This window comes from Pseudodonghicola flavimaris, assembly GCF_030164425.1.
GTDB lineage: Bacteria > Pseudomonadota > Alphaproteobacteria > Rhodobacterales > Rhodobacteraceae > Pseudodonghicola > Pseudodonghicola flavimaris.
In genome coordinates this window covers 1-89,960 of record NZ_JASNJD010000024.1, presented here as the reverse complement: position 1 = coordinate 89,960, position 89,960 = coordinate 1, and the positions used below count along the sequence as shown (strand labels likewise).

Below are 89,960 nucleotides of genomic sequence, written 5' to 3'. Positions count from 1 at the left end.
TCAAGACCACCCTCGAGGCCATCGCCGCCGGCCATCCGCAAGGCCGCATCGACGAACTTCTCCCGTGGAACTTCAAGCCGTCAAGCTGAACCTGAGGTGGGATGCAGCCGCCGCTTACGATCAACCCGGAAACCGGAGAGCCCTTCGGCCCGCCGGAGGTGGACGGCACCCTGTCGATGGAGGAACTGACGACAGGCCCCGCACTCGACGACAAACGCATCGACGCGCTGGTGGCGTTTTTGAAGACGCTGACGGACGCGCGGTATGAGGATTTGCTGGAGTAGGGCGAAGGTAAGGGGGAGTTTGATGGTTACGTTCCGGCCCGAAGCTGCCATTGAGCGCGCTCTTCAATGCCGCACTGCAGCCTTACAGAAGCGGACATCCGAGCTAATCATCGGCATTTCAAAACCGCGAACCGCCGCTACAGTGTGTCCGGCAAGGCGTCGGCCAAATCTTTGAAGTTTTGCTCCATCAAAGCGTTGATCAAGGCTTCCCTTTGCAGAGTTGTCAGCAGCTTGCTTGGATTTCTCTCCTCAATTCGAAGCCAACGGAGGTAAACCCCTTCCATGTGCGTTTTCAGAGAAGCCGGTGCCTCGCCTTTGTTGCTTACTCCAGCCTGGCACATCCGTGCGACCTCCAGCCAAAATTGATAGTGGACACTTCTAATGGTTCGTAAGTTCTTGTCATCGTAGTCGCCATCAGGAACCGTAACGTGTGCTCCATCCAACCCCACGAAACCACTACACGCCCAGCTTGAGAGATTACAAAGCAGTTCTAAGCGATCCCGTGAAAACCTCTCTGACAGCGGGAAGTTTGCACGAGCACAGTTGTCTGCCAGATTTTCAAATGCTGTGATCGGATAGTAGCGCCAAGCATTGGGGCCGGACTTAGGTGTCCCGCGAAGCCTCACACGCAGTGTCTCTATGCTTACACTTTCCATGTCTTCTGGAGCCGCAGATTTCCTTGCCTCATCGCACAAGTCAAACCAAGTAAGCTCTTCTCCATCCAGCGATACGCGGGTCTTTGCAGGCAGTCCGCGCAAGGTGTTTGCGTGATACACTATAGATTTGGGGGATTTGTCCTTTTCAAAGGAGGCCTCGATCAGAGCCACGGAATCGTCAATAAGCTTGATCCTCTTGGGATCATCGCCGTTGTAGTGTTTCGACAACTGAGCCAGACCCCTTGATAGGTATCTGAAGTAATCAGGTTTGGCTTCATTGCCCTCGCCCGCGAACAGTTGAGTAAGTGTATACCTCACAACGTCTTCAACAGCCTTTGGGCTCTCGTGGGAAATCTTATGGGCCCGATCATAGCCAATCAGATACACCATATTTGACGCCAATGCTGACAACTGCGGAGGATTGGCGGACATCTGTTTATGCGGCCCGACTTCGGCAAATGTTGCGTAGTGAACCCACTTCGATGCGCGGAATGTTCCCTGCGGTCGGGACTTGTTCGCCGATGTGCCGAAAACCTCCCGAAAGAGGAGCTTTGCAATCCTAGGATGACGAAACTCATAGCTTCCCATTCCGACCTGGGCCACCTCCCCAAGCATCCGACCAAAAAACTTGGCGACTTCAAACTCGCTGTTGCCCTTCGAAATCCCAAGCACCTGAGTGTGATGTTCGACGTGCGCAGTGAGTTCACCGCGCTTTGGTAAACGCCCGTTTGCAATCCGATCATTGATATCAAACAACCAGACCGCGCTTGCCATTGTGTGGAACTCATAGCTATCGGGTTCATATGCATCTACTAGCCGTCGATAGCGTAAATACAACGCTTCGCCCCTCGTTGCCGCGATCATTGCTGGTAGGAGGCCGTATCCAGACGCGCGTTTGATCTCTTCCGAAAAGAGAGTTTCTAAGCTCACGTCTGGGTCGTCGGCTGCATCGAACTTCTTGATCAATGCCACGTATTTCTTAGCATCTTCAGGTGATGTCCTGGCCACCGAGATTGCGTTCACTTCGGCCTGGAGCCTCTTCTCCACCCAGCTTCGATCTTTTTCTCGACATCCCACAAGAACCTGAACTTCCTTAGTCTCAGAAGCGTTCAATTCTCGACACCAAGCTGGAAAGCTAGGCTTGCCGTATTGTCTATCGGCCACCACCAGGGCCCTTTGGGTCGGTGGAGGTGGGGTATCAGGCAGTCTTCCGTCGCGACTCCAATAGGCAGTAATGTCCTGTCTCTTGCGGGTGAGATATTCGAGGAACTGCAGCAGTAAAGATGTTACACCTTCCCCAATTGGAGCATTCAATACTGTGATAGACTCACCAGCTTCAATGGATGTCAGCAATTTCTCGACTTGATCCAATTGTGGAACCATTCCCTCGCGGACGACATGAAATGATGGTTGAGCCCCACGCAGGTAGTTCCTGATAGTCGCATCGCGGTCCGGCGACGCAGCCGGTTTGAAGTCACTCTTGGCTACTTCCAGCGCCCACCACGGGTTCCAGGTCTCAGGATCCTTTACCGCATCAAGCCTCGGATCGTGCAACAACTCAAGCTCGACGATGATCTGATCTTTGTAGGACTGAGAAATAGGTTGTTTCGCGTTTATCCATCTGGATACCTGCGCCTTGTCAGTATTGAGGCGCTCGGCAAGCCATGCGGACGTGGTGGTCATCTCTCCGATTCGGAGACGCATCAACTCGGCAAACGCACGAAGTTCACTCACTGTGCAACTCCCCGTCAACTATTTTGCAATGCTCTGCAACTTGTCGCAAATCCTGCTCTTCTCACGCAACCTCGTCCTAACTCCAATAAGAAGCACGTCAGGCAATTCCTTGTCTAGACCTGCCGCTTTGGTGGGGTCGTAGATCAAGGAGAAAGACATGAACCTCATCATGATTTCACATGCGGTGATTTGCATCGCCTACGCAGGGGCATTCGTTGGCCTGGACAAGCAGACAGTCTCTGCGGTTGTGGCACTGGCTTACGCCGTCATTGTGTGGAACGACTGGTTCCGCAGGCACTAGGGTCAAGACCCATTAATCTGCAGTGCTCAGTTCGGCAGATTAATGGGTCCTGACCCTAGGTCGAACTCGAAGGGTGCGTCTGAAGCGCTAGCAACCGTGTGTATATGCAGGTCGATTTTTTTCACAACCGATTGTTACATGCCCGCAGCTTCAAATAGTACCGTTGAACTGTCTATGACTTGAAGTTCCAATGTCCGCTTAGGTTCTTTCCCCGAACAAGGTTCGCTGTGCAGCGAAGGTCAGCAATCCGCCCGAAACGGCATTGCCGCCCTCACTCCCCCGTAATCCTGCCTATCGGTCGCATCCTCGCCATGTCTCATGGCTCAGGTGGCATTTCACCTGATGGCCCTCGGCCAGCAGCCGCGGCGGCGGCCTCTTACGGCGGCATCTCCCGCCCGGCGCCTGCGATTTCCGGCGGCGTTCGTCGATGTGGCGGACTGCGTGGAGGTTGGGGTGGCCTGTCGGAAGCCTCAGACAGGTTTCACCCTTTCGGCCGGGGGTCGTTTCCGGGTCTCTGCGTGACGGCTCCGCCCCAGCCATCGGAACGGGTCCTCGGTGAAGGCCCGGGGCCCGTCGAGCTGGATTTTCCGCTCCCGCAGCGCGTCGGAAAATGGGCGCCACCCCATCCAGATTTCGGCGAAGGCGACCAGCTCGCATTCGATCCAGACATCGACGTCGCCACCGGGATCGGTATGGCAGATATCGATGTCCGGCCCCGCATAGGACAGCCAATGGAGCTTGTGCCCTTCGGGGGCGTCGACGAAATGGAGACGGACGAGGAAATTGGCCGGCATGTTGGGGAGCCGCGATACCGACTTGCGCAGGTTCCACAGCAGAAATCCGTAGTCGACATCGCCGATCGCGAGGTCGGGCTCAATCCATTCCTGGCCCCAGTCTCCCAGCGCTTGGATGACCGGCAAAAGCGCTTGCCCGGCAGTGGTCAGCTGATAGCCGGCCCGCCGCCCCGGTCCGGGAAGATTTCGGCGCAAAAGACCGGCTTGCTCCAACTCGGCGAGCCGGGCGGACAGCAGCGTCCGGGACATCAGCGGAACACCGTTGCGTATCTCGTTGAAGCCGAGAGCTCCATCGAGCAGCTCCCGGATGATCAGCACGGTCCAGCGCTTGCACAGCAGGTCGGCGGACATCGCGACCGGGCAGAACTGTCCGTAAGATTTCCTGTCACGCATCTTCTTGCCTCCAGAACCAGTGTTCGCCGGATCGGGGGTGGGCTCAAGTCCAGATTTTGGACCTTGAGGTCCAGAACCTGCACTATCGCCGGGGTCTCTCAGGCGGCAACCTCTTGCGGAAACGCGTTGGAAGGAGACCGGCCATGGGGGCCATGGAAGAACTCAGCGGCAAGGAAAATGGCGATCTGTGGGGGCACGCCGCACGGAATTGGGCGGAGGCGCAGGAACAGACCCTGGCGCCGGTCTTCGATGAGGTGCTGCGGCGTACCGTGAAACCATCGACCAGCTATCTGGACCTCGGATGCGGGGCCGGGATGGCCTTGGCGAAGGCCCGGGCGCTCGGTGCGGCGGTTGCCGGCCTGGATGCGTCGGCGGCCCTGCTGGACATCGCCCGCGAGCGCGTGCCATCGGCCGAGTTGTATCTCGGTGATCTCGAAGCCTTGCCCTTCGCGGATGCCAGCTTCGATGTCGTGACCGGGTTCAATTCCTTTCAATACGCGGCCAATCCGGTGCGGGCACTGGAAGAAGCGGCGCGGGTCGCCCGACCCGGAGCCACGATCGTGATCGTGACCTGGGGAGAGCCTGAGGGCATGGATGCGGCCCAGGTCGTCAGCGCGATGAAGTTGGTCCTGCCGCCGCCGCCGCAGGGCGCGCCGGGCCCCTTCGCTCTTTCGGCATCGGAGAGGCTGCAAGCCTTTGCCGAGGCGGGAGGTCTGGAGCCTTACGAGATACTGGACATCGAAAGCCCGTGGATTTACCCGGACAGGGAAACCGCGCTCCGGGGCCTGTCATCGTCGGGAGTCGCGGCCCGCGCCATCCGGTACTCCGGCCAGGAGGCCGTCGATGCGGCCCATGCGGCGGCCATTGCACCGTTCCGCCAGCCCGACGGCAGCTATCGTATCGGTGCGAGATTCAAGGCGATGTGCGCCTGCCCGGCCAGTTCCTGACGCGTTCTGTTCAGGCCCCGCCGAGCTTGCATTGCCCGGCTATGCAGCCCTTCGGCGCGGCCGAGGCGCAAGGCCGCGGAGGGCTGGCCGGGGTTGCCCCTCACTCCGCCGCGATCTTGATCACCGGTTCCATCTCCGCCAGCGTCTGATCGCTCAGGTGGCATTTGACCTGATGGCCCTCGGCCAGCATCCGCACCGGTGGCACCTCGCGTTCGCAAAGCCCGTCCGGCACCTGCGATTTCCATCGGCAGCGGGTCTGGAACGGGCAGCCGGGGGGCGGGTTCATGGCAGAGGGGATGTCGCCCTCCAGCACCACATGGGTCTTCTCGATCGAGGTGTCGGCGATCGGCACCGCCGACAGCAGCGCCTCGGTATAGGGGTGATAGGGCGGGCTGAACACCTGATCGGTACTGCCCAGTTCCACCACATGGCCCAGATACATCACCATCACCCGGTCGCTCAGATACCGCACGATGGAGAGATCGTGCGAGATGAACAGCAGCGTGGTCTTGTGTTCGCGCTGGATCTCCATCAGCAGGTCGGTGACCGCCGCCTGCACCGAGACGTCGAGCGCCGAGACCGGCTCATCCGCCACCACGATACGGGCGTCGCCGGCAAAGGCGCGGGCGATGCCGACCCGCTGCTTCTGCCCGCCTGACAGCTGCCGTGGCATCCGGTCGGCAAAGGCGCGCGGCAGCTTGACCAGGTCCAGAAGCTCCAGCATGCGCTGGCGCCGCGCCGCCTCGGTGTCGCCGACGCCGAAGATCTCCAGCGCCCGCATGATCTGCCGGCCCACGGTCATTGATGGGTTCAGCGTGTCGAAGGGGTTCTGGAACACCATCTGCACCTCGCCCACGGTGCGGGCATCGCGGGCCTCGATCGGCACCTGTTCGATATTGCGCCCGTCCAGCAGGATCTGGCCCGCGGTGGCGGTCTCCAGCCCCATCAGCACCTTGGCGAAGGTCGACTTGCCGCAGCCGCTCTCGCCGACGATGGCGAGCGTTTCGCTCTCCCGCGCCTCGAAGCTCAGTTCCTCATTGGCCTTGACCACCTTGTGGGCCTTGCCGCCGAAGAGCGCATTGGCCGCGACTTCGTAGTATTTCTTCAGCTTGTCCATCTTCAGGACCACCGGGCCGATCTCGGCCTTGGCCTTCTGCTCGACCGCTGCCATCGGCGCATTCCAATCGATCTCGGCGAATTTCAGGCAGCGGGTGGAATGCCGCTCGTTGCCGGGCACCTCCTGCATGACGATGGGCCGGGCATCGCAGCGGCCGGCTTCGAAATAGTCGCAGCGCGGGCCGAAGTTGCAGCCGGGCGGGCGTTCGTGCGGCAGCGGGAAGTTGCCGGGGATCGCCTTCAGCGGCCGGCTGGTCTTGTCGGCGCCGGGCAGGGGGATCGAGCGGAACAGCGCCTGGGTATAGGGGTGCTGCATGCTGTCGAAGACATCGGCGATGCTGCCGCGCTCCACCGCCTCGCCGGAATACATCACGCAGAGCCGGTCGCAGGTCTCCAGCACCAGCCCCAGATTGTGGCTGATGAACAGCATCGACGTGCCGTATTTCTTGCCCAGGTCCTTCACCAGTTCCACCACCGCCGCCTCGACCGTCACATCGAGCGCGGTGGTCGGCTCGTCGAGGATCAGCAGCGATGGCTCCGACATCAGCGCCATGGCGATGACGATGCGCTGCTGCTGCCCGCCCGACAGCTGGTGCGGATAGGAATTCAGGATCCGCTTGGGGTCGGGCAGCTTCACGTCGGTGACCAGCTGCAGCGCCCGGGCATGGGCTTCGGCCTCCGACAGGCCCTGATGGATCATCGGAACTTCCATCAGCTGGCGGCCGATTTTCATCGCCGGATTGAGGCTGGCCATCGGCTCCTGATAGATCATCGCGATCTCATGGCCCCGCAGCGCCCGCAGCTCCGCCTCCGACATGTCGGCCATGTCGCGGCCCTTGAACCGGACCGATCCACCGGTGATGCGGCCGTTCTTGCCCAGATCGCGCATCACCCCCAGCGCCACGGTGGATTTGCCGCAGCCGCTCTCGCCGACCAGCCCCACCGCCTCGCCAGGTTGCACCGAGACGGAGAAATCCATCACCGCCGGAATTTCCCTCAGACGGGTGAAGAAGGAGATCGACAGCTTGTCGATTTCCAGAATGGGCCCGTCATACGCCGGTTTCGCCATCTCGTTCTCCCTTCCGGGCGCCGCGCGCCCCTGCTTGGGGTCTTTTTCTGGCCCCAAATATCCCGGGGGTCCGGGGGCTGGCCCCCGGTCCGCCCTCAGTCCTTCAGGCTTTCCTCGCGCAGCCCGTCCGCCAGCAGGTTCAGGCCCAGCACCAGGCTCAGCAGCGACAGCGCCGGCGCCAGGGCAGGGTGCAGATAGATCGACAGAAGCTTGCGGCCCTCGTTGATGGTCGATCCCCAGTCGGGGCTTTCGGGCGGCAGGCCAAGCCCGAAGAAGCCGAGCGTCCCCAGAAGGATGGTGGTATAGCCGATGCGCAGGCAGAAATCGACAATCAGCGGGCCGCGGGCGTTGGGCAGGATCTCCCACAGCATGATGTACCAGGGCCCCTCGCCGCGGGTCTGGGCGGCGGCGACGTAATCGCGCGTCTTGATGTCCATCGCCAGCCCCCGCACGATGCGGAACACGGTCGGCGAATTGACGAAGACGACCGAGACGAAGACCACAAGGATCCCGCCCGGGATATCGAACAGATCGAGCGTCTTCGGCAGTCCGGGGATCCGGGTCGAGGGGGTGTCGATCAGCAGGCCGTTCTCGGAGATCAGCGACAGGTAGATCCAGAAGGCCAGCCCCAGCACACCGACCAGCAGCGGTAGGCGCAGCCGCGGCCGGGTGTGGTAACGCGAGTTCAGCAGCACCGCCAGGAAGATGATCGGAAAGATGAAGAGCACCGCTGCCATGTAATTGGGCACGCCGGTGTTGACGATCTCGGGCGTCACCAGCAGGTAGAACAGCAGGATCACCGGGAAGGCCAGGATCAGGTTGGCCAGGAAGGACAGCAGCGTGTCAAGCTTGCCGCCGTAATAGCCCGCCGGCAGCCCCAGGGTGATCCCCACCATGAAGGCGAAGAGGGTGGCGACAGGGGCGATCTTGATCACTTCCCAGGCGCCCTTGACCATGCGGCTGAACACGTCGCGGGCCAGGTTGTCGCCGCCCAGAAGATACCAGCCGTAGTCCTCCGGCCCGGCGCCCCTGAGCGGCGTGCCCGGCACCTTGTTCTTCATGCCCGAGATCTGGGCCAGCGGGTCATGGGTGACGATCAGATCCATCTGGGCGAAGATGCCGGTGAAGACCCAGAACATCACCAGCGCGAAGCCGATCATGCCGATCGGGCTGTCGAACAGCTTGCCATAAAGCCCCATGCGCCGCTTGAAGACGACGGAGAAGGCGAAGACCAGCGCCAGCGCGATCCAGACCGGGGTGAACTGATACAGCACCCGGATCAGGATTTCGAAGGTATTGAGAGGTTCCATTGGCCTGTGTCTCCCTCAGGAAATCCGGATACGGGGGTTGAGGTAGACATAGCCGATATCGGAGATCAGCTGGGTGACCAGCACCACCACCACTGAGACGACGGAGACCGCCAGCAGCAGCTCGATATCGTTGTTGCCCGCCGCCTGCACCAGCGTCCAGCCGAAGCCCTTGTAGTTGAACAGGGTCTCGACGATCACCACGCCGTTCAGCAGCCAGGGGAACTGCAGCATGATGACGGTGAAGGGCGCGATCAGCGCGTTTCTCAGTGCGTGTTTCAGGACGATATTGTGAAAGGCCACCCCCTTCAGCCGGGCGGTGCGGATATATTGGGCGGTCATCACCTCGGTCATGCTGGCCCGTGTCATCCGCGCGATATAGCCCATGCCGTAAAGCGCGATGGTCAGCACCGGCAGAAAGAAGTTCTCGAAACTGGCGTCCTTCATGGCGCTGGTGGCGGTGCCCTTGAACCACTTCAGTCCGACGGTGGAGGAGGTGAAGACCGCGATGAAGATGACGCCCGAGACATATTCCGGCGTCGCCGTGGTGACGATGGAGAAGGTCGACAGCCCGCGATCCAGCCAGGAGCCCTCGCGCATCCCGGCCAGAACGCCGACGATCAGCGCCGAGGGCACCATCAGTACCAGCACCCAGAACATCAGTTTGCCGGTCAACCCCAGCCGGGTGCCGATGATGGTTGAGACGTCTTCCTTGAAGACGGTGGAGCGGCCCCAGTCGCCCTGCAGGATGCCGCAGAAGCGGGGGGCGGTGGCGGCCGTTTCGGCACTGACGGCACCGTCGAGGCAGCGGCCGGTGATCCCGTCCTCGGTCTCGCGGGTCCATCCCGGCGCCGCCCCCAGCCATTCGCCGTAGCGCAGCAGCATCGGCCCGCCATAGCCGTTGCGGTCCAGCCAGCTGGCGACCGCCTCGTCCGACATGCGGAAGTTGCCCTGGGTTTTGGCGAGCTTCTCGAGGTTGGGATAGAGGTTCGTCAGAAAGAACACGATGAACGTCAGGCATAGCGCCGTCAGGATCATCACGCCCGCGCGACGTAAGATGAAAAGTCCCATGGGGCCCCCTGTTGGTCAGGCTTCGTCATGATCCGGGAGGGCCGGATCCTGTCGTGGCGGACGCGCAGCGCGCCGCGGGGTCGTGACGTGATGCAAGGCTGCGTCGGCCGCCCCGGTCTCCGGGACGGCCGCGGGCTGGGACGGGCCTATTCGGCCCAGGCCCATTTGTACTGGTGGTGATCGTAGGAAATATGCGCCTCGGTGCCGACGAGGCCGGGCCGCATGTGGCGATAGAGCGACCGCCAGTAGGGCTGGATCGTCACGCCTTCCTCCTGGATCAGCGCCTCGCCCTTGGCGGCGATTTCGCGGCGCTTGTCGGCGTCGGCGATGGCCAGCGCCTCTTCCAGCAGGGCGTCGAATTCCGGGTTGGACCAGCCGAATTCATTCCAGGCCTCGCCCGAACGATAGGCCAGCGCCCAGATCTGCACACCCAGCGGCCGGTGGTTCCAGTTGGTCGAGCTGAACGGGTATTTGGTCCAGTCGTTCCAGAAGGTCGAGCCCGGCAGCACGGTGCGTTTCACCTTGAAGCCGGCGTCGCGCAGCTGGGCCGCCACCGCGTCGGTGGTGTTCTTGCGCCAGTCGTCGTCGATGGAGAACAGCTCGTGTTCGTAGTCCATCATGCCGGCCTCTTCCATCAGCGCGACGGCGCCTTCGGGATCGGCTTTCAGCGGCGGCAGCTCGGCATATTCCGGGTGCATCGGGCCCATGTGGTGGTTTTCCGCGATCTGGCCGCGGTTGCCATAGCCCAGTTCCAGCAGCACCGCGTTGTCCACCGCCATTGCCAGCGCCTTGCGCACGCGCTTGTCTGCATAGGGGGTCTTGCCGTCGATTTCGGCCAGCTGGTTGGGGCGGATCACCAGGGTGGCACCGGTCACCACCTCGGATTGCACCAGGCCGATGTCGTTCATGATGTCGATGAATTCGCCCACCGATTCATGCAGCATGTCGACTTCCTCGGATTCGATCGCCGCCAGCCAGGCCGAGGGATCGGTGCCGAAATCGATATATTCGATGGTGTCTAGATAGGGGCCGCCATAGACCTCGGTGCCCCACCAGGGCAGCTCGTCGGTGACCCGTTCCAGCGTCGCGGCGACGCCGACCTCGACATGGGTCAGCTTGTAGGGGCCGGTGCCGATCAGTTCGGTGGGCTTGGCCGGATCGTAGCTCGCATGCACGATGGCGGCGGGGTAATCGGCGAAGCCGGGGATGATCGAGATATCGGGGCTCGCGGTCTTCAGCACCACGGTCATCGGGTCGACCACGGTGATCGCGCCGTCGCGGGCGACGCCGGTGTCGGGATCGACCAGAGAGCCGACGCGCGCCGCCATGGAGTTGCCCTCGACCGCCTTTTCGCACCAGCGCGCGATGTTGCGGGCGACATCCTCGGCGGTGAAGGGATCGCCGTTGTGCCACTTGATGCCCGGGCGCACCTTCAGGGTGTATTCGGTGGCGTCGTCATTGACCGACCAGCTTTCCAGCAGCATCGGCCGGAACGAACCGTCGTTCTCGTATTCCACCAGATATTCGCAGGTGCCGCTGATCTGGGCCGCCATTTCGGACCAGTCCATGGTGCGGGTGTCCTTCAGCGCCTTGACCTGCAGCTGCACCCGCAGCGTGCCCCCCATCTTCGGGGTGCCTTCCAGCGTCTGCGCCTGGGCCTGGGTTTCGCCGATCAGCCCGTAGGCCGCGGCGGCACTGACCCCTAGCGCGGTGGACCGGGCCAGGAATTCACGCCGGCTCAGCTTGCCCTGTCGATATTCTTCGGCATGCATCCGCGCCGCGGCATGGATGGGGGCATTTTCGGTTTTCATGGATGGCTCCCTGTGATGCGAGTGGTTCGGTGAGCTGCCGGCGGGAGATCCCGCCGGGACCTTAGGCCGCCCTCAGCAGTTTTCTTTTATGCAGAGTATGGTTCCCCATGGGGGTATTCGGCCAAAGAATTCCCTGTGCGTCAACAGGGGCATTTCGCATTCCTTGGTAGAAAAACGACGCCGAATAGTCAAAACACGACCGCGACCACCGGCGGGTTATTTTGTGTCGGGCCGGGCGGCACGGCGCAGCGCGGTCGGGGTGTGTCCGGTGTGCTGCTGGATGAAGCGGGTGAAATAGGCCGCGCTGCCAAAGCCCAGATGGCGGGCGATGTCCTGAACCGGCGTATCGGTCGCGGTCAGCAGGCGGCGCGCCGCATAGAGAATGCGCTCGGTCAGCAGGGCGGCGGCGGTGCGGCCGGTCTCGCTGCGACAAACCCGGGTCAGATGGGTGGGGGTGACGCCCATTTCCTGGGCGATATCCGCCATGCCGGCGCCCGAGCCGTAACTGTCGACCAGCCGCGCGCAATAGGCCTGAACCAGCCGGTGAGCGGCGCTGGGGCGCGCCTCGGACAGATCGTCGATGTGGCGGCGCAGCCAGATCGCGATCAGCTCGCCATAGGCGCGCATCGCAGAATGCCGCAGCGGCCGGCCGCCGGACTGTTCGCGCCCCAGCGCGTCGATCAGCCCGGTCAGCTCGCTTTGCGAGGCGACATCGCGGATGCGCAGGTGTTGTACGCTGCGCGGCAGCGTCAGGCCGCTGGCGGGCGGGATCACCAGCGCCTGACCAAAGCCGTTGCGCATCATTTCCAGCGCCATCAGGTGACGGGCGGGGATGAACAGCGCGTTATGGGTGCCGACACCGCGGCGGCTGCCGTCCAGCAGCGCCACGCCCTGTCCCCGGGTGATCCAGATCAGCAGATGTTCGGCCCGGTCGTGCGCCAGCTCAAGCTGCCAGCCGCCGCCCTGGGTGAGCTGCGCAAGGGTGACCAGCCTGAGGTCCGTCGTCTCGCTGGGATCGAAAGGCATCTGTTCGAAATAGATAGGCTTCTGGCGATTACGATCCTGAATTTACAGCATAGTGGCGCGAATCCGACAAGCCGGCGTCCCGGGTGCGCGTTATTCCGCCGGGTCAACCCGGTGCCATTGCCGCATTCGGCGCCGGAACCAGGTGCGCTGACGCTTGGCGAATTGCCGGGTGGCGATGGTGGCGTCGCGGCGCGCCTGCTCCAGATCGATCTCTCCGCGCAGGTGGCGCATCAGCTCGGGCACACCGATCGCTTTGCACGAGGGGAGCGCCGGGTCGTAGCGGTCGCGCATGGCGGCGACCTCTTTCAGCGCCCCCTGCGCCAGCATCTGATCGAAGCGTCGCGCGATCCGGTCGTTCAGCCAGTCCTTGTCGGTCTCCAGCACCAGCGGCAGGCAACGGTCGAGCGGCAGCAGCGGCGGCGGCGTCTCCGCCTGCCAGGCGGCCAGAGGCCGGCCGGTGGCGCGCTGCACTTCCCAGGCGCGCTGAACCCGGGCCCGGTTCCGCCGGTCGAGGCCGGCGGCAGTGACGGGATCGAGATCGGCGAGCAGCCGGTCGAGCGCGATGCGGTCGGCCTCGGCCCTCACCTCTGGTGGGGTCGCGGGGATCTCGGCCAGCCCCTCGGTCAGTGCCAGGAAATAGAGCCCGGTACCGCCGACGATGATCGGCCGCTCCGGACCTGCCAGCAGCGGCGCCACATCGCGCAGCCAGTGGCCGGCGGAATAGGGCGCGTCATAGGGCAGGTGACCATAGAGCCGGTGCGGCACCTCGGCCTCCTCCGCGACGCTGGGGCGGGCCGAGATCACCCGCCAGCAGTCATAGACCTGGCTGGCGTCGGCATTGACGATCACGCCGCCCCGGGTGCGGGTGATCTCCAGCGCCAGGGCGGATTTGCCGCTGGCGGTGGGACCGGCGATCAGAACCGGTGTTTTCTCGGGGATTTCCGGCAGCTGTGCCAATTCGCTCTTCCGCATTGCGCGCGCCGTCTTCTCCGAATGCACAAATTCGCGCCGATCCCGGCGCTTGTTGCATTGAACCCGGCGGCGATTTCCGACATTTTGGCGCGAAAATAACCCCGTGCCAGAGCGGAGCGCAACATGACCTCTTCCGAAACAGCTGAAACCCAGACCTCGCCGGTGAAATACAGTCGCGTCATGCTCAAGATATCGGGGGAGGCGCTGATGGGCGATCAGGGCTTCGGCCTGCATCCTCCCACCGTCGAGCGGATCGCCCGCGAGGTGAAGGCGGTGCACGATCTGGGGGTGGAGATCTGCATGGTGATCGGCGGCGGCAACATCTTCCGCGGCCTCTCCGGCAGCGCCCAGGGGATGGAGCGGACCACCGCCGATTACATGGGGATGCTGGCCACCGTGATGAACGCGCTGGCGATGCAGTCAGCGCTGGAAGGTCTGGGGGTCTTCACCCGGGTGATCAGCGCTATCCGCATGGACGAGGTGGCAGAGCCCTATATCCGCCGCCGCGCCGTGCGCCACCTGGAGAAGAAACGGGTCTGCATCTTCGCCGCCGGCACCGGCAACCCCTATTTCACCACCGACACCGCCGGCGCCCTGCGCGCCAACGAGATGGCCTGCGAGGCGATCTTCAAGGGCACCAAGGTGGATGGCGTCTACGACAAGGATCCGCATAAGTTCGCCGATGCCAAGCGCTATGACACCGTCAGTTATGACGAGGCGCTGGCCAAGCGTCTGGGGGTGATGGATGCCGCCGCCATCGCGCTGGCGCGCGACAACAACCTGCCGATCATCGTCTTCTCGCTGGACGAGCCGGGCGGTTTCCGCGGTATCCTCGCCGGCGAGGGCACCTATACAAAGGTGCATGCCTAGGGCTATAGACCGCGCGAACGACAATCCGAACCCGGGGGAGTGGACAGAACCATGTCCGAAGATTTCGAACTCGATACCGATGACCTGAAACGCCGCATGGACGGGGCCATGTCGAACCTGCGCACCGAATTCGCCTCGCTGCGGACCGGGCGCGCCTCCGGCTCCATGCTGGAGCCGGTGATGGTCGAAGCCTATGGCCAGATGACCCCGATCAACCAGATCGGCACCGTCAACGTGCCCGAGCCGCGGATGGTCACCATCAACGTCTGGGACAAGTCGATGGTGAACAAGGTCGAAAAGGCGATCCGCGAAAGCGGGCTGGGGATCAACCCGCAGTTGAACGGCACCATCATCATGTTGCCGATCCCGGAGCTGAACGAGGAACGCCGCCGCGAGCTGACCAAGGTCGCGGGCCAATACGCCGAACACGCCCGGGTGGCGATTCGCAACGTGCGCCGCGATGGCATGGATCAGATCAAGAAGGCCAAGGCCGACGGCATGTCCGAGGACGATCAGAAGTTCTGGGAGGCCGAGGTGCAGGATCTGACCGACAAGGCGATCGCCCATGTCGACGAGGCGCTGGAGGCCAAGCAGGCCGAGATCATGCAGGTCTGATCCGGATCATGTCCTCTGGTTCAGATACCGGTTCCGGCAGCGCCGAGGGCGCGGCGCGCGGGCCTCGCCATGTGGCCATCATCATGGATGGCAACGGTCGCTGGGCGCAGGCGCGCGGCCGGCCACGGCTCTTTGGTCATCACGCCGGCGCCCGCCGGGTCCGCGAGGTGGTCGAGGCCTGCCCGAAGCTCGGGATCAAGTATCTGACCATCTTCGCCTTCTCGACCGAGAACTGGAAACGCACCCAGACCGAGGTCGCCGGGCTGATGAGCCTGTTCCGCCGCTATATCGCCAAGGAAATGCAGGCGCTGGCGGCCAAGAACGTCCGCGTCCGTTTCATCGGCGACCGGGTGCGGCTGGATGCCAAGCTGATCGCGCTGATGGACCAGTTGGAACTGGAAACCGCCGGCAACGACGGCACCCATCTGACCATCGCACTGAACTATGGCGGCCGGGACGAGGTGGCCCGCGCCACCAAACGGCTGGCCCAGGATGTCGCCGACGGCCGGCTGAAGCCGGCCGATGTCGACGAGGAAACCCTGCCGAAATACCTCGACACCTGCGTGCTGCCCGATCCCGATCTGGTGATCCGCACCAGTGGCGAGGCGCGGATTTCCAACTTCCTGCTGTGGCAGTCGGCCTATGCGGAATATGAGTTCATCGACACGCTCTGGCCGGATTTCTCCGCCGAGGAGCTGGAAAAACTCTGCACCAGCTATGGTCGACGCGACCGGCGCTTCGGGGCGGTGAAGCTATGAGCGGGCAGGGGGGCGCCGCGGGCCGCTGGGGCGATCTGACCGCCCGGGTGCTCTCCGGCATCGTGCTGGCGGCGGCGGGGCTCGGCGCGGTCTGGGCCGGCGGCTATATCTTCATCACCTTCGTGTCGATTGCCACCGGGCTGATCGTCTGGGAGCTGACCCGGATGATGCCGCCCGACGTCAGGCCGCGGTCGGTGGCGATGGGGCTGCTGGCCGGCGGCGCCGCCTTCCTCGCGATCTACCTCAAGGCGGGTTTCGCGCTGCCGATCCTGCTGGTGCCGGCGATCATCGGCTTTTTCTGGCTGCCGGAACACCGGCGCGTCTTTGTGCCGTTCCTGATCTTCATCCTGATGGCCTCCTTCGGGATGATGTCGGTGCGCAACGAATTCGGCTTTCCCTGGATGGCCTGGCTGGTGCTGGTGGTGGCCGGTACCGATATCGCCGGCTATTTCGCCGGCCGCATCTTCGGCGGGCCGAAGTTCTGGCCCAGGATCAGCCCGAAAAAGACCTGGTCCGGCACGGCCGCTGGCTGGGTCGTCGCCATGGCGGTCGGCTGGCTCTTCATGCCGATCACCGGGGCGGGGGCGTGGCTGATCTGGCTGTCGGCGCTGGCGGCCTTCGCCTCGCAACTGGGCGATATCGCCGAAAGCGCTGTCAAGCGGCGGGCGGGGGTCAAGGATTCCAGCGCGCTGATCCCCGGTCACGGCGGCCTGTTCGACCGTTTCGACGGTATGCTGGGTGCGGCGATCCTGGTTCTGGTGATCATGCAACTGACGGGCTATCCCCCCGGACCGGTATAGAGGGGATGATGCAATGCGGCGGGTGACGATCCTGGGGGCGACGGGCTCCATCGGGCAGAACACCATCGACCTGATCCGGCGCGATCCGGCGGCCTATGACGTCGTGGCGCTGACCGGGGGCGGCAATATCGCGCAGCTGGCGGCGGATGCCCGCGCGCTCGGCGCCGATCTGGCAGTCACGGCCTATGACGACCGGCTGGACGATCTGCGTGCGGCGCTGGCGGGCTCGGGGGTCGAGGCCGCGGCGGGGCCGCAGGCGATCCTCGAGGCGGCGGCGCGTCCGGCCGACTGGGTGATGTCGGCGATCATCGGCGCCGCCGGGCTGGCGCCGGGGCTGACGGCGCTGGAACGGGGCACCACCCTGGCGCTCGCCAACAAGGAATCGCTGGTCTGCGCCGGGGAGCTGGTGCTGGGCACCGCCGCCACCCATGGCGCCCGCATCCTGCCGGTGGACAGCGAACATTCGGCAGTGTTTCAGGCGCTGGTGGGCGAGGAGATCGCCGCCGTGGAACGGGTGGTGATCACCGCCTCGGGCGGCGCGTTCCGCGACTGGCCGCTGGAGCGGCTGCGGACCGCGACAGTGCAGGAAGCCTCGACCCATCCCAACTGGGACATGGGCCAGAGGATCACCATCGACAGCGCCTCGATGTTCAACAAGGCCATGGAAGTTCTTGAAACACGAGAATTCTTTGGTGTTCGTCCGGAGCAGATCGAGGTTCTGGTGCATCCCGAATCCATGGTGCATGCGCTGGTCGGTTTCGTCGATGGTGCGCTGATGGCGCATGTCGGGGCGCCGGATATGCGGCATGCTATCGGCTATGCACTGAACTGGCCGGCCCGCCGGGCGCTGCCGGTGGACCGGCTGGATCTGGCCCGTGTCGGCCAGCTGAGCTTCAGCGCCCCAGACGAGGCGCGCTACCCCGCGCTGCGGCTTGCCCGCGAGGTGATGGCGATGGGCGGGCTGGCCGGTGCGGTCTTCACCGCTGCCAAGGAACGCAGCCTCGACGGGTTCATCGCCGGACGAATCGGATTTCTCGACATGGCGGCGGTGGTCGAGACGGTTCTGAACCGCTTCGCCGGCGCGCCGGGCATGGCGCAGATGAGCATGACCCTTGATAACGTGCTCGGGACAGACCATCTCGCCCGGGAGTGGGCGGATGACGCGATGACCGAGAGAGCAGGATAAGACTTTGAATATTGTTGAACTGGTTCCGCAGTTCGGCGGGGTGATCTACACCGTCGTTGCCTTTGTCGTCGCGCTGTCCGTGATCGTCGCCGTGCATGAATTCGGCCATTACATCGTCGGCCGCTGGAGCGGTATTCACGCCGAGGTCTTCTCGCTCGGATTCGGTCCGGTGCTGTTCAGCCGTGTCGACAAGCGCGGCACCCGCTGGCAGATCGCCGCCTTGCCCTTTGGCGGCTACGTCAAGTTTCTGGGCGATGCCAATGCCGCCTCGGCCGGGGCGGACAGCGAAACCATGGCCGAAATCTATCGCAACAACCCCGACGATCTGCGGCACACGATGCTGGGCGCGCCGCTCTGGGCCCGGGCGGCGACGGTGGCGGCGGGACCGGTGTTCAACTTCGTCCTGTCGATCGCCGTCTTCACCCTGGTGTTCATGGTGCAGGGGGTGCCGCGCGATCCGCTGACGGTGGGCGAACTGCACCCGATGCCGGGGGCGCAGATCGACCTGCAGGCGGGCGATGAGATCCTGGCCATCAACGGCACGCCGTCGCCGGATTACACCGATGGCACCTCTTGGCAGGGCTTCCTGGGCGATCTGCCGGTCGCGCCGACGCTGGACTATCTGGTGCGCCGCGACGGGCAGGAGATCACGGTGGCCGGCCCGCAGCCTTTCCCGGCCTATATCTACCGGGTGGTGCCGCGCAGCGCCGCCAGCGATGCCGGGCTGAAGCCGGGCGATGTCATCACCGCGGTCGAGGGGCAGCCGGTCTATGTCTTCGATCAGCTCAAGCAGGTGGTCGAGGCCTCTGACGGCAAGCCGCTGCTGCTGACGGTCTGGCGCGACGGGGAGGAATCGCAATTCACCATGACGCCGCGCCGGGTCGATGAACCGCAGGCGGATGGCAATTTCGCGACGCAATGGCGGATCGGCATCGCCGGCGGCATGGCGTTCGAGCCGGCAACGGTCACCGCCGGCCCGGTGCAGGCCTTCACCGGCGGCATGATCCAGACCTGGGGCATCATCACCGGCTCGCTGTCGGGGATGTGGCACATGATCACCGGGGCGATCAGCACCTGCAACATCTCCGGCCCCATCGGCATCGCCGAAACCTCCGGGCAGATGGCCAGCCAGGGTGCGCAGAGCTTCATCTCCTTCATCGCCGTGCTGTCCACCGCTGTGGGGCTGCTGAACCTGTTTCCGATCCCGGTCCTGGATGGCGGCCACCTGATGTTCTACGCCTATGAGGCGGTGTTCCGCCGTCCGCCCAGCGACCGGGCGCTGAAGGTGCTGATGAGCGTCGGCCTGGCGCTGGTGCTGTCGATGATGGTCTTCGCGCTCGGCAACGATCTGTTCTGCTAAGGGCAACAAAGCCGGGGCGGCCCGGTCGCGCGCTCTCGCGCCGCGGCAAGGGCGCGCCCCGGTTTTGCCCAAGTGTCGCCATATTCCGCCCCTAGGGTCCCGACGCAGCGAAACTGCGAAGCGTCAAGAGGACCACGAGATGCAAACCCTGCACCATTCCTATCGCGGGCTGAGCCTGGTCATGCAGTTGAACTGGGACCTGCTCCTGTATGTCGGCACCATTCTGGCGGCCCTGACGGCCGGCGGCTGGTTGCTGAGCATGCTGTGATGGCGTCCGCCGCCGGCGTCCCTGCGCCGGCGGCGTGCCCCGCCCAATTGGGCTTTTGACATCGACGGGCAATCCCGATACTCACTTCCTCAACGTCTGCTAAACACTGGGTTAGAGAATATGGGATTGGGGAGCACCGCAGGAGAACCCTGCGCTGACCGTGGTATTGGCTGCACCGTAAACGGCCGTGTGCTGACCGCTTTTGTTCTGTGTATGGCACTGTCTGTGGCGGTCGCCCCGTCTGGCGCCCAGGCGCAGGATTATCGTTTCAACAGCATTCGCGTCGAGGGCAACCAGCGGATCGAAGACGCCACGATCGCGTCCTACACCGGGATTGCGCGCGGCAAGACCATTTCGGCGGGTGAGCTGAACGATGCCTATCAGAAGGTGATGGCCAGCGGCCTGTTCGAATCCGTCGATATCGAACCGCGCGGCGGCACCCTCGTCGTCACCGTCACGGAATACCCGACCATCAATGCCATCAGTTTCGAAGGCAACCGGCGGATCAAGGACGACGCGCTGGAGAAGCTGATCGAATCCACGCCGCGCCAGGTGTTCAACCCGGCCAAGGCGCAGAGCGATGCCGATACCCTTGCCAAGGCCTATTCGCAGCAGGGGCGGGTCGCCGCCACCGTGGTGCCGCGCATCATCCGCCGCAGCGAGAACCGCGTCGATCTGGTGTTCGAAATCTCCGAAGGCGACACCATCGAGGTCGAGCGTGTCAGCTTCGTCGGCAACCGGGTCTATTCCGACCGGCGCCTGCGCCGGGTGATGGAGACCAAGCAGGCCAACTTCCTGCGCACCTTCCTGCGTTCGGACACGCTGATCGAAGACCGGATCGAGTTCGACAAGCAGGTCCTGCGCGACTTCTACCTGTCGCGCGGCTACGTGGATTTCCGCGTCAACAGCTCCAACGTCGAATTCACCCGCGAACGTGACGCCTTCTATCTGGTGATGGATATCACCGAGGGGCAGCAGTTCCGCTTCGGCGAGATCTCGACCTCCAGCGAATATCCCGGGGTCGATGCCGCCGCCTATCAGGACGCGTTGAAGATCAAGCCGGGCGTGGTCTATACACCGACGCTGGTGGAGAACTCGATCACCCGGATGGAACGGCTGGCGATCAAGCAGGGCGTCGATTTCATGCGGATCGAGCCGCGGATCACCCGTAACGACCGCGATCAGACCCTGAATGTGGAATTCGTGCTGACCAAGGGGCCGCGCGTTTTCGTCGAGCGGATCGATATCGAGGGCAATACCACCACCCTGGACCGCGTCGTGCGCCAGCAGTTCCGCACGGCGGAGGGCGACCCGTTCAACCCGCGTGAAATTCGCGCCAGTGCCGAACGTATCCGGGCGCTGGGGTATTTCTCCAATGCCGATGTGAATGCGCGCGAAGGCTCCAGCCCCGAGCAGGTGATCGTCGACGTCAATGTCGAGGAACAGCCGACCGGTTCGTTCAACCTCGGCGGCTCCTATTCGGTCAACAACGGTTTCGGCGTGGCCCTGGGCCTGTCCGAGAACAACTTCCTCGGGCGCGGGCAGCGCCTGTCGTTCACCTTCTCGACGGCGGAGGATGCCGAGGCCTATGTCATCGGCTTCACCGAACCTTTCCTGATGGGGCGGCAGCTGCGGTTCGACCTCGATCTCGGCATGTCGAACACCAATTCGAGCTACAGCACCTATGACACCGAGCGGCTGTTCTTCTCGCCGGCGCTGACCTTCAACCTGTCGGAACAGACCCGCCTGAGCCTGCGGTACTCCTGGCAGGGCAACGAGATGAAGTCGCGCGACACCGCGATCGAAGGGCCGGTGATCGCCTCTGAAATCGCGCGTGGACGCGAAAGTGCCAGCCTCGCCGGCTTCACCTATACCTTCGACAGCCGGCTGAACGGGCTGGACCCGACCGCCGGTTTCCTGCTGGAGTTTGGCACCGATTATGCCGGGCTCGGCGGAGACAGCAACTATCTGCGCACCAAGGCCAAGGCGATTGCGCAGAAGAAGATCCTCAACGAGGAAGTGACCCTGCGGGCGAGCTTCGAGGCCGGAGCGCTGACCTGGCTCGGCGATGACACCAGCCGGACGGTTGATCGCTTCCTGCTGTCGTCCGACATCATGCGCGGGTTTGAGCCCGGAGGTATCGGGCCGCGCGACATGTCGCCGGATACCAGTGGCAATGCCTATGACGATGCGCTCGGCGGTAACTTCTACGCGGTCGCCCGGTTCGAGGCTGATTTCCCGCTCGGCCTGCCGGAAGAGATCGGCCTGCGTGGCGGTGTCTTCCTCGATGTCGGCAACCTCTGGGGGTTGAGCAATGTCGATACCTCGGCGGCGGCCTCGACCTGCGGCACCAGCGGCACGGGCAGCTGTATCGTCGGCGAAGACGGCTCCTGGCGGTCGGTGATCGGCCTGTCGTTCCTGTGGAACACCGGCTTCGGTCCGCTGCGGTTCAACTTCTCCAAGGCCATCGTCAAGGAAGACTACGACAAGGAACAGGCCTTCGACCTGACCCTGCAGGCGAAGTTCTGATCGATCATGGGGCGGCGCCGTCTTTCGGTTGTGCTGGCGGCGCTGGCTGCCTGTGCCGCCCCCTTTGTCCTGCCGGGCCTCGACAGCCCGGTCGGGCCTGCGGCGGCGCAGGAGCTGCCGCATAACGTCATTCTGACCATCGAGACCGACCGGCTGTTTTCCGAATCCGCCTTCGGCAAGCGCGTCGCCAATGAGATCGAGGCCGAAAGCGCCGTGCTGGCGGCGGAAAACCGTCGCATGGAAGCGGAGCTGAGCGGCGAGGAAAAGGATCTGACCGCGCGGCGCTCGGATATGGAGCCGAAGGCCTTTCGTGCCCTGGCCGATGCTTTCGACGAAAAGGTGCAAGGCATTCGCCGCACCCAGGATGCCAAGGCGCGGGCGCTGAACGCCAAGGCCGACAAGGCGCGGGTGGATTTCCTGCGGGCCGCCCGCCCGGTGCTGGAAACCCTGATGCGCGAGGCTGGCGCCGGCGTGATCCTGGAACGCTCCAGCGTCTTTCTCAGTGCCAATGCCACCGACATCACCGCCGAGGCGATCCGCCGGATCGATGCGACGCTGGGCGATGGCGCGCCCGGCGACGCCGGCGCGTCGACCGGGCCAGCCCCGGCAACGGCCCCCGGCAGTGCGGTGGAGAGCGCACCGGGGCGCGATCAATAGCGCCGCTTGCCCAACGGGGCCGGTGTTGCTAGTCAGGCCGGAACGACGATGAATGGGGACCTGCCATGACCGCAGAGATGAAGAGCGCCGATATCCAGTTGATCCAGCGCATCCTGCCGCACCGATATCCGTTTCTTCTGGTGGACAAGGTGGTCGACATCGACGGCTACAGCGCGGCGCGCGGCATCAAGAATGTCACCATGAACGAGCCGCATTTCCAGGGCCATTTCCCCGGCACCCCGATTATGCCCGGCGTCACCATTGTCGAGGCGATGGCGCAGACCGCGGGTGTCATGCTTGGCATCGGCATGGATATCGTCGACACCGATCTGCTGATCTATTTCATGAGCATCGACAAGTGCAAGTTCCGCCGCAAGGTGATCCCGGGCGATGTGCTGGAGATGAACGTCTCCACCCTGCGCGGCAAGCCGGGCGGCAAGATCTTCAAATTCGCCGGCCGGGCGACGGTGGAGGGCGAGCTTGCCGCCGAAGCCGAATTCACCGCCATGGTCGATATCCAGAAGGACTGAACCGATGTCCGCGCATCCCAAGGCGCAGATCCACCCCAGCGCTCTGGTCGATCCGGAGGCGACGCTGGGCGAGGGCTGCGTGATCGGCCCGTTCTCGATCATCGGGCCCCAGGTGGTTCTGGGCGACCGGGTCGAGGTCAAGAGCCATGTCATCGTCACCGGTGACACCCGTATCGGCGACGAGACCGTGATCTTTCCCTTCGCCGTGGTCGGCGAGGTGCCGCAGGATCTGAAGTATCAGGGCGAGGATAGCCAGCTGATCATCGGTGCCCGCAACCGCATCCGGGAACATGTCACCATGAACCCCGGCACCAAGGGCGGCGGCGGCATCACCAGGATCGGCGACGACGGGCTGTTCATGGCAGGCTGTCACATCGCCCATGACGCCCAGGTCGGCAATCGGGTGATCGTGGTCAACAATGCCGCCGTGGCCGGCCATTGCGTGCTGGAGGACGATGTCATCATCGGCGGGCTCTCCGGCATCCACCAATGGGTGCGCATCGGACAGGGGGCCATCGTCGGCGCGTTGACCATGGTGACCAACGATGTGATCCCCTACGGTTTGGTGCAGGCCCCGCGCGGAGAGCTGGACGGGCTGAACCTGGTCGGGCTGAAACGCCGCGGCGTGCCGCGTGCCGATATCACCGCGCTGCGGGCCGCCTTCCAGATGCTGGCGCAGGGCGAGGGCACCTTTCAGGAACGGGCCCACCGTTTGGGCGAGGAAACCGACAGCGACTATGTCCGCAATATCGTCGATTTCATCACGGGGCAGAGCGACCGGTCGTTCCTGACCCCGGGGAGCTGATCCGATGCTGGCGCTGATCGCCGGACGTGGCGCCCTGCCGGTGGCAATTGCCCGGGCGCAGGCCGAACCAGCGTTGATCTGCGCGCTGGAGGACAACGGGCCCGACCGGCTGGACGTGGATCTGTGGTTCCGGATCGAAACGTTGGGCAGCCTGATCGCCGATCTCAAGGAGCGGGGGGTGACCGGCGTCTGCATGGCCGGCGGCATCCGCCGGCCTGCAGTGGATCCGGCGGCGCTGGATGCCGCGACGCTGCCCTTCGTGCCGGTGCTGACCTCGGCGCTGCAGGCCGGCGACGACGGTGCCCTGCGCGCGGTGATCGGCATTTTCGAAAGCGCGGGCTTTACCGTTCTGCCAGCGCAGGAGGCGGCGCCGGGGCTGCTGATCGGTCCGGGCTGCCCGACCGCGGCGCAGCCGGCTGAGCCGCACCGCCGCGATGCGATCCGCGGGGCGGAGATCGTTGCCGCCATGGGCGCGGCCGATATCGGCCAGGCCTGCGCGGTGCTGAACGGTCAGGCGCTGGCGGTGGAAGGCGCCTTCGGCACCGACTGGATGTTGTCGACCCTGTTCGACCGTCCCGATGACGGCGGCGGCATTCTCTTCAAGGCGCCGAAACCGGATCAGGACCGCCGCGCCGATCTGCCGGCCATCGGCCCCGATACCGTACGCGGCGCCGCGGATGCGGGGCTGGAAGGCATCGTGATCGAGGCCGAGGGCGTGATCCTGCTGGACCCAGAGGCGGTGGTGGCGACCTGCGACCGGATGGGGCTGTTCCTCTGGTCGCGGGAACGGGCCGGCTGATGCGGGTCTTCCTGATCGCCGGAGAGCCCTCGGGCGACCGGCTAGGGGGCGCGCTGATGGCGGGGTTGAAGGCGCTGGCGCCGGAGGTGGTCTTCGACGGGATCGGCGGGCCGCTGATGCAGGCCGAAGGGCTGACCAGCCGGTTTCCCATGGATGAGCTGAGCGTGATGGGGCTGGCCGAGGTCCTGCCGAAGTATTTCCACCTGAAACGGCGGATCGCCGAGACGGCGCAGGCCGCGCTCGACACCCGGCCCGATGTGGTGATCGGCATCGACAGTCCGGATTTCTGCCTGCGGGTCGCCAAGCTGGTGAAGGCCGGAAGCGATATCCGCACGGTGCATTACGTCGCCCCCAGCGTCTGGGCCTGGCGGCCGGGGCGGGCGGCGAAGATGGCGCAGGTCATCGACCATGTCCTGGCGCTTCTGCCCTTTGAGCCGCCCTATATGGAGGCCGCGGGCATGGCCTGCGATTTCGTCGGGCACCCGGTGGTGGCGGAACCGGTGGCGACCGGGGAAGAGGTCGCGGCCTTTCGCGGCGCCCACGGACTGGGAGAGGCGCCGGTCTTGCTGGTGCTGCCGGGATCGCGGCGGGGCGAGGTGAGCCGTCTGGCCCCGGTCTTCGGCCCGGCGCTGGCGCAGGTCCTGGCGGCGCGCCCCGATCTGCGGCCGGTGCTGCCCGCCGCCGGCCCGGTGGTGGGGCTGGTGCGGGAGCTGACGGCGGGCTGGGCGCAAGCGCCGCTGATCCTTGATCCGGGGGCGCCGGAGGCGATGATCCACAAACGCGCTGCGTTCCGCACCGCTGAACTGGCGATGGCGGCCTCGGGCACTGTGGCGCTGGAGCTGGCGGCGGCGGCGACGCCGATGGTGATGGCCTATGATTTCAACTGGCTGACCTGGCAGATCATGCAGCGCATGGCGCTGATCGACACCGCCAATCTGGTTAATCTGGTCAGCGAGACCCGCGTGGTGCCGGAATGCCTCGGCCCTGACTGCCGGGCCGATCTGATCGCGGAGACCGTGCTGCGCGAACTGGCCGCGCCGCAGGCGCAGCACCAGGCGATGGCACTGACGATGGAGCGGCTGGGGCAGGGCGGCGAGGCACCGGGCCTGCGGGCCGCCCGGGCGGTACTGGCGCGGATGGGGCGCCAGGCGGCAGCGTAGTTCCTTAGCAGACCCGCGCCCGTGGGCGGCCGGGATCGCCCGAGATCGGGGAAAGCGCCCTATTCGCCGCGCCAGATCCAGCCGCCGCCGAAGATACGGCTGCCTTCGGTTTCATAGAACACGCAGGCCTGTCCGGGAGAGATGCCTTCCTCCGGTGTCAGCAGCTCCACCTCCGCCGTGGTCGGCGACAGCGGCCGCACGATGGCCTCGCGCGGTGGCCGGGTCGAGCGGACCTTGACCGACAGATGCCATTCCGGACGCGAGGTGAAGGGCTCATCGCCCAACCAGTTGATCTCCCGCACCGGGATGATCCGGGTCGAGAGCAGTTCTTTCGGGCCGACCACGACCTGTTTCTTGTCGACATCCAGCTTGACCACATAAAGCGGCTCGGCGAGCCCGCCGATGCCCAGCCCGCGGCGCTGGCCGATGGTATAGTGAATCACCCCATCATGGGTGCCCAGCACGCGGCCGTCGGCATGCACGATCTCGCCCGGTTCCGCCGCGCCGGGGCGGAGCTTCTCGATCACGCTGGCGTAATTGCCGTTCGGCACGAAGCAGATGTCCTGGCTGTCGGGCTTGTCGGCCACCGCCAGCCCGTAATCCGCCGCCATCGCCCGGGTGGCGTCCTTCGACGGCAGATGGCCCAGCGGGAACCGCAGATAGGCCAGCTGCTCTGGCGTGGTGGAGAACAGGAAATAGGACTGGTCGCGGTTCGGATCGGCGGCGCTGTGCAGTTCCGGCCCGTTGGGACCCATCTTGCGCTGGATGTAATGGCCGGTGGCCATGCAGTCGGCCTCAAGATCCTTCGCCGTCTCCAGCAGATCCTTGAATTTCACCCGTTCGTTGCAGCGGATGCAGGGCACCGGGGTGGCGCCGGCCAGATAGCTGTCGGCGAATTCGTCGATCACCGCGTCCTTGAAGATGTTCTCGTAATCCAGAACGTAATGCGGAAAGCCGCGCTCCTCCGCGACGCGGCGGGCGTCATGGATATCGATGCCGGCGCAGCAGGCGCCCTTCTTGGCCAGGGCAGCGCCATGATCGTAAAGCTGCAGCGTCACGCCGACCACGTCATAGCCTTCGGCGGCCAGATGCGCAGCCACCACCGAGCTGTCGACGCCGCCGGACATCGCCACCACCACCCGGGTCTCGGACGGGGGCTTGGGAAAGCCAAGCGAATTCAGCGGGGTATCGGTATCCAGCGCCATGGCGGCGGCTCCTTGATCGTCGCGGTCGGGGGGTGAACGCCGCAAAAGCAGCAAGTGCGTCGGAATATAGGAAAATCTGCGACACTCTCAAGGGGCGGTTTCACCAACGGTTAAGGCCTCTCTGTCATCTCTGGGGCGGGAATCTCTGAGGTGTTGGTGATGTATCTGAAGAAAGTGGAAGGACCGCGGGCCGTTAAGCTACCGGATGGCACGACCATGACACGGGCCGATCTGCCCCCGGCATCGACCCAGCGCTGGGTCGCGTCGCGCAAGGCGGCGGTGGTGCGCGGGGTGATCTACGGGCTGATCACGGAAAGCGAGGCGCGAAAACGCTATTCGCTGAGCGATGAGGAGCTTCAGTCCTGGATCGGCGCGGTAACCAAACACGGCGAACAGGCCCTGAAAGCGACCGCTTTGAAAAAATATCGACAACCATAGGTTGATATGTGATACTTCCGTGGCAGATATCACGGTAGTAACACGCGATTAACACATTTTCGCCAAGGTTAACGCGACTATCGGAGGTGGCTTCTACGGAGATTCCATTATGCGTGTACTATTGGTCGAGGACGATCCGGCAACGTCGAAAAGCATCGAGCTGATTTTGACGCATGCCAACCTGAATGTGTATACCACCGAGCTGGGGGAAGAGGGCATCGACCTCGCCAAGCTCTACGATTACGATCTGATCCTGCTGGATCTGAACCTGCCCGACATGAGCGGCCATGAGGTGCTGCGGCAGATTCGATTGGCCCGTGTCGATACGCCGATCCTGATCCTGACCGGCGCCGACGATACCGAAAGCAAGCTCAAGGGCTTTGGCTTCGGTGCCGACGACTATCTGACCAAACCTTTCCATCGCGATGAGCTGGTGGCGCGGATCCATGCGATCATCCGCCGCTCCAAGGGGCATTCGCAATCGGTGATCCACACCGGCAAGATCGCGGTGAACCTGGATGCCAAGACGGTGGAAGTGGCTGGCGAGCCGGTGCATCTGACCGGTAAGGAATACCAGATGCTGGAGCTTCTGAGCCTGCGCAAGGGCACCACGCTGACCAAGGAGATGTTCCTGAACCACCTCTATGGCGGCATGGATGAGCCGGAGCTGAAGATCATCGACGTCTTCATCTGCAAGCTGCGCAAGAAACTGTCGCAGGCCACCGGTGGCGAAAACTACATCGAAACCGTCTGGGGCCGTGGCTATGTCCTGCGCGATCCGCGCGAAGCGGCGGAAACCGAAAAGCTCGCCGCCACCGCCTGAGCCCGGCCTTAAATCTTTTCAAGGCGGGCTGTGACACCGCGCCGAACCCGGACCGGGGCAGGGTCCGGGCGGCGTGATCGCCGCCGCTCTGGACCTGAGCCGGTCTGCGCCCTATCACCATACCGAACCCCCATTCGGCACCAAGGGCGAGGCGCGCAGGCACGTGACGGACGACATCGAACAGCTCCCGGTTGACACTCTGACCGAGGATCAGGCCCGCGCGGAACTCGCGCGGCTGGCCGGTCTTCTGCTGCAGGCGGATACCGCCTATCACGGCGACGATGCGCCGGTGATGTCGGATGCGGATTACGACGCGCTGAAGCGGCGCAACGCGGCCATCGAGGCCCGATTTCCCGATCTGAAACGTCCCGACAGCGCCTCGGACCGCGTCGGCGCCCGCCCGGCGGAGGGCTTCGCCAAGGTCACCCATGCCCAGCGGATGATGTCGCTTGGCAATGCCTTCGAGGCCGAGGATGTGGCGGCCTTCGATCTCAGCGTGCGCAAATACCTCGGGCTGGAGGCGCGGCAGATCGCCTATACCGCCGAGCCGAAGATCGACGGGCTGTCGCTGTCGCTGCGCTATGAAAACGGCATCCTGGTGCAGGCCGCCACCCGTGGCGACGGCGCGGTGGGCGAGAATGTCACCGCCAACGCCCGCACCATCCCGGATATCCCGCAAACGCTCTCCGGCGCGCCGGCGGTTCTCGAGGTGCGTGGCGAGGTCTATATGGCGCATGCAGATTTCGAGGCGCTGAACGCGCGGCAGGAGGAGAAGGGCGAAAAGACCTTTGCCAATCCGCGCAACGCCGCCGCCGGATCGCTGCGCCAGCTCGATCCCGAGATCACCCGGTCGCGGCCGCTGCGCTATTTCGCCTATAGCTGGGGAGAGTTGTCGGAACCGCTGGCCGAGACCCAGATGGGCGCCATCGCCCGGCTGCGCGATCTGGGCTTCGTCACCAACGATCTGACCGTGCTTTGCGACGGTCCAGACGCCATGCTGGCGCATTATGCCCGGATCGAGGAACAGCGCGCCACGCTCGGCTATGACATCGACGGGGTGGTCTATAAGGTCAACGACCTGGCGCTGCAGGGCCGGCTGGGGTTCCGCTCCACCACGCCCCGCTGGGCCATCGCCCACAAGTTCCCGGCCGAGCTGGCCTGGACCCGGCTGGAGACGATCGACATCCAGGTCGGCCGCACCGGCGCGCTGTCGCCGGTGGCGCGGCTGACCCCGGTGACGGTGGGCGGCGTCGTGGTCTCCAACGCCACCCTGCATAACGAGGATTACATCGCCGGCCGCTCCGCCTCGGGCGAGGTGCTGCGCGAGGGCAAGGATATCCGCGTCGGCGACTGGGTGCAGGTCTATCGCGCTGGTGACGTGATCCCCAAGGTGGCCGATGTCGATCTGTCGAAACGCCCCGAGGGGGCGGAGCCTTACCAGTTCCCGCATGTTTGCCCGGAATGCGGATCCGAGGCGGTGCGGGAGGAGGGCGATTCCGTCCGCCGCTGCACCGGCGGACTGATCTGCCCGGCGCAGGCGGTGGAAAAGCTCAAGCATTTCGTCTCCCGCGCCGCCTTCGATATCGAGGGGCTGGGCGCCCGGCAGGTGGAGTTCTTCTACCTGATGTGCCGGATTTCCGAACCGGCGGATATCTTCATGCTGGCGGCGCGCGATGGCGATGCGGGCCAGCTGACCGCCGATCCCCGTGCCCGCATCGAACAGCAGATCAGCGACCCGGACCGGCGCGGCGGTGTGCTGGCGCAGCTGGCCGAGATGCTGCGCGGCTCCGGTGTGCCGGTCGATGAGGGCGACGCCGATCATGTGATCGCCGGCATCCGCCATCTGGCCGGCCGGCCACTGGCGCAGATCAAGGGCTGGGGCGAGAAATCGGCGCAGAACCTTTTTGCCGCGATCGAGGAACGGCGCCGCATCGGGCTGAACCGGGTGATCTTCGCGCTCGGCATCCGCCATGTTGGCGAGGTGGTCGCCCGCGATCTGGCGCGTCACTACGGGACCTGGGAGGCGATGATCGCCGCGCTCGATACCGCCCGCCCGGCGCTGGAACGGCACCAGCAGGCCGAAGATGCGGTGGCCGTCGAACGGCTGGCCGCGGCCGATGATGGCCGGCGCGCCCGGATCGCCGACACCCGTGCCGCCGTCTGGTCGGCGGAGCCGGCGCTGCCCGAGGGCGCCCGTGCCGCCTGGGACGATCTGGTGGGGGTCGACGGCATCGGCACCATCGTCGCCATGGCCCTTGCCACCGCCTTCGCCCAGGGGGCGGAGCGGGCCTCGATCGACCGGCTGGCAGCGCATCTCGACATTCAGGCGGTGGAGGCGCCGAAGTCCGAAGGCAGCCCGGTGGCCGGGTTGACCGTGGTCTTCACCGGCACGCTGGAGAAGATGACCCGGGCCGAGGCCAAGGCGCGGGCCGAAGCGCTCGGCGCCAAGGTGTCGGGCTCCGTCAGCAAGAAGACCGATATCCTCGTCGCCGGGCCCGGTGCCGGCTCGAAGGCGACCAAGGCCGCCGAACTCGGCATCCGTACCATGGATGAGGACGCCTGGCTGAGCCTGATCGGGGCGGCATGAGCGGGCGGCCGGAACCGCTCTTCCCGCTGTTCGCGGGGCTGGAGACGCTGGAGGGCGTCGGACCCAAGACCGCCCAGCTGATGGGGCAACTGGGCCTGGCGCTGCCACGCGATCTGCTGTTCCATCTGCCCTATGCGGTGATCGACCGCCGCCGCCGCGACAGCATCCGCGGCGCCGAGCTGCCCTCGACCCTGACGGTGGAGGTGACGGTGGGAACGCATCGCCCGCCGCGCAGCCGCGGCGGCGCCTATCGCGTCCATGTCTCCGACGCGCAGGAGGAGTTTCAGCTGGTCTTCTTCCACGCCCGTGGCGACTATCTCAAGCGGGTGCTGCCGGAGGGCGCGAAACGGGTGGTCTCCGGCAAGCTGGAGCTGTTCGACGGCATGGCCCAGATGGTCCATCCCGATCACATGCTGCCGGTGGAGGAGGCGGGCGATATCCCGGATTTCGAACCGGTCTATCACCTGACCCAGGGGGTCAGCCAGAAGCTGATGTTCAAGGCGACGCGCTCTGCCCTGATGCGGACCCCGGACCTGGCCGAATGGATCGATCCGGCGCTGCTGGTCAAACAGGGCTGGCCCGACTGGGCCGGTGCGCTGCGGATGGCCCATGCCCCCGAGGGCGTCGATGATGTCACCCTGACGGCGCCGGCGCGCGAACGGCTGGCCTATGATGAGTTCTTCGCCCATCAGATGACCCTGGCGCTAGCCCGGCGGCGCGAACGCAAGGGGCGCGGTATCGTCACCGAGGGCACGGGGCGGCTGCGCAACCGGGTGCTCTCGGCCTTGCCCTACCGGCCCACCGGCGCCCAGTCCCGCGCGGTGGAGGAGATCGCCGCCGATATGGCGGCACCGCAGCGGATGAACCGGCTGCTGCAGGGCGATGTCGGCGCCGGCAAGACTCTGGTCGCCTTCCTGGCGCTGCTGATCGCGGTGGAGGCCGGCGGGCAGGGGGTGATGATGGCCCCCACCGAAATCCTCGCCCGCCAGCATCTGGAGGGGCTGCGCCCGATGGCGGAAGAGGCCGGCGTGGTGCTGGAGCTCTTGACCGGGCGCGACAAGGGGGCGGAGCGGCGCGCCAAGCTGGAGGCCCTCAGGCGCGGCGATATCCAGATCCTCGTCGGCACCCACGCGGTGTTCCAGCCGGATGTGGCCTTCGCCGATCTGCGGCTGGCCATTGTCGATGAACAGCACCGCTTCGGTGTGCGCCAGCGGATGGAGCTGGCGGAAAAGGGCATGGGCGCCGATGTGCTGGTGATGACAGCGACGCCGATCCCGCGGTCGCTGGCGCTGGCGCAATATGGCGATATGGATGTCTCGGTGCTGGATGAGAAGCCGCCCGGGCGCAAACCGGTGAAGACGGCGGTGATTTCCACCGCGCGGCGCGACGAGGTGGTGGCGCATCTGCGCAAGGCGATCTCGGAGGGCAAGCAATGCTACTGGGTCTGCCCGCTGGTCGATGAATCCGAGGTCTCCGATCTGGTCGCGGCGGAGGAGCGGTTCAAGCACCTGCGCGCGGTGCTGGGCGAGGGGCATGTGGGGCTGGTGCATGGCCAGATGCCACCGGCCGAAAAGGACGCCGCCATGGCCGCCTTTCAGCGCGGCGAGACCTCGGTTCTGGTCGCCACCACGGTGATCGAGGTCGGGGTGAACGTGCCCAATGCCAGCATCATGGTGATCGAACGGGCCGAGATATTCGGTTTGGCGCAGCTACATCAGCTGCGTGGCCGGGTCGGGCGCGGCAGTGCCGAAAGCACCTGCCTGCTGATGTATCAGCCGCCCCTGAGCGAGGGCGGCCGGCGCCGGCTGGAGGTTCTGCGCGAGACCGAGGATGGCTTTCGCATTGCCGAGACCGATCTGCAGATGCGGGGCGCCGGCGATTTGATCGGCACCGCCCAGTCGGGGCTGCCGCGGTTCCGCATCGCCGATATGGAGCGGCAGGCGGCGCTGATGGCAGTGGCGCAGAGCGATGCGCGGGCGCTGCTGGAAACCGACCCGACGCTGTCGGGAGATCGGGGGCAGGCAGCGCGGGCGATGCTCTGGCTGATGCAGCAGGACCAGGCCATTCGCCTGATCGACGTGGGGTGAGCCACGCCCTGGAAACGATCCGGTGGATTGTTTCCAGGGCCGAAGGGCGGGGGCGCGGTCTGATCGCGACGTGGTCCAAGTCGCACCGTGCCGGTTCTGCTCGTGATGGCTGCCTGCGGATCGAAACGAGAATGTTCGACGCCGGAAAACCCAAGCCTTTTCAACTCATTGTCGTGGATGTTCCTGAAAGTTCGCAAATGTTCTCAAAAAGTTCTTGTCCGACTCGGCGTGATATGAGAACAAAAGGTCAACAAACATCGCCGGCCCAGCCCTGAGACCGGCCCCGACATGGAGTTGACCCGATGCTGAACCAGATCAAGACCGCCATGACCACCAATCGCGACACCCTGCTGCAGGATGCTCTCGGCGTCGTTTCCCTCGTCGTCATGCTGGTGGCGGCGCTGCATCTGCCCGGTCTGATCTGAGACGGCCCTGATCCGAGGTTTTCTGTTTCTGCCTGCGATCTCCGTGCCGGGGGCGCCTTGCATCCCTGTCCCATTCCGATGCGAGGGTGACCTGCCTATCCCGATCCCTGCTGCTCCGGTTGTCCGCCGGCGCTTATGGTGTCCCCCGGATCCCGCATGAGAGACGCATCACTGCCGCCGCCGTCCTGCCCAGGACGTGCGGCGGTTTTTTTATGTGTCCTGCGGGAAAAGGCGCGAGCCGACCTTCCGGGTCAGAGCTGGCCGGTGGTGATGATCTGCAGCAGCGCCGTCAGCACCGCATTCGCCGCGACCGAGGCCAGAACCATGCCCATCACCCGGCTGACGATCGCTGATCCCGCATGGCCGATCAGCCGGATGATCGGATCGGCCAGCCGCATCAGCAGATAGGCCACCGCGATCACCGCCAGCATGATGACGGCCGTCACCGCCTGATCGGCGATGCTGAAGCGGTTGTTGTCGGTCAGGATCACGATGGCCAGCATCGCCCCGGGCGAGGCCAGCGACGGCACCGCCAGCGGAAAGATCGCCGGGTTGGGCGCAGCGCTGCCGGTCTCGTCGCTGTCTAGATCGCGGCGGTCGGTCTCGGTCTTGCCCTCGCCGAAGATCATCGTCAGCGCGAAGAGGAACAGCACGATGCCGCCGGCGACCTGAAAGGAATTGAGCCCGATCCCCAGCGCATTGATCAGAATCTGGCCGAAGACGAGGAAGAACAGCAGCACTCCGGCGCTGACCGCCGCCGCCTGCAGCGCCACGCGCGGCCGCTGCGCCGCCGACAGCCCGGCGGTGATGGCGATGAACACCGGAATGGTGCCGATCGGATCGATCACCACCCAGAGCGTCACGAATTGTTCCAGAAACCCGTGGATCATCGGCGCCCCCTGCCGGTCACCGCAGCAGCCATCGGGTCAGCAGCCGGGGGCCGCCGCCGGTCAGGCACAATCGGCCTGTTCGGCCTGGGCCATCGCCTCCGCCGTCGCCTCCAGCGACAGCAGGATCGAGGCATGGCGGTTCTTGTAATCGCGCGCCGGCAACAGCACCTCCAGCCCGTCAAAGGGGGCCTCGGGCACCGGGCCGCCCTCTTTCAGCATGGCCTTGAGCTGATCGCGGGCCTTTTCGATCTCGGCCCGGCTGCGGCCGATCGCGGCGGCGCCGACCACGGCAGCGGCCGCCTGACCCAGTGCGCAGGCTTTCACATCCTGGGCGAAATCGGCGATCCGCCGGTCCTTTACCGTCACATCGACGGTAATGGTCGACCCGCACAACGGCGAGCGTTTCTTGACGGTGGCATCGGGGGCAGCGAGCCGGCCCAGATGCGGAATATCTGCGGCCAGCGCCAGAATGCGGGCCGAATAGAGCTTGATCAGATCGCTGTCGCCGGACATGGGTTTCCCTCGTCTTCGCTTCTCTCTACATAGGGGGCCCGACCGGCGTTGCAAAAGGTTTTCCGCTCATGTCCTTCGATCCCGCGACTTTGACCTATACCGAGGCCGGGCTGATCCCCGCCATCGCTCAGGATGCGGCCACTGGAGAGGTGCTGATGATGGCCTGGATGAACGCGGCCTCCATCGCCCGCACCTTGGAAACCGGCCGCGTCACCTATTGGTCGCGCTCGCGGCAGAGCTTCTGGGTCAAGGGCGAAAGCTCCGGCCACGTGCAGGAACTGGTGGATTTCCGCATCGATTGCGACCGCGATTGCCTGCTGGTGGTGGTGAACCAGACCGGCCCGGCCTGTCACACCAACCGCCGCAGCTGTTTCTATACCGCGGTGCGCGACGGCGCCGAGGTGGAGCTGATGAAGCCGATGGAGTAACCTGTCGTGCCGGCGCCCCTTCGATCTGGCTCACATATCCCGGGGTGGGGGCGGCGCGCCTCCCGTCCTCACGCCGGGGGCGAGCCCGCCGGCTGGTGCCCCATCTCGCCGACCATCTGCCGGATCATCTCCGGCGTCACCCCCTCCGCCCGGTAGCGTGCCAGCGCCCGGGCATCGTCGCGTTTGGCCAGCCGCTTGCCGGCGGCATCGCGGATCAGCCGGTGGTGGTGATAGAGCGGGGTCGGCAGCCCCAGCAGCGCCTGCAGCAGCACATGGATCTGTGTCGCCGCGAACAGATCGGCGCCCCGGGTCACATGGGTGATCCCCTGATCGGCATCATCCACCACCACCGAGAGGTGATAGGAACTGCCCATCTGCCGCCGCACCAGGACGATGTCGCCGACGGTTTCGATCAGCCGGGCGCGGTCGAGGCGATGGCTGCCGGGATGCATCGGCCCGGTTTCAGTGAAGGCGCGGAGCGGCAGGGCGGCGGTGGCTTTTTCCATATTCAGCCGGATCACGTCTTCGGGCCCGGCCTCGCCCATGCTCCGGGTGCGGCAGGTGCCGGGGTAAATCCGCCCGTCGGGGCCGAATTGCGGCACGCCTTCCTGCGGCGCGCCGGCGGCGGCCTCGATATCGGCGCGGCGGCAGCGGCAGGGATAGGTCAGCCCCAGATCGCTCAGCCGTGCCAGCGCCGCGCCATAGCGTGGCAGCCGGTCCGATTGCCGCATCACCGGTGTCGGCCAGCGCAGCCCCAGCCAGTGCAGATCGTCGTAGTTCTGCGCCTCCCACTCCGGCCGGGACCGGCTCTGGTCGATATCCTCGATCCGGAGCAGGAATGTCCCGCCCGCGGCCTGCGCCATATCCCAGGCCAGCAGCGCCGAATAGGCATGTCCCAGATGCAGGGGCCCGGTGGGAGAGGGCGCAAACCGGGTGACGAAGCTCATCGCCGCCGCAGCACCATCACCCGCGCGGTGGACCCGAGACCGGCCACATGCGGGCCATCCTCGTCGAAGTCCAGCACCGCCTCGGAACTGCCTGCGGTGCGCTCCAGCGTACGGGCATATTCGGCATCCTCGAAGGCCCGGCCGTTATAGCTGAAGGCGATCCGGCCGCCCGAGGGCAGCGCCATCAGGATCGCCGGCAGGCAGGAGGCCGGGGCGGCCCCGGGCGAGATCGCCCCCACCGCCGTCACCAGCCGGTAGCGCGACACCAGCGCCGGATCGGGGTTGCCCATCGGCAGTGGGATCAGCTTTTCATAGACCTGCTTGGCGCGGGCCGCCTCCAGCATCCCGGTCGAAACATCGGCGCCGTGCAGCCGTTGGAACCCGGCATCGGCCAGCGCCTGGCCGGACAGCCCGGTGCCGCAGCCGAAATCCAGCAGCGGCTGGGCCAGCTCGGCCTCGGTCAGGATGGATTTCAGGGCGGCGGCGACCCGGGCGGGCGTGGCGTAATCGGCGCCAACGAGCTCGGCATCATAGCTGCCGGCCCATTGGTCATAGACGTCGCGTTGCGTTTCGGCGTCCTCGACGCCGTAGATCTTCTCCAGATATGTCTGTGTCATGCGCCGCACTATGCAGATTTTCGCCCCGGATTCCAGCCGCACGCGGTCACGCCTTGGGGAGCGGGCGGCGGATCAGCCCGCGGCGCCCGCCAACCAGCTCTGGAAATCCGCCTTCGCGCGGTCGGTATAGGCCTTGTAGCGGTCCTTGCGGCCGCGCCGCCCGCCCCTGAGCCCCTCGACCGGGGGAAAGAGGCCGAAGTTCACGTTCATCGGCTGGAAGCTCTTCGCCTCGGCGCCGCCGGTGATATGGGTGGTCAGCGCGCCCATGGCGGTGGTTCCGGGCGGGGCGCTGAGCGTGCCACCGGTCATCTCCGCCGCCGCCAGCCGCCCGGCCAGCAGCCCCATGGCGGCGCTTTCGACATAGCCCTCGACCCCGGTGATCTGGCCGGCGAAGCGGATATTGGGCCGTGATTTCAGCCGCATCTGCGCATCGAGCAGCGTCGGCGAATTGATGAAGGTGTTGCGGTGGATGCCACCCAGGCGGGCGAAACTGGCGTTCTCCAGCCCCGGGATCATCCGGAACACCTCGGTTTGCGCGCCGTATTTCATCTTGGTCTGGAAGCCGACGATGTTGAAGAGTGTCCCCAGTGCGTTGTCGCGGCGCAGCTGCACCACCGCCCAGGCCTTTTCCTCGGGCTTGTGGGCATTGGTCAGCCCGACCGGCTTCATCGGCCCGTGGCGCAGGGTTTCGCGGCCACGCTCGGCCATCACCTCGATTGGCAGGCAGCCGTCGAAATAGCCCGCCGTTTCGCCCTCGTGAAACTCGGTCTTGTCGGCGGCCAGCAGCGCGTCGATGAAGGCCTCGTATTGATCCTTGTCCATCGGGCAGTTGAGGTAGGCCGTGCGCTCTTCCTCGGTCTCGCCCTTGTCATAGCGCGACTGCATCCAGGCCACGTCCATATTGACGCTTTCGGCATAGACAATGGGGGCGATGGCATCGAAGAAGGCCAGCGCATCGGCGCCGGTCTCTGCCTGGATCGCCTGGCCGAGGGCGGAGGAGGTCAGCGGCCCGGTGGCGATGATCCACTGGCCCTGATCGGGCAGCTCGGTCACCTCTTCGTAAGAGACCGAGATATTGGGGTGATCCATCAGCCGCGCCGTCACGGTTTCCGAAAACGGATCGCGGTCGACCGCCAGCGCTCCGCCTGCGGGCAGGCGGTGGGCATCGGCGGTGGCCATGATCAACCCATCGGCGGCACGCATTTCCCAATGCAGCAGCCCAACCGCATTCTGTTCGCTGTCATCCGACCGGAAGGAATTGGAACAGACCATCTCGGCCAGGTTGCCGGTGCGGTGGGCGAAGGTTTCGACCTTGGGGCGCATTTCGTGGATCACCACGCGCACCCCGGCGTTTGCCGCCTGCCAGGCGGCCTCGGACCCGGCCATGCCGCCGCCGACGATATGAAGTGTCTCGCTCATGTCTCGCCAGATAGGGCAGGCGCGCGTCCGGTGCAACGGCAGAGCGGAGGGGAAGCCCCGGGGGCGTGACCCGGCGCAGGGGACGCGCCGGTCACGAGGATGCGGAGATCGGAAAGACAACCGCAGCCGATGCGATGAACGAAGATTGGCCGTCGCGGCGAAACGGTTCAGCCGGTGAGAGCAGTACGGCCCGGAGGGACGCATCACCGGCGACGGCCAGGTTCGGATGCAGTAGCATCAGGCTGCCACAGGGGCGGGGGCGAAGAAAGAATTTGTTGTATTGAATTTTATCAGTTCACCCGACGCCCGCCGCCGGCCTATTGCGTCCAGTCGGGGCTGCGCTTGTCGAGAAAGGCGGCGATCCCTTCTTCGGTATCGCGATAGAGCATATTTTCCACCATCACCTGCCCGGCATAATCATAGGCCTGATCCAGCGGCATCTCGATCTGATCGTAGAAGGCGCGCTTGCCGATTCTGACCGCCGCGCCCAGCTTGTCGGCCAGCTTGGCGGCCAGGGCGGCGGTTTCGGCCTCCAGATCCTCGGGCGCGACGACGCGGTTGATCAGGCCGCGGCTGCGGGCCTCCTCCGCCTCGATGAAATCGCCGGTGGTCAGCATCTCGAAGGCGTGTTTGCGGGCGATGTTGCGGCTGAGCGGCACCATCGGGGTGGAACAGAACAGCCCGATGTTGACGCCGTTGACGCCGAACCGGGTGCCGGCCGCGGCGACCGCCAGATCGCAGCTCGCCACCAGCTGGCAGCCGGCGGCGGTGGCGATGCCATGGGCCTGGGCGATAATCGGCTGCGGCAGGTCGCGGATCGACAGCATCATCCGGGTGCAGCGATCGAACAGATCCTTGAAATAGGCCTTGCCGCCATCTTCGGCCTGACGGCCGGCGGTCATCTGCTTCAGATCGTGCCCGGCGCAGAACACCTTGCCGGCGCCCGACAGCACGACGGCCCGAATGCTGCGATCCTCCTTCAGCGCGTCGAACTGGGCCTGCAACGCTGCCAGCATCTCGTCTGACAGCGCGTTCAGCCGCTCCGGTGCGTTCAGCCGCAGATGCGCCACCGCGCCGGTGTCGTGACGTTCCAGAATTCCCATCTTGCCCTCCCTGACGATGTTGTCGCTACTCTAGGCGCAAGACCCGAGTAGGAACAGGGGGGAGGACCCATATGAGCCTGGCCATGACCCGCGAGGAGCTGTCGGACTATCTGCACAGCGTCTTTCCGCAGATCCGCGAGGATTTCGTGATCGATGCGCTGGAACCTGAGCGGATCGTCATCCGTCTGAAAACCGCGGAGCGGCATCTGCGCCCAGGCGGCACCGTGTCTGGGCCGTCGATGTTCGCGCTGGCGGATGTGGCGGTCTATGCCATGGTGCTGGCGCGGATCGGCCGCCAGGCGCTGGCGGTGACCACCAATTGTTCGCTGGATTTCATGCGCAAACCTGCCGCCGACCGCGATGTGGTGGCCGAATGCCGGCTGCTGAAGCTGGGCCGGGTGCTGGCGGTGGGCGATGTGCTGCTGTTCTCGGAGGGGAGTCCGGCGCCGGTGGCGCGGGCGTCGATGACCTATTCCATTCCGCCGGGCTGACCGGTGCGGGGGAGAGGGCGCCGCGCGGGGGGTAGGGACCCACGCGGCGCCTGTGACCCCGGGCGGTAGTCCGGGATCGTTCGGGATCGTCAGCGCCGGGTGCGGGCGGTGGCGATATGGGCTGCGGTGTCGGTCGGGGCAGAGGCTGCCGGGTTCGGGCCTGTCTGGGCCTGTCGGGGTCGGGCCTTGTGCGCTTGTGCATCTGCCCCGCGGACAGCAGCCGCCGACTGGCCCCCCCAAATTTATCTCCGCCGAATGCCACACTGCGAAATGCTGCGGGGAGACTGCAAATTGCCCGATCGTGTCCCCCCAAGGCCCACCTAACGCGAGTCCCCTGACTCGTTCAAGTTAGATCTTTGTATACTTTGATGCGGCACCCCGGTTGACCTTGCGTTTGTTCGGCCTTTGCCGTCCGATTGGGCCGTTTTGCCCTGATCTGCCAGTCCTGCGCCATGGCACACGGCAGAAAACCTGTTTTCAGGATGTCACTTTTTGACCTGAATCAAGGCCGGCCCCGGCGGTAATGAACAGGATCGCGCAAAACACATGAGGTTTCTTGAATGTCTGAGATCACGGATCCCGCTGCTTCCGCGCCGCATCAGGGGCAGCGGCTGGCGCATTTCCCGATCACCTTCTTCGCCGTGGTCATGGGGCTGATGGGGCTGTCGCTGGCGCTGCATGGCGCCCAGCCAGTTCTGCCCTGGGCCGGGGCATTGGGGGAGTGGGTGATGTATTTCGCTTCGCTGGTCTTTCTTGTGATTGCCGGCGTCTATCTGCTGAAGGGCCTGCGCTACCCCGGGGCCGTGCAGGGCGAGTGGAATCACCCCGTGCGGCTGGCTTTCTTCCCGGCGGTGACCGTGTCGCTGCTGCTGACGGCGACGGCCTATTACAACGTCGACCCGGAACTGGCGCGGGTGCTGTGGATTCTCGGCACGCTGGGGCAGGGGGTGCTGACCATCGCCGTGGTCTCGGGCTGGATCAGCCACCGCTCCTTCGAGGTCGGCCATCTGACCCCGGCCTGGTTCATTCCGGCGGTGGGCAACGTGATTGTACCAGTCGCCGGTGTCCGCCTGGGGTACATTGAGACCTCCTGGCTGTTCTTCTCCGCCGGACTGGTGTTCTGGATCGTGTTGCTGACCCTGGTGATGAACCGGCTCGTGTTCCACAATCCGATTCCGGCGCGGCTGTTTCCGACGCTGGTGATCCTGATCGCCCCGCCGGCGGTGGCCTTCATCGCCTATTACCAGCTGGCCGGTCAGATCGATGCCTTCGGACATATCCTGCTGAACGCCGCCTATGTCTTCGCCGCGCTGGTGCTGGTGCAGGTGCCGAAACTGCTGCGGCTGCCCTTCGCGCTCAGCTGGTGGGCGCTGTCCTTTCCCGTGGCGGCGCTGACCATCGCTTCCTTCCTCTATGCCCGGGTGGCACAGTCGCAGGGGCATCTGATCGTGGGCTCTGTGGCGCTGGCCGCGCTGTGCGCGATTATCCTGGGGCTGTTGTTCCGCACCCTGGTGGCGATCTCTCGCAAACAAATTTGTCAGCCTGAATAAAGTCTTGGGCCGATCATCCGACCCGCCCGGCGCCATCGTCCAGATGGCCCGGGCGGTTTCGCAAAAAAAGAGCCGGGGCAGAGCCCCGGCCAGGAAGAGGTCCGAATGATCGGACGGGGATAAGGTGAGGCGCCGGGCTCAGCCCTGCCAGAACGGGCGGCTGGCTTCTTTCTGCGCCTGGGCGTGGGTGACGCCGATATCTTCCAGAAGATGGGTGTCGAGTTCGCTCAGCTGCTGACGGGTGCGTCGACGGAAGAACCACAGCCCCACCACGGTCTTGATGCGCTGCATCTTCGACGTGCTGGGTTTGCGGCGCAGATCTGCGCCCGCGATGGTGGAAGAACCGGACTGCGTCAGAGGAGACATTGGTACACCCTTCGGAGAATTGTATTGACACACTTTCGTCTTGTTTCGTATGTATCTTGGTACAATGGTGAGGTGAGATGGTCAAAGGAAACATTGTCATGGATACAATTTGGGCGGATACCTTTGCCGATGCCTCCGGGCCGAAATATCGCGCGGTGATCGACCGGATCCGCCGGGGCATCCGCACGGGAGAGTTGGCGGTGGGGGAGAAACTGCCGCCGGTGCGAGAGCTTGCCTATCAGCTGGACATCACCCCTGGGACCGTCGCGCGGGCCTATAAGCTGCTGACCGACGAAGGTGTGCTGCTGGCGGAGGTCGGGCGCGGTACCTTCGTGGCGCCGGCCGATCGCCGGGACTCAGAGGACGTGGCGGATTCCGAGCCGGAATTCCGCCACGACGTCGCACCGCACAACAGCGAGGCTGGCGATGGCTATCACGTCAACCTGTTCTCGCCGCATCTGCCCAGTGTCGGGCAGGCCGGCCTGATCCGGGAACTGCTGGGGGAAATCGCCAAGGCGCCGCCCTCGGGCATGATGCACTACCCCTCGCGCGAAGGCTCTCGCCCGGCGCGGGAGGCGGCGGCGCGTTGGCTGTCCGCCAGCACGGTGGGCCGGGTCCGTGAAAGCGATGTGGTTCTGGCCAACGGCGGGCAGAACGCGCTTTGCCTGGTGCTGCAGACCGTGCTGCGCGGCCGTCGCCCGGTGGTCCTGGTCGAGGAGCTGTCCTATCCGGGGTTTCGCCGTGCCGCCGAATTGCTGCGGGCCGAGGTGGTGCCGGTGCCGATGGATGCGGAGGGGCTGATCCCCGAGGCGCTGGAGGCGGCGGCCCGCCAGCACGATGCGCAGATCCTCTGTACTTCGCCCGAGGCGCACAACCCGACGCTGACCCATACGCCACAGGCGCGCCGGCAGGCGCTGGTCGACGTCGCGCGTCGCTGCGATTTCCAGATCCTGGAGGACAACTGTTATCATGTGTCGGAGGCCAGCGGTCCCGGCTACCGCCTGCTGGCGCCGGAGCGCAGCTGGTATGTCACCTCGATCTCGAAAAGCATCACCCCGGCGCTGCGGATCGGTTTCGCCCTGGCCCCGCGCGAGCGCACGGCGCAGTTGCGGCGTGCGGCGGAACACGGGTTCTTCGGCATCGCGACGCCGCTGACCGATCTGATGGCGCGGCTGCTGGTCGATCCGCGTCTGGCGGCCCTGACCGACAAGGTCCACGGGGTGATCCGCGATTACGTGCAATGCGCGGTGAACGCTCTTGGCGGACATCAGCTGGTGTGGCGCTCGGACGTGCCGTTTCTGTGGCTGCCGCTGCCGCTGGGGTGGCGCGCCGGCGCCTTTGTGCAGGCGGCGGAGGCGGAGGGCGTGCGGGTCCGGTCGGCCGAGGATTTCGTGCAGCGCAATGCGCGCGCCCCGCATGCCGTGCGCCTGGCGATCAATGCCGGGGTGTCGCTGGATACCTTCGAACAGGCGATGCAGAGGCTTTGCGCCCTGCTGGACAGCCCGTCCGAGCTGATCGCGATCTGAGAGTGCTCAAAACCTTGGGGTATTATAGTACCTAATTTTTAAGATACTGTTTTTGCTGTATAAATTTGAAAAAGTCTCAGTTGACGCGGTCATGGGGCTTCCTTATACCCCGCCCATCGAATTCGCTGCGGGCCAAACCTTGTCCCGCGCATCACGTCAAACGGGACTGATCCGATGAAAACCTTTTCTGCGACCCCTGCAGAGATCGACAAGAAGTGGATCCTGATCGACGCCGAAGGCGTTGTTCTGGGCCGTCTTGCCTCGATCGTCGCCATGCGCCTGCGTGGCAAACACAAAGCCTCCTTCACCCCGCATATGGATATGGGCGACAACGTCATTATCATCAATGCGGACAAGGTGCAGATGACCGGCAAGAAGCGCGAAGAGCACTTCTACTGGCACACCGGCCATCCGGGCGGCATCAAATCGCGCACCAAACAGCAGATCCTGGAAGGCGCGCACCCCGAGCGTGTGGTCTATCAGGCCGTCAAGCGCATGCTGCCGGGCAACCGCCTGTCGCGCCAGCAGATGACCAACCTGCGCATCTATGCCGGTGCCGAACACCCGCATGAGGCCCAGAGCCCCGAAGTTCTGGATGTCAAATCCATGAACAAGAAAAACACCCGGAGCTGAGACAGATGGCTGATCAGATCAATACTCTCGAAGAGCTGGGCGCAGTCGCCGGCGTCGAAGTCGTGACCGAAGAGGTCATCTCGCGTGAGCCCGTCCGTGACGAACTGGGCCGCTCCTATGCCACCGGCAAACGGAAAGACGCGGTTGCCCGCGTCTGGATCAAGCCGGGCTCCGGCAAGGTCGTCGTCAACGGCAAGGAAATGGACAAGTACTTTGCCCGTCCGGTGCTGCAGCTGATCCTGCGCCAGCCGTTCCAGGTGGCCGGTGTCGAAGGCGAATTCGACGTGATGGCAACCGTCAAGGGCGGTGGCCTGACCGGTCAGGCCGGCGCGGTCAAGCACGGCATCTCCAAGGCGCTGCAGCTGTACGATCCGTCGCTGCGCGGCGCTCTGAAAGCCGCCGGCTTCCTGACCCGCGACAGCCGCGTGGTGGAACGGAAGAAATACGGTAAGCGCAAAGCCCGCCGTTCGTTCCAGTTCTCCAAGCGTTAAGCTTTCGGAACAGATTTTCGGAAAGGCCGTGCCCAAGGGGCGCGGCCTTTTCGTTTGCGCTGCAAAATGCGGCGGTTTCCCGGCTTTCGCGGCCATCTCCGTGCCGGGCTTGACGTAGAGTTAACTTTCTGCGGGAATTGGCGTATCCTGCCCAAGGTGCCTGATGCGCCCGGGCTGACGGGAGGAGGCGATGCCGCAGACGCTCTACGAGAAATACGGCGGGTTCAAAACGATCAGCCGCATCGTCATGACGTTTTACGAAATGGCGCTCGATTCAGACCAGATCGGCGATTACTTCGCCGATGTCGACATGCCCCGGCTGATCGACCATCAGACCAAGTTCATCTCCTCGCTGATGGGCGGCCCGGCCTCGTTCAGCGACGATCGGCTGGAAGCGGTGCATCGCGCGCTGGGGATCAGCCATGCGGATTTCGACGAGATGGCCGCGCTGCTGAGCGAGGCGTTGGCCGATCACGGCGTCGGGGCCACCGATGTCGGGCTGGTGCTGGAGGCGATCGAAGGCAAGCGCGGCATCATCGTCGCCCGGTCCGCGGCATGAGCCTCGCCGCGATCAACGAACAGCTGTTGCGGGCCATCGGCGTGGGGGTCGCGGTGGTGCGGGCCTCCGACCTGACCTTCGTGTTCCATAACCAGCCGTTTGCCGAGTGGTTCGGTACACCCGGCCCGGGGGCAACCCTACCGGAGGTGATGGAGGCGCTCGACCCCGAGGAACTGGGCCAGCAGCAGGGCGAGGGGCTGCGCTACTCCGCCGAGCTGCAGATCAAGCTGAAGCGGCGCACGCTGGTCTTCGCGGTGAATATCTCCTCCGCCGACCAGCCGGAGGAACAGCTTCTGGTGGTGGAATGCCAGAACATCACCCGGATGCGCGAACTGGAAAGCATGATCGACAGCTATTCCACCATGGTCGAGCGGAACACGCGGGAACTGGAGCGCGAGAAGGAGCGGGTGGAGCGGCTGTTGCTGAACCTGATGCCGCGCTCGGTCTACGAGGAATTCAAGACCTTCGGGGTGGTCACGCCGCAGCTCTATCCGCAGATCTCGGTGGTGATGCTGGATTTCGTCGATTTCACCGATTTCGCCGCCCGGACCGATCCGACCATCACCCTGGGGGAGCTGAACGATATTTTCACCGCTTTCGACCGGATCGTGGAGCAATACGGCTGCGAGCGGATCAAGACCATCGGCGATGCCTATCTGGCGGTGGCCGGAATGCCGGAGCCGACGCCGGACCACGCCACAGCGGTGGCGCATTGCGCAACCCGTTTTCTGCGGTATCTGGAGCGGCGCAACGAGAGCCACCAGCACACCTGGCGGGCCCGCATCGGGCTGGGCACCGGTGCTGCTGTGGGCTCTGTCGTGGGGATCCAGAAATATGTCTATGACGTGTTCGGGCCGGCGGTAAATCTGGCCTCGCGGCTGCAGGTTTTCGCCAAGCCGATGCATATCGTGGCGCCGGAAACGATGAAGGCGGCACTGTCGGAGGAATTCCATGTCTCGGATATCGGCCCGACCGAGATCAAGGGGCTGGGTGCGGTCGATCTGGTCAGTGTCGGATCTGAATTGAGCGCCCCACAGGCAGCACGGCGCTACTGATCTCTTGCCGTGATCTGCAGGAGCGGCGGCTACTTGCAGTAGGGGGGCAGATCCGGGCTGCGCGGCACTGTCCCGATGAAGCCGCCCCGCGCCAGCAGCGCCCGATCTCCATGAAGCCTGCGGGACAGCCGCCGCAGGCTGCGCCTGATCTCCTTTGCCAGCCGGTAGGGCACCGGTCCCTTGTCGGCGCGCGCCTTCGGGGCTGGTGCGGTGCGTTCGCTGCCGGCGATGCTGGCGGGAATTTCCGGCCGGCCGCTGAGGTCGGAAAACATGCCCTGCATCGCCACGATGGGGCTGAGCTGGAACGCGCGGTAGCCCGGGTGCGGTCGGGTCAGGAAATCGTCCAGATGGTCGCAATACCGCTCCGACCGGCGCAACAGGATCTCGGCGCCCTCCGGCGTCAGAATATAGGCGGCGGCGCTGGGGATCACACCGGTCAGCGGCCGCAGCGACATCCCCGCCATTGGCACCTCCGGCCCCAGACGCAGGGGATCGCCCGGCGCGTCCAGCTTGATCATGTGATAGCGGTCGGCATGCGGCGCCAGGGTGGAGCAGACCGCGCCGGCCTCGGCCGAGAGCAGCACGTCATCCTCCATCAGCACCGCCGGCGCGCCGTCATCGCGGACCCGCTGCCAGAGCGCGCGGTGGCTTTCGAACACCGCCACCTCCGACGGCAGCAGGCTCCAGTAGGCGCCCCAGCGCCCGGGGCGATAGCGGCGGCTGATCGGCGCGCTGGCGGCATCCACGGCCGGGAAACGGTGCACCCGATCGAACCCGGCGATGGCACATTGCGCCTGCATGAAGTCTGCGCGTTGGGGCACCCGGTCCAGGTTGATGAAATGGGCCGGCAGGCTCATCCAAAGAGTTTCCGCAGCTTGCGCCACTTGTATTTGGACCGGCCCTTGGCGTGATCGCTCATGAACTCCTCGCCGACATCCTCGGCCTCATGCGCGCGTAGCAGGACAGGGGCGTTCCAGGGATCGTAGGGCACCAGCCGCTGTTCGCTGAGACAGGGGCGCATGAAGCTCCGGGCGCTGCGGTTCAGCAGGCTGGCGGCGAAGGAGAACGAGCTGTTCGAGATCGCCAGATGATCGCCCAGCGTCAGCGCCGCGAAATCGGTGAAGAAGGGCTCGGGCAGATCGGTCGCCGGCAGGTCGGCCTCGGTCAGCGTGTTGAACCCCGCGAAGGCCGGCAGCACCGCCTGCAGGTCGTCGGAGGCGATATAGAGCGTCAGGTCGGGCGCCTCGGCCCGCAGTTCCTGCAGCCAGTCCAGGTACCAGCTTTCCGGTGCGATAAAGAACACTCCGGTTCCGAAATCGCCACGCCGCAGGTGCAGCGGGACCACCGGGCCGGGTTGCCGGGCGAACAGCGCGGCGATCTCGGCGGCGCGTTCGGCATAGGCGCCCTTGAAGGCGAAATCCGACAGGATCTGCGGCTTGTAAGGTTTGTAGTAGCGGCTGTGGAACTGGAAAAACCCGGTGAAATCGCTGTTCGGATGCAGCTGCGGATCGTTGGCGACATTGCTGGTTTCCAGATCGTGTCGGTCGCGCAGCTCGGCCACCTGAAACGGCATTTCCGGCAGCGGGTCGAGCCCGGGCGGGGTGTGGAACATTTCGTCGCCGACCCAGGCCGGGGTGGCGGCGATGAAATCATGTTCGCGCGCATAGCTGTGGATGAACATCGACTGGAACAGCTGATTGCCGAACCGGCCCATGTTGCCGACCGCGGAGCAGGTCACCATCGGCCGCCGGATATAGAGCGCGTCGCCCCATTCCTCGGAATAAGGCGTGTTGGTCATCACCCGGATGAAGCCATGCGCGCCGAGGAAATCGTCGAGATCGGCGATCAGCGGGCAGCCCTCATAGAGTTCCGAGAAATTCACTTCGAGCTGCAGAGCATTGATATGCTTGAGCGTTTCTGTGGCACCCCGAAGCGCCATAAGCTCCGCGCCCTGAATGTCCATGGCGATGAAATCCAGTGTCGCGGGATCGACACCGGCCTCGGCCAGAAGCGTGTCGAGCGGGGCGGTGCGGACCTCCACCGTTTCGGCGACGCCGATCTTGGGGTAAAGCTTGGCGTGATCCTTGAGCTTGAGCAGAGAGCTCGACTGATCCATCGAGGTGATGTTGAACCGTGCAGTGCCCTCGTTGTCGGAGGCGGCGCATTCGATCACGGTGACATCGGCATCCGCAGCGAAGCGGTCGCGCAGCCCCTGGGCCAGGCCGGGATTGGCCTCGACAAAGACCACCGGGCTGATGTCGCGGGCGCGATAGGTGGCGATCTCCTCCCCCTTGTGGCCACCCACATGCAGCGCCCCGCGGGGACGGATGCCGTAGCGGTCGAGCAGGTCGAAATCCAGCTCGATCTCGCCTCCCTGTTTCAGGAACGGACCCATCAGCCGCTCATGCAGCGCGAGGAAGTTGGTGTATTGATAGGTTTCGTCGCGGTCGGTGAACTGCCTGAGTTCGGTGAACTTGCGTTTCTCCACCCGCAGCACGCGATAGCCGTTGCGCCGCAGCAGCGACCAGACGTTGCGCAGCGACACGCCGGCATCGAAGAAGGTGCCGCCATATTCGAATTGCAGGAAATCCACCTGGCCGCGCCGCAGCAGCGCATCGGCGCCGCGCAGCACATCGTATTCGGCGCCTTCGACATCGACCTTGAGAAACCGGATCTGTTCGCGCCGGCCGGCCCAGTAGCTGTCCAGCGTGGTGCCGGGCACGGTGATGGCATCGAAACCGGCGGTGAGCAGCTTGTCCTCGACACTGTGGCGCCGGTGCAGGGAGCTGAGCCGGGCGTCGTCGCGGTAGACGTGAAAGGTCATGTCCTCGCCGCAGTTGGTGACCGCATTCCAGTTCAGCGTCACCCGGTCGCTCAGGCTCTGTTGCAGCTTGTCATAGGCGTCGCGCGAGGCTTCGAAGACATGCAGATCGGCGGATTTGTGATGCAGCACCGCCTCGGACCATTTGCCGTGGTGGGCGCCGACATCCAGAACGATATCGCCGTCGCGGATGCATTTGCCGATGATAAACCGCTCGTCATCGGTAATCGGATCGTCCTGGTGGCGCTTGCGTTCTGCCCGGCGGGAAAAAAGTTTCATTCTGCTGTCGCTATCCTGTCTGCCCGCTTTCGCATTCGTCCTGCGGGGGGACATGTGAAAGGAAATGATTTTATCGGTATTTCAGTTTTCTGGCAAAATCCGCGGGGCTTGTAAACGGGCTGGCGACGGCTCAGCCGTCCGGCGCGATCAGCCCCAGGCCACGCAGGTAGATGCCGATGCCGGCCTCCAGCAGATCCTCGGGCGAAAACGGCGAGGCGGCGATATTGTTGCGGGCATAGAGCTCGACCACCCCGTGGCTCAGCGCCCAGATATGCGCGCTGAACATCGACGCCGGGGGCCGTTTGTCGGCCGGGATATGTTCGGAAAGCTTCGTCGCCGCCTGTTCCAGCACCCCGCGGGCCCGCGCCGAGGCCGCGGCCAGCTCCGGCGTGCGGTTGGGCGAGATGCCGCTTTCGAACATGGCGATGTAATGGCCGGGGTGCTTGCGGGCGAAGGCCAGATAGGCGCGTCCCGTCGCCTCGAAGGCGGCCAGCGCCGAGGGTAGCCCGGTGTTATAGGCATATTCCATCAGATCGGCGAAGATCTCGAACCCCTGCCGGGCGGCCTCGGCGATCAGCTCCTCGCGCCCGGCGAAATGGCGATAGACCGCCGCCGGGGTGACCCCGGCGGTCTTTGCCGCCTCCGACAGGGTGAAACCGGTCGGACCCTTGGCCTCGATCAGCTGCAACGCCGCCTCGACCAGAGCCTGCCTGAGGTTTCCGTGGTGATAGCCGCGCTTAGCCATCCCAGATATCCGGCCCGCCACAGACCCGCATGTCGGGCTTGCCGATGGCCTTGAAATCCTTGTGGTCGTAATTCAGCGACAGCAGCATGTGGCGGATCGCCTCCAGCCGGGTGCGGCGCTTGTCGTCGGCGCGCAGCACCGTCCAGGGCGCATAGGGGCTGTGGCTGCGCGTCAGGGTTTCCGAGATCGCATCGGTGTACTGATCCCAGAGCTTCAGCCCCTTGACGTCGATATCGCTCAGCTTCCACTGCTTCAGCGGATCGCGTTCGCGGGCGATGAAGCGGCGCAGCTGTTCGGCCTGGCCGACGTTCAGCCAGTATTTGAACAGATAGATGCCGTCGTCGACCAGCGATTGCTCGAAGGGAATCACTTGGCGGAAGAAGCGTTCGCGCTCTTCCTCGGTGCAGAAGCCGAAGACCTTCTCGACCACGCCGCGGTTGTACCAGCTGCGGTCGTAGAAGACGATTTCGCCGGCGGCGGGCAGGTGATCTATATAGCGCTGGAAATACCATTGACCGCGTTCGCCGTCGGTGGGTTTCGGCAGCGCCACCAGCCGGGCGCCACGCGGGTTCAGATATTCGCGGAACCGCTTGATGGTGCCGCCCTTGCCGGCGGCGTCGCGGCCCTCGAACACGGCGACGACGCGGGCGCCGCTCTGTTTCACCCAGGCCTGCATCTTGCCCAGCTCGATATGCAGTGCCTCCAGCTCCCGTTCATAGACCTTGCGGCCCAGCCGTTCGGAATGCGGGTAATCGCGGGTGAGGATATCGTCCTTTTCGGCGCGCTTGAGCGCCTTGCGCACGCTGTCGGGCGCATCGGTTTCAAAGAACTTGGTGATCGCACCGTCAAAGGGCAGGTCCATCGGGCCGTCTTCCTGTTGTTTCGACACTCTATATGGAATGTTAAACCGCTTAACGCAAACCCGCGCGCTGCGCTGCGCGGTCGATGGCGGCGACCACCTCTTCGGCGGCGACATGCTGGGGCATATGACCGATGCCCTCCAGCCAGGTTACCCGGGCGGCGGGGATGCGGCGGGCCAGGGCGTCGGAATGCAGGCCGGGATCGACGGTGATATCGGCGGTGCCGTGGACGATCTCGGTTGGCACGCCGATCCCGGGATAGAGCGGTGCCAGCGCCTCGATCTCGTCGAGCAGATTGGCGCGTTGCAGCGCGTTTTCCCGCATCGCCCTGCGGCGCAGCGGCAGGCGGGCGCCGAAATGGCCGGCATAGCCCGGCGGCACCGGCTGCGGCGCGAAGACCTCCTCCAGCGTACTGTTGACCTTGGAGGTCGGCACCCAGGCGGCGATCAGCGGCACCGCCAGAATCCGCCCGAGCCGCGACGAGGTGATCCGGTAGAACAGATCGAGCGGCACGTCCCAGGGGTGCGAGGCGGCGGAGATCGGCACCAGCGCCGACAGCCGGTCGGGATGATGCACCGCCCAGGCCAGCGCCACCGCGCCGCCATAGCTCTGACCGGCGACGATCGGACGCCGGGCGCCCAGTTCGGCCGCAGCCTGCACCAGCACATCGGCCTGTTCGGCGATGCTGGCGCCACGGCGGTGCAGCGGATCGGAATAGCCCAGCCCCGGCCGGTCGAACAGGATCACCCGGTAGCGCTGCGCGAGCAACGGGGCGAGGGCGAAGCTCATGTCGCGGGTGCTGCCGTTCGAGCCGTGGATCAGCACCAGATCGGGACCCTGTCCCATCACCTCGGCATGAACCCGGCCATGGGCCAGCGTCAGGAACTGGCCGCCGGGCGGATGATCTGCCTCGGCCCGTGCCTCGGCCCGGGTCGCGCGCCACAGGGTCAGTGACCAGAACAGCGCCAGCACCGCCAGACCGGGCAGCAGCCCCCGCAGCAGCATGGCTCAGCCGCGCTTGCGCAGATCGGTGCTTTCCTGGCCGATCCGGGACATGTCGAACGGCGTGGTCTGATAGATCTCGCCGATCCAGTTGCCGTAAAGCAGATGCGCCTGGCTGCGCCAGCGGTTCGACGGCCGCTGTGCCGGATCGTCACCGGGGAAATAATTGACCGGCATCAGGATATCGCCGCCGGCGGCGACGTCGCGATCGTATTCCTGTTTCAGCGTATCGCTGTCGTATTCGAAGTGGTTGAAGACATAGAGCGCGCGACGCCCCGGGTCCTCGACCAGACAGGGCCCGGTCTCGTCGCTGCCGATCAGCGTCACCAGTTCCGGCACGGTATCGATCTCGGCCTGTTTCATCTCGGTCCAGCGGCTGACCGGCACGATGAAGTCGTCCGAGAACCCGCGCAGGAAGGGTGAGGCCGGCTGCATGTTCTTCTGACGGAAACAGCCGAAGGCCTTGTGATCGAGGATATGTTTCTTCACCCGGTGGAAGTAGTAGATCATCGCCATCCCGCCCCAGCAGACGCCGAAGGTGGAATGCACATGGGTCTGCGACCAGTCGAAGACCTCCTGGATCTCGTCCCAATAGGTGACATCCTCGAAATCGAGATGTTCGATCGGCGCACCGGTGATGATCAGCCCGTCGAATTTCTCGTCCTTCACCTCCTGGAACGGGCGATAGAATTCCTCCATATGCTCGGCCGAGGTGGTCTTGGTCTGATGTTCGGTCATCCGGATCAGCGACAGGTCGATCTGCAAGGGCGTGGCGCCGATCAGCCGGGCGAACTGGGTCTCGGTCTGGATCTTCTTCGGCATCAGGTTCAGAAGCCCGATCTTCAGCGGCCGGATGTCCTGCCGTGCCGCCTGATCCTCGGACATGACCATGACGCCCTCGCGCGTGAGCACGTCATAGGCAGGCAGGTCAGAGGGGATCTTGATGGGCATGGCGAAAGCGTTCCTTTTCTTCTTCCCGCTAGATAGACTGACCCGGGCGCCATGCCAAGCGCCCGCGCCGATGCCGCGCGGTGATGACGGCTCTGCATCGGCGCGACGGTAAGGGCGAGGAGCAGGGAAGGATGGTGCGGGCAATATGACACGGGCGATGCTGGCGGCAGTGGCCGCGATGGCCGGAACGATTGCCGCGCTGAGCCTTGGCGCACCGGCGGCGGCCTTCGACGTGGGAGAGACACAGCGCTGCATCTGGCGCTGCCTGTCAGGCTCCCCAGGGGCGGCGAGTCGGGAATACAATCAATGTGTGGCGCGAAACTGCAGCGGCGAAGAGGCACCGGGCACCGCTGCGATCCCGGTCCTGCGCGGCGGTTGGCGCAGCGGGCTCGCGGCCGACGGGATCACCTATTACGCCGGCGCCACGCTCTCTGACAGCGATCCCACCGGGGTCTATTTCATGTGCGCGCCGGGGCAGGCGGGGTATCTGATGCTCTACGGCAGCGGCGCGGCGGCGGGGATCTTCTCTTTCGGGATCGGGCGGGCGCGCTATCCCATGCCCTTCGACCGCCGCCGGCAGGAGCTGACGGTGACGCTGATGCCGGGCGCGGCGGTGTTGCAGGCGATGGCGCAGGGCAGCTGGCTGGTGGTCCGCGATGGAGCGGGCCAGCCGATGCTGGCCGGCTCCCTCGCCGGGGCGGGCCAGGCGTTGCGGCAGGCGCAGGCGCTCTGCTATCGCTGACGGCTCAGCCGCGTCGGTTCAGCGCCTTGACGATCAGCGCGTCGAAATCGCGGGAATCGCGCAGCCCGGCGATCTCATCCGCGGTCACCGTGATGCCCCAGCGGTCCGCCATGGCGGCATAGCGCGGCTGGCGGTGGGCCAGTGCCTGGGCATAGGTCCATCGGATGAAATTGTCGGGATCGACCTCGGCCTCGGTCAGGTTCTTCTCGCTCAGGTACTGATCCCAGACCCGGCTGAGGAATTCCGGCTGATAGGACATCGGTTTCGGCGCCCGGTCGAAGCGGCGGATCAGCTCGGCGGTATGGGCCTCGTCGCCCTTGATCCAGATCATCAGGGTCGATTTGGCCAGTTCGCTCAGCACCGGGTCGTCGGGGTTCGCCGGATCGATCCATTCGCAGATCGATCCGCCGGTGTCGCAGATGAAATGCGGATAGCCATAGAGTCGTTCGGCCCGGTCGATGAAGTATTCGGTGTCGAGCAACGCATGCACCTCGGCCAGGCGGAACTGTTCCTGCCGCCGGCGGTATTCCGCGATCGGCAGCCCGCCCAGGTCGGGATTGCCGGGCTTGCCCAGATAGGTCGACACCGGGGTCAGGTTGTCGAAGCTGATGTTCGAACCGATGTAGATCGAATCCGACAGCAGCAGATCACGCAGAAAGGGCACCTTCATCGCCTCGGCCTTGGCGTTGTCGGTGATGTATTCACCCATGTAGCGGGTGCCGATCCGGTAATCGATGCTGTAGTGGAACCAGTCGCCGGTGGCGCGCAGCATGTTGCTGACATAGGTCTTGCCCAGACCCGACATGCCGAAGAACAGCACCCGTTTGCGCGCCGCCGCGCGCCAGTCCTCTGCCGTGGGATAAAGCATGCCGCCTCCGAACCAGTTCGTGGCCTGCTCTAGCCAGCGGCGCCGGCGGGGTCAATCGGGCGTGAGGGTCCGGGAGCTCAGGCCAGCCGGGTTCGCCGGGTTTCCGACAGGATATTTAGGTAGTTGCCGGCAAAGATGACAGCCGCGCCGACGAAGACCCAGATATCCAGCGGCTCGCGATAGAGCAGCATGCCGACCACCGCGATGGTGGGCAGCCGGGCGAAATCGATCGGCATCACCACGGTTGCCGGCGCGATCGCCAGCGCGTTGGCGATACAGGAATGCGCCACCAGCCCGGTGACCGCGATCACCGCCAGCCAGGGCAGGGTCGAGAGATCGGGCAGGGTGATCTGACCATCCCAGCAGGCGGTGACGGTGCCCAGGATCAGCTGCATCAGCGACAGCCAGAACATGATGTTGCCGACCTTGTGGGTCCGTGTCAGCCGCTTGGTGAAAAGCCCGGTCAGGGCGAAGAACACCGCCGCGCCGGCGGCGGCGAAGACCCCGGCATTCAGCGTCGCGGCGCTGGGGCGGGTGACGATCAGGATGCCGGCAAAACCGATGGCGGCGGCCGCCGCCCGTGTCGGCGTCAGCCGTTCCCCCAGCACCAGCGGCGCCAGCAGCACCACCCAGAGCGGCGAGGTGAATTCCAGCGCGAAGACCTGCGCCAGGGGGATCAGCGCGATGGCGTAGAACCACAGGTTCTGGCCGGAGAAATGCACCAGGTTGCGGATCAGCTGCAGGCCGAAGTCGCGGCGGTTGATCTGGCCGATCCGGCCGGTCAGCTTGAGAAAGCCCAGCATCAGAACCAGGCCGATGGCGCTGCGATACATCAGGATCTCAAAGGTATCGAAAGTGCCACTGACCTCGCGCCCGGCCACCGCCATCGCCGAAAAACAGCCAATGGCGCCGGTCATCCACAGCGCGGCACGGCCGATAGCGGCGGGCGATTGATCCTGCATGGGGTGTTCCTTCCTCGCCGCGTACCGAAACGGCAAAGCCGAGGGAGGTCAAGGCGATTTGCGCGAAACGCGCCGTCTCAGGGCCCGTTTCAGTTCGTGTATCGCATCGGGTTTTTGATGTAAGTTACTGAAATGAAAAGCCCCGGCGCAGGGCCGGGGCGATGTGATCACTCCAGTTCGATGGTCCCGGGCGGTTTCGAGGTGCAATCGTAGAACACCCGGTTCACGCCCTTCACCTCGTTGATGATCCGGGTCGAGGTCTCGCCCAGGAATTCGTGGCTGAAGGGATAGTAATCCGCCGTCATGCCGTCGACCGAGGTCACCGCGCGCAGTGCCAGGGCGTAATCATAGGTGCGCCCGTCGCCCATCACGCCGACGGTGCGCATCGGCAGGATGGCGGCGAAGGCCTGCCAGATCTCGTCGTAAAGATCGTGCTTGCGGATCTGGTCGATATAGACCGCATCCGCCTTGCGCAGGATCTCCAACTTGTCGCGGGTGATCTCGCCGGGGCAGCGGATCGCCAGCCCCGGTCCCGGGAAGGGATGGCGGCCGATGAAGCTGGCGGGCAGGCCCAGATCGCGACCCAGCGCACGGACCTCGTCCTTGAACAGCTCGCGCAGCGGTTCGACCAGTTTCAGCCCCATCTTCTCAGGAAGGCCGCCGACGTTGTGGTGCGACTTGATCGTCACCGAGGGCCCGCCAGAGAAGGAAACGCTTTCGATCACATCCGGATAAAGCGTGCCCTGGGCCAGGAATTCGGCGCCTTCGATCTGGTCGGCGTATTTCTGGAACACGTCGATGAACAGGCGGCCGATGATCTTGCGCTTGGTCTCGGGGTCGGAAACGCCCTCGAGCTCACCCAGGAACAGGTCCTGCTCCTGCGCGTGGATCACGCTCAGGTTCATGTGGTCGCGGAACATGCCGACGACTTCCTCGGCCTCGTTCAGACGCAGCAGGCCGTGGTCGACGAAGACGCAGGTCAGGTTCTCGCCGATCGCCTCGTGGATCAGCGCGGCGGCGACCGAACTGTCGACCCCGCCGGAGAGCGCGCAGATCACCTTGGCGTCGCCCACCTGTTCGCGGATGGATTTCACCATCTCGTCACGATAGGCCGACATCGTCCAGTCGCCGGTGAAACCCGCCAGCCGCACGAAGTTCTCGTAAAGCGTCGGGCCGTTCGGGGTGTGGTGAACCTCCGGGTGGAACTGCACCGCGAAGAAATTGCGCGACAGATCGGCGGTGATGGCGAAGGGCGCGCCGGGCGAGGTGCCGTAGACCTCGAAGCCCGGGGCCAGCTTGCTCACGTGATCGCCATGGCTCATCCAGACCTGTTCGCGGTCTTCCAGGAACCAGCCGGCCAGCAGCTCGATCCGCTCGGCGCCGGGGGTGACATAGGCGCGGCCGAATTCCGCGGTGTGGCTTTCGCCGGCTTCGACGGTGCCGCCCAGATCCTGCATCATGACCTGCTGGCCATAGCAGATCCCGAGGATCGGCACGCCGAGGTCATAGACCGATTTCGGCGGCCGCGGCGATCCTTCGCGCACGACCGAATCCGGCCCGCCGGAGAAGATCACGGCCTTGGGCGCAAAGGTCTGCAGAAACGTGTCGGTCACGTTCTGATAGGGGTGGATTTCGCAATAGACATTCAACTCGCGCAGGCGGCGCGCGATGAGCTGCGTCACCTGGCTGCCGAAGTCGATGATGAGGAGGCGGTCATGCGATGTCTGGGTCATGTCTGGCCCATAGAGATTGCCCGCGCGGCTGGCAAGAGGGCAGATGCGCCGCACCGGCGCGGGAGGTGGAAATCTTCCCCGGTGGGCCCACGCGCGGCGCCCGGCGCGGGACCCCCGGGGCGAAATCGGTCCTAGCGGCGGGTTTATGTCGCTTTTCACCGCCACAGGCCGCAATCCTTCTCTGAAGTCCACCGGCGGCAGGGTAGATAGAGAGATGAAGAGACGCCTAGGGTGAGGATTTGACATGGCCGAAGCAGCAGCACGGCGGCGGGGTCGGGGAGGCGGCGGTGCCGCGCGGCGGGCCGAGCGCACCGCGATCCGGATCGAGACCGCGAAATACATCGAGCGCAACATCCCGAATTTCGAGATCCTGACCGAAGAGGCGCTGGAGATCATCGAAACCAACGCGGAAACCGTGCTGGAAGAGATCGGGGTGAATTTCGTCAACAACCCCGGCGCGTTGGCGCTGTGGCGCGACGCCGGCGCCGATGTCGAGGGCGAGCGGGTGCGTATCCCGCGCGGGCTGGCGCGCAAGCTGTGCGAAACCGCGCCTTCCAGCTATGTCCAGCACGCCCGCAATCCCGATAAGAACGTGGTGATCGGCGGCAAGACGCTGGTTTGCGCCCCGGTCTACGGTCCGCCCTTCGTGCGCGATGCCGCCGGCGGCCGGCGCTATGCGACGATGGAGGATTTCCGCAATTTCGTGAAGCTCGGCTATATGTCGAAGTACCTGCATCACTCCGGCGGCACCGTCTGCGAGCCGACCGATGTGCCGGTGAACAAGCGTCACATGGACATGCTGCTGGCGCATATGACGCTCAGCGACAAACCCTTCATGGGCTCGGTCACCGAACCCAGCCGGGCGCAGGACAGCGTCGAGATGTGCGAAATCCTCTTTGGCAAGGACTTCGTGCAGGACAACACGGTGATGACCTCGCTGATCAACATCAACTCGCCGATGACCTTCGACGATGTGATGATGGGGGCGCTGGAGGTCTACGCCCGCAACAATCAGGCCTGCATCGTCTCGCCCTTCATCGTCGGCGGCGCCATGGCGCCGGTCTCGGTGGCGGGGACGCTGACGCAGGTTCTGGCCGAGGTTCTGGCCGGCATCGCCTACAGTCAGCTGGTGCGCCCGGGCGCGCCGGTGATCTTCGGCGCCTTCGTCACCTCGATCGACATGAACTCGGGCGCGCCGACCTTCGGCACCCCGGAGGCGAGCCAGATTCTCTATGGTGCCGGGCAACTGGCGCGGCGGCTGAACCTGCCGTTCCGCTCCGGCGGCGGGCTCTGCGGCTCCAAGCTGCCGGATGCGCAGGCGGCCTATGAAACCGCCCACACCCTGAACGCGGCGCTGTTGGGCGGGGTGAACTTCATGCTGCACGCCTGTGGCTGGCTCGAAGGCGGGCTGGTGTCCTCTTACGAGAAATTCGTGATGGACGCCGATCAGCTCGGCGTGCTGCACAAGATGGCCGAAGGGGTGCCGGTGGATGTCAACGCCCAGGCGCTCGATGCCATTGCCGAGGTCGGCCCGGGCGGCCACTATCTGGGCTGTGCCCATACCCAGGCCAATTTCAAGACCGCGTTCTGGCGTACCGAGCTTCTCGATTACAAACCCTTCGAGACCTGGGAAGAAGAAGGTGCGCGCGACACCCAGGCGCTGGCCTCCGCCCGGGTGGCACATCTGCTGAACAGCTATCAGCAGCCGGCGCTGGACCCGGGCATCGCCCAGGCGCTGCAGGAGTATGTCGAGCGCAAGAAAGCCTCGATGCCCGACGCCTTCATGTAAGGCATCTCGGAGTTACCAATCTTTCGACGGGCGGTGCCGGATCAGACCGGTGCCGCCCGTTTGCATGTCGTGGGCGCCACCGCCTCGGGCGGGGTCTGCAGCAGCTCAGCCTCACCGATCAGCGCGATCAGCACGTCGAGATGGCGCACCAGCGAATAGCCGGCGTCGCCGGCGCGGCGCTGGCTGTCGTATTCGTCTTCGATCTCCAGAAGACGCAGCAACGCCGGTGCGGTCGCAGGCAGCTGGCCATAGCCCAGAAGACGCGGCAAATGCGCGCCGCGGCGATAGTCGCGGGCGCCGATCCGGGCGGCGCGCAGCAGCAGGCGGGGGCGCCGCCTGGCGGCCAGCAGGCTGTGGATATCTTTCATCGGCTGTCCTTTTCACGAAGGCAATGATCCTCCGTTGTAAACAACCAAAACGTGTGTTGCGGCCTGGCCCGGTTTTGCGCGCGCAGGGTTTATGATTGTTTATCAAAACGAAACAAAGATTAACGCACAGGTGGATTTTCGCCACTTTGTAACTTAACCTGCCGGGGCTGTGGATAAACCTCGGGGTAATTTCTGGATATCCGAGGCGGACAGTGAGACCCAACGACGGCGACAAGATGACTGGAAATCCTGTCCCGACCGTGCCGCCCTGGGTGCCGGAACCGGCGCGGCGCTATCTGTTTCACACCGTTGCCGGCCATCCGATCCGGGAGCTGGCGCGCCGCTCCGGCTGTCATGCCTCGACCGTGCTGCGCCAGATCCGCCGGATTGAAATGCGCCGCGACGATCCGCTGGTGGATGCGGCGCTGTCGACCTTGGCCAAGGCGCATTTCCCGACTGCGCATCCGCCAAAGAAGGAGCCTGCTGCCATGCCGATGACCCTGTCGTCCGAACCTGTTTCGCCGCCGCAGATGCCGGAAGCCGCCGCGCTGGAGCGCGAGGCGCGCCGGGTGCTGTCCTGCCTCAGCGAGGCGGGGGCGGTTCTGGCAGTGGCCGAGCAGATGGAAAAGGCCGTGGTGGTCCGGGGCGAGGGCGCGCGCACCGCGGTGGTCGACACGCCGATCGCGCAGATGATGGCACTGAAGGACTGGATCGCCTGCGCCACGCCGGGCCGCATCAGCCGCTATCACATCACCGGTGCGGGCCGGGCAGAGCTGCGCCGGCTGCTGGCGGAGGAGGAGAACCGGGCGCGCTATGACAAGGACAGCGGCCTGTCCGAGATGCAGGCGCCCTATGGCGGCAGCGACGATCCGGACAGTGCCACCGCCCGCCGCCGGCGGCGCAGCCGCTACAGCCGGGGCGAAAGTCCGCTGGCGCTGCTGGCCCGGCGCAAGGATCGCGACGGGCTGCCGTTTCTGGACGATGGTCTGGTGCGCGCCGGTGAGCGGCTGCGCGAGGATTTCGAACTGGCGCAGCTGGGACCGCGGGTAGGCCAGAGTTGGGACCGGTTCCTGACCGGGCCGGCCGGCCGCGCCGGCGCCCGCCCGGGCGGTGATCCGGTCCCGGCGCGCGGCGGTCAGGCCTGGGACCGGGTGGCGCGGGCGCTGGCCGATCTCGGCCCCGGGCTCAGCGATGTGGCGCTGCGCTGCTGCTGCTATCTCGAGGGGCTGGAAGAGGCGGAGCGGCGCATGGGCTGGTCTGCACGGTCGGGCAAGATCGTGCTGAGGATCGCGCTACAGCGCCTGAAGGCGCATTACGACCGCCAGGCCGAGGGCAACAGCCTGATCGGCTGAGTGCTGTCCTAGCGCCGACCGGGCAGATCCTCGGCCCCGAACCGGATCCCCCGGGCGGCAAGCCAGTCGGCGAAACGGGCGATCTTGTCGTCGAGCGAACAGGTGCCGGTCTGGCAGGCCGGATCGCGACCGTAGGCCTCGCGCAACTGCAGTTGCCGCTCGGCGGAGAGACCGGACCAGGGGATCGGGTCGGTCGTCGGGGGCAGATCGGACATCGGGCAGCTTTCGAAGCGGAGGGGCCGGCTTGGCCGCCCCATGATTACATTCTGAATGTAATATATATTCGACATGGCCCCGGAAACCAGCCTGCGCATCCCGGCAAAGGAACCACCCGGCAAACGAAAACGGGCCCGCATGTCTGCGAGCCCGCGGGGTTCGGTCAGGACGGATCGAAACCGATCAGGCGGCGGCGCCTTTGGCGGCTTCGACCAGATAGTCTTTCAGGGTCTCGGGCGAGGAGACGCCATAGGGATCGTCCGGGCAGTTGTCCATCAGGCCGGGCTCTTCGAACCAGGCTTCGATGACGCCGTCCTTGACGATGGCGGCATAGCGCCAGGACCGCATGCCGAAGCCCAGGTTGTCCTTGTCGACCAGCATGCCCATCTTGCGGGTGAACTCGCCGGAGCCATCGGGGATGACCTTGACGTTTTCCAGCTTCTGGTTCTCGGCCCATTTGTTCATGACGAAGCTGTCGTTGACCGACATGCAGTAGATTTCGTCGATGCCCAGGTCCTTGAACTCGCCATAGCCTTTTTCGAAGCCCGGCAGCTGGTAGGTGGAGCAGGTGGGGGTGAAGGCGCCCGGCAGCGAGAAGAGGATCACGCGCTTGCCTGCGAAATAGTCCGAGGTGGTCTTGTCTTCCCAGCGGAACGGGTTCGGGCCGCCGACGGCCTCGTCGCGCACGCGGGTGTGGAAGGTGACGTCAGGCAGTTTGACTCCGACTTTCATCTCATTCTCCTCAAGCATCTTCAGGGGATCGGTTTCTCTTGCGGGTTAAAATAATTCTAAAGGGTCTTCAACTGCTGAATTGCTGCATGTGCAATATGGCTTTCTATTTCATCAAGTCCTGAGGAAGACGGGGGATTTCTGGGCACTCCGTGCATTGTTCTCGCGGTTGCGGCATCGCCTGGCGCATGGCGGATATGCGCGGGTGGCGGTTTCCCGACGGGAAGGTTATGGTAGGGCACCTGAAGTGATCATTCCCGAACTCCGGCCAAAGGCCCCAAGCCCATGCGCGATCTGAAGATTCCCGAACAACGTCACCCCGAAAAGGCGCATCGCCCCGACAATGCCCAGCCCAAGAAACCGGCCTGGATCCGGGTCAAGGCGCCGGGCGGCAAGGGCTATGCCGATACCCACAAGATCATGCGGGAACACGGGCTGGTCACCGTCTGCGAAGAGGCGGGCTGCCCCAACGTCGGCGAATGCTGGAACCAGGGTCACGCCACCATGATGATCATGGGCGAGATCTGTACCCGCGGCTGCACCTTCTGCAACATCGCCACCGGTCGCCCCGATACGCTCGACGCCTTCGAGCCCGGCCGCGTTGCCCATGCGGTGGAAAAACTGGGGCTGAACCATGTGGTGATCACCTCGGTGGACCGCGACGATCTGGAGGACGGCGGGGCGGAGCATTTCGCCCAGACCATCCGCGCGGTGCGCCATCGCTCGCCCGGCACCACGATCGAGATCCTGACGCCGGATTTCCTGAAGTGCGATCCGTCGGTTCTGGAGGTGGTGGTCGAGGCGCGGCCCGACGTCTTCAACCACAATCTCGAAACGGTGCCCGGTCTTTATACCGAGGTCCGGCCCGGCGCCCGCTATTTCCATTCGCTGCGCCTGCTGCAGCGGGTCAAGGAACTCGATCCGTCGATCTTCACCAAGTCCGGGCTGATGGTGGGTCTTGGCGAACAGGCCGCCGAGGTGCGCCAGGTGATGGACGACATGCGCGCGGCGGATGTCGATTTCCTGACCATCGGCCAGTACCTGCAGCCGACACCGAAACACCATGGCGTCGACCGCTTTGTGACACCGGAGGAATTCGCCGCCTATGAGAAAGCCGCCTTCGGCAAGGGCTTCCTGATGGTCTCTGCGACGCCGCTGACCCGGTCCTCCTATCATGCCGGCGACGATTTCGCCCGGCTGCGTGCGGCGCGGGAGGCGAAGCTGGCCCAGCAGGGCTGAGCCGGGCCCCATCCCCATCCCAACGGATCGCCGGCTCCCGGGCCGGCGTTTTGCTGTCCGGTGGCCGCCACCGGGTTGCGCGACGGGTTTCTCACCGCTCCAGGAGATTTCAGTTCTCAAGAGGCAAAGGCCGTGTTTAACTCGGGGCCTAGGCACAGATATCCTGAGGGAGGTACCCATGACACAGGTCTCGATGACCGTGAACGGCCAGCCTGCGACCGGCGAGGTGGAGGGCCGGACACTGCTGGTGTCGTTCCTGCGCGACCAGATCGGACTGACCGGCACCCATGTCGGTTGCGATACCAGCCAGTGCGGCGCCTGCGTCGTCCATGTGGATGGCAAGGCGGTGAAATCCTGCACCATGCTGGCGCTTGAGGCCGATGGCGCCGAGGTTTCGACCATCGAAGGCCAGGCCAATGCCGATGGCACGCTCAATGTCATCCAGCAGGCGTTCCAGGATCACCACGGGCTGCAATGCGGTTTCTGCACCCCCGGCATGGTGATGAGCGCGGCGGCATTGCTGAAGGAAAACCCGAAGCCGACGGAAGACGAGATCCGCCATTATCTCGAGGGCAATATCTGCCGCTGCACCGGCTATCACAACATCGTCAAGGCGATCATGGCGGCCAGCGGTCAGGATGTGGCGGTGCTCGCCGCTGAGTAAGACGCGACGATCAAGACGGACCCGACATAGACCGCCCGTCGCCGATCAGCGCCCTGGAGGAGGGGCCGAGGCGGCATCGCGGCGGTTGGCAGATTTCTTTGGGAGGAGAAAGACATGCCGAAAGACCACGGAATCGGCGCCAGCACCAAGCGGCGTGAAGACGTCCGCTTTCTGACCGGAGCTGGACGCTATACCGACGATATCAATCTGCGCGGTCAGGCCTATGTGCATTTCCTGCGCTCGGACATGGCCCATGGCCGTATCACATCCATCGACACAGCTGCCGCCGCCGGCATGCCCGGGGTGATCCGCATCTTCACGGGTGCGGATTTCGAAGGTATCGGCGGCCTGCCCTGCGGCTGGCAGGTGACCGACAAACACGGCCAGCCGATGCAGGAGCCGGCGCATCCGGTGCTGGCCCAGGGCAAGGTGCGCCATGTCGGCGACCCGATCGCCGCCGTCGTCGCCGAGACCCGGGAACAGGCGCGCGATGCCGCCGAGGCGATCGAGGTTGAGATCGAGGAACTGCCCGCCGTTATCGACATGAAGGCCGCGGTGCAGGAGGGTGCGCCGAAAGTGCATGACGATCTGACCTCGAACCTCTGCTACGACTGGGGCTTCGTCGAGGAGAACAAGGCGGCGGTGGAGGAGGCGTTCCAGAAGGCCGCCCATGTCACCACGCTGGAGCTGGTCAACAACCGGCTGGTCGCCAACCCGATGGAGCCGCGGGTGGCGGTGGGCGATTACGACCGGGCGGGCGATGAAAGCACGCTCTACACCACCAGCCAGAACCCGCATGTGATCCGGCTGCTGATGGGCGCCTTCGTGCTGGGGATCCCGGAACACAAGCTGCGCGTGGTGGCCCCGGATGTCGGCGGCGGCTTCGGTACCAAGATCTTCCACTATGCCGAGGAAGCCTTCTGCACCTTTGCCGCCAAGGCGATCAACCGGCCGGTGAAATGGACCGCCAGCCGGTCGGAGGCCTTCATCTCGGACGCCCATGGCCGCGATCATGTCACCACCATCCAGCTGGCGCTGGACGCGGAGAACAACTTCACCGCGCTGCGGACCGAGACCTATGCGAACATGGGCGCCTATCTCTCGACCTTCGCGCCCTCGGTCCCGACCTGGCTGCATGGCACGCTGATGGCGGGGAACTACAAGACGCCGCTGATCTATGTGAACGTCAAGGCGGTCTTCACCAATACGGTGCCGGTGGATGCCTATCGCGGGGCCGGCCGGCCGGAGGCGACCTTCCAGCTGGAACGGGTGATCGACAAGGCCGCCATGGAATTGGGCGTCGATCCGATTGCCCTGCGCCGGCAGAACTTTATCACCGAGTTTCCCTATGCCACGCCGGTGGCGGTGGAATATGATACCGGCGACTATCACGCGACGATGGACAAGCTGGTGGAGATGGCCGATCTGGACGGGTTCGCCGCGCGGCGGGCCGAGAGCGAGGCGCGTGGCAAGCTGCGGGGGCTCGGCGTCAATTGCTATATCGAGGCCTGCGGCATCGCACCCTCGAACCTGGTGGGGCAGCTGGGCGCGCGGGCCGGGCTCTATGAAAGCGCCACGGTGCGGGTCAATGCCACCGGCGGTTTGGTGGTGATGACCGGCAGCCACAGCCACGGGCAGGGGCATGAGACTTCCTTCCCGCAGGTGATCGCCGAAATGATCGGCATCGACGAGAGCATGGTCGAGATCGTGCATGGCGATACCTCCAAGGTGCCGATGGGCATGGGCACTTACGGATCGCGGTCGATCGCGGTCGGCGGTTCGGCCATGGTGCGGGCCACCGAGAAGATCATCAAGAAGGCCAAGACCATCGCCGCCCATCTGATGGAGGCCGCCGAGGCCGATATCGAACTGAAGGACGGCCAGTTCAGCGTGGCGGGCACCGACAAATCGGTGGCCTGGGGGGATGTCTGTCTCGCCGCCTATGTGCCGCACAATTACCCTCTGGACGAGATCGAACCGGGGCTGGAGGAGACCGCGTTCTACGACCCCTCCAACTTCACCTATCCCTCCGGCGCTTATGCCTGCGAGGTGGAGGTCGATCCCGACACCGGCAAGGTCACCGTCGAACGCTTCGCGGCGGCGGATGATTTCGGCAATATCATCAACCCGATGATCGTCACCGGCCAGGTCCATGGCGGGCTGGCGCAGGGGATCGGCCAGGCCCTGCTGGAAGGCGCGGTCTATGACGAGAACGGCCAGCTGCTCAGCGCCTCCTACATGGATTATGCCATGCCGCGGGCCACGGATGTGCCGTTCTACCAGGTTGATCATTCCTGCCAGACGCCCTGTACCCACAACCCCCTGGGGGTAAAGGGCTGCGGCGAGGCCGGCGCCATCGGGTCGCCGCCGGCGGTGGTCAACGCGGTGGTGGATGCGCTGCGCTCCGGCGGCAGCGGGATCACCCATATCGACATGCCGCTGAGCCCGGCGCGGGTCTGGGCGGCGCTGCAGGGATGACCGGAGGGTTGACGCAACGACCTTGGACGGGACCGGGGGGCTTCCCCCGGACCCCCGGAGTATTTGGACAGAGAAGAAGGGGGGCGGAGGCCTCCCGGACCTTCTGAAGGAGAGCGAGATGTATGAATTCGACTTCGTGAAACCCACGACCCTGGCCGATGCCATCGCCGCCCTGGGCGCGGAAGAGGCGCAGGCCCTGGGCGGGGGGCAGACATTGATCCCGACGCTGAAGCAGCGGCTGGCGGCGCCGGCGGTTCTGGTCAGCCTGACTGGCATCGGCGAGATGCAGGGGATCGAGCTGGGGGAGGGGCAGATCACCATCGGCGGCGCCACCCCGCATGCGGCGGTCGCGGCCGAGGTGGCGGCGGCCTATCCGGCGCTGGCGGCGCTGGCGGGCAATATCGGCGATCCCGCGGTGCGCAATCGCGGCACCATCGGCGGCAGCCTCGCAAATAATGACCCTTCGGCTTGTTATCCGGCGGCGGCGCTGGCGTCGGGGGCGACCATCGTCACCAGCAACCGCGAGATCGCGGCGGACGATTACTTCGAAGGCATGTTCACCACCGCGCTGGAGGATGGCGAGCTCATCACCGCCGTGCGGTTCCCCGTGCCGGAGGCAGCCAGCTATCAGAAGTTCGAGCAGCCGGCCTCGCGCTTTGCCCTGGTGGGGGTCTTCGTGGCGAAATACCCGGAGGGCGTGCGGGTCGCGGTCACCGGTGCGGCAGAAGACGGGGTATTCCGCTGGAGCGAGGCTGAGGTGGCGCTGTCGGCGGACTTCAGCCCGGCGGCGCTGGAGGGGATCGATTGCCCGGCCGAGGGGATGATCGCCGATCTGCATGGCACTGCGGCCTATCGGGCCCATCTGGTCAAGGTGATGACGCGCCGCGCGGTGATGGCCGCCGCCGGCTGACAGGCCGGGCCCGGCCGGGTTGACGCAGATCAATCGGGCCGGGCTGCGACAGTGCTACAATAAACCTGCGGGGTGTGCTGCGGCTTAAAGCTGCGCGCGGCCTCGTGGGATGGGCAGGCTCCCTTCGCGAGGCGGAGGGCGAGCCCGGTGCGGAGCCGATGCAAGGCGGGACCGTGGGGATGGTCGCCTTTTCAGACAGCTCCGCACCGGCACCGCGCCAAGACATGCGCCGTGGTGGTTTTACTGGGTGGTGGTTTTACTGGCGCAGGCGTGTGAAATGCGCGCAGGTTTCCCGTTTTCCGGGAAAGCGCATTTCCTTCACCCGGGCGCTGTGCAACTATCGCCGCGCGCGCGACGAGGAGACTCCCCCGACCGGTCCCGAACCCGTGCAACGGATCCGGGGGGTCGTTTGACCGAAAGGATGAAAACGATGACTTCCGACAAGAAACATGAAGCGGTCATGAACGATGCCGCTCAGGCGATGAACGACGTGATGTCGCAATATCAGAAGATGGGTCTGAACGCGCTGACTCTGATGGGCGGCGATTGGGTCGAGAAGCTGAGCGACATGGGCGCCGAGATGCTGGAGTTCTATACCCAGCGGATCAAGGAGGACGTGGAGTTGCAGCACAAGCTGCTGCATTGCCGCGATCTGAGCGAGATGCAGCAGGTGCAGGGTGAATTCCTGCAGCGCGCCCTGAACCGCTATACCGAAGAAACCGGCAAGATCGTGGAAATGGGCACGGCCTTCTGGCTGGGGGGCATGGGCGCCGCCGGCAAGACCGGGAAATAACCGGCCCGAAAGCGACCCAGACATGCAAAAGCCCCCGCATGGGCGGGGGCCGGAGGTGCGATCCACAGGGAAGCCTGGCGCCGGTGACGGCGCCGGGCGTCCTGCAGGTTATTTCTGCGGCAGCGGCCCGATCATCATGATCATCTGGCGGCCTTCCATTTTCGGCATGTTCTCGATCTTGCCGATTTCCTTGACGTCTTCGGCGACGCGTTCCAGCAGGTCGCGGCCCAGGTTCTGGTGCGCCATCTCGCGGCCGCGGAAGCGCAGGGTCACCTTCACCTTGTCGCCGTTCTCAAGGAACTTCACGACATTGCGCATCTTGACGTCATAGTCATGCGTATCGGTGTTGGGCCGGAATTTGACTTCCTTGACCTCGATGATCTTCTGCTTCTTGCGGGCTTCGCTTTCGCGTTTCTGCTGTTCGTACTTGAACTTGCCGAAGTCCATGATCTTGCAGACGGGCGGCGTGGCATTGGGAGAGATCTCGACCAGATCCAACCCAGCCTCCTGGGCCATGGCCAATCCCCGCGCCGGCGCGACGACGCCGACGTTTTCGCCTTCGGCTCCGATCAGACGGATTTCAGGCGCACGGATTTTTTCATTGATGCGGGGGCCAGTGTCGCGCGTCGGGGGCGCATTATGGGGTCTGCGGGCTATGGTTTTGTTCCTTCGGTTATTTTCACAAGAATCCGTGCGGCAAGGTAAACTTGGCAGGCCCGTGATTCAAGCGGCAATTGAGCTTGGCGCGGCGGGGTCGGATCGCGGACCGCGCCAGCCGCCCGCCATCAGCAGCACCGCCAGCGCGGCGCAGACGCAGGCGCCGCCGCCCAGTCCGAGCGCCCAGAGCCCGCTGCGTTCGATGAGGGCGCCGCCAATGGCGGAACCCGCCGCCGCGCCCAGATAGACGGCGCCGGCGTTCAGCGCCAGCAGCACATTGGCGTTCTGCGGCGAGGCGATGATCAGCCGCACCTGCTGCGCCGGCATGAAGGACCAGCCGAAGAGCGACCACAGCACCGGCAATGCCATCACCGCGAAGACGGGCAGCGGCAGGGTCGAGAACATCGGCGTGACCGCCATCTGCGCCAGGCACAGCAGCACCAGCGTCTGCTGCGCGCCGATCCGGTCGGTCAGCTTGCCGCCCATCAGCGATCCGGCGACGGCGCCCAGTCCGGACAGGGTCAGCACCGCGGTGATGCCGTTGCGGGCGAAGCCCATGGTCTCGCTCAGCAGCGGGGCGAGATAGGTGAAGACCACGTAGCTGCCGGAAAGGAAGAGGGTGGTGAAGCTGACCGCCAGCATCAGCCGCCAGTTGCCGACCACCCGCATCAGGTCCGGCAGGCCGACCGGCGCGAAATGCAATCCCGCAGGCACCCGGACCCAGATCAGCACGGCACAGGGGACCGCCAGCGCCACCACCAGGGCGAAGGCGATGCGCCAGCCGAAGGTATAGGCCAGAAAGCTGCCCAGTGGCACGCCGATCACCTGGCTGAGGCTGAAGCCGAGAAAGACCATGGACAGCGCCGCGCCCTGTTTGCCGGGCGGGCTGAGGCCGGCGGCCACGGCGGCGGCGACCGGTGTGACCATGCCGGCGCTGAGCGCGGAGAGTACCCGCGCGGCGAAGAGGACGGGCGCGGTGGGCGCCAGCGCAGAGATCAGCGCCGCCAGCGCGAAAAGCCCGGTGGCGACGGCCAGGATGCGGCGCCGTCCGATCCGGCCGGTCGCCGAGACCAGAAGCGGTGAGCTGATTGCATAGACCCCGGCGTAGACCACCATCAGGTTGCCGGCCTCGGACGGGCTGAGCCCGAAGGTCTCTGCCATCGGGTTGAGAATGCCGATGACGACAAAGGCGCCGAGGCCGATCACGAAATTGGCGGCCGACAGAATGGGCACCACGGCCGGGGTGGGGCTGTGCCTTGTCATGATGATCTCCTCCCATGCGCGGGCAGATCGCACCACGCCGGACAGGAGTAGCCCGGAAAAACGGCAGCAACCAAGAATTAGTTGCTGCCGTCATGTAATTTCACGATGTGACCTAAGGTCAGGCCGGGGCGCGCAGCGCGACTGGGGCGCCCTGATCAGTCGAGGAAGGCCTTTTCCACCACATAGTGCTGCGGATTGGAATTGGCCCCTTCGACCAGCCCGTAGCCTTCCAGCATGTCCTTGATCTCAAGGTTGAAAGCCAGGTTTCCGCAGACCATGGCGCGGTCGTCGGCGGGGTTGATCTGCGGCACGCCGAGATCGGCAAAGGCCTCGCCCGAGCGCATCAGGTCGGTGATGCGGCCCATCTTCGGGCTCTCTTCCCGGGTGGTAGTGGGGTAATATTTGATCTTCTTCCAGAAGCCCTCGCCGATCAGCTCGTTCAGCATCTCGTCGGTCTTCAGGCTCTCGATCAGTTCGGCCCCATAGGTCAGCTCACCCACCTGGCGGCAGGTGTGGGTGATGATCACCTCGTCGTAATCCTCGTAGGTCTGCGGTTCGCGCAGCAGCGAGGCGAAGGGCGCGAAACCGGTGCCGGTGGCGAAGAACCAGATGCGTTTGCCCGGCAGCAGCGCGTCATGCACCAAGGTGCCGACCGGCTTGGGACGCAGGATGATCTCGTCGCCGACCGCGATATGCTGCAGCTTCGAGGTCAGCGGTCCGTCCTGCACCTTGATCGAATAGAATTCCAGCTCCTCGTCCCAGGACGGCGAGGCGATGGAATAGGCCCGCAGCAGCGGCTTCTGCTTGCCGGTCTTGGGGTCGGGATCGCCCATCAGGCCGATCATCACGAATTCGCCCGAGCGAAAGCGTAGCGAGGCGGGCCGCGTCACCCGGAAGGAAAACAGCCGGTCGGTCCAGTGTTTGACGAAGGTGACGGTCTGGGCGTCGGGCAGGGCGAGTGTCTTAACGGGGGTCGCGTCAGTCGCTTGATCGGTCACGGGGCGCATCTCTGTCATCGGTTTCCTTGCCGGTCTTTAGAACCGACACCTCTGAGTAATCTTTGATTCAGGTCAGGTGAAGGGCAGATTGCCCGCGCAGGCGCGATTGATAGTCATGCGCGCGCCAACGCGCCCGGAAAAGCCACTCTGCCTCCGGTTGGCGGGCGGCGAGATCGTCTGAAATCTCCACCTCGTCGAAGCCGGAGCGCCGCGCCATGGCGTATTGATCCGAGATCAGGTGACCGCAGGCGCGCAGCCGTCCGGCATAGCCCAGCCGCCGGAGATCGCGGGCCAGGGTGAAGCCGCGACCGTCGGCGAAGCTGGGAAAGCTGACACGGATCAGGTCCAGCGCGCCGAGACGGTCGGCCAGATCGGTGGCCCGTGCCTCCGGGGCCAGGGTGGCGGTGCGGGTCTCATCCCCGCTCCAGTCGTCGGGGGCAAAGCCCCGGTCGGTGACGATGACAGTCATTCGGATGCTCCTATGCGCACGAGTTTGCCGTTGACGAAATGGATGCCGCATTCGTCCTTTTGCTGACCGCGCCAGCGGCCCGAGCGGGGATCTTCGCCCTCGGCCACTGGCGAGGTGCAGGGGGCGCAGCCGATCGACGGATAGCCCTTGGCGACCAGCGGATGCCGGGGCAGGCGGTTTTCCTCCATGTAGGCGCGGATATCCTCCGGCGCCCAATGGGCTAGCGGGTTGATCTTGATCCGGCCGGTGCCGTCCTCGATCTCGAAGAAATCCAGCGCCGCGCGGGTGCCGGACTGGAACCGCTTGCGGCCGGTGATCCAGCCGTCGAAGCCGGTCAGAGCCTGTTGCAGCGGCCGGGTCTTCCTCAGCGCGCAGCAGGCGTCGGTGTCGCGCAGATGCAGCGTGTTGTCGGGATCGCGGGCGGCGATATCGGCGGCGCGGATGATCTGCACGTTGGACAGGAGCAGCCGCTCCGTCAGCTCGGTCTGATAGACCAGCGTTTCGGTGAAGAGCAGCTCGGTATCGATGAACAGCACCGGCACGTTGCGGTCGATTACTGCCGCCATATGCAGCAGCACCACCGATTCCGCCCCGAAGCTGGAGACCAGGGCGATATGCCCGGCCTCGGTCAGGGCGGCTTCCATCACCGAGGTGGCGGAGTGGTGGCGGTAGCGGGCGTTAAGGTCCGCGACCTTGTCGGCGAGCCGTGCCGCAGCGTCGCCGCCGGAGCCTCCGGCGGGAGTATTTGGGCAGAGAAGATCCATGGGGTCATGCGGCCTTGGTGCGGGCGCTTTCGTCATAGAGCGCGGATTTGAACGGGGCGTCGCCGAGGCGGCGATAGGTGGCGAGGAAGGGTTCGGCCGCGTCTTCGCGCAGGTCGAGATAGGCACGGATCAGCCGTTCGATCGCGGGCACGATCTCCTCTGCGGGGAAACCCGGGCCGGTGCGGGAGCCGATCACCGCATCGGGGCCGGCATCGCCGCCCAGGGTGATCTGGTAATTCTCCACCCCGGCACGGTCGAGCCCGAGGATGCCGATATGGCCGACGTGGTGGTGGCCGCAGGCGTTGATGCAGCCGGAGATCTTGATCTTCATCGGGCCGATGTCGTGTTCGAGTTTCAGCTCCTCGAAGCGGGTGGCGATCTCCTGCGCGATCGGGATCGAGCGGGCGGTGGCCAGGGCGCAGTAATCCATGCCGGGGCAGGCGATGATATCGCTGATCAGCCCGATGTTGGCGGTGGCGAGCCCGTGGTGTTTCAGCACCGCATGCAGCGCCGGCAGGTCGGATTTATGCACATGCGGCAGGATCACGTTCTGTTCGTGGCTGATGCGCAGCTCGTCATAGCCGTATTGCCCGGCCAGATCGGCCATCACCCGCATCTGCGCGGCGGTGGCATCGCCCGGGGTGGCGCCGGGGGCCTTGAGGCTGATCGAGACGATGGCGTGGTCTGCCCGGCGGTGCGCCGCCAGATTGGTATCGGCCCAGGCCCGGAACACCGGGTCGGCGGCATAGGCGGCGTCATAGGTCTCGGTATTGCCGCCACGGAACGCGGGCGGGGTGAACTGCGCCTCGATCTGGGCCAGAAGCGCCTGATCCTCGCCGGAGAATTCGGCGCGGGTCTCAATAAAGCGGGCCTCGACCAGCCGGCGGATTTCCTCGATGCCGTTTTCATGCACGGTGATCTTGATCCGCGCCTTGTACTTGTTGTCGCGCCGGCCCAGCAGGTTGTAGGTGGAGAGCGCGGCTTCGAGATAGGGCAGCAGATCGGCGCGCGGCAGGAAGTCGCGCAGCACCTGGCCGATCATCGGGGTGCGGCCGAGGCCGCCGCCGACCAGCACCTGCAGACCCTGTTCGCCGTCGCGGGTGACGATGCGCAGCCCGATATCATGGGCGGCAGTCACCGCGCGGTCCTCCGGGCTGCCGGTGATGGCGATCTTGAACTTTCTCCCGAGGAACTGGAACTCCGGGTGATCGGTCGACCATTGCCGGATCAGCTCGGCCAGCGGCCGGGGATCGGCGATCTCATCGGCGGCAGCGCCGGCGAAGTGATCGGCGGTGGTGTTGCGGATGGTATTGCCCGAGGTCTGGATCGCATGCAGCCCGACCTCGGCCAGCGCATCCAGCATATCGGGGATGTCGCGCAGCTTCGGCCAGTTGTACTGGATGTTCTGCCGGGTGGTGAAATGGCCGTAGCCCTTGTCCCACTTCTCGGCCAGCAGGGCGAGCTGGCGCATCTGGGCGCCGTTCAGCGTGCCATAGGGGATCGCCACGCGCAGCATATAGGCGTGGAGCTGCAGGTAGACGCCGTTCATCAGCCGCAGCGGCTTGAACTCATCCTCGGTCAGGTGGCCTTTGAGGCGGCGCTCCACCTGGGCGCGGAACTGGGCGTTGCGTTCGGCGAGAAAAGCGCGGTCGAAATCGGAATAGCTGTACATGGCGGCTCCTTCTCCGGCGGCTTCAGGCCGGTGAATGGTCTTCGAAGAAACTCCCCGGAACGGGCTCGGGGGTGTGACGGGCTCAGGCCCCGGCCTGCTTGCCGTGGGCGTAGTTCGAGGGTCCGGTGGCGCGGAAGGCCTCGCGGAAATGGGTCGGTTCCGGGCCGCGGGGGCCCGGCTTCACCTCGGCCAGATAGGCGCCGACGACGCTGTTGGGCTGGCTTTCGGCGAAGAGCAGGCGCAGCTGGGCGTGGGCTTCGTCCTGGATCAGTTCGGCCTCGGTCAGCTGGCGGGTCCAGCCGTCCTCGGCGGTGAGATAGATGACATCGCCTTCCAGGAGATCGGAGGCGGTGACGACCTTGGGCGTGAAGGGGCGGGGCATCAGGCGCGTTCCTTGTCGAGAGCGGGGAGGAGGATTTCGGCGGTGCGGGGGGCGAGGCCGAAGAGGGTGAGCACCGGACCGGACAGCTCGGCCCGGGCCAGATCGTCGGTGAGCCGGTCGAGCGTGGTGGCCAGTACCTGCTGATCGGGGCGGGAGGCATTGGCGACCAGCGTCACCGGGGTGGCGCGGTCGGCGCCATGCATGATCAGCCGGCCCTGCAGGAAGCGGGCGGCGCGCAGCCCCATGTAGATCGCCGCCACTTCGCCCGGACGGGCCAGAACCGCCCAGTCGTGATCGGCGTAGCCTTCGACATCGTGGCCGGTGATCAGCCGCACCGCGGAATTGCGGCCGCGGCGGGTCAGGCTCTGGCCGATGGCGGCGACGGCGGCAGAGGCGGCGGTGATGCCGGGCACGATGGACCAGGAGATACCGGCGGCGTCGCAGGCCTCGATCTCTTCGTCGAGACGGCCGAAGACGGTGGCGTCGCCGGATTTCAGCCGCACCACGCGGGCGCCGGACTGTGCCGCGGCGACGATGCGGGCGTTGATGTCGTCCTGTTTCATCGCCTGGCCGAAGCCGGTCTTGCCGGTCTCGGTCAGCTGCGCGGCAGGGCCGGCGAGCGCGAGGATATCGGTACTGATCAGCCGGTCGTGCAGGATCACCTCGGCGGTCTCCAGCGCGCGCAGGGCGGCCAGGGTCAGAAGCTCCGGATCGCCGGGGCCGGCACCGACAAAGCGGACATGGCCGGAGGCGAAGCCTTGGGTCGTGCGGGGGACGGTCATGCTCTGGGCCCTTTCGCTGGGGTTTGACTTGACTGCCAATATAGGAAATATTCCCGTTTCAACGCTATATGCTGCGGGAAATAAGGACATGCGTTTCACTTGCTGCACGGCAGAGAACCGCTGTCCCGGAAAAAGGAACAATCAGGAATGTCTGTACGGATCGACGCGCTGGATCGGAAAATTCTGGCGGAGCTGCAGCGCGATGCCAGCCAGTCGCTGGACGTGATCGCCGGCAATGTCGGCAGTTCGAAGACCCCGGTCTGGAACCGGATCCGCAAGCTGCGCGACGCCGGGGTGATCGGCAAGCAGACGGTTCTGCTCAACCCCGAGGCACTGGGGTTTGAGGCCTGTTTCTTCGTGCTGATCCGGACCTCGGAGCATGAGGCGAGCTGGCAGGCGGATTTCCTGCGGGCTCTGCGCGATCGCCCCGAGGTGCAGGAGGCGCACCGGCTGGCGGGAGACATCGACTATATCCTCAAGGTGCGGGTGAAGAACGCGCGCGCCTATGACGCCTTCTATCAGGCGCTGATTTCCGAGGTGCGGGTGCATAACGTCACCGCGCTGCTGTCGATGGAAGAGATCAAGTCCACCACCGATCTGCCGCTGGAGGAATGACGCGGGGCGCTTGTCTCGGGCGGGTTCGCCGAGAGTTGGCTCAGGGGTGGGGCTGCGCCGGAATGCCCCTGATCGGCGGGCTCACGGCGCCCTTTGCACCATCAGCCGCGTGAGACCGTGGAAGTGATAGCTGTCGCTGTAATCGGGCGTGGCGGCCAGCCGCAGTGCCGGGCAGCGGGTGAAGAGGATCGGCAGGGCGATGCGCATCTCCAGCCGGGCCAGCGGCGCGCCGACGCAGAAATGCAGCCCGCCGCCAAAGGCGGCGTTGGTCTGTGCCGGGCGGCCGGGGTCGAAGCGGTCGGGATCGGGCCAGACGCCCGGGTCGCGGTTCGCAGCCCCCAGAAGCAGCGCCACCTGATCGCCCCGGCGGAAGTCATGGCCGAAAACCGTCATCTCCTCATAGGCATAGCGGGTGAACATATGCAGCGGCGGATCGTGGCGCAGGATCTCCTCCACCATGACGTCAACCCGGTCGGGCGCCAGCCAGCTGTGATCGGTGCCGGTCTCCAGCAGGGTCTTCACCCCGTTTCCCAGCGCATGCACGGTGGCCTCATGCCCGGCGTTCAACAGCAGGATGCAGGTGGTGATCAGCTCGTCGGAGGAGAGCCGGGCACCATCCTCCTCCGCCGCGATCAGTCTCGTGATCAGGTCGTCGCCGGGCCGGTTGCGGCGCTCGTCGACATAGCCGCGCAGGAAGGCGGAGAATTCGGTCGCGGCGGCGGAGGCGGCGATCTCGTCGGCAGGGCCGTGGCCGGCCTGATAGACCGCGACCATCCGGTGCGACCAGTCCAGAAGCTGCGGTGCCATCTCCTCCGGCACCCCGAGAAGCCGGGCGATGGTGATCACCGGCACCCGGGTGCAATAGGCATCGAGCAGGTCGAAGGCACCGGCGGGGAAGCGATCGATCAGATCATGGCAGAGCGCTTCGATCCCCGGCGCCAGCGCGGTGATCGCGCGGCTGGTAAAGGCGCGCAGCACCAGCGATCTCAGCCGCGTGTGGCGTGGCGGTTCCAGTTCCAGCATCGAATGCGCCTCCACCGCCATGAAGGGGGCGAGGTGATCGGGCACCGGCGGCGCCAGCTCCGCCGGGACCTCGCGGCCGAAACGGCGATCACGCAGGATGCTCTGCACCGCCTCATGGCCGGGCGCGGCGGGGATGCCGTATTCTTGCCAGTGGAACAGCGGCCCGACGGCGCGGGCGCGGTGATAGAACCCATAGGGCGATTGCACGAAGACGGGGTCGGTGGGGGATTGGGACAGCCGGATCATGCCCCCAGATGACCACGCCCACTGGTCAATGCAAGCCCGGCTTTGCTACTCTCGGCGGCATGACCAAACTCCCGATGCAGACGCGGTGGATCATTCTGGCCTTCCTCCTTGGGGTGGGGGCGCTCAGCGCCGGGGTCTGGCGCTATGGCTACCGGCAGGCGCTGGGGCAGCTGGAACAGCGGGCCGAGGCCGACCTGGCGCTGGCCAGCGACCGGCTGACCACCCAGCTGCAGCTGTTTCAGCAGCTGGTGGTGATGACCGCCGGGCGACCGGAACTGGCGGCGCGGGAGGCTCCGGGGCTGGCGGCGCTGCTGCGCCGGCTGGCGGATAAATCCGGCGCGCTCGATCTGCTCTATGTCGACGCGGGGGGGCATGTGGTGGCGGCCGCGCAGCCCGGGCTGATCGGGCCGGAGCTGCGGCAGGCGCCCTATTTCCGCCGCGCCTTGCAGGGGGCGCTGGGGCGTGGGCACGGGGTTGTCGGCGCGTTGCAGCGGCGCGCCTATTTCGTTGCGGCGCCGGTGTTCGGCGCGGATCAGCAGGTGCGCGGGGCGCTGATCGTCGCCGTCGATCTGGCCGAGATCGAGCGCAGCTGGCGCGGCAGCCTGCCGCCGGTCTTCTTCACCGATGCGGCGGGGCGGGTGTTCATCTCCAACCGCTCGGATCTGCTGTTCTGGCAGCGCCGACCGGGGCAGATCGGTCTGACGCCGCCGGAGGGGGCGGCGCCGCGCTTTTCCACCCGGCAGGAGGGCAGCCATGAGCTCTGGCGGCTGGACTGGGGGCAATATCTGCCGGCTCGGGCGCTGCATCTGGCGCAGGGCCTGCCGCGGGTGGGGCTGTTGGGAGAGATCCTGATCGACATCACCCCGGCGCGGCGGCTGGCCGGGCTGCAGGCGGCGGCGGTGGCGGCGATCTGCCTGGCCTTCGGCGCGCTTCTGTTCCTGGCGACCGAGCGGCGCCGCACCCTGGCGGTGGCCAACCGTGAGCTGGAGGCGCGGGTTGCCGACCGGACCCGGGCGCTGTCGGATGCCAACCTCCGGCTGCGGTCGGAGGTGCGCGAACGGCAGGAGGCGGAGGCGGCGCTGAAGCAGGCGCAGGACGACCTGGTGCAGGCGGGCAAGCTGTCGGCGCTGGGACAGATGAGCGCCGGCATCAGCCATGAGCTGAGCCAGCCGCTGATGGCGATCCGGCAGTTCGCCGACAATGGGGCCGCCTTTCTGGCGCGCGGCCGGCCGGACCGGGCTGGCGAGAACCTGGACCGCATCGCGGATCTGGCGCAGCGGATGGACCGGATCATCAAGAACCTGCGCGCCTTCGCCCGCAACGAACGCGAGGCCTCGGACAAGGTCGATCTGGTCAAGGTGCTGACCCAGGCGGTGGAGTTGACCGAGACGCGGCTGAAGGAGGCGGGGGTGCGGCTGGACTGGACCGCGCCGGCGGCGCCGATCCATGTCTGGGGGGGCGAGGTGCGGCTGGCGCAGGTCTTCGTCAACCTGATCAACAACGCGGTGGACGCGATGGTGGGCAGCCCGCAGAAGCGGATTTCCATCACTCTCGCCGAGGACGGGCCGCGGCTGATCGTGCGGTTGCAGGACAGCGGCCCCGGCATCGCCGACCCCGAGAAGATTTTCGAACCTTTCTACACCACCAAGGAAATCGCCGGCGAAGAGGGGATGGGCCTCGGGCTGTCGATCTCCTATGGGCTGGTGCAGAGCTTCGGTGGCAATATCCGCGGTGCCAATGCCGCCCGCGGCGGTGCCGTCTTCACCGTCGAGCTCGACCGCTGGCAGGAGGAGCGCGCCGCATGATCCGCAAGGTGCTTTTGGTCGATGACGATATCGCCGTGCGCGAGGCTCTGGGCCAGACGCTGGAACTGGCCGAGCTGGAGCCGATCATGGCCAGCTCCTTCGTCATGGCCAAGGATCAGATCACCGAGGAGTTCGAGGGGGTGATCCTGTCGGACATCCGCATGCCGGGGCGCGACGGTTTCCATCTGCTGAGCTATGCCCAGCAGGTTGATCGCGAACTGCCGGTGATCCTGCTGACCGGAGAGGGCGATATCCCGATGGCGGTCAAGGCGATGGGGCAGGGTGCCTTCGACTTTCTGGAAAAGCCCTGCGCCGCCGCCGATCTGCTGGCGGTGCTGGACCGGGCGCTGAAGACCCGCGCGCTGGTGCTGGAAAACCGCCGGCTGAAACGCCAGCTGGAACGCGGCGATCCGGCGGCGCGGATGCTGTTCGGCACCTCGCCGCAATCGGACGCGCTGCGGGCGCGGGTGCGCAACGTCGCACCCACCGGGGCGGAGGTGCTGGTCAACGGCCCGCCGGGCAGCGGCATTTCCAAGGTGGCGGAGGTGGTGCATCTGCTCTCGGGCGTGGCGCGCGGGCCCTTCGTCAAGCGCCCCGCCGCCGGGCTGACCGCCGAGGGGCTCAGTGATCTCTGCGCCCAGGGGGCGGGTGGGTCGATCTTTCTCGACGAAGTCTCGGCGATGCCCAAGGACACCCAATATGCCGCGCTCGAGGTTCTGGAACAGGGCTCTCCGGCGCGGGTCATCGCCGGCTCCAGTACCGATCTGTCGGTCAAGGTCGCCGAGGGCAGCTTCAACGCCGATCTGTTCTACCGGCTCGACGTGATGCGGGTGCGGATCCCGGCGCTGAGCGAGCGGCGTGAGGATATCCCGGTGCTGTTTCGCCATTACGTCGCCCAGGCGGCGGAGCAATCGGGCATCCCGGCGCCGGAGATCAGCCCGGATCACCTGGCCGGGCTGATGGCGCAGGACTGGCCGGGCAATGCGCGGTCGCTGATGTCGGCGGCGATGCGCTTCGTGCTCGGGATGCCCGAGGAGGTCGGCCGCGAAAGCGGTCTGGGGCTGGCGGAGCAGATGGCCCAGGTGGAACGTTCGCTGCTGGTCGCCGCGCTCGGTCGGCAGAACGGCCGCGCCGCCGCCGCCGCCAAGGCGCTGAAACTGCCGCGAAAGACCTTTTACGACAAGCTGGCGCGCTATGGCATCCGGCCGGAGGATTACCGCCGATAGCCTCGGTGGGGATGTGCGAAAATCCGCACAAAGCCCGCTTAGCCTGTGCGGTTTCCCGCACATCCGGCGCGGCCCGGTTGCGAGAAGAAGTATGATTCTATCCGCAACCCCATGAATTTCTGCAAGAAAACGAAAGCCCCGAATTTGCTGCGCTGGATGCTTGAGAGGCCCGATTCGAATCGCTTCACTATGGCAGCGCATCGATTCCCGATGCGGGCCGGGCCTGGCGCCCGGAAGGAAGTTCAAGTCAATCGGGGGGAGTATCCGATGAAAGTCATGGGTCTGGCCGGTATGGCCATTGCGCTGGGGCTGTGCGCTCCGGCGGCGTTTGCGGAAGGCTGCGACGATGGCGAGATCGTCATCAAGTTCAGCCATGTGACCAATACCGACAAGCACCCCAAGGGGATCGCGGCGACGCTGCTGCAAAAGCGCGTCAACGAAGAGATGAATGGCAAGGCCTGCATGGAGGTCTTCCCCAACTCGACCCTCTACAACGACGACCAGGTGCTGGAGGCGATGCTGCAGGGCGACGTCCAGCTGGCAGCGCCGTCGCTGTCGAAGTTCGAGCAGTTCACCAAGAAGTTCCGCATCTTCGACCTGCCCTTCATGTTCAAGAACATCGAAGCCGTGGATGAGTTCCAGAACTCCGAGATCGGCAGCGAGATGAAGGAACTGATGGTGCGCCGCGGCCTGCTGGGCCTGCAGTTCTGGCACAACGGCCTGAAGCAGATCTCGGCCAACAAGCCGCTGATCTGGCCGGCCGATGCCGAGGGGCTGAAGTTCCGCGTGCAGAACTCCGACGTGCTCAAGGCGCAGATGAAGGCGATGGGTGCCAGCCCGCAGCCGATGGCCTTCTCCGAGGTCTATGGCGCGCTGCAGACCGGCGTGGTCGACGGCCAGCAGAACACCTGGTCGAACATCTATGGCCAGAAGTTCTTCGAGGTTCAGGACGGCGTGACCGAGGCCAACATCGGCCTGCTGGACTATATGGTGGTCACCTCGGTCGACTGGTGGGACAGCCTGCCTGAAGATGTGCGCGATCAGCTCGCCACCATCCTGCAGGAGGTCACCGAGACCCGGAACGCCGAATCCTTCCGCGTCAACGAAGAAGCCAAGGAGGCCATCATCGAGGCCGGCGGCACCGTGCGCCAGCTGAACGCGGAACAGCGTCAGGCCTGGGTCGATCTGATGAAACCCGTCTGGGCCGAATTCGTCGAAGACGTCGGCCAGGAAAACATCGACGCAGCGCAGGCAATCAACGCCAAGCACTGATCCGGGTCAGGGAACCGACGCTCCGGCCCCCACTGGGGCCGGGGTCCGCCCTGCCGCAAGACCTTCTGACAACCGTTACCCATGGGGAGAGCCATGTCGGTACATTACACGCCGCAGTCCGGTCTGGGCCGCGTGGTGGAAGAGCTCGAAAAGACGGTGATCGCGGTCATCCTCGGGCTGATGACACTGATCACCTTCATCAATGTCGTGCTGCGCTACGGGTTCAACACCGGTATCATCTGGGGGTTGGAAGCAACCACCTTCCTGTTCGCCTGGCTGGTGCTCTTCGGCATCAGCTATGCGGTCAAGACCACGGCCAACCTCGGGGTGGACGCGGTGCTGAACATGCTGGCGCCGAAACCGCGTCGGCTGCTGGCGCTGGTCTCCGCCGCGATCTTCATCGCCTATGCCTGCCTGCTGATGAAGGGCGCCTGGGACTATTGGGCGAATTTCGCCAACCTGCCGCAGACCTCCGGCCGCTGGTTCCCCAGCGGGTTCGAGGAGATGAAGCGCACCTCCTATCGCGGCTGGTACGAGGTGGTGGACATCCCGATGCCGGACTGGCTGCGCTGGATCGAACCGGGCATGAACGATGGCGAGCATTACGAGAAGATCCCGCGTTTCATCCCCTATTTCATGCTGCCCTTCGGCATGGCGCTGCTGCTCTTCCGGGTGTTGCAGGCGACCTGGCGGCTGGCCACCGGCCGCGTCGAGAGCATGATCGTCAGCCATGAGGCCGAGGACGCCGTCGAAGGCGTGGCCCATATGAACCGGGAGTCCTGAGCCCATGGAAGTCGTTCTTCTCTTCACGATGATCGTCGGGCTGATGCTGATCGGGGTGCCGATCGCCGTCTCGCTCGGGTTCTCCTCGATCATCTTCCTGCTGATGCTGGGCGATACCTCGCTCGCCTCCATCGCGCAGAGCTTCTTTCAGGCGATGGCCGGTCATTACACGCTGCTGGCGATCCCTTTCTTCGTGCTGGCCTCCTCCTTCATGTCGACCGGCGGCGTGGCGCGGCGGATCATCCGCTTCTCCATCGCGCTGGTCGGGCATTTCCCGGGCGGTCTGGCGATTGCCGGGGTCTTCGCCTGCATGCTCTTTGCCGCGCTCTCGGGCTCCAGCCCGGCGACCGTGGTGGCGATCGGCTCCATCGTCATCGCCGGCATGCGCCAGGTCGGCTATACCAAGGATTTCGCCGCCGGCGTGATCGCCAATGCCGGCACGCTTGGCATCCTGATCCCGCCCTCCATCGTCATGGTGGTCTATGCCTCTGCCACCGATGTCTCGGTCGGGCGGATGTTCCTCGCCGGGGTGATCCCGGGGCTGATGGCCGGCACCATGCTGATGCTGACGATCTACATCATCGCCAAGCTGCGCAATCTGCCGAAAGGCGAATGGCAGGGCTGGGGCGAGGTCTTCTCGGCCGGCTATGATGCGATCTGGGGGCTGTTCCTGATCGTGATCATCCTCGGCGGCATCTACGGCGGTATCTTCACGCCGACCGAGGCCGCGGCGGTGGCGGCGATCTACGCTTTCCTGGTCGCCACCTTCGTTTATCGCGACATGGGCCCTCTGGCGCGACCGGAGGGTCAGCGCAACCTGACGCTGCTGGAAAAACCGCTGGCGCTGGTTACCGCGTTTTTCCACCGCGACACCCGCGACACGCTGTTCGACGCCGGCAAACTGACCATCACGCTGATGTTCATCATCGCCAACGCGCTGATCCTGAAACACGTGCTGACGGATGAGCAGATCCCGCAGCAGATCGCCGGCGCCATGCTCGAGGCCGGATTCGGCGCGGTGATGTTCCTGGTGATCGTCAACGTCATCCTGCTGATCGGCGGCCAGTTCATGGAACCGTCGGGGCTGATCGTGATTGTGGCGCCGCTGGTGTTCCCGATCGCCATCGAACTGGGGATCGACCCGATCCACCTCGGCATCATCATGGTGGTCAACATGGAAATCGGCATGATCACCCCGCCGGTCGGCCTCAACCTTTTCGTCACCTCCGGCGTGGCAGGGATGCCGATGATGCGGGTGGTGAAGGCGGCGCTGCCCTTCCTCGCGGTGCTCTTCGTCTTCTTGATCATGGTGACCTACATCCCGATCCTGTCGACCTGGTTGCCGACCACCTTCATGGGGCCGGAGATCATCACCAAGTAAGCCCTCCGATCCGGAGCGGACCGGCGCGCGCGGCACCTCCCGCGCGCGCCTTTCTTTTGCGGGGATCAAAGCGAAGCCGCGCCGGGCACACGGCCCGGGCCGGTGCCGGCACCACCACGCCCCTTCGATCTGGCGGAAATATCCCGGGGGAGGCCGCAGGCCGGGGGCAGAGCCCCCAGATGCGCCGGGGCGCCGGTCAGGGCGCGCCGGCGCGGAGGGGGGGCCGATCAGCCCTTGGGGATCTGCAGGGTCACGTTGCGCCCGCCCTTGACGTAGCGCAATTCGCTGTCGCCGATTGCCACCACCTTGCCGCCGTCGATGCTGTCGCCGATCTTCACCTTCTTGTAGCGCCCGCTTGGCAGCCGGATCAGGGCGCGGCGGTTGGCGGCGGTACCGTAGATGCCGATCAGGTTGATATGGCGCAGGTTGATGGCATTGCTCACCGTCGCCTGACGCGCGACCGATGCGGAGGAGGGGATTTTCGGCGCCACGGTGGCCGGTGCGGTCGTGCCGGCTTCCGGCACGCCCAGCGAGGCACGGCTGGAACTGCGCGAGGTATCGAGATTGCTGGGCCGGGTCTTCGGCACCAGCGCGGTGGCAACGGCGCGGCGGGTGGCGTTTTCCAGATCCTCCGCGGTCAGCGCGCCGGTGGCCTCCGCGGCGGCGGCTTCGGCTGCTGCTGCGGCAGCGGCAGCGGCGGCACTGGCGACTTCGGCCGCGGCGGTGGCCGCTCGTTCGACCGAGGCAGGCCGCAGATTGGGCCGCAGCCGGCCCAGCTCGTTGCGGCTGCGGCCGCCCAGTTGGGCGCGTTCGGCCTGTTCGACCAGATCGGTGGGCCGGGGCCGGGGCCGGAAGCCGGCCAGATGGCTGCGCAGCGCCTGGGCTTCGTCCGCCGCCTCGGCCTGGGCCTGCAGTCGATCGGGCAGGGCCGGCGGCACCACCGGCGGCGGCCCCTGGAAGACCACGACGCCCTCGGGGCTTTCGGCGCCTTCGGGGGTGGCGGTGACCAGCCCGCGGTCGTCGAGCTCGAAATTCTTGCCCGGTGCGGCGGGCAGTGCCACGGCGGTCGGGCTGAGATCGCTGTCGAAGCCGGCGGCTGGAGGCAGCGCCACCGCATCCTGCGACAGGTCGGTGCGGTCGATCGAGGCGACATAGAGATCGCTGAGCCCGATCAGCGCCGGCGTCTCCGGCTCCTGCGGGGCGGTGGGCCAGATGCCGGTGGCGGCATAGAAGGTCTCATCGTCGGCCTGGGTCAGATCGGTCCCGGTTTCGGGATCGGGCTCCGCAGCGAGCTCGGGGTCCAGCATATCGGCTGTCGCGCCGGCGCCGTCTTCCGGGCGCAGCGCCTCCAGCACCGCGCTGTCGGTGTCGGTCAGCGCCGGGCCGCTTGCCGCAGCGCTGTCGGCCAGCGGATCGGGGGGCAGGGCGGCGACGGTATCTCCCGCCTCGGGCGGCAGCGCGCTGGTCAGCGGCGGCTCGGTCCCAGGGGTGGCGCCGGTGTCGCCCGCGCCGTCGAGCGGCATTTCCCCGGCGGGGCTGTCGAGGCCGATTTCAGGTGCCGAGGCGGGGGGCGGCAGAAGGTCGGCGCCCGGCACGGTGGACAGACTGGGTGTCTCCCGGTCGCGCCCGAAGAGGCCGGTGAGACCGCCTTCGGTAAACAGGCTCGCCCAAGCGGCGATCCCGATCAGGAAGATCAGCAGAACGGCGGTCAGTATCAGGCCGAGAAAGCGCGGCTTGCCCTTTCCCCTGCGCGCCTTGCGGGCGCCGAAGACGGTCAGCGCCTCGGCCTCCTGCCGGGCGGCCTCTCCCTTCGGTTTGACCGGGCCGGCGGCGGAGGGGCCGGCAACCGGTTTCGCCGCGGCCTCGGTTGCGGGTTTCGCTGGTTTGCGCAGGGACAGCAGACCGCTGATCGCCGACTGCAGTCCTGCGGCGGCGGAGGCCGGGCGGTCTGTCTGCGGCTTGGGGGCGGTCGCCGGCGCGCGGGGCACACCGGGCGGCGGGGCAGCAACGGGTTTGGCGACTGGCCTGGGCTCCGTTGCGGCGGTGCGCGGGGGGGCTGCCAGCGGTCTGGGGGCAGGTCCGGTGACGGGCTTCGGCGTCGGTGTGGGCACCGGCGGCGCGGGAGTCGGTGCTGTGGCGGTTCCGTCCGTCTCCGAAGATGGCTTGCCGCGACGGCTGGAGAAGCCGACGGAGGCGTCCTCCGGCGCTGTCTCTGCCTTCAGGTCGGTCGCTGGTTCTGTTTCTGGCCCCGTTTCTGGCCCCATCGTCGGCGCTGTCTTCGGCGTTGTCCCGGATCCTGTTTCCGGCGCCGGGGTATCGGGCGCCTGCTCGGCGATCTCCTCCGCGCGCGGAGCGGGAGCGGGAACCGGATCGGCAGCGGGTTCGGGCAGGGAGGCTGAGCCGGTCACCACCACGGCGATGCCGTCCGGTTCCACCTGCCGGGCGCCGGCATGCTCGGCGGCACCGAAGAACGGCTCGCCCAGGAACGGCTGATCGCCGGGAATGGCGACGAAGCTCACCGGATCGAACGCATGTTCTACGGCGAAGGCCTCTGCCTCTGCTAGCGTCTCCCGCGCCACCGCCGCGACATGGGTCAGCGGTCCCTCGACGGCGATGTCGAAGGCCAGATCCTCCACCTGATAGGGGGTGGCGCCGTCCAGCGCGATGCGTACCCGAGCGCGGCGGGCATCGCCCTCGGCGGCACCGGTGTCGATGGTCATATAGCGGATCTGGTCGTTGGGAATGATCAGCTTGCAGCTGATCCCATTGGGCTCCAGCCGCGCCGCACGGTCGCGCAGCTCTGCGAGCGCGCCAGCCAGATCGGGCACGTCCAGCGCGACCTCTCCGACCAGATGCCAGCCGCCCGCGGCGCGGTGCAGCAGGCTGATCCCCTCAAACGACAAAGAGAGCGCAAAACTTGGTTTCATAGCGCCTTAGCCCGACCCGACCCGAAATTATCTTACCGGTCTTAACGGGCACCGGCCTGCCCGGACAAACCCTAAAGCAGGAGTTTGCCGAGGAAAAGAAAAACACTGGGCGGTATCTTGCCGAGCCCGGGGTGGCGCCCCATCCTTGGCGCCGTGCCAGGACCGGTCCGGGACCGGGAGGGGCCTCGTGTCAAAAGGAGAATTGCCGTGAGAGTGAAATGGTTTGCCGCTGCCGTGATGGTCGGGCTGATGGGCACCGCCGCCTGGGCAGGAGAGATGCCGCGCCAGATCGTGGTGACCGGTGAGGCGCAGGTGGAGGCGGTGCCGGACATGGCGGTGATCACCCTCGGCGTCACCCAGACTGCCAGGGAGGCCGCCGCCGCGCTGGAGGCGACCTCAACCGGGGTCGCGGCGGTTCTGGATCGGTTGGAAGCGGCAGGGATCGCCGCGCGCGACATGCAGACCCAGGGCGTCAGCCTGACCCCGCAGTGGTCGGAGGCCCGCGATGGCGAGGCGCGCGACATCGCGGGGTTCGTCGCCTCCAACACGGTAATGGTGCGGGTGCGCGATCTCGATCAGCTCGGCGCGGTGATGGCGGCGGTGGTGGCGGATGGCGCCAACCGGTTCGACGGGCTGAGCTTCGGGTTGCAGGACCCGGCGCCGCTGGAGGAGGATGCCCGGCGCCAGGCGGTGGCCGACGGGATCGCCCGGGCGAAGCTCCTGGCCGAGGCCGCCGGGGTCACCCTGGGACCGGTGCAGACCATCCGTGACGGCGCCGCCGGGACCGGCCCGCAGCCCGAGATGCGGATGCGGGTCGCGTCGATGAGCGCGGTGCCGGTCGCTGCCGGAGAGATCGAGGTTTCGGCCAGCGTGACCATGACCTTCGCCATCGGCGACTAACCCGGCCAATGAACACGCCCCGGTCGATGCGACCGGGGCGTATACTGGGCATGTGCCGGTACGGGCCAATACCTGGCCGGTACGGGTCAGGCGGTGGCCGTGGCCAGGGCCTGATCCAGATCGGCGATCAGATCCGCCGCATCCTCGATCCCGATGGAGATCCGAACCACATTGGCGCTGGCCCCGGCGGCTTCCTGCTGCTCGGGGGTCAGCTGACGATGGGTGGTAGAGGCCGAGTGGATGACCAGGCTGCGGGTATCGCCGAGGTTGGCGACATGGCTGAACAGATCCAGCGCGCCGACGAATTTGACGCAGGCGTCGTAGCCGCCCTTCAGCGCCACGGTGAAAAGCCCGCCGGTGCCCTTTGGAAACAGCCGCTCGGCCCGGTCGTGATAGGGCGAGGACGGCAGCCCGGCATAGGTCACGTAATCGACGCGCGGATCGGCCTCCAGCCATTCGGCGACCTTCTGGGCGTTCTCGCAATGGCGCTGCATGCGCAGGCTCAGCGTCTCGATCCCCATCAGGGTGTAATGCGCCGCCTGCGGGTTCAGCGTCATGCCCAGATCGCGCAGGCCGATGGCGATGCCGTGGAAGGTGAAGGCCAGCGCGCCGAAGGTCTCGTGGAAGTTCAGCCCGTGATAGGCCGGCTCCGGCTGGCTGAGCGAGGGGAACTTGTCGGAGGCCGACCAGTCGAACTTGCCCGAATCAATCACCACGCCGCCCATCACCGTGCCGTTGCCGGTGAGGTATTTGGTCATCGAATGCACCACCAGAGTGGCGCCCATGTCGATCGGCCGGCAGAGATAGGGGGTGGCCGAGGTGTTGTCGATGATCAGCGGAATGCCGGCGGCGTCGGCGATCCCGGCCAGCGCCGGGATATCGGTGACATAGCCGCCGGGGTTGGCGATGGACTCGCCGAAAACCGCGCGGGTGTCATCGTCGATGGCGGCCTTCACCGCGTCGAGATCCTCGAAATCGACGAATTTCGCCGACCAGCCGAAACGTTTGATGGTCTGGCTGAACTGGGTCATTGTTCCGCCATAGAGGCGGGTCGACGCGACAACGTTCTTCCCCGGGCTCATCAGCGGGAACAAAGCCATCAGTTGCGCCGCATGGCCGGAGGAGCAGCAGACCGCGCCGGCGCCGCCTTCGAGCGCGGCCATGCGCTCCTGCAGAACCGCCACCGTCGGGTTGGTCAGGCGCGAATAGATATACCCCACTTCCTGCAGGTTGAAGAGCGCGGCGGCATGTTCTGCATCGCGGAAGACATAGGCCGTGGTCTGGTAGATCGGCGTCTGTCGCGCGCCGGTCGCCGGATCGGGCTGGGCCCCGGCGTGGATCTGCAACGTGTCGAAGCCATAGGTGGGAGTGTCGGCCATCTTGGTATGCCTCCTCTTGGATGTTGGCGGGTGCAACAGGCGTAAGCCATCGCATCGGAGCTGACAACAGCGCTGCGCGGGCAGGGGGATCGTGGCCCTCTGCACATACTTCGGAAATATGTTGACTTTGGCGCGGCTATCACATACTTCCGAAGTATGTTTTAACTGAGGTGCAGCATGGCCACCAAACTCGAAATCGTTTCCGACAGCCCCAAACGGATGAAGAAGCCGGGCGCGGGCAAGACCGGCGCGAAGAAATCCGGCAAGACCGCCCGGCCGACCCCCGAGGCTGCGGCAGAGAAAGCCGGCCGCCGCAAGGAGCGGCTGGACCGCATCGACGCGGCGAACAAGATCACCGTCACCCTGCAGACCGATGTGCGCCGCTTCCTCGCCGGTCAGGCCAAGGCCGAAGGCATGGACATGGGCCATTTCCTGCAGAAGCTGGTGGAGACCCACATCCTGGCCAGCGCGCCGGAGGGCGATGCGCTGGCCACCCGGATCGGCGCCCGCCGCAGCGTGATCGACCATGTCGTCAAACTGGCGCAGTCGATGGAGGCCGAGGGCGGCTTTGACGAACACTTCATCCTCAACGTGCTGAAACGGGCGCATGCGGATGCGGCATTCGCCGCGCTCTACGCCAGTGCCGTGGCCGATCCGGAGAAGCCGAAAACCGCCGGCCGCGCCGCCGTGGCGCTGAACCAGCAACTGGGCCGGCTGATCAAACGCGCGGTCCACGCCCGCAGCAAACGCGACGACGCCGGCAAGATCCAGCGCGCACAGGTGAAGGACGAGGTCATCACCTCCTACACCCTGCTGGAAAAACCCGCCGCCTGAGTGGAGGGGTATCGCCCCGCCCCAAGACCTACAAACCGATCGCGCCGGGAACCCGGCGCGATTTTTTTTGTCGGGAAGGGAGTGGTCGGCTTGGGCCTGTCTGGCTGGGGCAGACCCGCTGTCGGAGCAGCGCAGTTCTCAGCCACTGGGCACGTCCGGCCCACTGCGGTCGTTCGCGTCCTGGGCCGGGCACTGCCGTGCCCGGCCCAGAGCCGATCTTCGTGCCGAGAGCAAAGAATGACCGGTGCCAGGCCCAAAGCTGCCTCACCTCATGGTGCGCTTGACGTGCAAGGGAGACGCCGAAACGGCCGCTATCGAAAGGCACAGCAAGCGATATAGAATTTGAGCATGAAGAAGGGGCCTATCTGGGGAGTAGAGCCATCGGCACACGGAAGTTCTCTGATTGATGTGTCACTAGAAGATTAGACGAGCACTAGACTGGAGCGAGCAGTGTTCCATAATAGATTCTATTCTCCTATCCGATGGATGGTCAGCAGCAGATTGATGAGTGACGCGCCAAATCAAGCCCCCATCTCGCCCTCGAAAGCATTGTAAAATGATAAAATAACGACACTTGCCAAGCGGTGTGTTGCGATAGCCTCGCCGATCGTAGTTTGTCGCAACCCGGCGTGTGCAAAGTCATGCCTCCAATTTAAGATCTGATCCAGTTGCTTAATTGGGTTGCGACCAGATAATCTAACAGTCACTTTGCGACGCCTATCCAGTATCTCATCAAACTTGTCACGAACCCTTCCGTCAAAGGTGGCAGCATATCTGCGCAAATCTTGATGAGATATTTTGCTGCTCAACTTGCTGAAGTTTCGATCAGTGAAGCCTTCAAATTCTCGCCCATACCTAGAAGCATATGAAACCATAGTTACCTTGACGCAAGTTTCATACATTGCAGCTATGGTGACAACAAGCATTCCAGCTAGATCCGCGCGAAATTCAGCCGAACCCCGCGAGCCTTCTGGAGCGAATTTATTCATCTGTAAGCGGTGTCTGAGCGGCACGTTGTCTGCGCCGGCGCGGACTGCGAGGTGATACCCATCTCAAGATGGGAGTGCGTTTCGCAATGGATGCTCAGACTGCGTTTCTCAGATCGCTGGG

Annotated in this window: 84 protein-coding genes and 1 pseudogene; 45 read left to right on the top strand and 40 right to left on the bottom strand. The window is 65.4% G+C overall.

All coding sequences use genetic code 11. The features are described from left to right. Nucleotides 1-119: 119 nt before the first annotated feature. Nucleotides 120-284 (top strand): annotated as a pseudogene (locus QO033_RS22155) (methylamine utilization protein MauG); the annotation flags it as partial. Nucleotides 285-421: 137 nt separating this feature from the next. On the opposite strand, the gene QO033_RS22150 reads toward QO033_RS22155, so the two are convergent. Then, nucleotides 422-2,674 carry a P-loop NTPase gene (locus QO033_RS22150; protein WP_284483081.1) on the bottom strand — a complete coding sequence of 751 codons (2,253 nt, stop codon included), beginning with the start codon at nucleotides 2,672-2,674 and terminating at the stop codon, nucleotides 422-424. A gap of 157 nt (nucleotides 2,675-2,831) precedes the next feature. Between QO033_RS22150 and QO033_RS22145 the strand changes: the two genes are divergently transcribed. Beyond that, nucleotides 2,832-2,975: a hypothetical protein gene (locus QO033_RS22145; protein WP_284483080.1), complete on the top strand. Its 144-nt coding sequence runs from the start codon at nucleotides 2,832-2,834 to the stop codon at nucleotides 2,973-2,975. A gap of 470 nt (nucleotides 2,976-3,445) precedes the next feature. Here the strand turns inward: QO033_RS22145 and QO033_RS22140 are convergent, their stop codons facing one another. Further along, nucleotides 3,446-4,162 (bottom strand): winged helix-turn-helix transcriptional regulator, encoded by a 717-nt coding sequence (locus tag QO033_RS22140; protein ID WP_284483079.1) that lies wholly within the window; start codon nucleotides 4,160-4,162, stop codon nucleotides 3,446-3,448. Nucleotides 4,163-4,305: 143 nt separating this feature from the next. Between QO033_RS22140 and QO033_RS22135 the strand changes: the two genes are divergently transcribed. Further along, nucleotides 4,306-5,109, top strand: a complete 804-nt coding sequence (locus QO033_RS22135) for a class I SAM-dependent methyltransferase (RefSeq protein WP_284483078.1) — start codon at nucleotides 4,306-4,308, stop codon at nucleotides 5,107-5,109. 100 nt (nucleotides 5,110-5,209) lie between these two features. Here QO033_RS22135 and QO033_RS22130 read toward each other — a convergent pair whose 3' ends face one another. The 6 genes from QO033_RS22130 to miaA form a co-directional block, all read right to left on the bottom strand. Further along, nucleotides 5,210-7,294, bottom strand: coding sequence for a dipeptide ABC transporter ATP-binding protein (locus QO033_RS22130; protein WP_284483077.1), 2,085 nt, complete (start codon nucleotides 7,292-7,294; stop codon nucleotides 5,210-5,212). Nucleotides 7,295-7,389: 95 nt separating this feature from the next. Then, complete coding sequence (locus QO033_RS22125; protein WP_284483076.1) at nucleotides 7,390-8,604, bottom strand: ABC transporter permease; 1,215 nt, start codon at nucleotides 8,602-8,604, stop codon at nucleotides 7,390-7,392. Between the two features lie 15 nt (nucleotides 8,605-8,619). Beyond that, nucleotides 8,620-9,672, bottom strand: coding sequence for an ABC transporter permease (locus QO033_RS22120; protein WP_284483075.1), 1,053 nt, complete (start codon nucleotides 9,670-9,672; stop codon nucleotides 8,620-8,622). A gap of 146 nt (nucleotides 9,673-9,818) precedes the next feature. Continuing rightward, nucleotides 9,819-11,483 (bottom strand): ABC transporter substrate-binding protein, encoded by a 1,665-nt coding sequence (locus tag QO033_RS22115; RefSeq protein WP_284483074.1) that lies wholly within the window; start codon nucleotides 11,481-11,483, stop codon nucleotides 9,819-9,821. A 216-nt stretch (nucleotides 11,484-11,699) separates the two neighbouring features. Further along, nucleotides 11,700-12,509 carry a helix-turn-helix transcriptional regulator gene (locus QO033_RS22110; protein ID WP_284483073.1) on the bottom strand — a complete coding sequence of 270 codons (810 nt, stop codon included), beginning with the start codon at nucleotides 12,507-12,509 and terminating at the stop codon, nucleotides 11,700-11,702. 90 nt (nucleotides 12,510-12,599) lie between these two features. Then, complete coding sequence (miaA, locus tag QO033_RS22105; RefSeq protein ID WP_284483072.1) at nucleotides 12,600-13,481, bottom strand: tRNA (adenosine(37)-N6)-dimethylallyltransferase MiaA; 882 nt, start codon at nucleotides 13,479-13,481, stop codon at nucleotides 12,600-12,602. A gap of 123 nt (nucleotides 13,482-13,604) precedes the next feature. On the opposite strand from miaA, the gene pyrH reads away from it, so the two are divergent. From pyrH to lpxB, 13 genes are all read left to right on the top strand, one after another. Then, on the top strand, nucleotides 13,605-14,351 hold the full coding sequence (gene pyrH / locus QO033_RS22100) for a UMP kinase (RefSeq protein WP_284483071.1): 747 nt from the start codon (nucleotides 13,605-13,607) through the stop codon (nucleotides 14,349-14,351). A gap of 51 nt (nucleotides 14,352-14,402) precedes the next feature. Continuing rightward, a complete protein-coding gene (gene frr, locus QO033_RS22095) occupies nucleotides 14,403-14,966 on the top strand; it encodes a ribosome recycling factor (RefSeq protein WP_284483070.1) in 564 nt (187 codons plus the stop codon). An 8-nt stretch (nucleotides 14,967-14,974) separates the two neighbouring features. Beyond that, nucleotides 14,975-15,724 (top strand): isoprenyl transferase, encoded by a 750-nt coding sequence (locus QO033_RS22090; protein ID WP_284483069.1) that lies wholly within the window; start codon nucleotides 14,975-14,977, stop codon nucleotides 15,722-15,724. After that, nucleotides 15,721-16,524: a phosphatidate cytidylyltransferase gene (locus QO033_RS22085; protein ID WP_284483068.1), complete on the top strand. Its 804-nt coding sequence runs from the start codon at nucleotides 15,721-15,723 to the stop codon at nucleotides 16,522-16,524. The genes QO033_RS22090 and QO033_RS22085 overlap by 4 nt, the downstream gene beginning before the upstream one ends. 13 nt (nucleotides 16,525-16,537) lie before the next feature. Beyond that, nucleotides 16,538-17,710 (top strand): 1-deoxy-D-xylulose-5-phosphate reductoisomerase, encoded by a 1,173-nt coding sequence (dxr, locus tag QO033_RS22080; RefSeq protein WP_284483067.1) that lies wholly within the window; start codon nucleotides 16,538-16,540, stop codon nucleotides 17,708-17,710. 4 nt (nucleotides 17,711-17,714) lie between these two features. Beyond that, nucleotides 17,715-19,070, top strand: a complete 1,356-nt coding sequence (gene rseP, locus QO033_RS22075; protein ID WP_284483066.1) for an RIP metalloprotease RseP — start codon at nucleotides 17,715-17,717, stop codon at nucleotides 19,068-19,070. Between the two features lie 139 nt (nucleotides 19,071-19,209). Beyond that, nucleotides 19,210-19,338 carry a hypothetical protein gene (locus tag QO033_RS22070; RefSeq protein WP_284483065.1) on the top strand — a complete coding sequence of 43 codons (129 nt, stop codon included), beginning with the start codon at nucleotides 19,210-19,212 and terminating at the stop codon, nucleotides 19,336-19,338. Nucleotides 19,339-19,551: 213 nt separating this feature from the next. Next, nucleotides 19,552-21,867 (top strand): outer membrane protein assembly factor BamA, encoded by a 2,316-nt coding sequence (bamA, locus tag QO033_RS22065; protein ID WP_284483064.1) that lies wholly within the window; start codon nucleotides 19,552-19,554, stop codon nucleotides 21,865-21,867. A 6-nt stretch (nucleotides 21,868-21,873) separates the two neighbouring features. Continuing rightward, nucleotides 21,874-22,524, top strand: a complete 651-nt coding sequence (locus QO033_RS22060) for an OmpH family outer membrane protein (protein ID WP_284483063.1) — start codon at nucleotides 21,874-21,876, stop codon at nucleotides 22,522-22,524. Between the two features lie 65 nt (nucleotides 22,525-22,589). Beyond that, on the top strand, nucleotides 22,590-23,054 hold the full coding sequence (fabZ, locus tag QO033_RS22055) for a 3-hydroxyacyl-ACP dehydratase FabZ (protein WP_284483062.1): 465 nt from the start codon (nucleotides 22,590-22,592) through the stop codon (nucleotides 23,052-23,054). Between the two features lie 4 nt (nucleotides 23,055-23,058). Then, nucleotides 23,059-23,859, top strand: a complete 801-nt coding sequence (gene lpxA, locus QO033_RS22050; protein WP_284483061.1) for an acyl-ACP--UDP-N-acetylglucosamine O-acyltransferase — start codon at nucleotides 23,059-23,061, stop codon at nucleotides 23,857-23,859. Between the two features lie 4 nt (nucleotides 23,860-23,863). Then, entirely contained in the window at nucleotides 23,864-24,658 is a 795-nt protein-coding gene (locus QO033_RS22045; RefSeq protein ID WP_284483060.1) for an LpxI family protein, read from the top strand. Continuing rightward, complete coding sequence (gene lpxB, locus QO033_RS22040; RefSeq protein ID WP_284483059.1) at nucleotides 24,658-25,818, top strand: lipid-A-disaccharide synthase; 1,161 nt, start codon at nucleotides 24,658-24,660, stop codon at nucleotides 25,816-25,818. The genes QO033_RS22045 and lpxB overlap by 1 nt, the downstream gene beginning before the upstream one ends. 59 nt (nucleotides 25,819-25,877) lie before the next feature. Here the strand turns inward: lpxB and mnmA are convergent, their stop codons facing one another. Continuing rightward, entirely contained in the window at nucleotides 25,878-27,023 is a 1,146-nt protein-coding gene (gene mnmA, locus QO033_RS22035) for a tRNA 2-thiouridine(34) synthase MnmA (protein ID WP_284483058.1), read from the bottom strand. Between the two features lie 159 nt (nucleotides 27,024-27,182). Between mnmA and sciP the strand changes: the two genes are divergently transcribed. From sciP to QO033_RS22010, 5 genes are all read left to right on the top strand, one after another. Continuing rightward, a complete protein-coding gene (gene sciP / locus QO033_RS22030) occupies nucleotides 27,183-27,461 on the top strand; it encodes a CtrA inhibitor SciP (RefSeq protein ID WP_284483057.1) in 279 nt (92 codons plus the stop codon). Between the two features lie 109 nt (nucleotides 27,462-27,570). Further along, nucleotides 27,571-28,284 carry a response regulator transcription factor CtrA gene (ctrA, locus tag QO033_RS22025; RefSeq protein ID WP_284483056.1) on the top strand — a complete coding sequence of 238 codons (714 nt, stop codon included), beginning with the start codon at nucleotides 27,571-27,573 and terminating at the stop codon, nucleotides 28,282-28,284. Nucleotides 28,285-28,483: 199 nt separating this feature from the next. Next, complete coding sequence (gene ligA / locus QO033_RS22020) at nucleotides 28,484-30,871, top strand: NAD-dependent DNA ligase LigA (protein WP_284483087.1); 2,388 nt, start codon at nucleotides 28,484-28,486, stop codon at nucleotides 30,869-30,871. Then, on the top strand, nucleotides 30,868-32,958 hold the full coding sequence (gene recG, locus QO033_RS22015) for an ATP-dependent DNA helicase RecG (RefSeq protein ID WP_284483055.1): 2,091 nt from the start codon (nucleotides 30,868-30,870) through the stop codon (nucleotides 32,956-32,958). The genes ligA and recG overlap by 4 nt, the downstream gene beginning before the upstream one ends. A 302-nt stretch (nucleotides 32,959-33,260) precedes the next feature. Then, nucleotides 33,261-33,383 carry a hypothetical protein gene (locus QO033_RS22010; RefSeq protein WP_284483054.1) on the top strand — a complete coding sequence of 41 codons (123 nt, stop codon included), beginning with the start codon at nucleotides 33,261-33,263 and terminating at the stop codon, nucleotides 33,381-33,383. A 251-nt stretch (nucleotides 33,384-33,634) separates the two neighbouring features. Here the strand turns inward: QO033_RS22010 and QO033_RS22005 are convergent, their stop codons facing one another. Both QO033_RS22005 and QO033_RS22000 read right to left on the bottom strand, forming a co-directional pair. Continuing rightward, nucleotides 33,635-34,273 carry a MarC family protein gene (locus QO033_RS22005; protein WP_321170056.1) on the bottom strand — a complete coding sequence of 213 codons (639 nt, stop codon included), beginning with the start codon at nucleotides 34,271-34,273 and terminating at the stop codon, nucleotides 33,635-33,637. Between the two features lie 60 nt (nucleotides 34,274-34,333). Then, on the bottom strand, nucleotides 34,334-34,786 hold the full coding sequence (locus QO033_RS22000) for an iron-sulfur cluster assembly scaffold protein (RefSeq protein ID WP_284483053.1): 453 nt from the start codon (nucleotides 34,784-34,786) through the stop codon (nucleotides 34,334-34,336). Between the two features lie 68 nt (nucleotides 34,787-34,854). On the opposite strand from QO033_RS22000, the gene hisI reads away from it, so the two are divergent. Beyond that, nucleotides 34,855-35,214, top strand: a complete 360-nt coding sequence (gene hisI / locus QO033_RS21995; RefSeq protein WP_284483052.1) for a phosphoribosyl-AMP cyclohydrolase — start codon at nucleotides 34,855-34,857, stop codon at nucleotides 35,212-35,214. Nucleotides 35,215-35,282: 68 nt separating this feature from the next. Here hisI and gluQRS read toward each other — a convergent pair whose 3' ends face one another. From gluQRS to QO033_RS21975, 4 genes are all read right to left on the bottom strand, one after another. Next, nucleotides 35,283-36,161 carry a tRNA glutamyl-Q(34) synthetase GluQRS gene (gene gluQRS / locus QO033_RS21990; protein WP_284483051.1) on the bottom strand — a complete coding sequence of 293 codons (879 nt, stop codon included), beginning with the start codon at nucleotides 36,159-36,161 and terminating at the stop codon, nucleotides 35,283-35,285. After that, nucleotides 36,158-36,778 (bottom strand): class I SAM-dependent DNA methyltransferase, encoded by a 621-nt coding sequence (locus QO033_RS21985; RefSeq protein WP_284483050.1) that lies wholly within the window; start codon nucleotides 36,776-36,778, stop codon nucleotides 36,158-36,160. The genes gluQRS and QO033_RS21985 overlap by 4 nt, the downstream gene beginning before the upstream one ends. A gap of 72 nt (nucleotides 36,779-36,850) precedes the next feature. Continuing rightward, nucleotides 36,851-38,197, bottom strand: a complete 1,347-nt coding sequence (trmFO, locus tag QO033_RS21980) for a methylenetetrahydrofolate--tRNA-(uracil(54)-C(5))-methyltransferase (FADH(2)-oxidizing) TrmFO (protein ID WP_284483049.1) — start codon at nucleotides 38,195-38,197, stop codon at nucleotides 36,851-36,853. A 317-nt stretch (nucleotides 38,198-38,514) separates the two neighbouring features. Beyond that, nucleotides 38,515-39,300: an enoyl-CoA hydratase gene (locus tag QO033_RS21975; RefSeq protein WP_284483048.1), complete on the bottom strand. Its 786-nt coding sequence runs from the start codon at nucleotides 39,298-39,300 to the stop codon at nucleotides 38,515-38,517. Nucleotides 39,301-39,371: 71 nt separating this feature from the next. On the opposite strand from QO033_RS21975, the gene QO033_RS21970 reads away from it, so the two are divergent. Both QO033_RS21970 and QO033_RS21965 read left to right on the top strand, forming a co-directional pair. Further along, the gene (locus QO033_RS21970; protein ID WP_284483047.1) at nucleotides 39,372-39,791 is read left to right on the top strand and encodes a PaaI family thioesterase; all 420 of its coding nucleotides are present in this window, start codon (nucleotides 39,372-39,374) and stop codon (nucleotides 39,789-39,791) included. A 560-nt stretch (nucleotides 39,792-40,351) separates the two neighbouring features. Continuing rightward, on the top strand, nucleotides 40,352-41,341 hold the full coding sequence (locus tag QO033_RS21965; RefSeq protein ID WP_284483046.1) for an SLAC1 anion channel family protein: 990 nt from the start codon (nucleotides 40,352-40,354) through the stop codon (nucleotides 41,339-41,341). 138 nt (nucleotides 41,342-41,479) lie between these two features. Here the strand turns inward: QO033_RS21965 and QO033_RS21960 are convergent, their stop codons facing one another. Next, a complete protein-coding gene (locus QO033_RS21960; RefSeq protein WP_407682138.1) occupies nucleotides 41,480-41,707 on the bottom strand; it encodes a DUF1127 domain-containing protein in 228 nt (75 codons plus the stop codon). Between the two features lie 98 nt (nucleotides 41,708-41,805). Between QO033_RS21960 and QO033_RS21955 the strand changes: the two genes are divergently transcribed. From QO033_RS21955 to QO033_RS21935, 5 genes are all read left to right on the top strand, one after another. Further along, nucleotides 41,806-43,233, top strand: a complete 1,428-nt coding sequence (locus tag QO033_RS21955) for an aminotransferase-like domain-containing protein (protein ID WP_284483045.1) — start codon at nucleotides 41,806-41,808, stop codon at nucleotides 43,231-43,233. Nucleotides 43,234-43,407: 174 nt separating this feature from the next. Then, nucleotides 43,408-43,866, top strand: a complete 459-nt coding sequence (gene rplM / locus QO033_RS21950) for a 50S ribosomal protein L13 (protein ID WP_284483044.1) — start codon at nucleotides 43,408-43,410, stop codon at nucleotides 43,864-43,866. A 5-nt stretch (nucleotides 43,867-43,871) separates the two neighbouring features. Next, entirely contained in the window at nucleotides 43,872-44,357 is a 486-nt protein-coding gene (gene rpsI / locus QO033_RS21945; RefSeq protein ID WP_284483043.1) for a 30S ribosomal protein S9, read from the top strand. Between the two features lie 190 nt (nucleotides 44,358-44,547). Then, a complete protein-coding gene (locus QO033_RS21940; RefSeq protein WP_284483042.1) occupies nucleotides 44,548-44,916 on the top strand; it encodes a group I truncated hemoglobin in 369 nt (122 codons plus the stop codon). Then, on the top strand, nucleotides 44,913-45,971 hold the full coding sequence (locus tag QO033_RS21935) for an adenylate/guanylate cyclase domain-containing protein (RefSeq protein WP_284483041.1): 1,059 nt from the start codon (nucleotides 44,913-44,915) through the stop codon (nucleotides 45,969-45,971). The genes QO033_RS21940 and QO033_RS21935 overlap by 4 nt, the downstream gene beginning before the upstream one ends. 29 nt (nucleotides 45,972-46,000) lie before the next feature. Here the strand turns inward: QO033_RS21935 and QO033_RS21930 are convergent, their stop codons facing one another. The 6 genes from QO033_RS21930 to metA form a co-directional block, all read right to left on the bottom strand. Further along, nucleotides 46,001-46,828, bottom strand: coding sequence for a glycosyltransferase family 25 protein (locus QO033_RS21930; protein WP_284483040.1), 828 nt, complete (start codon nucleotides 46,826-46,828; stop codon nucleotides 46,001-46,003). Beyond that, nucleotides 46,825-49,071, bottom strand: coding sequence for an FkbM family methyltransferase (locus QO033_RS21925; protein WP_284483039.1), 2,247 nt, complete (start codon nucleotides 49,069-49,071; stop codon nucleotides 46,825-46,827). The genes QO033_RS21930 and QO033_RS21925 overlap by 4 nt, the downstream gene beginning before the upstream one ends. Nucleotides 49,072-49,201: 130 nt before the next feature. Further along, nucleotides 49,202-49,816 (bottom strand): TetR/AcrR family transcriptional regulator, encoded by a 615-nt coding sequence (locus tag QO033_RS21920; protein ID WP_284483038.1) that lies wholly within the window; start codon nucleotides 49,814-49,816, stop codon nucleotides 49,202-49,204. Continuing rightward, entirely contained in the window at nucleotides 49,809-50,678 is an 870-nt protein-coding gene (ppk2, locus tag QO033_RS21915; RefSeq protein WP_284483037.1) for a polyphosphate kinase 2, read from the bottom strand. Before ppk2 ends, QO033_RS21920 begins: the two co-directional genes overlap by 8 nt. 49 nt (nucleotides 50,679-50,727) lie before the next feature. Beyond that, nucleotides 50,728-51,681 (bottom strand): alpha/beta fold hydrolase, encoded by a 954-nt coding sequence (locus tag QO033_RS21910; protein ID WP_284483036.1) that lies wholly within the window; start codon nucleotides 51,679-51,681, stop codon nucleotides 50,728-50,730. 3 nt (nucleotides 51,682-51,684) lie between these two features. Then, on the bottom strand, nucleotides 51,685-52,629 hold the full coding sequence (gene metA, locus QO033_RS21905; protein WP_284483035.1) for a homoserine O-acetyltransferase MetA: 945 nt from the start codon (nucleotides 52,627-52,629) through the stop codon (nucleotides 51,685-51,687). A gap of 145 nt (nucleotides 52,630-52,774) precedes the next feature. Between metA and QO033_RS21900 the strand changes: the two genes are divergently transcribed. Further along, on the top strand, nucleotides 52,775-53,371 hold the full coding sequence (locus QO033_RS21900) for a hypothetical protein (RefSeq protein WP_284483034.1): 597 nt from the start codon (nucleotides 52,775-52,777) through the stop codon (nucleotides 53,369-53,371). 4 nt (nucleotides 53,372-53,375) lie between these two features. Here the strand turns inward: QO033_RS21900 and QO033_RS21895 are convergent, their stop codons facing one another. From QO033_RS21895 to guaA, 3 genes are all read right to left on the bottom strand, one after another. Beyond that, a complete protein-coding gene (locus QO033_RS21895) occupies nucleotides 53,376-54,239 on the bottom strand; it encodes an ATPase (protein WP_284483033.1) in 864 nt (287 codons plus the stop codon). 77 nt (nucleotides 54,240-54,316) lie between these two features. Further along, the gene (locus tag QO033_RS21890) at nucleotides 54,317-55,201 is read right to left on the bottom strand and encodes a DMT family transporter (protein WP_284483032.1); all 885 of its coding nucleotides are present in this window, start codon (nucleotides 55,199-55,201) and stop codon (nucleotides 54,317-54,319) included. A 167-nt stretch (nucleotides 55,202-55,368) separates the two neighbouring features. Beyond that, the gene (gene guaA / locus QO033_RS21885) at nucleotides 55,369-56,934 is read right to left on the bottom strand and encodes a glutamine-hydrolyzing GMP synthase (protein ID WP_284483031.1); all 1,566 of its coding nucleotides are present in this window, start codon (nucleotides 56,932-56,934) and stop codon (nucleotides 55,369-55,371) included. Nucleotides 56,935-57,178: 244 nt separating this feature from the next. On the opposite strand from guaA, the gene QO033_RS21880 reads away from it, so the two are divergent. Then, a complete protein-coding gene (locus QO033_RS21880) occupies nucleotides 57,179-58,723 on the top strand; it encodes a trimethylamine methyltransferase family protein (RefSeq protein ID WP_284483030.1) in 1,545 nt (514 codons plus the stop codon). 41 nt (nucleotides 58,724-58,764) lie between these two features. Here QO033_RS21880 and QO033_RS21875 read toward each other — a convergent pair whose 3' ends face one another. Further along, on the bottom strand, nucleotides 58,765-59,091 hold the full coding sequence (locus QO033_RS21875) for a DUF6477 family protein (RefSeq protein ID WP_284483029.1): 327 nt from the start codon (nucleotides 59,089-59,091) through the stop codon (nucleotides 58,765-58,767). Between the two features lie 236 nt (nucleotides 59,092-59,327). On the opposite strand from QO033_RS21875, the gene QO033_RS21870 reads away from it, so the two are divergent. Beyond that, a complete protein-coding gene (locus QO033_RS21870) occupies nucleotides 59,328-60,443 on the top strand; it encodes a DUF6456 domain-containing protein (protein WP_284483028.1) in 1,116 nt (371 codons plus the stop codon). An 8-nt stretch (nucleotides 60,444-60,451) separates the two neighbouring features. Here QO033_RS21870 and QO033_RS21865 read toward each other — a convergent pair whose 3' ends face one another. Beyond that, nucleotides 60,452-60,658 carry a hypothetical protein gene (locus QO033_RS21865; RefSeq protein WP_284483027.1) on the bottom strand — a complete coding sequence of 69 codons (207 nt, stop codon included), beginning with the start codon at nucleotides 60,656-60,658 and terminating at the stop codon, nucleotides 60,452-60,454. 184 nt (nucleotides 60,659-60,842) lie between these two features. Beyond that, nucleotides 60,843-61,391 carry a peroxiredoxin gene (locus tag QO033_RS21860; protein WP_284483026.1) on the bottom strand — a complete coding sequence of 183 codons (549 nt, stop codon included), beginning with the start codon at nucleotides 61,389-61,391 and terminating at the stop codon, nucleotides 60,843-60,845. A gap of 282 nt (nucleotides 61,392-61,673) precedes the next feature. Here QO033_RS21860 and lipA point away from each other — a divergent pair, with 282 nt between their 5' ends. The 5 genes from lipA to QO033_RS21835 all read left to right on the top strand — a co-directional run bounded on the left by lipA (nucleotide 61,674) and on the right by QO033_RS21835 (nucleotide 67,472). After that, nucleotides 61,674-62,627 (top strand): lipoyl synthase, encoded by a 954-nt coding sequence (gene lipA, locus QO033_RS21855; protein ID WP_284483025.1) that lies wholly within the window; start codon nucleotides 61,674-61,676, stop codon nucleotides 62,625-62,627. Between the two features lie 178 nt (nucleotides 62,628-62,805). Then, nucleotides 62,806-63,291: a (2Fe-2S)-binding protein gene (locus tag QO033_RS21850; protein ID WP_284483024.1), complete on the top strand. Its 486-nt coding sequence runs from the start codon at nucleotides 62,806-62,808 to the stop codon at nucleotides 63,289-63,291. A gap of 114 nt (nucleotides 63,292-63,405) precedes the next feature. Beyond that, nucleotides 63,406-65,769 (top strand): xanthine dehydrogenase family protein molybdopterin-binding subunit, encoded by a 2,364-nt coding sequence (locus QO033_RS21845; protein WP_284483023.1) that lies wholly within the window; start codon nucleotides 63,406-63,408, stop codon nucleotides 65,767-65,769. 118 nt (nucleotides 65,770-65,887) lie between these two features. Then, nucleotides 65,888-66,679, top strand: a complete 792-nt coding sequence (locus QO033_RS21840; protein ID WP_284483022.1) for an FAD binding domain-containing protein — start codon at nucleotides 65,888-65,890, stop codon at nucleotides 66,677-66,679. Nucleotides 66,680-67,109: 430 nt separating this feature from the next. Continuing rightward, entirely contained in the window at nucleotides 67,110-67,472 is a 363-nt protein-coding gene (locus tag QO033_RS21835; protein WP_284483021.1) for a phasin family protein, read from the top strand. A 108-nt stretch (nucleotides 67,473-67,580) separates the two neighbouring features. Here the strand turns inward: QO033_RS21835 and infC are convergent, their stop codons facing one another. From infC to cobA, 8 genes are all read right to left on the bottom strand, one after another. Then, complete coding sequence (gene infC, locus QO033_RS21830; RefSeq protein WP_456107299.1) at nucleotides 67,581-68,078, bottom strand: translation initiation factor IF-3; 498 nt, start codon at nucleotides 68,076-68,078, stop codon at nucleotides 67,581-67,583. Between the two features lie 117 nt (nucleotides 68,079-68,195). Beyond that, nucleotides 68,196-69,392, bottom strand: a complete 1,197-nt coding sequence (locus QO033_RS21825; protein ID WP_284483020.1) for an MFS transporter — start codon at nucleotides 69,390-69,392, stop codon at nucleotides 68,196-68,198. Between the two features lie 155 nt (nucleotides 69,393-69,547). Beyond that, nucleotides 69,548-70,408, bottom strand: coding sequence for a ferredoxin--NADP reductase (locus QO033_RS21820; protein WP_284483019.1), 861 nt, complete (start codon nucleotides 70,406-70,408; stop codon nucleotides 69,548-69,550). 49 nt (nucleotides 70,409-70,457) lie between these two features. Then, nucleotides 70,458-70,859, bottom strand: coding sequence for a DUF934 domain-containing protein (locus QO033_RS21815; RefSeq protein WP_284483018.1), 402 nt, complete (start codon nucleotides 70,857-70,859; stop codon nucleotides 70,458-70,460). Then, entirely contained in the window at nucleotides 70,856-71,623 is a 768-nt protein-coding gene (locus QO033_RS21810; RefSeq protein ID WP_284483017.1) for a phosphoadenylyl-sulfate reductase, read from the bottom strand. Before QO033_RS21810 ends, QO033_RS21815 begins: the two co-directional genes overlap by 4 nt. A gap of 4 nt (nucleotides 71,624-71,627) precedes the next feature. Continuing rightward, entirely contained in the window at nucleotides 71,628-73,295 is a 1,668-nt protein-coding gene (locus tag QO033_RS21805) for a nitrite/sulfite reductase (protein WP_284483016.1), read from the bottom strand. Nucleotides 73,296-73,377: 82 nt separating this feature from the next. Beyond that, nucleotides 73,378-73,677, bottom strand: coding sequence for a DUF2849 domain-containing protein (locus tag QO033_RS21800; RefSeq protein ID WP_284483015.1), 300 nt, complete (start codon nucleotides 73,675-73,677; stop codon nucleotides 73,378-73,380). Continuing rightward, nucleotides 73,677-74,459, bottom strand: a complete 783-nt coding sequence (cobA, locus tag QO033_RS21795; RefSeq protein ID WP_284483014.1) for a uroporphyrinogen-III C-methyltransferase — start codon at nucleotides 74,457-74,459, stop codon at nucleotides 73,677-73,679. Before cobA ends, QO033_RS21800 begins: the two co-directional genes overlap by 1 nt. Before the next feature lie 147 nt (nucleotides 74,460-74,606). Here cobA and QO033_RS21790 point away from each other — a divergent pair, with 147 nt between their 5' ends. Next, entirely contained in the window at nucleotides 74,607-75,074 is a 468-nt protein-coding gene (locus QO033_RS21790; RefSeq protein WP_284483013.1) for an Lrp/AsnC family transcriptional regulator, read from the top strand. An 81-nt stretch (nucleotides 75,075-75,155) separates the two neighbouring features. Here the strand turns inward: QO033_RS21790 and QO033_RS21785 are convergent, their stop codons facing one another. Then, on the bottom strand, nucleotides 75,156-76,343 hold the full coding sequence (locus tag QO033_RS21785) for a cytochrome P450 (RefSeq protein ID WP_284483012.1): 1,188 nt from the start codon (nucleotides 76,341-76,343) through the stop codon (nucleotides 75,156-75,158). 74 nt (nucleotides 76,344-76,417) lie between these two features. Here QO033_RS21785 and QO033_RS21780 point away from each other — a divergent pair, with 74 nt between their 5' ends. From QO033_RS21780 to QO033_RS21760, 5 genes are all read left to right on the top strand, one after another. Beyond that, nucleotides 76,418-78,148 carry a sensor histidine kinase gene (locus QO033_RS21780; RefSeq protein WP_284483083.1) on the top strand — a complete coding sequence of 577 codons (1,731 nt, stop codon included), beginning with the start codon at nucleotides 76,418-76,420 and terminating at the stop codon, nucleotides 78,146-78,148. Continuing rightward, nucleotides 78,145-79,374 carry a sigma-54-dependent transcriptional regulator gene (locus tag QO033_RS21775; protein ID WP_284483011.1) on the top strand — a complete coding sequence of 410 codons (1,230 nt, stop codon included), beginning with the start codon at nucleotides 78,145-78,147 and terminating at the stop codon, nucleotides 79,372-79,374. The genes QO033_RS21780 and QO033_RS21775 overlap by 4 nt, the downstream gene beginning before the upstream one ends. A gap of 276 nt (nucleotides 79,375-79,650) precedes the next feature. Further along, nucleotides 79,651-80,646, top strand: coding sequence for a DctP family TRAP transporter solute-binding subunit (locus tag QO033_RS21770; RefSeq protein WP_407682139.1), 996 nt, complete (start codon nucleotides 79,651-79,653; stop codon nucleotides 80,644-80,646). A gap of 93 nt (nucleotides 80,647-80,739) precedes the next feature. After that, entirely contained in the window at nucleotides 80,740-81,429 is a 690-nt protein-coding gene (locus tag QO033_RS21765; RefSeq protein ID WP_284483010.1) for a TRAP transporter small permease, read from the top strand. A 4-nt stretch (nucleotides 81,430-81,433) separates the two neighbouring features. Beyond that, nucleotides 81,434-82,810 (top strand): TRAP transporter large permease, encoded by a 1,377-nt coding sequence (locus QO033_RS21760; RefSeq protein WP_284483009.1) that lies wholly within the window; start codon nucleotides 81,434-81,436, stop codon nucleotides 82,808-82,810. A 227-nt stretch (nucleotides 82,811-83,037) separates the two neighbouring features. Here the strand turns inward: QO033_RS21760 and QO033_RS21755 are convergent, their stop codons facing one another. After that, a complete protein-coding gene (locus tag QO033_RS21755) occupies nucleotides 83,038-85,737 on the bottom strand; it encodes a hypothetical protein (protein WP_284483008.1) in 2,700 nt (899 codons plus the stop codon). Between the two features lie 207 nt (nucleotides 85,738-85,944). Between QO033_RS21755 and QO033_RS21750 the strand changes: the two genes are divergently transcribed. Beyond that, nucleotides 85,945-86,637 (top strand): SIMPL domain-containing protein, encoded by a 693-nt coding sequence (locus QO033_RS21750; protein ID WP_284483007.1) that lies wholly within the window; start codon nucleotides 85,945-85,947, stop codon nucleotides 86,635-86,637. Nucleotides 86,638-86,723: 86 nt separating this feature from the next. On the opposite strand, the gene QO033_RS21745 is transcribed toward QO033_RS21750, so the two are convergent. Beyond that, nucleotides 86,724-88,016 (bottom strand): O-acetylhomoserine aminocarboxypropyltransferase/cysteine synthase family protein, encoded by a 1,293-nt coding sequence (locus QO033_RS21745; RefSeq protein WP_284483006.1) that lies wholly within the window; start codon nucleotides 88,014-88,016, stop codon nucleotides 86,724-86,726. A gap of 177 nt (nucleotides 88,017-88,193) precedes the next feature. Between QO033_RS21745 and QO033_RS21740 the strand changes: the two genes are divergently transcribed. Beyond that, nucleotides 88,194-88,850, top strand: a complete 657-nt coding sequence (locus QO033_RS21740) for a hypothetical protein (protein ID WP_284483005.1) — start codon at nucleotides 88,194-88,196, stop codon at nucleotides 88,848-88,850. A 521-nt stretch (nucleotides 88,851-89,371) separates the two neighbouring features. On the opposite strand, the gene QO033_RS21735 is transcribed toward QO033_RS21740, so the two are convergent. Continuing rightward, the gene (locus tag QO033_RS21735) at nucleotides 89,372-89,839 is read right to left on the bottom strand and encodes a HEPN domain-containing protein (protein WP_284483004.1); all 468 of its coding nucleotides are present in this window, start codon (nucleotides 89,837-89,839) and stop codon (nucleotides 89,372-89,374) included. Nucleotides 89,840-89,960: the final 121 nt, after the last annotated feature.

Bases quoted from the DNA above. Each gene is read 5' to 3' on its own strand.
- QO033_RS22145 (WP_284483080.1), top strand. From the start codon at position 2,832: ATGAACCTCATCATGATTTCACATGCGGTGATTTGCATCGCCTACGCA.
- QO033_RS22140 (WP_284483079.1), bottom strand. From the start codon at position 4,162: ATGCGTGACAGGAAATCTTACGGACAGTTCTGCCCGGTCGCGATGTCC.
- QO033_RS22135 (WP_284483078.1), top strand. From the start codon at position 4,306: ATGGGGGCCATGGAAGAACTCAGCGGCAAGGAAAATGGCGATCTGTGG.
- QO033_RS22130 (WP_284483077.1), bottom strand. From the start codon at position 7,294: ATGGCGAAACCGGCGTATGACGGGCCCATTCTGGAAATCGACAAGCTG.
- QO033_RS22125 (WP_284483076.1), bottom strand. From the start codon at position 8,604: ATGGAACCTCTCAATACCTTCGAAATCCTGATCCGGGTGCTGTATCAG.
- QO033_RS22120 (WP_284483075.1), bottom strand. From the start codon at position 9,672: ATGGGACTTTTCATCTTACGTCGCGCGGGCGTGATGATCCTGACGGCG.
- QO033_RS22115 (WP_284483074.1), bottom strand. From the start codon at position 11,483: ATGAAAACCGAAAATGCCCCCATCCATGCCGCGGCGCGGATGCATGCC.
- QO033_RS22110 (WP_284483073.1), bottom strand. From the start codon at position 12,509: ATGCCTTTCGATCCCAGCGAGACGACGGACCTCAGGCTGGTCACCCTT.
- miaA (WP_284483072.1), bottom strand. From the start codon at position 13,481: ATGCGGAAGAGCGAATTGGCACAGCTGCCGGAAATCCCCGAGAAAACA.
- pyrH (WP_284483071.1), top strand. From the start codon at position 13,605: ATGACCTCTTCCGAAACAGCTGAAACCCAGACCTCGCCGGTGAAATAC.
- frr (WP_284483070.1), top strand. From the start codon at position 14,403: ATGTCCGAAGATTTCGAACTCGATACCGATGACCTGAAACGCCGCATG.
- QO033_RS22090 (WP_284483069.1), top strand. From the start codon at position 14,975: ATGTCCTCTGGTTCAGATACCGGTTCCGGCAGCGCCGAGGGCGCGGCG.
- QO033_RS22085 (WP_284483068.1), top strand. From the start codon at position 15,721: ATGAGCGGGCAGGGGGGCGCCGCGGGCCGCTGGGGCGATCTGACCGCC.
- dxr (WP_284483067.1), top strand. From the start codon at position 16,538: ATGCGGCGGGTGACGATCCTGGGGGCGACGGGCTCCATCGGGCAGAAC.
- QO033_RS22070 (WP_284483065.1), top strand. From the start codon at position 19,210: ATGCAAACCCTGCACCATTCCTATCGCGGGCTGAGCCTGGTCATGCAG.
- bamA (WP_284483064.1), top strand. From the start codon at position 19,552: ATGGCACTGTCTGTGGCGGTCGCCCCGTCTGGCGCCCAGGCGCAGGAT.
- QO033_RS22060 (WP_284483063.1), top strand. From the start codon at position 21,874: ATGGGGCGGCGCCGTCTTTCGGTTGTGCTGGCGGCGCTGGCTGCCTGT.
- fabZ (WP_284483062.1), top strand. From the start codon at position 22,590: ATGACCGCAGAGATGAAGAGCGCCGATATCCAGTTGATCCAGCGCATC.
- lpxA (WP_284483061.1), top strand. From the start codon at position 23,059: ATGTCCGCGCATCCCAAGGCGCAGATCCACCCCAGCGCTCTGGTCGAT.
- QO033_RS22045 (WP_284483060.1), top strand. From the start codon at position 23,864: ATGCTGGCGCTGATCGCCGGACGTGGCGCCCTGCCGGTGGCAATTGCC.
- lpxB (WP_284483059.1), top strand. From the start codon at position 24,658: ATGCGGGTCTTCCTGATCGCCGGAGAGCCCTCGGGCGACCGGCTAGGG.
- mnmA (WP_284483058.1), bottom strand. From the start codon at position 27,023: ATGGCGCTGGATACCGATACCCCGCTGAATTCGCTTGGCTTTCCCAAG.
- sciP (WP_284483057.1), top strand. From the start codon at position 27,183: ATGTATCTGAAGAAAGTGGAAGGACCGCGGGCCGTTAAGCTACCGGAT.
- ctrA (WP_284483056.1), top strand. From the start codon at position 27,571: ATGCGTGTACTATTGGTCGAGGACGATCCGGCAACGTCGAAAAGCATC.
- recG (WP_284483055.1), top strand. From the start codon at position 30,868: ATGAGCGGGCGGCCGGAACCGCTCTTCCCGCTGTTCGCGGGGCTGGAG.
- QO033_RS22010 (WP_284483054.1), top strand. From the start codon at position 33,261: ATGCTGAACCAGATCAAGACCGCCATGACCACCAATCGCGACACCCTG.
- QO033_RS22005 (WP_321170056.1), bottom strand. From the start codon at position 34,273: ATGATCCACGGGTTTCTGGAACAATTCGTGACGCTCTGGGTGGTGATC.
- QO033_RS22000 (WP_284483053.1), bottom strand. From the start codon at position 34,786: ATGTCCGGCGACAGCGATCTGATCAAGCTCTATTCGGCCCGCATTCTG.
- hisI (WP_284483052.1), top strand. From the start codon at position 34,855: ATGTCCTTCGATCCCGCGACTTTGACCTATACCGAGGCCGGGCTGATC.
- gluQRS (WP_284483051.1), bottom strand. From the start codon at position 36,161: ATGAGCTTCGTCACCCGGTTTGCGCCCTCTCCCACCGGGCCCCTGCAT.
- QO033_RS21985 (WP_284483050.1), bottom strand. From the start codon at position 36,778: ATGACACAGACATATCTGGAGAAGATCTACGGCGTCGAGGACGCCGAA.
- trmFO (WP_284483049.1), bottom strand. From the start codon at position 38,197: ATGAGCGAGACACTTCATATCGTCGGCGGCGGCATGGCCGGGTCCGAG.
- QO033_RS21975 (WP_284483048.1), bottom strand. From the start codon at position 39,300: ATGGGAATTCTGGAACGTCACGACACCGGCGCGGTGGCGCATCTGCGG.
- QO033_RS21970 (WP_284483047.1), top strand. From the start codon at position 39,372: ATGAGCCTGGCCATGACCCGCGAGGAGCTGTCGGACTATCTGCACAGC.
- QO033_RS21965 (WP_284483046.1), top strand. From the start codon at position 40,352: ATGTCTGAGATCACGGATCCCGCTGCTTCCGCGCCGCATCAGGGGCAG.
- QO033_RS21960 (WP_407682138.1), bottom strand. From the start codon at position 41,707: ATGTCTCCTCTGACGCAGTCCGGTTCTTCCACCATCGCGGGCGCAGAT.
- QO033_RS21955 (WP_284483045.1), top strand. From the start codon at position 41,806: ATGGATACAATTTGGGCGGATACCTTTGCCGATGCCTCCGGGCCGAAA.
- rplM (WP_284483044.1), top strand. From the start codon at position 43,408: ATGAAAACCTTTTCTGCGACCCCTGCAGAGATCGACAAGAAGTGGATC.
- rpsI (WP_284483043.1), top strand. From the start codon at position 43,872: ATGGCTGATCAGATCAATACTCTCGAAGAGCTGGGCGCAGTCGCCGGC.
- QO033_RS21940 (WP_284483042.1), top strand. From the start codon at position 44,548: ATGCCGCAGACGCTCTACGAGAAATACGGCGGGTTCAAAACGATCAGC.
- QO033_RS21935 (WP_284483041.1), top strand. From the start codon at position 44,913: ATGAGCCTCGCCGCGATCAACGAACAGCTGTTGCGGGCCATCGGCGTG.
- QO033_RS21930 (WP_284483040.1), bottom strand. From the start codon at position 46,828: ATGAGCCTGCCGGCCCATTTCATCAACCTGGACCGGGTGCCCCAACGC.
- QO033_RS21925 (WP_284483039.1), bottom strand. From the start codon at position 49,071: ATGAAACTTTTTTCCCGCCGGGCAGAACGCAAGCGCCACCAGGACGAT.
- QO033_RS21920 (WP_284483038.1), bottom strand. From the start codon at position 49,816: ATGGCTAAGCGCGGCTATCACCACGGAAACCTCAGGCAGGCTCTGGTC.
- ppk2 (WP_284483037.1), bottom strand. From the start codon at position 50,678: ATGGACCTGCCCTTTGACGGTGCGATCACCAAGTTCTTTGAAACCGAT.
- QO033_RS21910 (WP_284483036.1), bottom strand. From the start codon at position 51,681: ATGCTGCTGCGGGGGCTGCTGCCCGGTCTGGCGGTGCTGGCGCTGTTC.
- metA (WP_284483035.1), bottom strand. From the start codon at position 52,629: ATGCCCATCAAGATCCCCTCTGACCTGCCTGCCTATGACGTGCTCACG.
- QO033_RS21900 (WP_284483034.1), top strand. From the start codon at position 52,775: ATGACACGGGCGATGCTGGCGGCAGTGGCCGCGATGGCCGGAACGATT.
- QO033_RS21895 (WP_284483033.1), bottom strand. From the start codon at position 54,239: ATGCTTTATCCCACGGCAGAGGACTGGCGCGCGGCGGCGCGCAAACGG.
- QO033_RS21890 (WP_284483032.1), bottom strand. From the start codon at position 55,201: ATGCAGGATCAATCGCCCGCCGCTATCGGCCGTGCCGCGCTGTGGATG.
- guaA (WP_284483031.1), bottom strand. From the start codon at position 56,934: ATGACCCAGACATCGCATGACCGCCTCCTCATCATCGACTTCGGCAGC.
- QO033_RS21880 (WP_284483030.1), top strand. From the start codon at position 57,179: ATGGCCGAAGCAGCAGCACGGCGGCGGGGTCGGGGAGGCGGCGGTGCC.
- QO033_RS21875 (WP_284483029.1), bottom strand. From the start codon at position 59,091: ATGAAAGATATCCACAGCCTGCTGGCCGCCAGGCGGCGCCCCCGCCTG.
- QO033_RS21870 (WP_284483028.1), top strand. From the start codon at position 59,328: ATGACTGGAAATCCTGTCCCGACCGTGCCGCCCTGGGTGCCGGAACCG.
- QO033_RS21865 (WP_284483027.1), bottom strand. From the start codon at position 60,658: ATGTCCGATCTGCCCCCGACGACCGACCCGATCCCCTGGTCCGGTCTC.
- QO033_RS21860 (WP_284483026.1), bottom strand. From the start codon at position 61,391: ATGAAAGTCGGAGTCAAACTGCCTGACGTCACCTTCCACACCCGCGTG.
- lipA (WP_284483025.1), top strand. From the start codon at position 61,674: ATGCGCGATCTGAAGATTCCCGAACAACGTCACCCCGAAAAGGCGCAT.
- QO033_RS21850 (WP_284483024.1), top strand. From the start codon at position 62,806: ATGACACAGGTCTCGATGACCGTGAACGGCCAGCCTGCGACCGGCGAG.
- QO033_RS21845 (WP_284483023.1), top strand. From the start codon at position 63,406: ATGCCGAAAGACCACGGAATCGGCGCCAGCACCAAGCGGCGTGAAGAC.
- QO033_RS21840 (WP_284483022.1), top strand. From the start codon at position 65,888: ATGTATGAATTCGACTTCGTGAAACCCACGACCCTGGCCGATGCCATC.
- QO033_RS21835 (WP_284483021.1), top strand. From the start codon at position 67,110: ATGACTTCCGACAAGAAACATGAAGCGGTCATGAACGATGCCGCTCAG.
- QO033_RS21825 (WP_284483020.1), bottom strand. From the start codon at position 69,392: ATGACAAGGCACAGCCCCACCCCGGCCGTGGTGCCCATTCTGTCGGCC.
- QO033_RS21820 (WP_284483019.1), bottom strand. From the start codon at position 70,408: ATGACAGAGATGCGCCCCGTGACCGATCAAGCGACTGACGCGACCCCC.
- QO033_RS21815 (WP_284483018.1), bottom strand. From the start codon at position 70,859: ATGACTGTCATCGTCACCGACCGGGGCTTTGCCCCCGACGACTGGAGC.
- QO033_RS21810 (WP_284483017.1), bottom strand. From the start codon at position 71,623: ATGGATCTTCTCTGCCCAAATACTCCCGCCGGAGGCTCCGGCGGCGAC.
- QO033_RS21805 (WP_284483016.1), bottom strand. From the start codon at position 73,295: ATGTACAGCTATTCCGATTTCGACCGCGCTTTTCTCGCCGAACGCAAC.
- QO033_RS21800 (WP_284483015.1), bottom strand. From the start codon at position 73,677: ATGCCCCGCCCCTTCACGCCCAAGGTCGTCACCGCCTCCGATCTCCTG.
- cobA (WP_284483014.1), bottom strand. From the start codon at position 74,459: ATGACCGTCCCCCGCACGACCCAAGGCTTCGCCTCCGGCCATGTCCGC.
- QO033_RS21790 (WP_284483013.1), top strand. From the start codon at position 74,607: ATGTCTGTACGGATCGACGCGCTGGATCGGAAAATTCTGGCGGAGCTG.
- QO033_RS21785 (WP_284483012.1), bottom strand. From the start codon at position 76,343: ATGATCCGGCTGTCCCAATCCCCCACCGACCCCGTCTTCGTGCAATCG.
- QO033_RS21780 (WP_284483083.1), top strand. From the start codon at position 76,418: ATGCAGACGCGGTGGATCATTCTGGCCTTCCTCCTTGGGGTGGGGGCG.
- QO033_RS21775 (WP_284483011.1), top strand. From the start codon at position 78,145: ATGATCCGCAAGGTGCTTTTGGTCGATGACGATATCGCCGTGCGCGAG.
- QO033_RS21770 (WP_407682139.1), top strand. From the start codon at position 79,651: ATGGGTCTGGCCGGTATGGCCATTGCGCTGGGGCTGTGCGCTCCGGCG.
- QO033_RS21765 (WP_284483010.1), top strand. From the start codon at position 80,740: ATGTCGGTACATTACACGCCGCAGTCCGGTCTGGGCCGCGTGGTGGAA.
- QO033_RS21760 (WP_284483009.1), top strand. From the start codon at position 81,434: ATGGAAGTCGTTCTTCTCTTCACGATGATCGTCGGGCTGATGCTGATC.
- QO033_RS21755 (WP_284483008.1), bottom strand. From the start codon at position 85,737: ATGAAACCAAGTTTTGCGCTCTCTTTGTCGTTTGAGGGGATCAGCCTG.
- QO033_RS21745 (WP_284483006.1), bottom strand. From the start codon at position 88,016: ATGGCCGACACTCCCACCTATGGCTTCGACACGTTGCAGATCCACGCC.
- QO033_RS21740 (WP_284483005.1), top strand. From the start codon at position 88,194: ATGGCCACCAAACTCGAAATCGTTTCCGACAGCCCCAAACGGATGAAG.
- QO033_RS21735 (WP_284483004.1), bottom strand. From the start codon at position 89,839: ATGAATAAATTCGCTCCAGAAGGCTCGCGGGGTTCGGCTGAATTTCGC.